We start from the raw sequence: 97,117 nt of genomic DNA, 5'->3' as shown, positions 1-97,117 counted from the left end.
GCGAACCCCCACCACAGCCCACATCCCTCTCCAAGTCCTTTTCCGGCCCCCCCCGCTTTTAAAAAAGTCCCCCCCCCCCCCCCCCGCTCAAGCGCTGCCGCAGAGTCTGGAAACTCACACAGCACTTTGCACATACTCTTAATATGCTCATCTTCAAGCAACTCGGAGTAATCTTTCTCCACAAGCAACCAGATTCCTACTCTAAGCCGAAGATCGTATCCAAAGATTCAGCCATTATACGCGCGCCCAACTCCGGATTGTGGCGCATGGGCCCGATCTCAACGGTTACATAGTCGTCATACCCAATCTCGTTCCACGCCTGTCGCACGGCGGGCCAATTCACATCGCCTTCCAACAAGGTAGTAAAGTGGCCGCCGGGCCGTTGAGCAACGAAGTCCTTGACATGGCACTTCTTGATGCGCTTACCCAGAATCCGAATCCATTGCTCCGGGTAGCCGTAGGCAAGGATATTGCCCACGTCAAAGTAGGCGCCGACGTGGGGATCATTGATTTCGTCAACGAACCGAGCAAATTCAAGCGGGCTCAGCAAGAACTTATTCCAGACGTTCTCTACGCCAATCGACACGCCCAGGCTTCTCGCTTTGGGAACAAGACCCGCTAGCGCGTCGCGCGCGCGGTTGTACGCATCGTCGTAGGCGGTGCTTTCATCGACCACACCCGGCACAATGAGCAGAGTGTTCGCGCCAATCTCATGCGCCACTTCCAACATGCGCTCGTTGATGCGCGCCGCGTTGGCGCGTACGTCCGGGTCGGCAGACGTCATGAGCACCTGCCAATTTAAGCTGGTATACAAGCTGGGAAGTTCTATACCGATTGACTCGGCATGTTTCCTGATGGTGCCCAACTCGTCGTTCGTGAGGTTGACATGCAAGTATCCTTCATTGCCAAATGTCAACTCCACACCATCGAAGCCCGCTGCTTTAGCCGTATCGAGAATCTGCGCAGGTTGCCAGTTTTGCGGCAACGCTCCCCGGTTCAAACCCTTCTTCATAGTGTTTCACAACTCCTTCGAAATCTGAGCAATGACGGCTGCCTCTTGTATTTGCCTATCGCTGACCCCAACGTACCCCAACATGAAACCCGTTTCACGGCCAGAAGTCAACGGAGTTGGCCGAAAGCAACGTTCAGTGTGGGGCGGGGGAATTGCGCGGCGACTCGCTGCATTGAGATTCATCGAATTGCAAAATCGCGCGTGCTTCCGCTCAGTCTTCACAGCATGGTATGTGCCTTGCACTCACTAGCGCGTACCGCTGTTCAGTTGCAATACAAGCAGTTGTGAAGGTGGGATTCGGGTTGTAGAATGATTCTTAAGGGCACCGCAAAGCAAACTGGGTTGACTCCTGTCAGGAATACGTGAAATCGCGATCCGTTCCGCACCTGCTCCCCCTAGAGTTGGCTGATGTTCCGTAAGTTTGGGCGCCTTATCGTGCCCCTTCGCATCCCGTTGCTTGTTTTTTGGATCGCTCTGGCGCTTCTCCTCGGCTTTACGGCGCCATCCATCAGTGACGTCGGATCTTCCGATCAGACGAGCTTTCTCCCCGATTCTGCCAGGTCCATCGCTGCCCGCACATTGGAAGCTGAGGAATTCGCTGCGAGCGGCAGTGCCAGTATCGGTCTGTTGGTTCTCACTCGAGAGGGCGGACTCACCGCGGCGGACCGTGGGTTCGCCGAATCCATCCACAATTGGCTGCTCTCCCCTCAGGGCCCTGCCATCGTGCAGGATGTGGTCTCGATTTACAGCCGTCCCGAGCAGGAAAGCACGCTTGTCAGCGCCGATGGTGCTGCCATGCTGCTCCAGGTCAACTTCACCGTAGAAGCCTTTCAGCCGGTGGTGGACGAGGCGACATACGCTATCCGTGAGCGGGTGCAGCAAGGCAGGCCCGACGGCCTGGCCGTGCATTTCACTGGAGAGGCCGGGCTGGGCACAGACCTGGTCGATAGCATCGTCGAGAGCACGGACCGCACCACCATCGTTACAATTTTTCTCGTAATCGGCTTGCTGTTCTTCATCTATCGTGCGCCGCTGGCAATCCTCATTCCCCTTATTACGATTTCGCTAGCATTTCTTGTCTCCCGGGGCATCCTGGGGTACCTGGCTCAGTTTGGCTGGCAAGTTTCATCTTTGCTCGATTCCTATATGGTGGTGCTCGTCTTCGGCGCCGGCACGGACTATTCGCTTTTCTTCATTTCACGATTCCGGGAAGAACTCGCCAAGCATTCGGCCTATGAAGCAGCGGTGCGCTCTGTGCAGCGCATCGGCACAGTGATAGCGGCGAGCGCCATAACGACAATGGTCGGACTATCGGCGCTAGGCATGGCACGATTTGGCCTGGTCCAGACGATGGGGCCCGGTTTGGCGCTTTCTGTAGGCATCACTCTGCTTGCCGGACTAACGCTAACACCGGCCCTGCTTTCCATCTTTGGCCGCTATCTCTTCTGGCCGCGCAAGACAAGCGTCGAGAATACGCAGCCGTCCACCTTCTGGGTACGTGTGAGCAATCTGGTTGCCAGACGGCCGTTAGTCTCTGTGATTCTCATCACCGTGCTACTGGCAATTCCTTACCTCGGGCTACTCCAGTATCGAGAGAGTATCGCTTTAGTCGCATCTCTGCCTAAGACCACTGATTCACGCCAGGGCTTCGATGCAATTGCCAATCACTTCCCGCGAGGAGAGTTTGCACCTGCAGTGGTGCTGCTCCAGCTGCCGTCGAGCGCAGACGTCACATCTACTCCCTTCTTACGCGCCGTTGCTACGTTGCAAGATGAACTTCTGGCGATTGATGGGGTCGATCAGACGCGCAGTTACATCGATCCTGTTGGTGATGGGTCTGCATCTGCAGCATTCACGGTAACGGGACAGCTCGACCAGATTGCGGCATCATTGCGGGAACCTCAAGCAGACGCAAGTGGTGATCCAGCACGCCGGCTCAATGAAGCATCGGCTCTAGTCGACGATCTACAACGGTATGTGGACGAGTTGGCAGTCGCCTTCCCCGACGTGGCGCAAGCCGCGCAGTTCTCCCAAACCCGAGAAGCGCTCGCTCGTCTGTCCACAACCACTACCGCGCTCCGCGCCCAGGCACACCCGGCCACGCAGCTACGGCAATTGGCAGCACAGTTGCGCCAACCTCCGCCATCGCAGAGACCGGACGACCCGTCCGCAGCGTTTGCTCCTGTGACCCGCTATTTAGCGGAACTGTCTCAGGCGTTTCCGGATGTGTCCGCGCAGCCCGCTTACGGGGAAGCAACCGAGCTTCTCGTAGGAATTCAACAGCTAGCGCAGGATGCGCCGGCGCCAGCCAATCTCTCTGCTCAACAGCGAGCGGCGCTGCAGTCTCAATTGCAAGATTCTGCCGGTGGCGTGGCTGCCCAACTCGATCTACTCGCCGGATTCTTCGCCGAAAAGCCGGAGGCGGTGTTTTTCCCAAGCGACGCAGCGCAGGATTTGGGGGAGAACCCCACTGTAGGAGTGACAACCGGCCTAGCGGAGGCTCTTTCAGCATTGCGCAATGTCTTCGCGGCGAATCCTTACCCTTACTTCATTCCAGCGTCGCTCCCCGATGTGGAGCAGGCTGCCAACGCTGTCATGCCGCTATTCATCTCAGAGGATTCAAAGACAGTCAGACTCTTCGTCATTCTCAATGAAGACCCGCAAAGCGCAGATGCCATCTCTACGCTGGACATAGTTCGGCAGACAGTTGAGCAGAACAATGACGGCCCACTGGCTTCGGCCCAGGTTTTCTTAAGCGGCGCCACTGCCGAGGTCGCTGACGTCCAGCGAGTGATCCATCAAGACCTGCAAGCGGTGGGGGTGGTGACCGTGGTAGGCATCTTTGCCGTACTCGCCATTCTCCTGCGCAGCCTCGTTGCCCCCCTCTATTTGGTGGGAACCGTAGTCTTTTCCTACGGCAGCAGTCTAGGACTTTCCACGCTCTTCTTCCAAGGGTTGCTCGGCCACGAGGGTGTGTACTACCTGTTGCCATTGACGGTAATGGTCATGCTCATCGCGCTCGGGGCGGACTATAACGTCTTCTTGGTTCACCGCATTCGGGAAGAAAGTGCGACATTGCCCCTGCGTGAGGGCGTACGCGTGGCCTCAGCGCGCACCGGGGCAATAATCACGGCCGCTGGAGTCATCCTCGCCGGTACCTTTGCCGCGCTCACGGCGTCCCCGCTGCAGATGCTCTTTCAGATGGGTGCGGCTGTTGCGCTGGGCATCCTCATCGATGCGTTGGTCGTACGCTCGCTGCTCGTGCCGGGAATTGTTACGCTTATAGGCAGCGCGAACTGGTGGCCGGCATCCATTCGCGCAAACTGGTGGCCGCTCCTTCCCGCCGGTTCAAAGATCCCGCTCGGAAGTGAGCAAGGCCTTGCGCGAGTTGTCGTTTACACCGCCGTAGCCGTGATCATCGCCGTGACGTTTGCCACCCGCGGCCTCTGGTATCCCGATTCGACAGTCGCAACTGCGCAAGCAGCCACCCACACAGACGATCTGCAATCCACGGTACCGACGGCGACACCCCAATTGCTCGTAGTGCCGCCGACACCAATGGCCGAAACCACCCCAACACCAGCACCCACACCTAGCCCCCAATTGACTACAACGCCAACGTCTACGCCACTTCCACCACCAGCGCTGAGAGAGTACGTTGTACAGCCTGGCGATACGCTCACCGCTATTGCCCTGGAGTTTGGCGTCACAGTGAGCACGCTTGCAGAACTCAACGGGATTGAGAATCCCAACGCGATTTCCGCCGGTCAGCGCCTGCTAATCCCGCCTACAGAACCGTAGCGCCATTCAGTGCCGCAAGTTGATTACAGTTCAGAGTTAGAGTCGCCTGCATTGGGCACCGTACGTTTGCGAAACACGTCTCTTGCCTCCAGGTGCCGTGTGTATCTCCGCACCTGCATTGAAACATGCCTCCAGAATTCTCTCAGCTCTAAACTCTTCCACGGGGCGCGACTCTTGGGCTTGCCTCGGAGATTCCCACGAGACCTACGCACGGTTCAGCTCACGGCGCGGGTTGACTCATTGTGTCCTGCATCTAAGCGGGCTTGTCTCGGTCCTGTCAGTCCCAAGACAATATGTCTGTGATATTCTACCTGCTGAGGCAACCTCTCTAAACGGAATTCAATGTCGAATTCAGGGGGGTTGGCCTATTAGAAGACAGTGCGGGCATGGGATTCTTCGTCGACAGATGGCGGCGGATCGGAACACGATTATACATAGCCTTGGGCTTCGCGGTAATCCTCACCCTCGTATCCGGCGCGGTAGGAGTCTTCTACTTTGAACAGAGCGGTGACCTAAACTTCCAGGTGCGGTCAGAATCCGTGCCGGCGTTAGAGGCGTCTTGGACTGTGGCTCAGGAGTCCGAGCGCTTGCGCAATGTGGGGCTGGGTCTGGCAGCAGGGCCCGATTCTGGGCTTCAGGGCTTGGCAAGGGGCACCGTGGCCGCCTCTCTGGCGCGAATTGACTCGGCATTGGATGTAGTAAACGGCGTACCGGACCTATCGCCGGATGCCCAAGCCGTAAGCGATGCGGCCTACGAATTGGCGGATGCAATTGATAATCTCGGCCGCAGCCGTGAGGCATTGATTAGTACAAATCAGGTTGCCGCCGACTATCGATTGATTCTGGCGACGGCCCGGTCGAATGTCGGCGAGTCGGAGGCAGCGTTGTCGGTATTGCGACAGGTGCTGGTAGCAGAGGGCGCAACCGAGTTGCAGCGGCTGTGGGATGAGTTTGCAAGGCTGCATGCGCTAGGCATTGACCCTTCGGTGGCGTCTCTGGGTGAAGGCGAAGGGGTATTCTACGTCCGCAGCCTTCAGTTGGCCTTGACCGCAAACATTAAAGACTTAACGGCTTCCTTCGACGCGTCAAGTGTGGCATTGGAAAATGCCGTCGCAAGTCTGCTGGCGGCATCCCGCGCCCACTCTGCAGAATCGCTCGGACAAGCGGTGAGTAGCTTCGATGAGGGACGGACATTATTGACGGGAATCAGCGTGATAAGCGTGATAGCGGCTACGCTTGCTGCCTGGTTATGGGTGGGCAACGGCATGGTGCGGCGACTCTCACGTATGTCGGAGCGCATGCGGCACATGGCCGACGGAGACTTGGAAACGCCCGTACCGGAAGTGGGGCGGGATGAGATCGGGGAGCTTGCCAACGCTTTGGAAGTCTTCCGAGAGCAAGCACTGGAAGTGCAGCGTCTCAATCTGGTTGAAAAGCTCTACGAAGAGTTGCGCCAGACCAATGCGGAATTGAAACGTACCCAAGCCCGATTGATTGCTCAGGAAAAACTGGCCGCACTCGGAGAATTAGTATCGGGTGTTGCCCATGAAATCAGGAACCCGCTAAACTTTGTCAATAATTTTTCCGAAGGGACACTGGAGCTATACAACGAACTTACCGAAATGTTGGACACGTATCGCGACAGAATGTCGGCAGACGATACGGCGTTGCTGGATGACATTGGCGAGGAAATGACCGCTAGTCTGAACCGTGTCCTATCTAACGGAGGGCGCGCCTTGGCAATCGTGGAGCGTATGCGGGGACTGGGAGTGGTAGGTGGAGAACCGGTCGTCACAGAGTTGAACGGCCTGGTGCGGGACGCGGTGCAGTCCGGCGTGAACAGCTTTATCGCTGAAGCTCAGGGCTTTTCCGTGCGGACTGAATTTGACCTGGATCCGGCGGTGGGTGAATTGTCGCTCGTAGAAACGGATTTTGGCGAAGCAATGCTTAACATCGTCAGAAACGCCTGCTATGCGATGCAACTAAGGCAAGAAGCCTCTGAGGATGACTATGAGCCGAACCTGGCCGTTTCTACCCAGGTGGTTGGCGACGCAGCCGAAATCCGGGTACGTGATAACGGCACGGGCATTGCTGAAGACGTGCTCGGTCAGATTTTCAATCCATTCTTTTCAACGCGGGAAGGTGTTTCGGGGGCCGGATTGGGCCTTCCTATCGCCGCAGACGTGGCCAGGCGACTGGGAGGCGATCTTGCGGTGGACTCGGTGCACGGAGAGTACACAGTGTTCACCATGACCTTGCCCCTAAGCGTGCCTGCTCCGGTTTAAGAGCGGGGCATTGGTCTAGCTAAACACGATTGCCAGTCGCGAACCAATCAATGCCGGTAATCGCGATCCCTGCAATCCTATTGGCGCCTGCGCAGAATCAAGTATCCGAAGACTGATACTGCAAAGATGCTTGCAAGACCCTGAATAACCATCAGCGTTATCCTCCTCCGTGGCGTTGACGCAATGCCACCCAAGGTATTGCGGATACGAGGAACAGTGTTGCTTATGACTGGTGCGGCCAGCCGCTGCAAGTCGCGTTGCACAGGCTGCACCACTGGCTCGGCTGTTGGGAGAGCGGCAGTTGCTGTCGCAGAAACGGCGGCGGGCTCCGGCGTAGGCGTGGCGGCAACATTGTTACCAACCGTTCCGGCAGTCTCAGCAGTGGGCTCAGCAATCAATGCAACCGTGGGAACTGCAATCAATGCTGGTGTGGGTGTCGGAGTCGGTGTAGGCGTCGGGGTTGGCGTTGGCGTCGGAGTGGGAGGGATAGGTGTTGGGATTGGTGTAGGCGTTGGTACTGGCGAAGGCGTTGGAGAGGGCGTAGGGACTGGTGTCGGACTGGGTGTAGGCCGCGGAGTCGGTGGTGGTTCCGGTGTTGCCGTTGGAGCGGGCCTCCGCGTAGGAACAGGACTAGGAGTAGGTGAAGCGCTTGGTGTCGGCATCGGAGTAGGTGTCGGTTCAGGAGTGGGAGTAGGCGGTGGTGGCGGGGGCGGCGGCTCCACGTTATCATCATCGAAGAGTCCGCACCATGATCTGGGATCGGAACCGCAACTAAATTGACACTCAGATCCCCCATCACTGACGGCACACCCCCTCAACGGTCCCAGCGGATTGGCAGGGACTATTGGCAGACCTCTACTTCGCAGCCGGTTGTAGCACTATTGCTGCTTCCTCCTTCTTCAGTGTAATAGTACTTACACTCTAAGGACACTGGGGCGCCTACACGGACTGCATAGCTCATTGCGGCTGTGGAAAACGCAATTACAATGATCAGGCCGCAAATGGCTAGCTTCCTGCTTTCCACTCCCCAGACGCCCATGTGATTCATTCGTGACAAAAGTGTATGCGGTGTCGCGCCAGCAAAGAGACTGAGGCGCCGGAGGACGTTCATCACTCTAATAGCTCACACTTTGACTTGAATGGGAGCCGACACTCTAGCTGTCAAAGACATGATACACTTCAATGCGGTTCGCTCGGTCCCCCATCCCTTTTTTGGAGTATATCTACCCGACTCACATGTTCCGCCGGCACGGAATTCGTACGCAATTATTGTATCGGCAATGCCGCCTCCCGGCCTATCGAAACTTTGACCCCACCTCTCACCTGCACCGTTGCCCAGCGTCATCTTGCATTATACTATCGGCACGGGAGGCTTTTCCCTTAGGCGGAGGCTGGTATGGCGTCTCGCGAACCCGAACAGTTAGCAAACCGCGGCTTTGAATTTAACGACGGCAGTGGGCTGCGGGTGGCGCACGTTCGCTTTGAGTCGGAGGCAAAGTTCGACTGGTCGCTGTTCGACGGCTACGACCGCATCCGTATTCTCACCTACTCAGCAGGTGTGAGCGCGATCATTCGGCTGCTGGAGAAGCATAGCTTCAGCGAATTCGAGTGCGTATTCGGCTGCGAGAGCACGCTGCGCACGCTCAAGGACATCATGGCGTTCCAGCAGGTCGCCATCGGTGACACGCGGGCCGCCATCAAGAACCTTTCCGATGAACGCCATGCGTTCATCCTGAGCCGCGTCAGGGAAGGCCAAGCCCGCTTTCGCGTGCTGCGCAAGCAGATCGCCCACGCCAAACTCTACCTGCTGGAGAAAACCGAGACCGGCAGCACCCGCACCCTTGTCGGATCCGCGAACCTATCGGAGACGGCCTTTGGTGGTCGGCAATCCGAGACTCTGGTCTGCTTCGACGATGATCGCGCCGCGTGGGCTCACTACCTCGGCATGTATGAAGCCATTCGGGACCGGGCATCCGACGAGCTGCCGCTGCCACCAGAGCGCATCGAAAGTACTGAAATCGCGCTGCAGGAAGTGCCCGTCCTCGATCCTGAAGACCTCTCCACTCTGGTAATTGACACGCCGGAGAGCGAGCAGGGCGCAGCCGAAGGGGCCCACATTGCCGTTCCCGCGCAAATAGAGCGCATTGAAAAGATGAAAGCAGCGATTCCACCGGTGGTGGCCAACCTCATCCCTTCGCCCCGCAGTGGCAAGCAGCAGATCACACCCGACATCCGGCGCAAGATCGTCAGAGAGTCCAGCCGCATCCGCGTCGTGCAGTCCGAGGAAGAGACCGACCACCGCGAGCTATCCATCGACAGGGACACAAAGAGCGTCTTGCTCCTCGGCGAACCATATTCGCTGGAAGCCGACCTCGCCGCCGCAAAGTCAGATGCGAGACTGCTGGTGGAATTCTTCAGCAACTACGAAGGCACGTTCGAAGGCGGCATGGGGGTGGAACGGCTGCAGCGGGACTATTTCATCCTCTGGTCGTGGCTCTACTTCGCGCCCTTCATGTGCGACATGCGCACACTGGCCGGCCACCAGGGGGACATCTTCCGGTTCCCGTCGTTCGCCATAGTCTACGGCAAGCCGTCGTGCGGCAAGTCCAGCCTGATCGAGACGCTCATGTCATCCATGTTCGGCAAGTCGTACAGCATCGATAAGCGGGACTTTACCCGGGCTCGACTAAGAGACATCCAGCACGCCTACAAGCGGTTTCCGGCCGTATTTGACGACATCGGCAGGCCCGCTATACGCAATCACGGCGAAGATGTCATCAAGGACGAGAATCCGCCGCAGGTCACGGAATATCCCTGTTTCGTGCTCTCGATGAACCAGGAGTTGAAGGCCTTTACCGACCAGATCGTCAAACGCAGCCTGATGATCTACACCACCACCGCGCTGCCCTCATACAAGGAAGAGTTGCGCCACGAGCTGCACCTGAAGATCCAGGAAGTGCGCCGCAGCCTCTCCACGCACCTCTACCGCAAGTATCTGCGGCGTACGCTCGCTCGCTTTGACGAGACCCCCCAACCCGAGGACTGGCTCGCGTTCTCATCTACCATCCTCGCGGAATTGATCGGCGACCTGCTGGACGACAGTCCGCCTGCATGGTGCAAGCCTGTCACGTGGGACGAATACGCGGACAAACGCCACGAGCGGGTCAAGTCACAGCTCGAGCACCTGCTGCGGCGCGCCACCCGCATGAACAAAGAGGGCGACCACCCCACCGGCTGGATTCTGGAAGCCGACAAAGTCATCGTCATCGAACAGAAAGACACCTTCGGACGGCGCGAATTCGACTGGGAGAACGTCCCCTCCACCCTCATCGACGACAACGCCAGCGTCGGCGGCCGGACTGTGCTGAATCGCAGAGAACTGGAGGAGTTCTTGGGAGCGAAACTCACCGGGCGGGGGAATGGACTCTTAGACAAGCTTTTCGGCAGGAGGTGATTGAGGATGTGCGGATGCTCTTGCTTCTCAGCAACGGGACAGGGATAGCACTGAATTTGCTCTGAGTAGAGTCAATTTCACCTTGCTCGAACCTGTGTTGGCCCGTAGCTGTAAGGGGTGCGTGTGTGACTGTCGCTGCACAGCATACGGGGTCAGAGAAGTCAAGACTCTGTCATGGTCATGACAGTGACCACACGGTCATGGGTGGTTATAAGCCATGCTTTGGCCAAGCGGACAGCGTATTTCTAAAGGAGAACCGTTCATTGATCTCCTATTCATCCTCGCCCTCGCCGTCCTTAACCTCTTTCTCCAAATCTGGTTGTTCTTCATAGCTAATTGAAATCTCCGTACCCTCCGTTTCAGGGCGGGAATCTGGGTACAAGCGCAGCAAGTCCCATTCATTTATCGCTGCTCGCACTTTGTACCGCATTCTACCTTGATATCCCGCTCCGCCTGCCTTTCCCTCTCTTCTTGGCGCATCCCAAACGTAGGCAACGCTATGGATTTGCCGCAGTTTCTCAATTGTTGCGTTCACGTCCTCGTCGGTCGGAGGTTCTAATGGAGTAGCTTCCCGTTCGAGGACTCTCATGCCCGTTTCAGCCCTGGCCGCGGTAACATCATCTCCCCTTGAGCGCAACCGATGGGCTGCGTTATGGCGATCCTGCTTGCCGGAATCTCCTAAAACGGCTGCCGCGAAGTCGCTTGTCACTGTGCCAACCACCACGAGCCCCGGGCACCCCTCATCTTCAACCTTTCCCAACCAACGGGCAATTTCTGCGTAGGACTTGGCTCGCTGCGGCAGAGTGTAGGAGCCGATTAATTCGACCTCATCCAACAATACGACCCAACCGTTATATCCTGCCCCCTTTATCAGTTCCGTTGCGAATCGCAACCGTTGCGGGGGTAACTCCTTTACTTTCGGCGCTCTGAAGGGATAGTTCGGCAGTTGACCGATTTGCCTAAGTCCATCCTTGACGGTGGCAACCTTGATTCTCTCTCCTGACCAAAACGCACGGATTTCGCTAACAAGATCAAAGTCACTTGCCCGTTCATGCACCATCAGGGTTGCCGGAAAGATACGGTGTAGCCCGTTCTGCTCAGAATCGGCCCAGAGAAAGAAGCGAGGGTATGCATCTGATTTTTCAAGTATAAGCCCGAGTTCTTCCATTAGCTGCCCAGTTCGGTTCGGCATCCGTGCAAAGTCTACTGCGGACTTAAAAACCTTCGCTAAGTCGTAGAGGGGTGTCTCTTTACTAATCGTCACTCTGCTGCAGACGAAACCCTGTGACAATGCTTGATGTTCCAAGTAAGAAAGGAGGTGTGATTTTCCGGTGCCGAAGTCTCCCGAAACCAGCATCCCTAACGCATGGGAAGGCGGGCCATCCGAATCGATCGACTTGGACAGCAACTCTTCGAACTGTCTCTCCGCCTGTGGCTGATTGCACCCCAAGAGCTTTACGGCTTCCTCGTTAGGCACACCGTTTCGCAGCCCTTCCAACGCCCGCTTGCAAGCAAAGGCGTCTTTCACATCTATGGCGCTAATCATGGCTCCAGCCTCTTTCTTAGGACAGCCGAACTAAAGAAGCGATCGGGTTGACCAACTCCTTGTCGCGAACGTCATCCATGACTCTTGTCATAAGGGCTTGATACATGCCAAATCCTCTAGAACGGTCATCGTAATCAAGGAATGCGCTGTCCGTCACGACTATGAGCAATGCGCCAATCAATTTGTCTGTTTCATCGATGTACTCCCGGAGAAGCTCATAGTGGTCCATTGCCATGGGTTTTGTATAGTATTTCAATCCATCCCTTGGATTTCGAGAAACCGTTACACGGGAACTATCGAGCACTATCACTGTCCCCCCGTGCCCCACGTACCAGAACCAGAAGAGCGCCGATTGAATAAAGTGGCGTGCCGTAGTCCGATTGATGGGAGTATGGATTGCAAATGGCTTAACACTGCTTACCTTTGTGTTATCTCCTGTTAACCAATCAATCACTGGCTGATCAGTGTTCGCAGCGAGGCAAAGGTGACTCATAGCAACTCTAAAATCTTTAGCCATCTGATACTCTTTGAACACGCTATCTTGTATCCTAGGCCTTAACTCATGAAGCACAAAGGTTGGGTCCAGCCCGTCGTTTACTTCCCCAATCGCAGCGAAGATATTATCAGCCTTGCTTGGATCAATCGCATCAACCCTATATCCACTTTCCTTAGCAAAACGCAAAACGAGGCGCCGAGCCGATAGTCGCCAGTCTACTTGCTTCGCCATCTCGAAGAAGATGTCTTGGGGCATGTAGACTCTCGTCTTCGCTGCGTCTATTTTGACAAAAATACAATCCAATTCCCGGCAGCGGCGCTCCACAGCTTCATACAACGCCGGTTTCAGTCCATCTTCCGTAACAGCAAACTTGATGGACGCGCCACCCTCCTTGATGAACGTCGACAAGTATTCTTCCTCAATGAAACACAGCCACTCACCAAGGCGTATGGTGTTCGCCACTAATCGCCTCCAATAAACTGGATTGCGTAGTATCGAATAACTTGGCCCTCAGGACCGACAAACTGAAAGGTACTCCGCCCGCTCTTCGTGCCTGTAGACGCCGGAAAGGATACGCGCGCACCCTTCTTCGTGCGGAATGGACCCTGAGTCTCTAAAACATAGATTCCCCTGGCAAAGTCTGTCTTATCCATATAGTGAAGGCTGACTCCAGGCAACAGCGTCAATGCCTCATAAATCTTGGCTAATGGCACGGCCGGGCCAGAGCGACTAGGCATCAATTGTTTAGGAGACTGCTCACCCGATACAAGTGCATACGTCTTGTGCAGAGACTCCAGAAAGGCATCCGCTCTAAATCGAGGCGGTTTCTTACTATTTTTCACCAGCATCTCCGCAAGGTGGGAAGGCCTCAACGTCGATATCTTTTTTCTATCAACTCTCACAGCTCGGTCTCCAGGCAAAACCCGTACCACAGACGGCGGTGAGATCAGCCGACCGTCCTGTTCGAAGGTATCCAGTCCCTTTTCTTCAGTAGCCTGGCGAAGCTCGTCAAAATAGCCGTTCTCTAAATACATCACCTCTTCTTCATCCGTGTACGGCCACGTTCGAACCGCATTGGCCACCTCTTGCCGCAACAAAGCCAACACAGAATCAAGGTTCTGGCACGAATTCTTGATTGCGGTAATGTTGCCATCTTTGGCCGCCTTCTGCAACGCCTTGACCTGCTTTGTCAAGTCATTTGCAGACTTTAGAGCTGAATCCGCCGCTTTTTCCGTATCACTAAAGGCCTGCTCAAAGCTATCCATGCGTGTTTCTTTCCTCACTCACTATTCTTAATTCGACGCATGTCTATCATAAGGTGAGACATGCTTTGCTGGTGGGCAAGAGAGGACTTGAACCTCCGACCTCCACGATGTCAACGTGGCGCTCTAACCGGCTGAGCTACTTGTCCTGCTGCTATGGCGGAGTATAGCAGGGGACTAACGCCTGGGCAATTGGGCTACCTGCGCAAGAACTCAGAATCCGGCAGCGCGGGGATGGGGTGTTGCGCCGCAGGCTCGCGCAGATCCACGTAAGTTGTGGTGGCCACATTGCCAAAGTGGTCAATGCGATAGCCCTCGGCAACCAAAGATGGTGTGAGCATGGGTTCCTTTCCGATCCTAACCGCGCGGTTCAGCCGGAGACCTGCCGATTACCGAACGGCGTTCACTTCGAGTTGGACACCTTCATGCTGCTGGATGCGGCTGATGACCTCGAAGAGATTGCGAGCATGGGGGTTGCCGGACGGCCCGAACATGCGCATCAGACTTTTGGGCGGCTTGCCGGTCAGGGAACCAAGCTCCTCGAACCCAACGGTGGCATTGATGTAGTCACGCAGGACGATCTTGCCCGTATCGACGTCCCCGGCAAGCAGGCACTCGACACCTTCCTTTAGCAACCCTTCGCGAAATTCCTGGTCGCGCTCGGCGCGGGTCTGCACGGTCTCCTTGAAGTCACGGGTGAGCGGCATCTTTCACGCCTCCTGCTGCTTGCGGCGCGTGTACTCTCGCCAGAGTTCGCGGGCATTTTCGATGTCCCTCTGCTGGCGCGCTTTCGTTCCACCTCCGAGAAGGATTACCAGAGGCTATCACATAAATCAGCGACAAGCCGACTCGTGCTTCGACAGGCTCAGCATGAACGGATTTTCGCCTTTTCCGTTCGCCCTGAGCCTGTCGAAGGGCAGGTTTACGCAGAGCGACATATTTGTGAGGCAAGTTCTAGGCCGAGGTAGAGCCTGAAGCCTGGGCCGACGTCTATGCGGCACTCCAGCACTCCTCTGCCAACGCCTCTGACGTTGGAGAGATTCCCAGCCTTCATGCGGGCGAGGGCCGTCCGCACCCGGGTAGCCGCCCCGGCGTCGAGACCGTCGAACCAGCGGCCGAATGGACTGCGTCCCCGCTTATCGACGTATTCTCTGATCTCGATCATGCAATATATGGTAACGTATTTGTTACCAATATGCAATACTTAGCGCAGGCGGCGAATGGAAGTTGGCTCCCAACGGAAGCATGTCAACCCCCCGGTATTGCGGCAACCAAGACGGGCTTGGACAGAGCGTCACCGCGGACTATTTCTCTTCTCTTGAAACAGCAAGCGCCGTTCCCATCGGCCATGAACTCCGATGCAAGAACGGCAACCACAGAGGGTGAGGAGGTATGAATACGGTACGCGTGGTGGGCCGTGTAGGACTGAACTGCGAACTTTTCGAAGGGAGGTTTCTATCTGAGATCCTCTAGCCCTACACTGCGACTAGAGATTGGCTACAAGCCACCGATGGATGTTGGCCATTAGCTGCATCCGTGACATGCACCAATCCACGAACCGGGCACCTTTGCTCCCTTCGGCTTGGGAACCCATCGCTGCCTGGGCAGCAATTTCGCCGAGGTCGAGATCGCCCTCACGCTCTTGACGATCGTCCACACCGTGGAACTCGCTTTAGACCCGCCCGGCTACGCACTCGAAATCAAACACACGCCCGCGGCGCAGCCCGCGTGGTCGTTCAAGTTTCGCGTGCTGCGCCAGCGCCAGCGGCCGCACGGTGCTGAACCGGAGGAAACTGGACGAGTTTCTGGACAGGAAGTTCACCAGGCGAGGAGTACGCCTTCGGGCGAGGATCTCCTGTAGAAGATGACGACAGCTAGTACCGCTGTCCATTTGGGACTGAGGCTGCGCCTTGAGCCCATCGAGAGCCCTGCACCGGGCCCGCAACCGGCTGAGCGACGGAATCTCCTGGATAGCGCCGATGCCTTCGCCACTTTCGCCGGGGACATGGACGAGTATCTCAAGGACTACGCCTACGGAATTCTCTTGCGCTTCAAGAGAAAGTGACCTGGGCAGATGGTTGAGGGGCAGATCAAGTGGGCCTATCTCGTTGGGTACCGAGCGTTCGGGCCTTCAAGGATGGCGCGCTGGGAATCGGTCAGGTCTGCATAGTCATTGGGGTCCAGGTAGCTGGCCGACCATGAGAGCGGGTGCGGGCTGTACTTGAAGAAGATGGTGCGGCGCTCGTCAGCGCCGTTCCAGGGAAGGGTGCCGTGGGTAAGGGACTCGGTGAAGATGATGGCGGTGCCGGCGGGTCCGGTTACCCGCTCCACGAAAGGGCCCGGCTCGTCCATCTCTTTCCACTCTTCGGGGAACTTGTAGTTGCTCTTGTGAGAGCCTGGCACGCAGCCGAAGCCGCCGTCCATGGGGCCAACATCCTTCAGATTGTAGGCAACCACGGATAGGCCGTTATGCATCATCCCGTTCTGGAAGCGGTAGTAGAACATGGGCTTGAAGGGGGCACCACCGCCGTGGAGGCTTGTCCCGATCGGGCCCTTGCCTGACCTGATGACATCGAGATAAACGTGGTCGAGCCTGAACTGATCGCCAAGCAGTTCGGCCAGGTAGGGTGTGATGGCCGGATTGTCTATTAGGTCGCGGTAGTCCTTGGACCAGTCGAGCAGGGGCTCAAACCTGTGGGTGCGCATATCTGTAGGCCACTCAGCGGCGATGTGCTCGTCGAGCACGCTGTTGAGCTGGGCGATCTTCTCAGGTGACAATGCTCCCGGCACAACAAGGTAGCCTTGAAGGTCGAACATGTAGCGCTCGTGGTCGTTCATGAGTTGTCTCCCTGTTACATGTTTTCTGGAATCAATGGCAAGAGCCTTTATGCCATGTTCCTTCCAGGCCCTGTTTCTAGCCTACGTCGACCGCCTCAATGGTCCACCAAGAGTCGGCAACTCAATACCTACCTTGCCACTCTGGAGGACCAATCGCAATAACCTGGTTTCGATCTCTGTAACCGAGGTCATGCCAAGACAGCAGACATGCACTTGAGTGGCGTCCAAGATTTGCTTTCGAGCGGGCGCCCCTCTAACTTCCCTTACACGGTTCCGTTCTTACCCTCCGTATTGTCACATCCCTGGGAAACTATCTCAAAATGGTCAGCCGCCACTGTCGGCGGAACCACAGGTCAAGTCTGGTCAAATGCAACCGTGGAATAGTTCGAGTCCCTTCAGGTCTTTGCTATGAACTGGTGGGCAAGAGAGGACTTGAACCTCCGACCTCCACGATGTCAACGTGGCGCTCTAACCGGCTGAGCTACTTGCCCTGCTTCTATAGCGGAGTATAGCATGCGCCTACCGCCCGGACAATCGGCAGCGGCGGGGCGGCAGGCTTGTTGTCTGCAACTGTCAATTGCCTAGCGCAACGTTACCAGCACCTCGTTGCGGCGGAACCAGGGAATGGTGAACGGAGGATCATACGTCGCAATTCTCCAATCGCCTTGGTGCTCCAGACCTTGTGCGTGCAGCCAGTATTCCAGTTTTGCCCGCTGGGTCTCGGCGCTCTGGTTCGACAGCCTCCCGTTGAAGCGAATGCTGGCGACCTCGCGCGCTGCAATCTCGCGAATTGTCACGCTACTATTGGTGGGGAGGGGAGCCGTCTCGGCCGTGTAGCCCGCGGGGAGCACAAACGCCATCGTCCAGGCTTCAATCTCTGCTCCGGCCAGCCTCTGTCCGTCCGCGCTTTCACCGGTGGCTCTCGGCTCCACCAAGACCGGCACCGTCATGGCGAGCTTTTCCGATTTTGCCCGACCGGAAGGTTCCACCAATACCGGCGTGGTCATGTCAATGTTCTCGCGGCTGCGATTATTGCCCGATATATACCTGAACAGCGGACTGAAGGAACTATTCGTCGCCCGGTCGAACGACCCGGTAGCAGAAATCTCAGCAACCACGTACGGCTCGTACCTGCGAATCTCGATGTTGCCGTCTTTCAATACGACTTCGTGCGCGGGCTCTTCGTACGCGCTGCCAAACAACGAGCCAAAGACGAAAGACCTGAGGAAGAAGACTCCCGACCCAAGTAAGAGAACGAATACGAGTGCCACTGCCAGTCTCCTGTATCTTGACATCATCCGCTCCTTCTCCAGTCACTTAGTCGCCTCGGTACGTTAATTGTATCTACGCAACCTAAGTAGAAGCTAAGTTACAGGCCGGCCGCGGACCTTCCGCGGAAACACTTGCGGGAAATTGAGCAACTCTACCGCCCGAGAGCGCGACTGAAACGGGTGACCTGGTTGACAGCTTGCTGACATCCAGAAATTCCATCGTAATCGGCTTGGCCGAATGTGCGAATTCACAAATCTGGCAATGGTACAAAGGGACCGCCACACAACGTTAGGAGTGTCCACGAATGTTGCGTGAGAGTTCAATCCAAGCTCTGGCCTGCCTACTCTTAGTGCAGCGTTCTAACCCTGAGAGCAACTTGCCCTTCCTCCACGGCGGGGTATAGCATGGTGCTAACGCTTGGGCTTCGTGCGCAGCGGGTGCGGGTACGCCGGCAGAAACTCGGCGGGAGTGCGGTGAATTGCTCCAAATTTCAGGCCAATGCAACGCAGGAGAGCAGTTCTCGCGGAGGAAAATCCTAAGGGTTGGAGTAGGGAACTGAATCGCTTTACTTGGGGCATTCAGCCCACCGCGACGAGTCAAGAGTTCCCACTCTCGCGAAGAGACAGCCAGGGTGAGAGCGAGTCCTAATCCGACTCATTTCCGCTTGCCTTGCCGACTCACCCAAGGTTGTTCAGACTGGTACAAGTCAGTTCCTTACCGCCTTGTGAGAGTGGCGGCAAACACGATCGAGAGGCAAAGGAGTTATCAAGGTGAGCGTAACTTTACAGCGACCCGAAGTGGGTATGGAATCTCCGGACTTCAGTCTGCCGGACGTGTACGGCAAACGCTGGTCGTGGAGCCAGTTTCGGGGCAAGAGAGTCCTGTTGTACATGTGGGCCTCGTGGTGAGGTTGCCGCGATCAGTTGCCAGGTTGGCAACAATTTGCGGAAAAGCACGCGGGCGACAACTTCCAGATGCTCTCTGTAGCTATGGACGGCGGCGGCGTGGAAAAGCCACGCGCGTTCGTGGAAGCGTCCGGTGTCACGTTTCCCACGTTTGTAGACGCCAGCGGCCTCTTGTTCCGCCTCTTCGGTTTCACGGCGGTGCCCAACGGTGTTTACGTGGATGAAACGGGCATCATTCGCTTTCAACTCTTCACGGGCTTTAGCGTTGACCGCAAGGACGTAGTGGCGCAGCTTGAGACGCTGCTGGCAACTCCTGCCGGCGACGTACCCGCCACGCCGACGGTCGCGCAGCAGTCGTTTGAAGTCGAAGTCATGTTGGAGCAGGCGGCATCCCAAGGCGACGATCCGCACATGCAGCTCGGCCTCGCGGAGGCCCTGCTGCAAGAGGGCGAGAACGAGCACGCGGCTGAGGCATTTCGACGGGCATTTGAGCTAGACGGTGATTCTGCCAATGCCGCCTTCGGTCTGGGCACCGCGCTGCAACAACTTGGGCAGACTTCCGAGGCGCTCGCCTCATGGCGGCAGGCCTTGCAGATCGAGCCGGATAACTTCATCATTCGCAAGCAGATCTGGCGCGTCGAATTTCCGGAGAAGTTCTACCCTGTCATCGACTATGACTGGCAGAAGGTCAAACTTGCCCAAGAAAAGGCTGCGGAAGGCCGAGTGTGATTTGTCCGAGGCAGGCCATCGCCCATAGGCTGCCACTCCCACGGAAGCGGGAGCCACGGTGTATGAGAAGATGGATTACGCGCCCCCGCAGGGGGCGAGCTTGCGCGGGAATAAGGGACTGCGAAGTGTCTCAGTTTCGGGAATTGCAATCTTGGCGAGGAATCGCTTCGGCAGGCTGCTCAGCAGGCAGTGAGGCTATGATGCATGGCATGGGGATTCTTGGATAGATTTGTGCGGCCTAAATGGCTGCTCGACCGCATCTTGCTTGTGGCGGAACGCGTCGCCGAGCGTGACGAGGAAGAGCTGCCCTCGCTCCTCATCGACACGCTGCGGGAGCATTTTGGCGCGCAGCATGCCTGCATACACTTCGCTGATCCCTGCATGCTACGCACCTCAGCACGGGAGGCCATGGTTGCGGCGTGTCCTGCTGCGTTAGCAATCGCTCCAGATGGAGCCACCGGCGACGCCGAGGCACGGTTTTGGCAATTCGCCCTCGCGCATGGGAAGGTTGTCACCGCTTCCACCACACCCGCAGCCATACAGGATCAACTCCGCCCGCTCCTTCAGGCCGTCGGTGCGCGCGATGGCATTGCGATTCCTCTCATTTACCGGGGCACAGTCTACGCCGTCGTCAATCTCTACTTTAAGCGCACCGTACCCTCCAAGCTGGCAACTGCGGAAAACGTCATGCGGAGCATCCGTTTGCTCGGGAATCTTGTGTATAGCGTCCTGCAGCAGGAGTACTACGCGAGCGCGTTGCAGGAGGGTGAAGACGTAGTGCTAGCCCTTGCTCAGGCAATAGCCACAAGGGATGGCTACGCCGCGGGCCACGTGCAACGAGTGGACACTCTCGCGAGCGAGTTGGGCAGAGCGGTGGGCCTGAGCCACGCTGAGCAGATCGCAGTGTGCAAAGGGGCAATGCTCCGTGACATTGGAAAGCTCTACGTCCCTGACTATCTCCTCCAAAAGCCCGGCCCGCTCGATGCCGCAGAACGCGCGTGCGTACGCGAGCATCCGATTACGGGTGCGAATATGCTCTTGGATGCCGGCAGCAGCATGGCGCCGTCCAGGGAGTCGCCAGCCTTGGTTGTATCCGCCATCCGCAGTCACCACGAACGGCTCGACGGCTCCGGCTACCCGGATGGCCTTACAGGGTCGGACGTGCCGGCGCCGGCCCGCATTGTCGCCATAGTCGACGTTTATGCCGCGTTGACTGCCGATCGTCCCTACCGGGCTGCATTGCCGCAGCCGCGGGCGGTGCAGGTACTCCAAGAGATGGCCGGACCGGGACTCGATGCCGAGTTGGTGTCGCTCTTCCTCTCCCGTGGCATTCACACCGCCGTTGCGTCCGGACTGTCAGGACAGCTTGAACCGGCGGCGCCACGCGCTGCCTCGTAGTCAGCCCGGTCGTGAGCTAAGATCGCCAGTGCCATCCACGCTACCTCGTTTGCACTCCAGTCTCACGAGCCATCTGCCGCTCGTCTTGCCTGACGGAATGCCCTGTGTGTTAAGAACGGCATGACAATTGCGATTGGCACGAGGCTCAGCATGGCGACACGGAAAGAAAGCGTCTCCGCCACAAATCCCATTGCATATGGTGGGAGAACTCCGCCTGCGGCAGCGCCAAGCAGGAGCAAAATGGCAACCGTACCCGGCCGGCGGGGAAAACGTTGCAGGGCCAGGGCAAACATGGTGGGAAAGATTGGGGCCACACACAAGCCGAGCAGAAAGATCACCACGTATACCACCGGAGCAGTGGGTGCGAGGCCGAGTAAAAGAAATAACGGCACGCTGACGATGAGTGGGATCTGTAGTGCTTGTTCGGTCGATAGATGCCGGGCCAGCCACATCATCGCGAGCCGCCCGAGAAAAATCGCACCCCAGAACAAAGAAACAACCGCGGTGCTCCGCCCATACGGCTCTTGAAAGACGTCCGTGAGATAAATCACACCCCACCCGATCATCGAGAGCTCTACCCATATATATAGAACCAGCACGGCAGTGACGGCCGCGATTACGCCGTTGCGCGCCAAAGGGAGTACGTTGGCGCGGCTGAGTCGCTCAAGGTTCGCCGCCTGCGGGAGACGCACACGCATCGCAAACGGCAAGCTTGCGAAGCCAAGCACGCCAATGGCAAGCATTGGCAGCCGCCAATTGAAGTCGAGCGACAAACCTATCAAGAGCGGGCTGAGCACGGCGCTAAGTCCAAAGAACATGTGCAAGCGATTGAGATCGGCAACGCGATTGCCGGAACTTGCGTCGGATGCCGTGACGTTGGTAATTATGTCAATGCAACCAAGCCCCGCTCCGGTAAAGATCATGAATGCGGCCATAGTGGCCCAGTGTGGCGCGAGACCCCATCCCAGGTACCCAATACCCAGCATCAGACTCGCGCCGATCAAGGCCGGCCGCCGACCGTAGCCATCGACCACGTATCCCGCAACCATAACCGCCAAGGCAAAACCCAACGTTGCCAGCGGGAATACTATCCCAACGCTTGCGAGACTTAGTGAGAACTCGGCCCGCATTGCCGGCAATGAGGGTCCAATAAGATTCCAGCCAAGCCCCATTAGGATGACGAGCGCGTAGTTCAATAAAGTCAGGTGACGAAAGCTGGGGGTTTCCTCATGGGCGATCCCTGCCTGCAGAGTTGACGAGGCTGGCTTTATCATTGCCTGGTGTTTGACGCCTTCTTCTCAGATTGCAGCATGGTACACACGACACGCTTGCCGCAAGTTCCGTGTGTCAGCAATATGTGTCGGCTCTGGTCCGCGCTCAGTGTGAGCGCTCATGTCGTTACAACGATAATCTCACACCCGAAACGCCGCTGCTACCTTCCCAATTGCATCCAACACATCATCCAGGTCCTCTTCTTGCAGAGTAGGAAATACCTCCAGCCTAAGTGAGCGCTGGCCGATGTCTTTGGCATTCGGACACTCTACTTGGCCATAGTCAGTGGATTCAAACGGATGATGCGAACTGCCGTAGCCAACCCGGTCCTGGTAGACCGGTTCCCTATAGAGCTCGGCACTGGTGCCGCGCGCGGCGCGTACACCTTCAGCTTGAACCGCGCGCACGAATTCGTCGCGGCTGCAGTTGAGCTGCGTCAGGTTCAGCGTGACGTAGTAGCAATAGAAGGCATGCGCGGATTCCGGTGTTTCCGGCGCGGGACTCAAAACCTCGTCTAATTCCTCGAGACCGTCGGTGAGGTAGTGTGCATTCGCGCGGCGACGCTGGAGGTGCCAGTCCAGCCGCGCGAGGGCTTTCAACCCTATGGCGCTTTGCATCTCGGTCATGCGGTAGTTGAAACCAACGCGATGATGGGTATATTGGTTCAAAGCGCCGCGTGCCAAGGCGGAACGGCGTTCGGCCTCGTGAAACCCGTGGTCGCGAAAGCTGCGGGCAACCTCGGCGGCCGCCGCATCGTCCGTACCCACCATGCCGCCCTCGCCGCCGGTGGTGAATATCTTGTCCTGGCAAAAGCTCCACGCATTCACGGTGCCAAAGCTGCCCACCCTCTTGTCGCGATACGTTGCGCCGTGAGCTTGAGCGCAATCTTCGACTATAGCCAAGCCTCGCTGCCGAGCGAGCCCAAGAAGAGCGTCCATGTCAGCCGGCAGCCCGGCAAGATGGACCGGTATGACTGCCGCAGTGCGAGACGTTATGTGCTCCGCCACGGAGTCTACCGAGATCGTGTGGGTGTCGGGGTCAATATCGGCAAAAACCGGAACCGCGAACTGATTGGTAACTGCCGAGGCCGTGGCAATGAAACTTCGCGCAGGCACGATCACCTCATCACCCGGCTCAATTCCCGCTGCCGCCATGGCCACGTGCAACGCACTCGTGCCACTATTCACGGCAATCGCATCGTTGACCCCCATGTAGGCGGCAAACTCCGTTTGAAACTGCCGCCCCATCTCTCCGGTCCAATAGTTCACGTGGCCGGAATCCAGGACTGCCTGCACAGCTTGCTTCTCGTCATCCCAAAACACCGGCCACCGAGGAAAAGGTCGCTGCTTGATGTCCCGCACAGGCGTTCCGCCGTTTACCGCGAGTTCTCGCACAACTGTCTGCTGCGCCACTACTGTTTCTCCCTCTGTAGAATGACCTACTACCCTCTAGTTCCCGTTATCGACTGCATCTTCGGTGCTCCTGCAATCTCACGTCATCCCAGTATTGACGGGCGGATCCAATGGGTGTGAGACACTCAGCTTATTGTATGTCGACTAAAGACTGTGCGTTGCCAGCACACGGATCGGCTACGCGCACAACGTACGCCAATGTCGCAAGATTTCGGCCACACTCCAAGCCTGCGCATAGCAGCCGCGAGGCGCGTGGGGCGCATCGCCATCGAATACTTCGCTCACGGTGCCGAGCGCACCGGTTGCCACCTGATCTACAAACTCTCTGAGCTGTACGCTTGCGGCAGCTTGATCGTCATTGTAGCGCACAATTGCGTCGAGGTACGGCCCAATCAGCCAGCCCCAGACCGTGCCGTTATGGTAGCTTCCTTCTCTCTCCCAGAGAGACCCGCCATAGTGCCCCCGATACTGTTCGTCTCCGGGCGCAAGCGAGCGCAGGCCAACGGGTGTGACCAGGTTTTCCGCAACGACGGACAGGATACTCTGCCCCTGGTCGGATGGCACGAGAGAGTTGGGCAAACTAAGCGCAAGAACCTGGTTGGGCCTCAACGCGGCATCATCTCCATCAGGACCATCGACTACGTCGAAGAGATAGCCTCCCTCCTCATGCCAGAAGCGACGCATGAAGTGTTGCTCTATCGTTGCCCGCCATTGCGGGATGTCGCCGAGAGGTTCCTCGGCCGCATTGCACCAGCGCTCGAGCAGGCAGAGCGCATTGTACCAGAGGGCCTGGATTTCCACGGGTTTGCCGATGCGAGGAGTGGGCAGCCAATCACCAGCCTTAACGTCCATCCATGTCAATTGGACCCCCGGTTCCCCCGCCCAAACGAGACCATCCGCCGGATCAACGTGAATGTTGTAGCGGGTGCCATGGTAATAGTGGTGGACGATGTCTCTGAGCACGGGCAGGAGTTCACTAAGCAGGGCTCCGTCCAGCGTTGTCTCCAAGTACGCGTGCAGCGCTTGAAAATACCACAGTGTGGCGTCCACTGTGTTGTATTCGGGCTCTTCACCAACATCTGGGAAGCGATTGGGAATCATGCCTTCACTCACAAAAGCGGCGAAAGTACGGAGTAAGCCTTTCGCAGCATCTGAGCGATTCGTCGCGAGTGCAAGTCCCGGTAGACTTATCATGGCATCTCGACCCCAGTCACCAAACCACGGATAGCCGGCGATGACGGTGAGCGAACGTTCTCCCGCGGCAAGGGATCGTTCCACTAAGAACTGGTCGGCGGCAATGACCAACTGCGCCCCTGCCGGGTCGGCAAGCGGATCAATTGCAGCCTGTTGCAGGAGTGCTTCCGTGCGTTTCTGCTCTCTGTTCAAGGTGCCTGACGAGTCTCGATCGATGTCTTCGGGTAGCTCGACGCTTGCGATGAGGCACATGCTTGCACCGGGCGCAAGTTTCACCGTGCAATCGACGGGATGGTAGAGGTCTTCCATGTAGTCAAGAGCGCGCGCTCGTTCGACACGGTAGACGTAATTCCAATACCACTCTTCTGCCAATTCAAACGTGGCATCCTGGCTGCACAAGAGCTGAAGCGGCGGCTCGTCCTGACAAGTCGCGGTCTGCGACGCAGTCGCGTCCTGCGGGGGACGCGAAATCGTGACGTGGGTGGCATCGTGGAGAGTGACGCCGGGGCGCAGTTGGTCAGAGCCGCGCATCAGTGAATGAAAGTCGCGTTGAGCCGTGAAGAGTCGCATCGTCACCGCGAGAGGTGCAGAGCCGGCTACATGGGCATACCTAATGTAGGTGGTGTTTTGGCCGTGCTCCATCCAGATGTGTTTCTCAAGTAAAGATTCTCCTACGCGATAGCGGAATACGGGCACCTGCCCTTCAAGGCGCACAGATTCCAGCATGGTGTAGCCCTGCGGGTGGATTACATCTGGATGAAACTCATTGGCGCCGATTTCGTAAGTCTGGTCACCAACGGTCACTGTCTCGTCGACCTTCGCTAAGAGCACCGAGCGCCCGAGGGGCGGATTCAAAGCTGCCACGAGCAGACCATGGTATCTGCGGGTATTGATGCCCGTTACCGTACCGCTGACGTAGCCGCCGATGCCGTTCGTAACCAACCATTCCCGTTGGATCGCTGAGTCCAGATCGTGGAGCACGGTGGCTTCGAGCGAATTAAACCCCATAGACAGGTCACATTTCTCGGAAGAACGCGTGGGTCCAAAGCTAAGGGACGCTGTGCAGGCAGTATAACAGGAGCTGCGCATCCAACGTGCTGAGGCCTGGGTACAACGAGAGCGCGGCGTGGACTACTCGTTTACATCGAACGTGGGTTAGACTTAGGCAGCTATCCAGTTCGCGACTGGACTGAACGTAAACTACGACAGTTCAATAGCAGAATTGAACATGGAGTATCATCCGGATGCGCTGGGTGCCGAGAGCCGGGATCGAACCGGCGACACCAGGATTTTCAGTCCTGTGCTCTACCGACTGAGCTATCTCGGCAGCAGATTGGTGGGCGATGCAGGACTCGAACCTGCGGCCTCTACTTTGTAAGAGTAGCGCTCTAACCAGCTGAGCTAATCACCCACGCAAACCGATTGTATCATCGCCAAAGACGAGATTCAATGAAGCTGATTGGCAAGCAAGTGAAAGTTAGAGAAGGTAGCATAGCGCCATTGCGCGCTAGCAATATCCAGATTCCGTCCGCAGAGAAATGCGTCAGTCGTCCCCTCTGCATGCAGCGGTCTACTAGCTATCATTGTGCGGTTGGTGGGAAATGCTGTCAGTGCGTATCGTTGAAGCACGGCACCACACAAGGTGGAGCTACCGAAGCGAATCAGTCGATGCGGCAAGCGGGTAACGGGTTGCGAATTCCAGCTTCTTTAAGATTGCGCCAATAGACAGGAAAGTCATTCAGAAATCGTCCGTTTTGCCCACGGTGGAATTGTGGAGCATTGTTCTCTTGACGCACCCAGTACCCTCCGCTATCATAAACGAAACCTACCGTAGTCACGCAGCTTGGAGCGCGCTTATTGGGGGTGTGAGGAACTCCAAAGTGGAGTCCCTCTTTTCATATTTAAGGGACAAAATTATGTCGCGCACTCGTTGCGTACCTTGCGACATTCCCTCCGATGAATTCGACTCTCCTTGAGAAACAATCTATGAGCCTATCGATTAGTCCATATCCAGATTCGCCCGTTCAGTCAACGCAACCTGCTGGCCTCTATCGTCCTGAGTTTGAGTTCGACTCCTGCGGCGTCGGTTTCGTCGCCAGCATCTCAGGCATACCCGATAACAAAGTACTGCAAACGGCGATAGATTCCGTAGTTGGGCTGAGCCATCGCGGTGCGGTATCTGCCGATGGGCGTACCGGCGATGGCGCAGGCATTCTCACGCAGATCCCACGTCGGCTGGTGCAACGGGAACTGGCAGCAAAAGAGATCTTCCATGTCTCCTCTTCCGATGTTGGCATCGGTATGGTCTATCTCCCGCAAGCCGGCGCTACGACGAACGCACAGGCCGTTGAGATCGTCAACAGTGTCCTTGAGGAACTTGGAATTCCACTGCTGACATGGCGCCGCGTGCCGGTGGACGTGTCTGCCCTGGGTGTAATTGCGGCGCAAAGCGCTCCGGACATCTGGCAAGTCTTGGTACAACGCCCGGATGGCATGGACGACATTGCATTCGAACGTGCGCTCTATGTTGCGAGAAGGTCCATTCAAGGCGCTGCCAGCCGTGCGGGCATTGACGAACTCTACCTGCCTTCATTCTCTCACCGAACTGTCGTCTACAAGGCGCTGATAATTGCGGCCCAACTCCCCGAATTCTACCAAGACCTTAAGGACCCAGACTACGAGACGGCCCTGGCCGTATTTCATCAACGCTACAGCAGCAATACATTCCCCACGTGGCAATTGGCCCAGCCATTCCGGCTGCTTGCGCACAATGGCGAGATTAACACATTGTGGGGCAATCGCAATTGGACACGCGCCCGTGAGCAGAGCATGATCGCGGACGCGTGGGACGAGCGCGTTGGGGCGGGGATTCCCTTCATCGAACCCGACGGCAGTGATTCCGCCTCTTTGGACAATCTTGCGGAGCTCATCTACCTCTCCGGCCGAGACATCTTGCACACGCTTGCCATGATGATGCCGGAGGCATGGGAAAACAACGAGGACATGGATCCGGACCTTCGGGCCTTCCACGCGTACCATGCCGGCGTTACAGAACCTTGGGAAGGGCCTGCGTCGCTCGCCTTCACCGACGGCCGCATTGCCGCCGCCTGCTTAGACCGCATTGGCCTACGCCCGGCCCGATACAAAGTTACGCGGTCCGGCATGGTAATCCTGGCATCGGAAGCAAGCGCTTCTGTCGTACCCGATTCCGAGGTCATCGAAAAGGGTCGGCTAGGTCCCGGCGAAATGTTGGCCGTGGATACGGATAACAAGTGTCTCTTGACCGATAAAGACATAAAGGAGCGGCTGGCCAAGAGGGCCCCCTACCGCACCTGGCTCAGTGAACAACGAAAGCGCGCGCAAGATCCTGTGCCGAAACTTGACGACAGTCTTGACTTCGATCAAGACAACCTGGGCACGTTGCACCGCGTTTTCGGCTACAGCAACGAAGAATTGCGCGTCGTGCTCGATCCCATGGGTAAAGAGGGCAAAGACGCTGTCTGGTCCATGGGTAATGACATCCCGCTGGCGGTGCTTTCCTCACAGCCGCGTTCATTCTTCAACTATTTCAAACAGAGATTTGCACAGGTAACGAATCCACCGATAGACTCGCTTCGTGAATCTCTCGTTATGTCGCTGCGGAGCTACATTGGCGGCCGTGGCAACTTGCTCATTGAGAGTCCCGAACACGCCCACCTATTGGAGTACGACAGTCCTCTGCTCGATCACGGCCAGTTTAGGGATCTCGTGCACCAATATGATTCTTCATTTTCTTCCATCATGCTCTCTACGCTCTATCCGGTTGCCCAAGGGCAGGCCGGTATGGAAGAAGCTCTCAGCAGGCTATGCCGGCACGCGGAGAAGAGCATTGATAATGGGCGTACCGTCCTGATTCTCAGTGACCTTGGCGTGGGGGTCGATCATGCGCCAATTCCGATTCTCCTCGCAGCATCCGCCGTGCATCAACACCTTGCCCGCGTCCGCAAGCGCATGCAAGCCAGCATCGTGGTTGAAAGCGGCGAAGTGTGGGATATCCATCATTTTGCCTGTCTGCTGGGGCATGGCGTTGGTTTCGTGTACCCCTATCTGGCGTTGGAGACAATCCGCCATATTGCTGAGACCGACCGTAGGCAGACCGTGGATCCCCTTACGGCATGGCAGAATTACCGCACGGCAGTCGATGACGGGCTGCTGAAAATCATGTCCAAGATGGGCATCTGCACGCTGAGCGGGTATCGTGGCGCGCAGATTTTCGAAATCGTCGGCCTGAATAGCCGAGTGTCGAGCTACTACTTTACCGGCACGCCTTCCCGCATCGAGGGACTAGGCCTCGGGGAAATTGCGGCGGAAGTTGCCAACCGCCATGTTGAAGCGTTTGCTGAGAGAAAGAACGGCAGACTGCCTGACTATGGCCTCTATCGGTTCAGACGGAACGGCGAATATCACGCGTATAGTCCCGCCATAGTGCAAGCGATCCAAAAGGCTGCGCTTACGGGAGACATGGAAGACTACCGACGCTATGCCGAGATGGTGCACACGCGGCCGCCAACGAGCCTGCGCGACTTACTCGAGTTCGCGCCGCGCGGTCCCATTCCCCTAGAAGAGGTCGAGCCAGTAGAGACAATTCGGCGCAGGTTTACTACCCAAGCAATGTCGCTCGGCGCACTCTCACCGGAGGCCCACAAGGCCATTGCGATTGCCATGAACCGCATAGGGGGCAGAAGCAACACCGGCGAAGGCGGCGAAGACCCGCAGTGGTACAAGCCACTGCCGAATGGCGAGTCTGCAAACTGCGCGGTAAAGCAGGTGGCCAGCGCGCGCTTTGGGGTAACCACAGAGTACCTCGTGCGAGCTCGTGAGCTTGAAATCAAGATGGCCCAAGGCTCGAAGCCGGGTGAAGGCGGCCAACTGCCAGGCTTCAAGGTCACGCCTTTCATCGCGAGAATTCGCCATGCCATTCCCGGCATTCCGCTCATCTCGCCACCACCCCATCACGACATTTATTCGATCGAGGACATTGCCCAGTTAATTTACGATTTGAAGCAGGTGAATCCACGGGCGCATGTTGGCGTAAAGCTTGTCTCAGAGGCTGGTGTCGGCACCGTGGCAGTTGGCGTAGCCAAGGCCTACGCGGACTACGTGCTCATTTCGGGACAGGACGGCGGCACGGGAGCCTCGCCATTGAGTTCCATCAAGAATGGCGGCTTGCCCTGGGAACTGGGTCTGGCCGAAACCCAGCAGACCCTCGTGCGCAATAACCTCCGCTCGCGCATCCGCGTGCGCGTGGACGGCGGCTTCAAGACCGGTCGCGATGTAGTGGTCGGAGCGATGCTTGGCGGCGAAGAATTCGGGTTTGCCACTGGCAGTTTGGTGGCGATCGGCTGCGACATGGCGCGCCAGTGCCACCTGAATACCTGCCCCACCGGCGTTGCCACACAGCGGGAGGACTTGCGTGAGAAGTTCACCGGCACACCGGAGATGCTCGTCAATTACATGACGCTGATCGCCGGGGAAGTGCGCGAGATTCTGGCTAGCCTGGGCTTTCGCACGCTGGATGAGGTCATCGGGCGAACCGACATGCTCCGCCAACGAGAACTCTCCGAGGATTCCAAAGCAAATACAATAGACCTTCTTCCTCTCTTGGCCGATGTCGACCCTGACAGGGCCCTCCCTCGCTCTTCCCAACAGGAGTGGAATAACCCCTCTGGCTCCACGCTCGATGACGTGATCTTGCAGGATGCCGCCAGCGGCATTGCTGGTGAGCGAAGGGTAAATCTTGAGTATAAAGTGCAAAACGACATGCGTAGCATCGGTGCTCGGGTCGCGGGGGCCATTGCTGACAAGCACAGCGATGCCGGCCTCAGCGCAGGATCAGTCGCGTTGAATTTCGACGGCAGCGCCGGTCAGTCCTTTGGCGCCTTCTGCGTGCCCGGCATGACGTTGACCCTGCACGGCGAGGCCCAAGACTATGTTGGCAAGTGCATGACCGGCGGCGAAATTGTCATTGCTCCTTCACCACAGGCCAACATGCCCCCTGACAAGAACGTCCTCATAGGCAATACCTGTCTCTATGGGGCCACTGGCGGTTCTCTCTTTGTAGCCGGTCAAGCCGGGGAGCGATTTGCCGTGCGCAATAGCGGTGCGGAAGCGGTAGTAGAGGGCGCAGGGGATCACTGCTGCGAGTATATGACCCGAGGTGTTGTGGCTGTGCTTGGAGAGGTAGGCTACAACTTTGGGGCGGGCATGGCAGCCGGCATCGCCTTCGTGCTGGATGAGCATAACAGTTTCTCTCGTCGGTATAATCCGGAAATGGTGGACATCGAACCTCTGACAGACGGAGAAGATATCAGTACGCTGCGCCACCTGCTGGAGCGACATGTTGCCGTAACCGGCAGTCCTCGCGGCAAGGCAATCCTGGACGACTTTGGCCGCTACCTGCCCAAGTTTTGGAAAGTGTTCCCGAAACCGCTCCGAGCATTGATGGAACAAGACGTAGATATAGAATCACAGGTCGAGGCCGGGGCAGCAGGCTGACGTCAACAAGCCAAGTGCGCCTTCCTCCCGGGAAGAATGGGCAGTCCAGCATTCGCCTTAGGATTGAGCCGGAGTGCTCTCCGGCTTTTCCTGCGCATTCTTCTGCGGCAAGGGCCCGTGCAGCCCCGGTTGGCATTGTCCTGTTGCGGCATGCCCATCCAGCCCGCACCCCGAAGTTCAGACCAACACACACGCCCTTTCTTGGGCAAGTCAAACGGTTCTGTGCTACAATACGAGCGGCATGTGTACGCTAGCAAGCAGACGCAAAGAGGCCACGTAGCTGAGTCCCAAAATCAACGCAATGGAAACGTGAGGCTGTCCCCCAATGGAAGGAATCGAGTACCGTGAGATGCAGCCAGACGATGTTTTCAGCGCGTTAGCACTCCGGAATGAGGTTTTCCCAGACGCACCGGTAGCACAGGAAAACTGGGAACAAGATGAAATGCTGGCATCCATCGCCGTTCTCGAAGGAGAGGTGGTAGGTGCTATTCCCCTGGTACTGCGCGAGACAGTTATCGCGCCCGGCGTGACGATCACGGCAGCATTTGAGAATTCAGTGGGCACGCGTGAAGAGCTCCGCAGCCAAGGCATTGGCAGGGGCATGATCGAGAGTGCCCGCGAATTCCTGGCCGGCCGCGCCGATGCCCTTTTTGTCTATCGTGGCGATGAGCGCAGCGACGGATACCGCTTCTATGCCACCACCAACCACTACGACCTACTCTATTCGCGCCACTATGGCTATGGCTCGCCGGAGACCAGTTACCTGCCTCCCGGTGTTACCTTAGCCGGCAAAGAATCCATCTACCTCAACATGGAACGCCTGGAAGCGATTTTCGATAGCACCTACGGACGTTTTGGCGGCTACCCGCAGCGCCGAGGGGACTATTGGCAACGTGCGCTGGCTTCCTCGATTTACACGGAGTTTCCCACCGACATCTCTTTTGTTCATATCATTCAAAGCGATGAACTCTTGGGGTATGCAATTTGTGGCGCCCGCACAACTCGGCACGACGGCATGGCAAATGTGCTGGAGATGGCAACGCTCGGGGGAGATCTGAGCATCGCTCAACGTATTCTCACAGGTGTTGCGTCTGTTGCCGGCGAACGCAAGCTGGGCGTGGACATGCAGGCATCTGACGAAGACCCTTTCCTACCTCTTTACCAGTCAAACGGCTTCATACCGGAATCTCGCGGTACGATCATCATGGGGCAAGTCATCGACGTGCCCAGCTTCTTTGAAAAGCACTGGAGCGAGCGCTTCGACATTTACAACACGGCGCTCGTTGTTTCCACGCCGAAGGATGACTACACGCTCATCGAACCAGAGACACGTCAGTGTACACTGACGTTGGAGATGAAGGAAGAGTCGCTTCACCGTTGGCTGCTCGGCCGGCTGGACCTGCGCGCGCGCCTTTCCGAGGGAAGCGTGACCGCGTATGGCGCAAGTGACCCAGTAATCGAACGGGTCTGCGACGCAATCACCTTCTCGCCGTGGGCGTACCACTTTATTGACTGGATTTAGCGCCAAGACCCAAGCACGTCATTGATGGATGTATCGCGCTCTGTCCGTCAGCCCACACACCCAGGATTCGGCTGTCTAGACGAGATGGCATGGAGGGCAGCGACTGTGCCGCTCGACGGGCCTGGTGATTGGAGCGTCTCAGTTGTACCCAGAAACCGGCGGAAACGTGCCGGTATCCGATGGGGTACGCTTGCCGCCACTTCCCGGTATCCGCCCTGCGCTGCATCCTGTATAGGACGTGAATTAGTGTGATCGACGAACCTTCTATGAGGAACCTGAGGTCCGACCCATGAGTTCAAAAGTGGACTGGAAAGAGCATCCTGCCGTCGTCGTCTGGAGCGATGACTGGGGCATGAATGCTTGGGCGCCAACCGAGGAAGCATACAACGCTACGCGGCACGAGGAACTCATGCAGACGCGCTGGTCGTCGGGAAGTTTGGAAACTCCGGCAGACCTTGAGCGCACGTTTCAATTGCTGGAGGCACATCGCAGCGGCGACGGCCAGCCAATTGTCTTTGAGCCCTACTACATCGTGGGCAGCCCGGACTACGACGCCATCCGCGCGGCTGAATTTCGCCATTATGTGGATATTGGTCTCGACCAGGGAGTTTCACAAGGCTGGGAGAGGGGCGATATCGTCACTAAAGCGCGAGAGGGCATCGAGCGCGGCGTGTGGGCGCCTCAATATCACGGTAGAACGCACCACTTTAGCCATCACCGCTGGCTCAAGCGATTGCGAAAGGACGAAGCCCGGGCGCACCGGATGTTCGCACACCTTATGTACGTTTGCGAGACCGTGCAAGAGCGCGTGCCGGAGCATGAAGACATGGCGGAGCCGGAGCGCAAAGAGTGGGTACGCGGCGCCATGAGCTATTTCATTCGCGCCTTCGGCTATCCACCTGCCAGCGTGCGCAATTCGGACGAGGCTGAGATTGCCTGGGCTACGCAAGGCATTGGGATTAGGGTCGGAGTTTCAGATCGCGAAGGAGAGGATCAAACCGGCAAGACCTCCCCGCTTGCCGACCTCTGGTACGCGGGAAGGGCCCTTAACTTTGAGCCGTTCCAGACGGCGGATCAGGAAGACATTCTTGCCCGCGTCCAAGCAGAAACTATCGCTGCTTGGGAGGCCAATCTACCGGCATTCATTAGCAGCCATCGCCGCAACTTTACCGCATTTACGGACGACGTGGACAATAACTTCGCGGTATGGGACTCGTACCTCTCATGGCTGGAAACACAGCATCCCGCAAACGTCTTTCTCACCATGCCTGAAGTACGCCAACTCTGGGAGACCGGCGCGTCGTCACGTCGCTACGGCAACACTATCATCTTCCGCAACTGGACGGACAAGGAACAGACGATGACGTGCCGCGCAGATGCCCATGAAGTCGTGGAGGACGTGCACTGCGCCGACGATGAGTCTGCTATTTCAGTTTCCAGCGGTGGTGGAAAGCACATCCTGGTTGCCCCCCATGGAAACTATTGTGTCACCGTAGCTTCTCGTTAATCCCCTGCTCCGCGCGGGGGCGAGCGTTCACGGCGATTTCGAGCCTATTCCGATCTTTGGGAGGTACACGCATAGTGAGAAGTATTACCCGCTCCGAGCAACTTTGGCAGCGCGCCAGAAAGCATCTTGCCGGCGGCGTGAGCAGCAATATCCGCTTGCAGGAGCGGCCCGCGCCCCTCTACTTCAGCCATGGCGAGGGATCCCACCTGTTCGACGTCGACGGCAATGAGTACATAGACTACGTTGCCGCATACGGGCCTCTCATTCTGGGTCATAGCCACCCGGAGCTGGTAGAAGCCGTCCAGCGCCAAGTTGCCTTGGGCCAGACTTACGGCGGACAGCACGAGATCGAGGTTGAGGTCGCTGAGAAGATTTGCGCACTGATGCCGGCCATGGATGTCGTGCGCTTTTGCGGCAGCGGTTCCGAAGCCAACCATGCGCTCTTTCGACTCGCCCGCGCTTACACCGGCCGCACGAAGATAGTGCGCTTTGAAGGCCACTACCACGGATGGCTCGACGACCAGCTCATCAGCGATCATCCTCATTCGGCGGAAGAAGCCGGAGAGTTGCCGTTTCCCCATGCCGTGCTCGGCAGCAATGGGCAGCTTCCCCACGCAGCCGGCGAGACCCTGGTGCTCCCTTGGAATGACCTGGCGGCCTTTACCGACCTCATGGACCGTGAAGGGCAGAACGTGGCCTGCGTCATCACTGAGCCAATCATGTGCAATGGCGGCTTCATTCTTCCCAAGCCGGGATTCTTGGAAGGTATACGAGACATTTGCACACGCAATGAAGCCCTGCTCATTTTCGACGAGGTCATCACGGGATTCCGCGCAGACCTCCACGGCGCGCAGGGGCTGCTGGGCATAACGCCGGACCTCGTAACGCTAGGCAAAGCCGTCGCGAATGGCTTTCCTCTGAGCGTCTTTGGAGGGCGCCGCGACATCATGCAGCTTGTGGGCAGCGGGGTCATGCACGGTGGCACCTATAATGGCAACCCCATCACACTGGCCGCTGCCAATGCCACTCTCGACGTGCTCTCTCGAGACAATGGCGCAGTCTACGACGACATTCGCAAGATTGGCCGTAGCCTCATGGATGGCATCCGGCAAGCAGCGCAGCAGGCCGGTCAATCGGTGTTGGTGCAAGGGATCGGCCCGGTCTTCTTTGCCTGGTTCACAGAACGGCAGGAACTGACTAGCTTCCGCGACAACTGGGACTGCGATGAAGATAGATACGCGACATTCCAAGGAAACTTGATAGGTCACGGCGTACGTACGATACCCTCCGGTCGCTGGTACGTGTCTGCCGCCCACACTGCAGAAGACGTGCGCCAAACGGTCGACGCGGTGGCGCAGGCGCTGCAAAAAGCATAGCGCCTAGAGCATGGGTCTAATCAAAAGCATAGGAATGGCAGTCATGCTCCCATGGTTACAACACGAATGAAATGTAACGCCGAGGGAGAAGCCTCGCTTGGCCTCTCTCCAAACGACTCAATCAGAGATGGATTCCGGATTTCGCCGGAATGACGGAGGACGGGCCGCTGCGGGTGAGAAGGATACCCGGTGGGCACAGGTCTGAGTCTCTGCCCGCTGCAAGCTCGGCAAACACACGCATAGCAACAATTCTGAAGAGCTGGCCGTGCTACCCAAGTGTGGCTCGGCTAGTGTTATGTAAAGAACCGCCTGGATAGGAGTGATTAGCAATGCCAGAGCTACTTATTGGTAAGAACGCCATCGTAACCGGCGCTGCCAGCGGTATCGGGCAAGCCATCGCCCTTGCCTTTCTGCGTGAGGGAGCGAATGTGCTCGGCGCCGACCTCAATGAGGAGGGACTTGAGGAGACCGCTCAGCGTGCAACTGAGCACTCCTCGCTGTTCGTTGCACACAAGTGCGACGTAACGCAGCGGGCTGATGTGGAACGGACGGTAGCGCGGGCGGTGGAAGACTTCGGCCACCTTGACATCATGGCCGCTATCGCCGGCATTGCCACGGAGCACGACTTCACAGACATCACGGACGAAGATTGGCACCGGGTTACCGATGTCAATTTGCACGGTGTCTTTCTCTGCGATCAGGTCGCCGCCCGTCAGATGGTCAAACAAGGCCATGGCGGCCGTATCGTCAACATGTCATCCGTGAACGGCCTAATGGGGGAAGAGGAGTTAGCCGCGTACAACACTTCCAAAGGCGGCGTGACGCTCCTCACCAAGAGCGCGGCCATTGACCTGGCCAAGCACGAGATTACGGTTAACTGCCTTGCGCCGGGCTATATTCGCACACCGCTTACGGAAGAGAGCATCGAGGACAGCGCGTGGATCAACGAGTACTTGAAGCGTGTCCCCTACCGCCGGGTGGGAGAACCGGAAGAGGTGGCCGACTGTGCGGTGTTCCTCGCGAGCGATCTCAGCCGCTATGTAACCGGCCACGCGCTGGTGGTTGATGGCGGGCAGATCGCGGTGATCTAGACCCCAAGACCTTCAAGACCATCAGTGTCATCGATCATCAAGTAATGCCTTCAGTGTGATTTCCAGTTGAAAGACACACTGAAGGCATTGTTTGTTGTCTAGACTAAGCTACCCCATCGCAACGGGCCCAAGACCTCACACACTCGCCCACTAGAGGCCCACGTGCGCCCTGCACTGCTGCCAATCAAGCTTGCGGCCCGGGGTGGAAGTCACGCTGCGGCCGGATTTCGCGGGCGCGAAACTCCTCCAAGAATGCGGCAGTCCGATTGACCGCAGCCTTGTAGAGGACTTCGCCTTTTTCGGCGCTGGCGCCGGTAGGATCGCCCTGAATGCCCGTTGAAGTATTGCGGCTGAAGAACTCCTGGTAGTGTATGCGCGTATTGGCCGGCCATGCACCCCAGATGTGCTCGCTCTGCTGCACCTCCTCCACGGTGCGGACGGCCTTGCCCATGTCCACCAGGTGAGGATAGAGGTAGAGCATGAGAGAGGTCTCATCCTCGTCCGCGTGGTGGCTCACACCATGGGACTCACGGTCCCATGTCAGGTCTTCAGCGCGAATGAGCGCCCAATAGTTGGCCAAAACACTGATCGCCGCGCTCTCATTGTTGATGCGGCGCATGGCAAGGTCCATTACGGGTACATTGCTGCCGTGGCCGTTGAGGAGCACGATGTGCCGAAAGCCATGGTGCGCCAGGCTGAAGCCAATTTGCGCCACGTAATCGATGATCGTATACATATTGATGGCAATCGTGCCCGGAAAATCCATGTGGTGTTCATTGAAAGAGTAGACAACCGGCGGCATCACAATGACATTCGGCGCCATTTGCACAGCCACGTCATTGGCAATGCGTTGCGGAATGATATAGTCCACCATCAGCGGCATGTGCGGCCCATGTTGCTCCATGGTCCCTACGGGCAGGACGACGACGGGGTCGTGCAGCGAGGCTTCGCCTACTTCAGGAGACTTGAGCTCTTCATAGCGAAAATTTCCCATACCACCAACCTTCCTCTCAAATTGCATTCAACTATTCAGTAGCAGCGTTCGCTGTTCGAATCAACATGCCTCTTCTACTTGTAGAACAGCATGGTCAGTCCACACGCGGAATCGAAACCCATGAGCGGCTCTGGGAAGATTCAACCACCGCGTGGAGCACCTCTTGCGTCTTCAGTCCCTCGGTAAAAGTTGGTGAAATCTCGCGGTCATCACGGACGGATTGGACAAAAGTCTCCATTTGCTTCATGCCGCCTGCCAAGAGCTGCCCTCCATGTCCTTTGTCCACCGTAGGCGGCGCACCGGGGATCGGCTCACCTTCCTGCCCCGGCAGGTAGAGCACTCCTTGGCCGTTCTCATAGAGGATGCCGCCTTTGCGACCGTTAATCATGAAGTGCCGGCGGCCCACCGGGAAGTTGGAATGCACTGATCCGAGCCTGCTGAGGCCGAGAGTCCCGTGTGCGCCATTGGCGAGCTGCATCAGCACAATCGTGTCGTCGTCAAGGTCGTGCGGATGAGGCGTGCCGTCATCGCCATAGACCTGCGGCGTGAAAGTCTTCATGTTTGCGCAGACTTCGGTAATGTCGCCCACGAGGAAGTGCGCAAGGTCAATGTGGTGAGATCCCAGGTCTCCCAAGATGCCGGTGCCGGTACGCCTCGCGTCGGTGCGCCAGGTGAAGCGGGGTTTGGGTGACCGCACGAGCGCCGTATTGAGGCTCTGCCCGTGCACGTGCACTACCTCCCCAATCACATCATCTTCGATGAGTTTGCGGATATTGTTGGCCGCTATGTTCCAGCGATTTGAAAACCCCACCACCGTGCGAAGATTGGCCTGCTTTGCCGCCTCGTACATCTCCCGCGCCTCTTCAATCGTGACCGCCAGCGGCTTTTCGCAGAAAATGTGCTTTCCGGCGCGTACGGAACGCATGACGAGATCATGGTGAAATGCGTCCGGCGCATCCACCAGGACTCCGTTGATTTCATCATGGGCAAGAAGCCGTGCGGGGTCCGTATAAACGTTCTCTATGCCAAACTTGCCCGCAAACTCCCGCGCACCGTCTTCGCGAGGGCCGCATACGGCGACGAGTTCCACGCCGTCAATGTGCGCCAGACCCTCCGCATGCACGTCTGCAATCATGCCGTAGCCAAAGACTCCGAATTTCAGCATACGATTGCGCCTTTCAAAGAATTTACACTTTACGTACGATCTTGCCTAAGGAAGGGAGAGCTTCAAGACCCATTGTGCTTGAATAGCGTCTCTGACCCTTCCTAGCACATAATCTTGCCAACGAGACCGCTCGCTTCCCATTGCACTCGCCGCACATGGAATGGCCTCCAGCAAGACTTCTCTCTTCCCAGGTTGTCCGGTCCGGTTGCGCCCTGCTGAAGCTATTGCTGCTCTCGTCCTAGTGAAACAGACCTCGTGAAGACGCGCAACTCATCGGCATGGCAGGCAGCACAACGCGATTACTGCGAGCTCTCGGCTGGCATCCCGGTGAATTACCGCCGCGAAATTACGGAAGAAGTGTTTCCCACTTGCCATCTAGCCCCCCTGTTGCGCACTTTTCCTCAGGCCGTACGACGTGGGAGGGCAACAAGCAAGAGAACCAGCATCCAATCTAGTCCTCAAGCGGCGCGAGCGAAACGTGCGCCTGCCGCAAGGCGCCAGTCATACGATCCATTGCTGCAGCCACTGTAATGTCAGGCGTGAAAATGGAAGAACCGGCGACCAGCACGTCAGCGCCTACCGAGACCGCAGCCACTGCCGATTCTGCATCTATGCCGCCGTCCACCTGAAGCCGGACGTCCAGGTCGCTCCGATCTATGGCGCTGCGGAGCACACGAACTTTCTCAAGCATTTCCGGCATGAAAGCTTGCCCTCCCCAGCCCGGCTCCACGGTCATTACCAAAGCAAGATCAAGGTCGGCGAGATACGGCAGGATTGCTTCCACCGGCGTGCCGGGCTTAATTGCCAGTCCGACCCGTTTCCCGGCATTGCGGAACGCTTGGATGGTACCGGCTACATCCGCGCATGCTTCAACGTGCATCGTGAACAGATCGCCCTCGCTGCCAAGGAACAACTCCAGATGGCGCAAAGGCTCCGTGACCATGAGGTGGACGTCAAAGAGGCGTGACGACGCTTGCCGTACGCTTTGGATAACCGCCGGTCCAAAGCTGAGATTCGGCACAAAGTGGGCATCCATGACATCAAAATGGATGTAGTGTGCGCCGGCGGAGTGGGCCGCTGTCACGTTCTCCGCGAAACGGCCGAAGTCGGCCGCAAGCACAGAAGGCGCTATGCTAACGCGGTGGCGCGACATAGGAGGTTTTGCACGTGTCATTGTGCTTGCGTAAGCAAAGTCCTAAAGAATGAATCTCGACAATTCGAAGGAAGCGTAACGCGTGTTGTACTCGGAAGTCCTGCCACCCACTTAGTTCAGCAGAGATAGCGGATCTCTGAACCGGTTGAGATACAGCGCCTCAAAGTGCAGATGCGGACCTGAGGAGTATCCTGTGTTACCCATCTTCCCTATGACCTCCCCGGCCTTTACAAAGTCGCCAACGGTTACGGCAAAGGTGCTCAAGTGATTGTACGTGGTAACCCAACCGTTGCCATGATTGATCACGACCCGATTGCCATACCCAAGCGGGCTCCATCCGGCTCCTACTACCTGCCCGGCGTCCGCAGCAACAATTGCTGTTCCTGTGCGATTCCCAATGTCCAGAGCTAGATGGCGAGAATGAAAGTACTGCGTAATTGTGCCCTGTGTCGGCCACCGGAATTCACCGAATGCCGCCACCGGTTGCTCACGTTGGGAGAGTTGCGTTTCCCCGCCGGACTTTCGCAATTCCTCCGGCAGAATTCCGTGTGGGATGATCAATTCCATGCCCGGTACAAGGGTTGTTGAGAGGCCGATTCTGTTGTATTCCGCAATTGCAACTGGATTGCTCTCGTACGTTTCGGCCAATTCGTGCAGTACATCACCCCTGGAAACGGTGTAAATCACGCCATCAATGGGCGGAATTCTCAACTTGTCTCCAAGTGAAAGATGGTGGTCGATGGCAATGTCATTGGCCCAAAGCAATGTATCCAGGCTAATGCGAAACCGACCGGCAATATCAACGAGTGTGTCGTTGCCACGCACCTCGTAGGCGAAAATCTCGTCTCGCGGGCGCAAGACTACCGTAGTTTCCAGCAACATGGGACGCTGTATTACGTCCGGAAACACCGCTTCGACCGAACTGGCACGGAAAGTGGGGACTGAACTGTAGTAGTCAAGCTCCTCTTCGAGCACGCGTCCCGTTACCTGCTCGGCGGCGAATGGTGCGGCCCAAAGCGCAACTATCCCAAGAGCCAGCAAGACGATGTGGCCGGCGGCGCGATGTGCAATGGTGCTCATCCATAGCGGCAAGGCATTGCTACGCAGGGCAAGCGCCACAAGGCGCGGAATCTGAAAGATAGAATAGCCGCAGAAGACTACCAGGCCGATGAGCTGCAGAATCAACGAGCGGCGCGGAGCCTTGGCAGATGCTGTTGCCCTGTGAGCTTCACTCTCACCCGCATGTGAAACGACATCCTCATCACGCACTGCCTCAACCGCCATTGCTCGCTTTTCCTAGGATGTCTCTGGGAGGTGACAACTGCCTGTTGGGCGTTGCGAACATGATGGGGAAACCTCGAAGAATTCAACAATATCCACAACTGAGGCGGCCAATTTGCAAGTTATCAGGTACCCATAGGGATGTCAACAATCGGCAGGGATCACCGCTTTCCCGCGCCACACGAAAGATTCTCGTTTAGTTTTGGAGCAGTTAAGCCCGTTGGCAACTGAGGCAATACCTGGTTCTGCCACGCACTGAATGGCCGCACGCTCCGTCTTGACTTTTGAGTGCACAACGATACGTCAGCAATCTTGCCCAACACTAGTTGGCGGGGCATAATGCATAGGCGATATGGGAAACAATCAGGCACACCCATCACGATGAGGAGCGATACGCATGGTCGAGCATTTGGTGCTGTTTAAGGTAAAAGCAGGCGTCAGCGAGGAGGCAATTGAAGCGATGCAAGACGCTCTCAGAGGCCTTCAAAGCGCTATTCCGGGCATTCTGGAGATCACTGTAGGGGCGAACTTCAGCGAGCGCAGCCAGGGGTTCACGCACGGTTTGCTCGTGCGATTCCAAGATCGAGCCGCGCTTGACACCTATATTCCTCATCCCGCCCATGAAGACGCCAGGACGAACTACATTCTTCCCATCGTCGAGGACGTGCTCGTCGTGGACTACGAGTGCTAGGAAGAGCCTCAGGCATTGTAGCGCTCGGTTTTCAACCGCATTGAGAGACTCTACGAGAATCACCCGCGGGTGGCAGCAGCGTGAGACTTCGCGTCAGAGCAAACGCTAACTCTCAGAAGCGACAGGAGTCGGCCACGCGCCCAACACTCTAACGAGCACACATCCCTTCTCGAGTTCTGCCAGTGCCATTCGTACAGGCTCCTGCGCAGGGTGACCGATGAGGATCGCAAAGAAGTAGTAGTCCCATGTTCGGCGTCGGGATGGCCGGGAGAGGATAAACGTCAGATTTACATCGTGTTTTGCGAACACTCCAAGAGCGTTGAATAGGGATCCGGGCTGGTCAATGACACTGAATAGCAAGGCGGTGCGGTCATTTTCCGTGGGCGAGGGTAGCTGTTTACCTAAGATGGCAAATCGCGTAACGTTTTCGGCACGGTCCTGAATGCTGCGCGCAACAATCGAGACGTCCTCTGCCTGCGCCGCGAGTTCACTGCCTATGGCAGCGGCTCCCGGCTCGTTCTTGACCCTTGAGACTGCTGCGGCAGTGCTCACTACCTCAACAATGTCCGTGTGAGGCAACACTTCAGCCAGCCAACCGCGGCATTGCGCCAGTGCCTGGGGATGCGAGTACACCACGCGAATTGAATCCCGGGGGCTATTCGAAATGAGATTGTGGCCGATAGGCAACACCACCTCGCCGCAAATCTGAATAGGGCTATCCAGGTACTGTACAAAAGAATCGAGCGTAGGCGTAACACCGCCTTCTGTGGAGTTCTCGAGAGGGACAACACCGTAATCGGTCTCTCCCGTTTCCACAAGCTGAAAGACATGATTCACCGTAGCCGCCGCCTGCAGAATGGCGGAACTGCCAAACGACTGAAGGGACGCCTGATGCGTGAAGGTGTTCTCCGGTCCCAAGTATGCTACGCTCGTAGGCCTCTCCAATGCGCGGCATGCGGAGAGGACTTCCCGATAGATGGCGGTAAGCGAAGCGCTCTCTAAGAGGCCGTCTCGCGCGCGGGATGCGACGTTTTCCAGCACTTGCCGCTCGCGTTCCGGTACATAGATGGGGACGTCATCGCCTTTCTCAACGCCAACACGTATGGCAAGTGCCGCACGGCGTTGGAGCCGGTCTACGATCTCACGGTCAAGGGCGTCAATCTGCTGACGCAGGTCCGCCATGACGCCGTCCTGCTTACGCATTGAGGCTACCAATCGGTTGTAAAATAAGCCGTGGCTCCGTTGATTGCGGCCGCTGCACGTAACGAAGTATGCGAGAGTACCGCCAAGCTGAATCGATCCGGCTCTTTTCGGGCAGTATTGTAGCAGGTTCCATAGCTCTGTGCATGCAAAGGGCTAGGTGTAAACCCAACGCAGGCCGCCTGGCACGTTCCACTCTCGGCTACCTTGACGACCCGCGCCGTTCTTCCTAGAATTAAAGCGATGGGGATAGTTGCGTTGGGCGTCAAAATACCTTTGCAATCGCTAGCGTTCGCGTGCGCGCGACTAGGCCAGTGAGGTGAAATCGCTCACGGTTGACCGATAGAGACCTGCCAATGGCATGTTTGAAGGAGAGAGATTACCGCAATGACGTACGTGATTGCCGAACCCTGCATCGACATTAAAGACAACTCGTGTGTAGATGTCTGTCCCGTGGACTGTATCCACTCCGACGACGATTCGGCGCAGTTCTTTATTGATCCGGATGAATGTATCGAGTGTGGTGCATGTGAGCCGGTCTGCCCGGTGACGGCAATCTTCTTCGAAGACGATCTGCCGGACGAATGGCGAAACTACATTCAGACCAATGCAGACTTCTTTGCCAACCAATAGGTAGCACTGTCTTCTGGTTGATCGGCAGCGCATTCTCGCATTCTCAGTTCAGCTTTCCTTGGCCTGCGAATACGCCGCGGCAAACGCTGGCGTTCCATCGTCGTTTTTGATATTCATGCGCGAGCCGCGCACGAATCGCGGATCGTGGCCCAGGTCGAATCCCTGCTGCAAGTCGTGCTCATAGCCGGCATATGTGCTGATGGCCCCCTCCCCAAAGTCATCCGGCCACTGGATTTGAAAGACCTGGCGCGGCCTGTTGGGCTTCTGATCAACCCGGTATCGGGTTACTGCGTCTTCATCTAGGCTGATGCCGAGGCCGGGGCCTTCAGGCACTCGCATATACCCGCGCTCTACGGCAAACGACTCCGTCAGGAGATCATGCTCCCAAATGTGGAGACACGTTATCGCCGGCCACTGTGCATGCGGGAGCACCGCGCCGAGGTGGGCCGCCCACGCTGTCGTCATCCCCAAACCAACGAGCTGCAACCAGAATGGCTTGTTGGCAACGGCAGCTAACGTACCTGACTCCTTCACCCCTGCCAGACTCCCGCCAACGACAAAGCCATCGCAAACATCGTCCTGCAGTGCAGTCATGATGGGTGGCGTACCGTAGTGCATGGCCAGCGGTCGTGGTACATGCCTGCGAATTTGCCGGTTGCCGGTCACGTCGCCCTGTGGAATCGGCGTCTCGAATATCGAAACATTCACATAGGCAAGCAGCTCTTGCAAGAGCGGAATGGCCGTGCCCGCATCCACGAGCATGCTGTTGAAGTCTATGTCCAGATGCATAGCTTTCGGAATGACGGCCTCGAGCGCGGCAAGTTGTGCATGGATGTCTCGCCACGGGCGACCCTTGAGCTTCATCGATGCATAGCCTTGATCCAGCGCTTTCTCCGCTTCGGCCGCCCATTCTTGTGGCGACATGTCAAGGCACCACCAGGAAATGGGGACGCGTGACCGCACTTGCTCCCCGAGGAGCCGGTGGACCGGAACGCCGGCAGACTTTCCTACCAGGTCCCAGAGCGCCATCTCGGGGCCGGCGCCAAGCGTCGAATCCCATAGGTGCCGATGCGGGTCTGAGCCAATAAGTCGCTCCTTCAGATCGTCCGGCGGTCTGCCCCAGGTGTACTCCACTACCGTCTCGCCAATGCCGCTCAGGCCGGAGTCCGTGTGAATGCGACAAAGCTCGACAAGCCGCCAATCACCACTCAACCGCGTCATGTGTAGATCGTGGTGCTCGTTGAATGGCACTAAGAGCAGAATCTGTTCGACATCTGTAATTGTCATGGCAGCGCGCCCTCTCCCTTTTCGTGTGCATACACTCGTGATCACGTAGCTTAAGTGAGACTCAAGATGCGGTCACAGCCGCAGACCTCCAACTCCTCGCTTGCCAGGATTAGCGCCCGCACCCGCATAAGGATCAGCTCGCCGGAGCACCGGAATCTTCCCGGTGGGCATCGCGCTTGGGGAAGTCGAAGTCAAGCAACCTACCACAGTTTCTCTCCACCTCTTGCCACGACGAAACGTCAAGTTCCAGGCGGACAACTCCGCAGGTAGGGACATCGCCAATGTAATCCTGGCTCAAGAGGCCGCTGAGCTCGGTAAAACCCGGATTGTGGCCAACTAGCGCCACGTGGTCACGAGAATCATCCAACCTTCGAATGAGGTTGAGCAACCTGTCCGACATTGCGTGATAGATTTCTTCCTCGAGTGCAATGTGGGACTTCGGGAAACCTATCTCTTTGGCCAAGCGCCTGGCAGTGCCGCGGGCGCGCTTGGCAGGACTGGTGAGGAATGCGTCGGGCAAGAAGCCGATTGCCGCCAGCCGCTGGCCCATCATAGCGGCGTCCCGTTTACCTCGGCCGTTGAGAGGTCGCGCAGAGTCCTCCACGCCATACTGTTTCCAGCTAGACTTCGCATGCCGGATTAGTGTGAGCAGCTTCATGCGGCGCTCCCTAGAGCAGCAGGTCGAAAATTCGCTTGCTGTTGTCATCCAGTTCACGAAAGTCGGGGATATGGAAGCGATTCCCGTCAATATCAATGATAAGTATCTCATGCTCTGCAGGCAAGAGCACGGAATCCAGCTCCCAACGCATGACAAACTCGCGTATGCCGTGATCCGTTTCTACCGTCCAGAACGACGTGCGCCACTCATTGCGGTAGGCGCGCACGGAGCGGATGCGGTAGACCCGATAATAGTCCTCCAACGCCGCCATGAGAATGCGCCGCGACTCCTCGTCAAGCTCATCCGGATTCTCAATGAGGCAGAATTCCTTATCTTTCGTATCGAGTATTGAGACGAAACGCTTGAGCGAAAGTGGAAACGCCCAAACTGCCTTGCCTCGCAGGAGGCAGCGCTCCCCGGCAATCTCGACCCTTAACTCGCCTCCCGGCCCGCGCAAAAGACGAATGTGTGCCACGTCGGTCGCGCCAGCGCCTATGTCGGCGATGTGTACAAGCTCTTCGCCTTTGACTGTCGTGTCTTGCATGGAAAGCCTCTATTGCCACTTGCCGGAACAGGCGGCTTCAATCCTAGTTTGATGATGGTTGCCAGTGAGCGCTGCGTTCATGCGCTAGCCAACGGGTTAACGGCACTATGGTCCCAAAACTCTACGTCCACAATTGACTTTGCCCGCGCAATTCAGGCCCTAGCGTTCAACCGCCCGCAAACGGGAAACCGTACGCTGCATCTCAACCAATTTGGAATATATGCCGCGCTTTGCCAGGAGTTCATCGTGCGTGCCGATCTCAGCGACAGCACCATCATCCATAACGACGAGCCGGTCCGCATTGCGCAGTGTGGAAAGCCGGTGCGCTATGGCAAAAGTCGTGCGGCCCTTGATCAAACGACTGATGGCCTGCTGAATTGCGAACTCCGTTTCGGTGTCTACCGATGCGGTCGCTTCATCGAGAATGAGAATGCGCGGATCTTTGAGAACCGCGCGCGCAATCGAAACGCGCTGCTTCTCGCCAACCGACAGGCGATTGCCCCGCTCGCCCACGAGCGTATCGTATCCCTCGGGCTTGGCCACTATGAAGTCATGGGCATTGGCCGCTCGGGCGGCGGCGATCACCTCCGGCAATTCGGCCGCTGGCTTAGAGTAGCGAATATTCTCAAGAATAGTGCCGCTAAAGAGGAACGGCTCCTGAAGCACCACGCCGATCTGGTCCCGCAGGCAGGTCAACTCGATGTCGCGAATGTCTATGCCGTCGATGAGCACCGCGCCGTGATCTGCCTCGTAGAAGCGGCATACCAGGTGCGCCGTCGTGCTCTTGCCCGCTCCCGATTTTCCCACCAACCCGACCATCTCGCCGGGCTGAACGTGTAGATTTACTTTCTTGAGCACCGGTTTCGTCTTGTCGTAGCCAAAAGTCACCTGGCGAAACTCCACTTCTCCCCGTAGCGGGCAGGGAGTGAGCTTGCCCGGCTGCGCGAAGGGTTCAGTCGGCGTGTCCATGACGTCGAAAATGCGGTCGGCCCCCACCAGTGCCCGCGACATCCAGTTGTAGATCCGGTTGAACCACTGCAAGGGTCCGTAGAGCATCCAAAGGTATTGGATGAAAGCGATTAGCGTTCCAAGCGAAAGATCACCGCCGATCACCGCGCTGCCACCGGCGAACCAAGCGATGAAAACCCCCGCGCCGGTGACGAAATTCAGTATCGCGAAGGAGCTATCCCAAAATCGCGCCTCATGGACTGTTGCCCTGGCAACCGCTTCGTTGCGGCGCTCGAAGCGGCCAATCTCGGCCTCTTCCTGCGCAAAGGCCTTGGCAACGCGGATGCCGAGGAGCGATTCGTTTAGCTGGCCATGCAAGAGCGCCCAGTTCTGCGAAACCCGCGACCACAGCACGCGCATGCGCTTCACCAGCGCTGTACCTCCCAGCACGACGAACGGCACCGGCAGTAAGACGAAGAGGGTTACCTGCCAACTCATCAAGAGCAGAATGACGAGCACACCCAAGAGCATGACACTATTGACAACCATATAGGGCGCGCCATCAATGAGAAAGTAGTTCAGACTCTCGGTATCCCGCGTGACAAGTGAAAGCAGGTTTCCCTGCCCTTTGCGATTATGGAATGTCAGCGACATACGTTCCAGGACCTGATAGAGTTGCGCGCGCATATTGGCAATTACACGTGTGCTCAGCCACGCGCCAACCCAACTACCGACGACTTCAAGACCGCTGGTTGCCAGGTTTGCCGCAACAAGCGCTGCTACGAGCCAGGCAAGCAGGGCGAAGTTCTCTCGAGGCACAAGTACGCTGTCAATCAAGTACTGCGTGATAAGCGGAGGCGTGAGCTGGACAAGCGCGCGGCCCAGGGTAGCAAGAACCAGAATTGCTGCCAAGCCCTTATAGGGCTTTAAATAGCTGGCAATGCGCAGCATCACCGCCATTTTGCGCACGCAGCGAGGACAGTTGCGTTCCCTGTCCGGCAAGAGTGCCTGGCACTTCTGACAGCGTGCGCGAGGAATGTCCGTCGAAACGGCGAAAGGCTCGTCTTTGGCAAGCTGTTGTATGCCGCGGGCAATCTCGGTGAACTTTGCGCCCAGGGAGCTCGAGTATTCGATGACGGGCGTGAAATACCCGTTCCGGCTAACTTCAAGGCGACCGCCGCCCACAAGTGGCTCTGCGCGGGCGTCCGATATCTCGGCAAGGTCCACGCTCACTGCGCCGTCAATTCCCGGTGACAAGTGAGGCAACACAACGACACGCTGATTGGTTAGCATCATCCAGCGCACGCCGAAACGACCATCATGCCGGATGTCCGACATAGCGACAAGGAGCGTCTCCTCGCCGGGCAAGATCAATTCACTCCACTGGGCCTCGATTTCAGGAGGCAGCGTGTCAAAAACAACCAAACTCAAACTCGCTTGAGGTATGTACTCAGGTACAATCGATCACCGTACGCAGGCAACGATTTCTAACTCTTGGGGATGTTTGCCAAATGCGGTCAATGTCAAATTGAGGATTGGCAAAACATCTCGGTTTCCGTACCCGCGTTAACGAATGCAAATGGGCATTTCACCCAATATGCCAGACAGTGTCACTTTTCTAACTCAGGAAGACTGGTACTTGCGCACGTTGGCATTATGCTCATCGAGCGTGCGACTAAAGACATGGGAACCGTCACCGACCGCCACAAAATAGTAGAAGTCAGTTGTTGCGGGAGCCGACACTGCTTGCAGCGAGGCCAGGCCGGGATTGCAAATGGGGCCGGGCGGTAGACCTGCGTTCGCATAGGTGTTAAACGGTGACGCTACTCTCAGATCGTCATAGGTCAGCGCTCGCTTCCACCACCGTCCTTCTGACTCTTGATAGCCAAGGGCATACTGAACGGTGGGATCTGCTTGCAAGGGCATGCCTATGCGCAGACGATTATAGAAGACGCTCGCAATCACAGGGCGTTCGGCTGCAACTTGCGCTTCGCGTTCGACGATAGCAGCCAGGGTAACTGCTTGGTACGTGCTCAGCCCGTTTGCCTGGAAGCCATTGTCCACCCCGCCGCCAATCTTGCGAGAAAACTGATCCAAGAGACTCTCGATGAATTGAGTTGTCGTAGTCTCGTTCTCAATGCGATACGTATCGGGAAAGAGAAAGCCTTCCAGTGTGGATGTAGCCGGTAGATCTGCCAAGAAATCACGCTCGTAATTCGCGCTTGCAGTTAGTGCGAGAAACTCACTTGCGTTGAGCAGACGCTGCGTTTGCAGGTACGCCGCGATTTCCTCCCGTCGCCAGCCTTCGATGAGAGTCAGTGCCCTGTCCTGTACTTCCGCTTTCTGCAGCGCCTGGATAGCTTCGTCAGCGCTCATGTTCCGGCGCAACACGTGTTGACCGGCCTGAAAGGACCCGTCCAGGCCGCTTTGGCGTGCACGCAGGCGGAACGCCAAAGCACTACGGATTACTCCCGCATCCCTTAACTGATTTGCTATCTGTTCCGTGGTACTGCCGAGAGGAATTTCTAGGACAACCTCGGTGTTGTCTTCGCTCTCCGGGCCGGCAACGGCGTCGGCAATCCGATCCCCAATCCCGCAGCCTGCAGCCAGCGAGACAGGAGCCGCCACAATAATCGTGCGAAGTAAAATGCGCCGCGTTACGTAGTTTCCCATACAACCATCATACAAGTCACTGGCAAATCCCGGGCAAGGAAGAGTCACCCGCTTCCTGCTGCGCCGCAAAGTAGGATTCAAGGATTACTGCGGCTGCAGCGGCATCGAGCGGAGATTTGCGGCGTGCTGCGGTGGGACTAGCTTCCAGCCGCTCCTCTGCAATAACTGTCGAAAATCGCTCATCCCAAAAGACTATCGACATGCCAAGCGCCTGCCCGAAGCGCTCACCTTCTTTCTTTACGCGTTCTCCCTGGTAGTGCAGGGCCCCATCCAGACTAATCGGCAGGCCTACCACCAGCGTGTCTGCCTGTTGCTCGTTGAACAGTCGTCGCACCGCAGCACTATCCTGATGCCACGAGCGCCGCTGAATTGTCGTCAGTGGCGTTGCGATACCAACGCGGGAGTCTCCGCAGGCCACACCGATACGTCGTTCACCAATGTCGAGACAAAGTATCCGCATAGTTAATGACTAAACGTCTCAGGCAGCCAGTCGAATCGGCTCCCTCACTTCTATGTCGATACGAAACCACAGCCGCGGCATGCGATCGTACCAGTCCGGCCCCATTTCGAGCACAAAGTCACCGACTCCCGTCAAATTGCCCAAGTAGCTTTCAGCTTCCTCAAGCGTCTTGTTCGCGAGATCTCGCCGGATCCTACCATGGTCCCATGCAGACAATATATCTCCCTGAGCCTCCAAAGTAAGCTGGATGACACCATCAGTAATGCTATTCACATGTGGATTGCCCAAGACAACGGTATCGGAAACCAGCACATGTGCTTCAAATTGATTCTCCACGATTCGTGCCAGAATGATTGGTGCTACTTCTTCCAGGTATATGTTAGAAAAAGCGGTGCCGCGCAGCTTTACTCTCATACGCAACGTCACTTGGTCGCTCTCTTCACCTACTGTTCTATCATAGTTCGCTTCGTCAACGATGACGTCATCATCCCAGGGCACGAAACTGCTTTCGACGGGGTTAACGACCCCACCCAGTTGCTGCCAAACCCGCTGCATGAGGAGGTGGCGAAGTTGCTCGAAAAGCTGCAGCCGGTCCTGTTCTGTCACAAAGGTGACAACACGCTCCCCGCCACCCTGAATTGGAAAATCGTTATTGACAATTAAGCGCTGGTTGAGTGACTGGTCCTCTATGTGCGTGATCACGCTGGGCCCCACGTTGCCGATAGGACCTGGCTCCTCAGCGACGACCGCCACCCGTCGCCCCACTAACTCACTGCTCGCGCCGGAAGTAGGCGGGACATTGACCTCCGCAGCGGTCACATACCGCCGGTTCTCATTGGTAAGAACTATTGTCCCCTTTGGAACAACAACTCGCTGCGAAATCCGATTGCGGAAGACGACAGATCCCTCTGCCCGTCCGGTCGGCTCGTTTCTCTTCCCCGTAGCGGGTACTGTCATCTCATCCGTCTCTTCGATGACCACCAATTGCGCAGGCACCTGACCGGTTGCAGCGTTAAGGCGGCTTACCTGCGGATCTGCCAACAACTGCAGCACCGTGCTATAGCGTTGCTGCACAGGTGTCAGTTTAATCGCGGCGCTAGGAAGCACCAAATAAAACGCTCCCCACACAATGAACAACAGCACCGAAACTACTGTGGCCAATGCAAGAATGCTTGAGAACGATCGTTCTATGGAGAGAGACCCTCTGCCTCCCCGCTTGTTTGACTGACCCGTCGCAACCCTGGCAGCCTGATTGGCTCGAATAGTATTTTCGGCAACGTCGGACACCTCAGCGCGAGTTTTAGCGATCTTGCGTGAAGCACTACCGGCGATTGCAGGTTCCAGGGCACGACCCGGTTGCTCAGGCGCGTGCAGCGCGCCCAAAGAGTTGACCACCTTGATGCCCAGGTCACTTGCGGAATCGCGAACGCCACGATCGCCACACACCAGCGTAAGGTCAAGCTCCAGGTCAGTTGCTTGGCGCTGTAGGAACTCCAGATTCTCCCTGTCATGCAGTGCCGGGCAATTGTTTCCAACCAGCACGACTGAAGTGCCGCGCTTGCGCTGGAGCTTAACGAGAACTGCCGCGATATCGTCGCCGTGGCTGGCATAGACGACCCGGCTACTTGGAATAGAGCTTGCCATAGCCTACAGCGGGCGTTACATGGAAGAGAGAAGCCACCACTCAGGGGAATCCTACTAGGCTCACACTAATACTATACCCGAACCAGTTGCAACGGTGTTACACAAGTGCGGCACCCGCAGCAGGTGAGGGTGCAGACCAAGCATGGCTTCCCCGATAAGCGATGTCCAAACTTGACAGTGTGACAGTGCTTAACTATAATCGCTACCGGATTAGGACACTCTGAATTTGGGGCACCGCCCCGTACCGAGGAGGCTCTTTGATGGAATCATCGAACACCCCTAGTGGACTAAGCAGACGACGGCTGCTGGCCGGCTTGGGACTTGGCACCGCTGGTGCCTTCGTGATTGCGGCCTGCGGCGGCACGGCTGCACCTGTAATGGAAGAACAAGCCGAGGAAGCGGAAGCTCCCAAGGCCGAAGAAGAAGCGAAGATGGCCGAGGAAGCCCCTCCCGTGCAGTTCCTGCACTGGTGGATTTCCCGCATTGACCCAGGCGGACTGGTACCGTGGGCCTTGGAAGAGTTCACGAATCGCACCGGCATTCCGGTGGAGGACGTGGGCAGGGACCCGATCGAGCCCCTGCGCCAGCATTTCCGCACGACCATCGCGGCCGGTACGCCAGTGGACGTGGCCTTCAACTCCATCATTTGGGCCCGCGATCACTGGGACCTGGGCTTGCTGATGGACTACGGGCCATATCTGACTCAGTATCCTCACATTCAGGACGACCAGTACTTCGAAGCTTCGCATCAGTTCCGCAAGGCTGAGGGTGCGACCTTCGGTATTCCCGTCATGGGGCCGGAGTCGCAGTCAATCGTCGTCAACGGCCAGTTGCTGATTGACATCGGCATGGACGAGAATGGCGGCGACATCAACAATTGGGATGACTTGTTGACGGCCGCACGCGCTATGACGAAGCGCGAAGGTAACCAGGTCGCAGTTTCCGGCTTCCTGTTGCCGAATAACGTGGCGCTCGCCCGCTGGGCGGCGTGGGTACTCACTACAGGTACCGGCGCGTATGATGCTGAGCAATTCACGGCACAATACAACACAGAACAGGCGCGCGACACGCTCCAGTTCCTGCACGACCTTTGGAACCGTGAAGATGTCAGCGCAAAGACGCCCGATGGCGATAGCGTGCCGGACCACTACAAGCTGCTGCAGGCAAACCAGGCCGGCATGCACTATGACATTAGCTCGACCCCCACGCTGCGCTACTTTGATGTTCCTCGCGACTTCAAGTATTGGCAGATTGGGTATCCCGGACCTTCTGATGGCGGTCAGTTTGCCACAGCGTCCTGGATGAATCCGGTCGTCACGCCACTAGGCGCGGGCAATCCGGACGGAGCGGTTGAGTTCATCAATTGGTTCTGCGGACTCGAAGTGGCCTTGCATAAGATCGAAGTCAATAAGGCCGTCTCCCCGCGTCTCGATCTCTTTGCCCATGAAGCGTGGACCGCTGGCGTTGCGGACCTTCCCGTGCTCCAGACACGCGAAGATCTCGCTAAGCTGCCGGGCGTTTACCCGTTCCGCCGCTTCCTGAAGCAAAACAGCGAAGTGCGGCCTATTCTCGAGGCTGCGTATCGCGGCGAGTTGGAAGTTGCTTCAGCACTTGCTCAAGCGGACGAGTTGGCCAACCAGATCCTTAACGAGCCAGCGGAGTAAGCACTGCTTATACTGCTAATGCATAGTTGAAGATTGAAAGGGGGCGCACAATTGTGCGCCCCCTTTGTTGTTCGGTGTGATCGCATTTGTTGCTGTTAACTGATCGGCACAACCCATGCAAGGTTCTGTTCAATTGGTCCATCCTTATACTCTTTGCCTCCTATGCAACTTCGAGTTTACTTACGGAGGCTTGCCACAGCTTTCGGGGTTGCTATTTTCTAGAACAGAGGCTCCATGCAGCTTCCCCACTTGACAGTACACAATCAAATTCGTAGCATCTACTTAGTGTAACTAGAAGCCGTATACGTACGGCACCTGAATGGGAGGGTTGCCATGGAGTCTTTGGATGAACGCAAAGGACTTAGCAGGCGAAACCTGCTCGCCGGCATAGGTCTTGGCACCGCAGGTGCTCTGCTCGCCGCGGCCTGTGGCGGCACGGCTGCCCCGGCAATGGAAGAACAAGCCGAGGAAGCCGAGGCTCCCAAGGCCGAGGAGGAGATGAAGCAGGCGGAGGAAGCCACACCGGTCCAGTTCCTGCACTGGTGGATTCCGCGCATAGACCAGAATGGTTTTACGCCCTGGGCCTTGGAAGAGTTCACGAATCGCACCGGCATTCCGGTGGAGGACGTGGGCAGGGACCCAATCGAGCCTGTGCGCCAGCACTTCCGCACTACCATCGCGGCTGGTACGCCGGTGGACGTGTCTTTCAATTCCATCATCTGGGCCCGTGACCATTGGGACCTGGGAATCTTGATGGATTACTCGCCGTACCTGACGCAGTACCCGGAACTGCAGGACGATAAGTTCTTCGAAGCTTCACACCAGTTCCGCCAGGCTGAAGGCGCAACGTTCGGTATTCCCGTGATGGGGCCGGAGTCGACCTCGATCGTCGTCAACGGCCAGTTGCTCCTAGACGCCGGTCTTGACGAGAATGGTGGGGACATCAATAACTGGGCCGACTTGGTTTCTGCCGCCCGTGCCATGACCAAGAAGGAAGGCAACGATGTCTCTGTCTCCGGCTTCTTGCTGCCTGCCGGTGTCGGTGGCTTGTCGCGCTGGGCGGGATGGGTGCTCACGACAGGCACCGGCGCTTACGATGCGGAGCAATTCAAGGCACAGTACAACACCGAGCAGGCGCGGGATACGCTGCAGTTCCTCTTTGACCTCTGGAATAAGGAGGAAATCAGCGCCAAGGATCCCGAAGGTGCCCCCGTGCCCGACCACTACAAGCTGTTGCAGGCAAATCAGGCCGGCATGCACCACGACATTAGCTCGACACCTACCTTGCGCTACTTCAGCGTGCCGCGCGACTTCAAGTATTGGCAGATCGGTTTTCCGTCCTCCGGTGGCCCGGACGGCCAGTTTGCCACCTCGTCATGGATGAACCCGGTGGTAACGCCACTCGGCGCGGGCAACCCGGACGGCGCGGTTGAATTCATCAACTGGTTCTGCGGGCTTGAGGTAGCAATTGTCAGGCTTGAGCTCATCAAGACAGTCGCGCCGCGGCACGACTTCTTTGCTGATCCAGCCTGGACCAAGGGTTACTCCGACCAGCCGGTGTTGAAGACGATTGAAGATCTTGCCAATCTGCCGGGTGTCTACCCCTACCGCCGCTTCTTAAAGCAGAATTCCGAAATTCGACCGATGCTTGACGATGCGGTCATGGGCAAGATCGAAATCGCTACCGCGCTGGCACAAGCCGACGAGCGCGCCAACCAGATCCTCAATGAGGATGCGGAGTAAGTACCACTTACGCTGCTACACCATTGGGTGAAAGCTTGCCAATAGGTGAAGGAAGAAGGAGGCGCACGAACGTGTGCCTCCTTTGCATTAGGGGTGTAGATTCCTCTTCGCTACGCTCATCGGAATGACAATCAATCACTTTGTAACCCAGCATATTCAAGTCAGGACTCATTAGGCCAGGACCCTTAGAGATGTACCCAGTTCCCTTCTTGTACCACCACGCTGCCATTACGCATCACCGCCCGCACGTCCGTTAAGGCCTCGATGCGGTCCGCCACGTCACCGTTGAGCAACACCAGGTCTGCTACCTTCCCGGTCTCAATCGTGCCAATCTCATCCTGCAGCCATATGCCTTCAGCCGCCCGTCCGGTAACGCGGAAGATGACCTCTACGGGATCGAGCTTGAGCGTGTGGCGCGCCTGCACAAGCCGCTGCGGCCAATTCGCGATGTTGCGGCCCATGTGATCGCTGGAGAAGTACGACTTGCACCCGCGCCGCTCCATGTCGCGAATGAGGTCGAAGCGAAATTCTACCTCTCCGGGGCCTTCCCAGCCGGACACGATGCCGTCTCTTCCAGCAATGGGAACCAGGGTGGCAAACACGTTCAAGTCTACGAAGATACCCTTTTCTCCCGCTTCCTGGGCGACCTCGGGCACGTATTCAACCGTTCCCTCCTCAGATCCCAGCCAATTGCAGTGTGCGAGGGCGTCCACACCCGCACGGACTGAATTGATGATGCCCTCTGTGGGATTGACGTGAGCGACGACTCGTTTGCGCAAGCGATGGGCATCCTCAACCGCCACACGCATTTCCTCCTCCGAGTATTGGGCGCGATAGCGGTTGGAAGGGGGATCGGACGCCCCACCGGTGGCCATGATCTTAATGAAGTCAACGCCGCGGAAGACAAGCTTGCGGATCGCTATTTTGATTTGGTCGGCGTTGTCCGCCAACTCCTCTATGCCCAGATAGTGGCCATGGCCTGCCGTTGTAGTAATGCTGGGACCGGCGGCGAGAATTCGCGGACCCACCGTCAACCCCTGGTTGATTGAATCGCGTACGTACAGCAGTGTATCCCCGATGCTGCCGCAGTCGGCAATTGTGGTAAGGCCGGCCGCCATGGCCTCGCGCGCCGCCTGCAGCGTGTAGAGCACAATAGCCTCGCGCGGCGCGTCGATGCCCGGATATGACGTGTCATCTTTGTTCTCAATCGTGAGATGCGCATGGCCGTCGATCATGCCGGGAATGAGAGAAGCGCCAGCGCCATCGATCTCGTCCCAGCCTGAGCGGTCCGGAAAGGCAGAATCAAGTTCTTGCAGCGTGCCGACAAAGGCAAGACGCCCATCTTCAATTACCACACAGGAATTGCCGCGAGCCTCGCTGCCAGTGCCGTCGATTAACACGTCAGGACAGATGAGTGTCGGCATAGTGTTCTCTCCTTGAAATTGCTGACTTCAATGACCAAGAACTACATCTATTCGTAAGAGTCGCGCCACATGCGTCATGAGCAAAGGGAGCAACTTGCCTGGGCAATCCGCCCCATTTGCGCGACGCACTCTCGGTACAGCCCGCTCGGCCTCGCACAACCGATGCGACTCTAGTGTATGGTATCTCCAGGAATCGCACACCGAATCCACAGCTTGTCCTGTACTGCATTGAGGCGTAGAGACTTACAGGTGAGCATGAATTAGAGGCTGTTAGCAGGTTGAAGTCGACAAGACTCGAGCTTGGTTCAATCTAATCTGCTAACTTTGGCAAACCGAAATGCGCGATTGTGCCTTGTATAGAAAGGTTCGTGAGCAATGTCCGGTGAGAACTTGACCGATCCTGCAACCGTTGGCTTGGATGCGACACAGCTTGAGCGCGCCTACGCGCTCATTGCGGGCTGGACGGAAAGTGGGTACATGCCCGCGGCAGTTCTGCACGTGGCCCGGCACGGCAAGACAGTCGGGCATCGCTCGTTTGGCCGGATTACGGTGGAACCGGGCGGCCCGTCTGCGCAGCCAGACAGCATCTTCATCATTGCTTCCATCTCCAAACCGGTAACCTACACGGCCCTGCTGCGGCTGGTAGATGAAGGCTCGGTCAGTCTCAGCGATCCGGTTTCTCGCTACATTCCGGAATTTGGCGGACGGTCCTCGGCAAGTGCGCCGGACCGCAATGCGGTACAGATACGACACATTTGCACGCATACGTCCGGGCTACCGGACATGGTGCCAAACAACGTGCTGCTGCGGCGCCAGCATGCGCCCTTCTCCACCTTCATTGACCACATTTGCCGGGTGCCCCTGCTCTTCGCGCCGGGCACGGACATTTCCTACCAGAGCGCGGGCACAGCATTGGCCGCGGAGATCGTGCAGCGTGTGCGCGGGAAGCCGCTCCGAGAGGTGTTGGCCGCCGAAGTATTCCAACCACTCGGCATGGAAGACACATCACTCGGCTGGAACCCAGCGCAAGAACCGCGCATCGTGGAAGCCACGCAGCCGTCGCATCTCGGCGGCTCTGACTATGATCACAATAGCCTTTACTGGCGCGAGTTCGGCGCGCCGTGGGGCGGACTCTTTTCAACGGTCAGCGACATTGGCCGCTTCTTGGATATGTATCGCAACGGGGGTTCACTGAACGGCGTCCGCATCCTTAGCCCCGCCATGGCTGCCGCCATGCTAAGCGAGCAGACCGATGCCATGCCCGGCATTTCCGCCGCCACAAAGCTGCAAGAAGGCTGGGGGCTGGGCTTCCGGCTTTACCGCCGCGCGAATCCCATGTACTTTGGCGACCTACTTTCGCCAGGCTCGTTCGGTCACACCGGCTCCACCGGCACCTTTGCGTGGTGCGATCCAAGCAAAGAACTCACAGCAGTCTTCTTCTGCAACCAGCTCCACGAGAGAGTCCAGCACGCGTTCCAAGTGCTTAGCAACACCATTGCGGCGGCGGTGCGCGACTAGAAGCTATTCCTGCCATTCGAGGCGCTTTACAACGGCAAAGACACGTACTATATTATTTAAGTATATACGCAAATGACTAAATGACGGAGGTGAGTATGGCTCAGCTCAACGCCCTCGATGCGTGTCTGGACGAAACACTTCATCCCGACCAGGCTGCGAAGGTCCTTGCAACGGCCTTGCGCGACGACCAGTACGAGGAGCTAGCCACCTACTTCCGCGCGCTCGGCGAGCCAAGCAGAGTAAGGCTGCTGCATTGCCTGCTGAGTGCCGAACTTTGCGTATGCGATCTTGCCGCACTAACGAACCTCTCTGTAGCTGCGACCTCGCAGCACTTGCGTACTCTGCGCAATCTGCATCTCGTAACAAGGCGCCGGGAGGGGAAAGTCATGTGGTACAGCCTGGCTGACGACCATATTCGCAGTCTGCTAAGCGTTACCCGCGAACATCTCACCCACGCGCCATCAGACTCAACACCGGACTCCCTGGCGTCAAGAGGGGAGCGTCATGACTCATGACCATGACCACGACCATACTTCCGCTGGGCTGCTGGCAGAGACCGGCACTCGCCTCACCCTTGCTTCCGGCGCTTTACTCGTCGCCGGCATCACATCCAGTCTCATTGCTGCTCCCGCAATGGCTCAGACGGCTCTTTATCTTGCCGCCATAGTGGTTGGCGGCGTGCCAATCGTGCGCGGAGCGTGGGAAGCGCTCACCGCGCACCGGCGACTTTCAATAGATGCTCTCGTGGTCGTTGCCGTCATTGGCGCGGCTCTCCTGGGGCAATGGTGGGAAGCGGCAGCCGTGGTGTTTCTCTTCTCATTCAGCGAAATGCTGGAGGAATTCACGCTTGATCGGGCCCACAATGCCATCAACGCCCTGATGGAACTATCTCCGGAGCAGGCTCGCATAAGAGTTGACGGACGCGAATCAACGGTGCCCGTCGAGAGTGTCGCAGTGGGCACGATCGTTGCGGTACGACCCGGGGAACGGGTTCCCGTCGACGGTGAGGTAGTCGCCGGTAGGACTACCATCGATCAATCGGCGATTACGGGAGAGAGCGCTCCGATAAGTAAGTCAACCGGCGACACCGTTTTTGCGGGTACCATCAACCAACAAGGGTACGTGGAAATTTCCGCAACGCGTCCGGCGAAAGACAATGCCATTGCGCGTATCGTGCGTCTCGTGGAAGCGGCACAGCAGGAGAAAGCGCCCACGGCACAGTTCATCGACCGCTTTGCCGCCTATTATACGCCGGGCATTGTTGTGTTAGCCTTCCTGGTTGCCGTTGTGCCTTGGCTGGCGTTCGATCAACCGTTGCAGGAGTGGGTGTATCGCGGTCTTGTTCTGCTCTTGGTCGGCTGCCCGTGCGCGCTCGTCATCTCCACGCCCATCTCAATTGTGGCCGCCATTGCCCGCTCTGCCCGCTCCGGAGTCTTGGTGAAGAGCGGCGCCGTTCTGGAAGCGCTCGGTCAGGCCAAGGTTGTGGCCTTCGACAAGACGGGTACGCTCACTCGCGGGCAGCCTGAAGTCACGGACGTCATTCCGGCGGCGGGTCATAGCGAAGACGAAGTTATCCAGATTGCCGACCGGTTGGAGCACCGCTCCGAGCATCAACTCGCCGCGGCTATTCTGCGCCGGGCGGGACACGACGCTACTGCAGAGGAAAGCGGTCACGTCCATACAGAGGAGGTACTCGACTTTGAAGCCGTGGCCGGCCGGGGCGTACGCGCGCGGGTCGACGGCACCGTATGCGTCTGCGGCAGCCCCGACTATCTCAGGTCACTCGGCTATGACATTACTCCCTTTGAAGTTTCGATTTCGGAACTTCAAGACGAGGGAAAGACCGCGCTGCTCGTAGCGGAAGACACGAAAGTAGCAGGCCTCATTGCTACCATGGATACGCTCCGTCCCGAAGCCGAGCCCACCTTGCGCGCAATTGACGCTATGGGTATTTCGCAATTGGTCATGCTTACAGGCGATAGTGAACCGACGGCAACGGCAATCGCCAAGCAACTGCCCGTGCGAGACGTTTCCGCTGAATTGCTCCCCTGGCAAAAGGTAGTCGTAATCCGAGACCTCGTAGAGTCCCACGGCAATGTGCTCATGGTAGGCGACGGCGTAAATGACGCGCCCGCGCTTGCCAGCGCCACCGCCGGCATTACATTGGGGGGAGCCGGCACTGACGTGGCCTTGGAGACTGCGGACGTGGTGCTAATGGCAGATGATCTAAGTAAGATCCCCTCCGCCCTGCAGCTAAGCCGGAAGACCATGACGGTGATAAAGCAGAATATCACGTTCTCCCTGGGCATCAAGCTACTCGTCTTGGTACTCACGCTCTTCGGTCTGACGTACCTTTGGATGGCGATCCTGGCAGACGTGGGCGCAACGATCGTAGTGGCAGGAAATGGCCTGCGGCTACTGCGTTCATCTGAGACGAGCTAGGGTCGTTTGCCTGCACAAGATGCACCACGTAGAGCGCATAATGCGTCGACGGCATTGATCGCGTTCGGCACAAGCGATTCAGAATTGCTATGATGGCTGCGAGGCGTCGAGTGGTAGTTCCGATGAGAAGTGCTGCTAACAAGCCACGTCAACAAAGACAAGAAGACGAAACTGGTGTTTACATGAGCTCTACAGCAGAAGGACACGTGGGACAATCCGACCAAGAGCTAAAGCGCGCCAGCAGAGGACGCATCGAAAGCGTGCTCAGCCTGCTCGACACTGGCGAGCAGCAGCTCTACGTGCTGCACGTACGGCTGCTCCCTCAAGCCCGCACCTTGCGGCGGCGCTTCCGTGAAGTCGACGCCCTGCGCCTCATGGGGTTCACGCCGCGGCCGGAGTGTCCCTACTTCCCGTACCAGTGCTTCTACGCCGGCTGTTACTACCGTGAACTCGGCGAAGCTCCAGACGACGCCACGCGTCAGCGCTTTGAGGAAATCTTCGATAGGTCTTTGGACTCCCTGGCAGAAGCCATCGAGCACATCCTGGCCGGCGCATGGCTCGCTGAGGAGATCGGATTACCGCTAAAGTAGCCTGCTCCATTTGAGCGCGCAATCTCACCTCTTGCGATTTCGCAATTGGTGCGTTGCGCACGTGGTGCTAATAGTCGAACTGGGGTTCCCAATCGCCAGGACCCTCTCGCAGGAGATCGAATAGGTGCCAGACCCCGCAATAGAGGTCTCCGGGGCCGAAGAAATCCCGAGCAACGCGCGTGATGGTTCCGCCGGCGCTTTTATGGAAGACGGAAACCCCGGGCATGGCGTGCGAGCCGAAGTGCTCCTCCTCCGATCCGTATCCCATGTCTTCAATGAACGTCGTGCCGCCGGCCGAATACATCCGAAACCGCCAACCCCGTCGTGTGGCGAGACACTGTTGGGTCTCAGGCGGATCGGGTGACACGACGACAAACGCCGCGCGGCTTTCCAGATGATGGAGCACCCCATTAAACTCATCGGCCCACATCGTGCAGTAGGGACACCCCGATCCCATATTGTGAATAAGGATTAGATCAGACCTATCGCCAAACATGGCCGACAGCTTCACCCCACCGTCCGGACCTGTGAGTTCGTAGTCCTCGACGGGCTCCGTGGGCAATTGGCGACGAAGCTCGACGAGCTTCTGTTTGGCCCTCTCCAGGTCTTCGTACGCTGCGGCAAGCTGGGTCTCTATGTTCGCTTCCGCTTTCACAGGGCTCCCTCCTTGCAAAGACGATACCGAGTGCTTGCTTCGGCACAGATTTCTGCCTCATCGGGAAGTGTGGGTAACGACGTAGCTTCACCTGTGGCAGTTGGGCGCTGCGAGCGCGATGCCCTTCCGGCACTTGCAAGTTGCACACACCAGCGGGTAGCCGGTCATTCATGTAGGCTTGCCGCTATTGAGCGCGGCGAGTTCCGCAAATTGTCGTCAGGCATCATAAGCATTCACTAGATCGCGGGAACTGCTCACTTCTTCGCTTTTGCGATCTGCACCGAGTAGAGTGCTGCAACCTCCTGCACTGATGTCGCGTCCTCCGGGCCGCGGTCTTCGCGCACGAACCCCACAACTCGTGGGAAGCGCAGCGCATAGCCTAAGTCGTCGCCATTCTGCTTGCCGCACGTGTGGGTGGGGCTGCGCGTAATCTCATCAGCCTGAATCTCCACCACATAACCGGGATTGCTCCAAACGTCAGGCTCAATCTCGGCTTCCACCCGTGCCGGCTTCTCTTCCGACGTCTCTTTGTCCAGCAATTCGCGCATCTGCACCCATTCCTCCTCTGAGAAACCGGTGCCGAGACGTGAAATCGTCACAAACAGATCGCGATCCTTGTCGTACACACCCAGGAGCAAAGCCCCGATGCCGAGTTTCGAGCGCGCGCCTTTACCATACCAATACCCTAGAACGACGCAGTCCACCGTATCGGATAACTCGCCTTGGTACGACCGTTTCATCTTGATCCAATCGAAGCTGCGGCGGCCGGCTTGGTAGACTGAATCCAGCTTCTTGGCCATGACTCCCTCGAGGCCGTGTTCGACTTTATCGGCAAAGAACGCCTCGATTGCGGCGACGCTATCCGTTTCGATATTCTCCGTAACCTGCAAGACCTGACCTTCCTGCAGGAAGCCCAGCATCTTCTCACGCCGTTCGGTATACGGTTGTCGGGTCAAGTCGGCGCCGTCGAGGTAGAGAAGATCGAAGAGCACAACACGAAGTGGAAGTTTTTCCGCCATCTCATCCACATTGTGCTTGCGCCGCCGTTGCGTTGTCATTTGGAAAGGAAGAAAGGCGCCGGTCTCCACGTCATACGCCAAGGCTTCAGAATCGGCAATGAACGTGTGGCCGGCTGCCTGCTCGCGTACGGCCGCAACCACATCCGGAAACATGCCGCTGAAGTTTTCCAAGTGGCGCGAGTACATGGTGACGTTTTCGCCGTCGAAGTGCACCTGACACCGGATGCCATCGAATTTCGGTTCCACAGCGCAACGGCCGAGGCGGACGACTAGGTCTTCCATAGACTTCACCCGTTCGGACGCCGCTGGAATAACGGGAGTGCCGACCACGATGTTGATATCCTGCAGTCCGTCTACGCCGGCACGCCAGTAATCTTTGGCAACCGTAGCCAAGTCGGAGCAGATGCTATAGGCGCGCTCAATGGACGCGCGATGGTCTTTGGATCCTGTGCGGGCATACGAGAGGGCGTCCATGACCGTAGGATCCCCGACACCCAGCCGCAGGCGTCCGAGGGGGATGCGCAAGAGATAGCGCACCTCTTGTTTCCCCACCTGCCGCAACAAATCAGCCAGGAGCGACACTCTCTTTGCGACGGAACCTTCGCCTTCCGTCAGAGCAATGTCGGTCAGGCGTTCGAATACTTGCACAACGGTGAGCGAGCCCTGCTCCCGTTCGATCCGCTCTTCCGCCACCAAGCCATAGTCGCCAATCTCGCTGAACCGCTGATGAACGTCTTCAAGGGTCGCTCCGGTACCTTCTGCCACAGCCTCAGCAGTTAGCTGCTCGCCAACGCCGAATTCGATGGGAGCATAGAGCGGCGCAACGCGTCCCTGCAACAGATAGATCACTCTATCCATCTCGTCCGGGCGGGTTTTCGTAAAGAGGTCTGCCAGGAGCTCCATCATGCGGATGCGGCTGCGCGTCGCATCGAGTTCCGCAAAATACGCAGTCAACTGATGAAAGAAGAGGGCAGCCTTTTCTTCAACCGATTCGGTAACTTCTGCGGTCGAGGACATAAGTGTTCGTCTCCCTGACGAGGGCTCTTAGGCGGCGAATAGACGAGAGCGGTTGTAAATCGTGCTCGGGGACTGTCATGCTGCGGGCACAACAGAGGCGTTGCCGTGCCGAGGCTTCATGGCACACGCTGTCGTGACTAGCTGCATCTCACGTGAGTTCTCACCGCCTCACTCACGCATGCTTGGCAACTGCGCGGGCGCTGGCCGACTACTGAGGCACCCACAACAATCTATCCAATTCCCGCAGGAGACACTCTGGAATATTGGCAATGAGCGGCGCACCCTGGGTGCAATAAACCCGCGAAGCGAGATGCTCTGCGGTTTCACGCATTGTACCACAGACCATTCGATAGCCAGCCGCGATACCGCTTTGCGGATTGGACTGTAGGCGTTGTGCGCTCGAAATGCCGCATTTCCCTCCTACGTTGTGGCATCGGGCTGGGTTGTATTCTTGGCGGAGCAAGCGAACTGCGGTACTGTAAGAGACACAGCAATAGGCAAGGAATCGCATAGGACGAAGTATGGCCGGATCTGTGCGGCTGGGGCATCTCTTCGGAATTCCCGTGGCAATCCACTTTACCTGGCTGATTGCGGCCGGTCTGGTAACGGCAACCCTTTCTCTCGCTATATTCCCATTCGATCGTCCGGGAATGTCAGCGCCCGTCTATTGGCTCATAGGATCCACAGCCAGCGCCCTGTTCTTTAGTTCGGTCGTAGCCCACGAGCTATGCCATGCGCTGGTGGCGCGGCATCTTGGCATTCCGGTGCGAGGCATTACGCTCTTTGTCTTCGGCGGCGTTTCCACAATTGCGCGCGAAGCGCGGAAGCCCATGCACGAATTGCTCATAGCCAGCGCCGGTCCCGCTTGCAGCCTCGCGCTATTCTTCACACTCTTTGTCTTGCAGCGTCTCATGCAGCCCCACTGGGCACTCGGCAGCAGGGTGGTCTTCTACCTGAGCCTGGCAAATCTCTTCTTCACCCTCTTCAATCTTATACCCGCATTGCCGCTGGATGGCGGGAGAGCCTTGCGCGCCGCCATTTGGTACGTTACCGGGAGTTTCAAGCTTGCCACGAAGATCGCGGCGCTCATGGGACACTTGCTTGGCTTCGCCCTCATTGGGTTCGCTCTGTATACTGTCGCGGTTCACGCCGAATGGGTGCAAGGCGGACTGCTCATCCTGCTTGGCTGGTTCGTACACAGCGCGGCGGAAATGGCCCAGCAGAACGCTCTCGATCGAGACCTGACTGCCGGAGTGACCTTGGCTGACGTGCCCAAAAGCAAGGTTGCCTTTGTCGCACCCGAAACGCCGCTGCAGAATTTGATTTACGACCATCTTCTCGCCGAGGACTCTGCACCGAGCGTCCTTGCCGTCATGCGCCGGCGATCGCTCCTCGGCATCATCACGGCGAAAGAGATTCGGCGGGTACCAAGCATTCATTGGTCCCACACGCAAGCACAAGACGTATTGGTTGAAAGTTCGCCGCAGGCATTCTTGGCCCCGGCAACACCGCTCGAAGAGGCCCTGGAGTATATGGAGGTAGAGCGATTAGGCTACGTGGTGGTGGCGAACGGTGAAGAGGAGCATCTAGAAGCCGTCAGCTACAATGACATGGTCCAATTCTTACACCGCAAGCGGGAAGAACTCCGTAAGGGTATGGCGGTTGAGCATCCGTGACTTCTGCACCAATAGCAGCGTCGCGCTCCCTGGCTGTCCGCATGCAAGTGGTTTATGCGCCCGTGCACAGCCATCCCCGGTAGCTCAAGCCCTTCGACTGGTTTAGGGCGCGTTTGTAACCTGCGTCCTAAAGGGTAGCGTAGGTTTGCAGCCTGCGTCCTCATGGGTAGCGTGGGTCAACAACCTGCGCCGCGGGAATCATGGAAGCCGGAGATAGGCGAATATTTTGCGTCGGGCGCGAAGTCACTCCCGCGGCTGTGCAAGCTCCGCGCGCAGCCGTTCTCGCTCGGCCGCCAGCGCCGCACTCACTTCGACCGGAAACGGCGGGTCTACTTTCTCAAGAGCGTGCAATCGCGGCGGCAGCGCTTGCCGTTGCTGCTGCGCTCTCTTCCGCGCCGCAGCCAGGTTGCTACAGCCTGCTCGCAGGCGTTTACCCCCTCGCATCACGGGAACGAGCAGCGGCGTGCCTTCGCTCACATTCTCGTCAGCCAATGCAATGACGTCTCGCACCATTGTACCGCCCTCTTGGAATCGATAGACCTGCTTGCGGCCGGGGAGCGAAGACTTGCCGGCGGAGAGCTTCATGCGGCCGCGGCCTCCATATGAAACGAGCTTGTAGGCACAGTCGATCGTGGGCGCATCGCTGGAGACGCTCATGCGGGTGCCCACGCCAAAGCCGTCGATCGGGGCATCCTGGCTCACTAGGCCCGAAATCGCATACTCATCGAGGTTGTTGCTGGCAAAGATCTCCACGCGGTGAAGACCAGCCTCATCCAGGATTTGCCGAGAGGCATGCGACAACGTGGCCAGATCGCCGGAATCCAGGCGGATCGCGCGCACCTGAAACTCACTTCCCATTTCATGAGCAAGTCTGACGACTTTCCTCACACCCGCCAACGTGTCGTAGGTGTCTACCAGCAGAATTGTATCTGGGTAGAGGGATACAAATGATCTGAAGGCTTCAAACTCGTCATCGTGCGCTTGAATGTAACTGTGCGCCATGGTGCCTCTGACCGGAATGCCATAGATCTTGCCGGCAAGCACGTTGGAAGTTGCCGCCACACCCGCCACGTGGAAGGCGCGTGCGCCCTTAATCGCCGAGTCCATGCCGTGCGCCCGGCGCGTCCCAAAATCAACGACGGTAGCTCCTCGCGCCGCTTGCACGATGCGCGCCGCTTTCGATGCCATGAGAGTTTGAAAATGAACCTGATTGATGAGAAGCGTCTCCACTAGCTGCGCCTCTGGGAGCGGCGCAACAACCTCCACTAGCGGCGCCAGAGGAAAGGCCACAGTTCCTTCGGGCAAGGCGTACACGTCACCGGTGAATTGAAAGTCCGCCAAGTACTCGAGAAACTCTGGAGAGAATTCTCCCAAGTCTCTTAGGTAGTCAAGCTCCTCAGCAGAAAAGGAAAGATCCTCTAGCATCTGGAGAACATCGGCGACGCCGCACGCGATGACGTAGTTCCACCGGTCAGGCAGACGACGCATGAAGAAATCAAAAACCGCCGTCTGTTTCATGTCCTCGATAAAATATGCCTGAACCATGGTGAGGGCATAGAGGTCGGTGAACAAGGCAGCGGCGGCGCATTCATCCCAGTGGCGCAGCCGACTTCGTCGCTGGCGCGGCATAGCAGCGCTCCCTAGTAAATGGTGCTTGCGGCTGGGATTCTGGTGACGTGATGGGAGTCATTCCACAGGATCAAAGTAGGCAATGTCTCTTGCCAGTCAACTATCGAAAGGCTGGCATGCGCGACGGAGACTTGCCAGTAGTGGTCGAGAGAGAGGCCGAAGAGATGGCAGAAATACATCCTTAGACCGCCTCCGTGCATCACGACCACGACCGTCTGTCCTTCATGCCGATGGACAATGCGGCGTAGAGCCGCTTGGGTCCGCTGGTAGAGAGCGGGGCCATTCTCGGCCCCATCCGGAGCCCAGTCCGGATCGTGCTGATGTTGCTGCCAGTCTGCGGTATTCGCCATGAGATCGGCCAGCGGTTGGCCTTCCCAGACCCCATAGCTACGCTCGCGCAAATCGCAATCTCTCACGCACGTGAGGTCGTGTGGGGAAGCGATCGCCTGCGCAGTCTCATAGCCGCGCGCAAGATCGCTGCAATAGATGCCGTCCAGAGTCTCATTCCGCAGACGTTCTCCCAGTGCTTTCGCCTGGATTGCGCCCTCCGCCGAAAGCGGGGGGTCTTGTTGGCCTTGGATGCGTCCCTGGCTATTCCACGTCGACTGACAATGGCGGACGAGGAGGAGTCTTACCATCGCAATTGCAGACCAAACTTTCTATCAATTTACAGTTTTCGACGTCGATCGAGCGGCGGGTCGACGAACTCGGCAAGGCCAAAAGCTTCTCGCGCCTCCGCGGCCACAAACAACGAACCCGTCGCACAGAGGACATCTTCGGAGCACATGCTATCCAACCCCATCGAGATAGCCTGTTCTACGCTTTCCGCCTGCGTAATCGGTACCTTGCCTGCGGCTGCCGCCGCGATAACACGAGGCTCCTGGGCGCGGGGATGCCGCGATCGGCACACGATGAGCCTCTCAATTGCCGGCACTAGGACGTCCAGCAGTTGCTTGACACTCTTGTCTTGGGTCGTCCCTAAGACACAGTGAATCCTACGCCCAGGATAGTGCTCCGCCAGGGTCTGGCGCAAATGCTTCATGGCATCGGGAGTGTGCGCGCCGTCGGCAATGACAAGAGGCCTAGCGGACAAGTGTTCAAATCGTCCCAGCCACTGCACGCTCTCAATTCCCGCGCGCACTGACGCGGACGAAAGTGGCAGTCCCTGGGCTGCAAGCTCATCTACTACGGCAAGAGCAACACTGAGATTGGTCCGCTGGTGTCGACCGCGCAGCGGAAAGCGCACTACACACTCCTCTTCCAGCACCCTAATCTTGCACGTCTGTACAGGAAATTCCCAACCGGGTTTCGCTTCGTTAGCAGTGGGGAAGGCAGACTGACCAGAATCTTCCGAATAGTCCGTTCGTGGTGAGCCTGTCGAACCATGAATGGACGACCCCTCGACAGGCTCAGAGCCTGCCCCGTACTCGTTATGAGGGTGAATGTTGGAACAAGCACGAGCCGAATAGTCAGGAGTACCTCGAGGGGTGATGGGCTCACATCGGCTCTCTTCTGCCGCTATGATCCTGGCACGCCGCTCGAGGCAGGTTTGCCGGAACACCTCTGTCACATTGGCTGGATTCGGCGCGTGCACCAGCACGCCGTTGTCCTTAACAATTCCCGCTTTCTCGCGGGCGATGGCATCAAGCGTGTCGCCAAGAATTGCGGTGTGTTCCAAGCTGATCGATGTGATCACGGAGACGTGCGGCGTAATGACATTGGTTGCGTCTAGTCTCCCGCCCAGACCGACTTCGACCACGGCCATGTCTACCGCCGCTTCGGCAAAGCAAAGGAATCCCAGGGCGGTTGCCAATTCGTACGTCGTCGGATCGCCAAGATCGGGCCGGTCCGACTTTAGCGCATCCACTGCTGGGACGATGCGTTCAACCAGCCGCGTGAACTCCTGGGAAGATACAGGCTTGTTGTTGATGCGCACACGCTCGCGAAACGTGTGCAAATGCGGCTGCGTATAGAGGCCTGTGCGAAGGCCGGCAGCGCGCAACACGGACTCAATGATCGCTGCCGTAGACCCTTTCCCCTTGCTGCCGGCGATGTGAATGCTGGGAAAGCGTTCCTGCGGATTGTTCAGGAGGCGCAGCAGCGCGCCGATGCGGTCGAGGGTAAAGCGAGGTGGAGCATTAACGCCATACCCAATGCCGCGCTCCCAGTCGACAAAGGAGTAGAGGTATTGGAGCGACTCCCCGTAATCCATTGGACTCTAGCGCTGACCCGTAGCAATGGCCATGAACTCGTTGCGTGTGCGCGGGTCTGAAAGAAAGAGGCCGCGCATTGCACTGGTAATCATGCGCGATCCAGGCTTTTGGATGCCACGCATTGCAATGCACATGTGTTCTGCCTCGACGACAACTGCCACGCCCCGGGGCTTGATCACCTTGGCAATCGTCGCCGCAGCGTCATCGGTGAGTCGTTCCTGAAGTTGCGGCCGCTTTGCCAGCGCTTCAATTACGCGCGCGAGCTTGCTCGCTCCCACGATTTGGCCGCTGGGCAGGTACCCCACGTGGGCCATTCCCCAAAAGGGAAGCAGGTGGTGCTCGCACATTGAGAAGAATTGAATGTCCTTCAGCACCACCATCCCTTCGTAGTCTTCGTGGAAACTTGCGTCTATGGCGGCAGCCGGATCTCGAGAGAGTCCCGAGAACAAGAACGCGTAGGCCTGTGCTATACGTCGGGGGGTCTCACGCAGTCCCTCACGTTCCGGATCCTCACCTATTGCCAGCAAGATTTCCTGTACCGCGCGCTCAATGCGGCGAGAATCGACTGACGTCTCCACGCTGCTTTCATCCGCCTTATGCTGGGCCGGTGTAAATTCTTGGCGCATGCGTTTCCAATCTATCGCTTACGCAAAAGCTCACTGAGTGTCCTCAAATTGCAGAACACGGGTGAGTCCCTCGTGCACAACCTTGCCGACGAGGTAGCCAATCTCCGTTGTGGGCCCGGCCCGTTGTATCCGCTCGCCTTTGCTCAAACAGGCAATAATGACACTATCAGCCGGGGTACCCGTCGCGATATTTCCCGCTTCCGTCGTAATGCGATTGTCCACTAGCGCCCGCACTTTCGCTTCGGTAGCCGTGATTGTCGCGCTTACCATAGCGCCCATGGAAAGGCTTGCGTCAGTGAGAATAATTATGTCAATTCCGCCCCCGGCATCCTGATTGCTTGGCGATGCATTGCCGGCAGAACACGGCGACGAGAGATCCGCAAAGAGCAACACCGTAATGCTCCACTTTGGCGCCGCCTCTGAAATCTGCACATAGTTATCCACGCACCCCGACGTAACAACTCCTACATACGGCTCGTGAATTTCCGCCTGAATTGCCCAATTGTGCAACTGCTGACTGGACTCCGGCAATTCCGGCGCCTCGAGCGCTGACATAGCCACAATATTTCGCGTGAGCGCAAGGTCGTCCCCAATGCTTGCGCAACCCAGCACTCGCAGGGGTGTCCTGCTGGCAACACGTACTACATTGGCAGACCGCGAGAGGGTAACACCTTCGAGCAGCATTTCGCTTTCGAAGTTACGAGTCATAGCCACTCAATCATCAATTGCATCAGCTCATGTGTGCAGCAGAAACCACAGAATGACATAGGCGGGCGGGGGTCACAACGCCATCTCCAGTATTCAATGGGCCACCTACCTTGTCAACTTACCCATCACCGGTAACACCGGGACGAATGAGGTCCTCTATTCAAGACGTGGCTGCTGCCTAGCGTAAACCAGCATTGCTAACCGAGAAACTACGCAAGCAAGACATTCACTAACTGGCGTGTCCCGGCTGACCGTACGTTAAGCTAACTCCTACGTCCGGTCTGACAGGTGAATACCGGTGTTTCGCTCCTCTAATTGCGCGTTGAACGCGAGGCGTCCCAAGACAGGGTGCGGTTTTGTCACTACAAGCCGCGATAGCAAAAATTCAGCCAACGACGTATCATTGGGACAGAACACACCTTACGCTAGATTGTGGAAACTCTAGGAGCTATGCAACGCACTTCATTCACCGAAGCCGACCTGCGCCAAGCAATCGACCAACTGCCCCGTGTGCATTTGGGGGTGCTCCCCACGCCCTTGGAAGAAGCCGCGCGCCTCTCTGACAGCCTTGGCGGGCCGCCAATCTTCTTCAAGCGCGACGACCTCACCGGGCTCGCTCTTGGCGGCAACAAGACCCGCCATCTTGAGTTCATCTTGGGTGAGGCGCTGCAGCAGGGAGCAGACACCATCATCACAGGTGCTTCGATTCAATCGAATTTCTGCCGCCAGACTGCCGCGGCCTGCGCCAAGCTTGGCCTGCGTTGCATCCTCTACCTGAATGGCGAAGAGCCAAACGCGCCTCAGGGCAACCTCCTGCTCGATCACCTGACAGGAGCGGACGTACGCCTTGTGCAGGTGAGGCAACTTCCCGACCTCATTGCGCTCTGCGAGCAGGCGGCTCTTGAAGAGCGCCAGGCGGGCCGAAAACCAATCGTCGTAGACCTCTGGCGCGGTATTGCCAGTTTGGGATCAGTCTCGTATGTCGATTGCGCGCTTGAGCTGAAGGATCAATTGGAAGAGCTTGGCTTACTGCGAGTCTCAATCTATCTTTCCTCTGCCACTGCCACACAAGGAGGTCTGGTGCTGGCGGCGCAAGCCCTTGGCCTCGATTGGCGGATCGTGGGCATTAGCCCCATTCGCACGGATCTCATACCAGCAGAGGTCGTAGCAAACCTGGCAAACGAAGCCGCCCAGCGCCTCAAGCTCGAACTGCATGTTTCTGCAGCCGACATCGAGAATCAAGAAGAGCACATTGGCCCGGGCTATGCCTTGCCCACAGAGGAGTCTCGAGAGGCTCTTGAGCTGGTAGCCGGTACGGAGGGCATCATCTTGGATCCCGTATATACTGCCAAGGCCATGGCCGGTCTCATCGACCATATCCGGGCCGGGGCGCTCGATCCGTCGCGGCCGGTCATCTTTCTGCACACCGGCGGCACGCCCGCGCTCTTTGCCTTTAACCACTGGTTTGCAGACCCGCAATAAGTCCCCTTGCATGTGAAAGGCAGCGCCTGTGTCAACACCACTCGGAGAGACTGTCACCGGCAAGAAGATTGCCGGCCTGCCCTTAGCGCCGGTAGAAAAGCGAATCAAGGCGGCGCTGTGGGATATGCTATTCTTCACCTTCGGTCTAGCTGCCGCAGCTATGCTGGCAGTGACAGCCGTGATCACGGGCGTTCTCATTCTCGGTGTGTCCGTTGGTGAAGTTACCGAGGATACCGTCTATCCCGACGCGGCAATCATCGTCCCCTTCGGTCTGGCGATCCTCATTATCGTGTTAGCGCCGTTTATCTACTTCATTCAAGTGCCTGCCGAGTATAGCGGCACTGCCGGCATGCGCCTGGTGGGCGTCCGCGCCGTCACCATCACCGGTGAATCGATGAATTGGCGGCAGGCAGCCACACGCGCGCTCGCCATGATCGCGTCAATCGCGGCGCTCTGCGCAGGGTGCTTTTGGATGTTTAAGGAGCCCAACCGCCGCACGTGGCACGACCTCGCTGCCGGGACCTTTGTGATCGAGGAAGTGTACATCCCAAAACGGCTAAACCTTGACCCCTGGGACCCGATTAAAGAAGAAGACGATTCATTCTAATTCCTGCGGTGACTTCGAATTCCGCCCAACTGTCGGGGAATCCTGATTGGCAATTCGCATGTTGCGATGTTCACAGAGGAGAATGGCATGTACGACGTAGTCTTTGAAGGTTGCACGGTCGTTGACGGCAGCGGCGGACGCGGCTTCGTGGCGGATGTGGCCGTCCAGGACGGCAAAATAGCGGCAATCGGTGCGCTGGCGCACGTAGAAGCCCAACGGAAAGTCTGTGGAGCAGGGAAGGTTCTAGCCCCGGGTTTCATTGACATCCACACCCATTCGGATCTGCCCTTGCTCGTCAATCCCCGCGCGGAGAGCAAGGTGAGACAGGGCGTGACGACTGAGGTCATTGGCAATTGTGGGTTGGGCCCGGCGCCGCTCACCCCTGATACCAGAGATGAGATTCGTGAAACCAGCACGTTTCTCGCCAAGGGCAGCGCTGAGCTTGGCTGGGACTGGCTGCGCTTTGGCGAATACCTGGACACCATTGAGAAGAACAGTGTCGCCCTGAACGTCGTGCCCCTCGTCGGTCACACGCCTCTGCGCATGGCGGCAATGGGTATGGATCGCCGTCCTGCCGAGCCTGGAGAGATCGCGCAACAGCAGCAGCTTCTGCGCGAATCGCTGGACGACGGCGCCTTCGGCATGTCCAGCGGCCTCATCTACCCACCCAGCTCGTATTCAGACACGGAAGAGCTCGTGAGCCTCGCCAACGTCGCGCATGAATATGGCGCATTGTATTTCAGCCACATTCGCGGCGAAGGCGATACGTTGCTGCGCGCCGTAGCGGAAGCCATCGAGATTGGCGAACGCGCCGATGTGTCTGTAGAAATCGCCCACCACAAAGCTACCGGCAGGAACAACTGGGGCAAAGTGCGCGATGCAACCCTGCAGAGCGAGCGCGCCCAAGACCGCAACGTAAACGTCAACTACGACGTCTATCCCTACACAGCCGGTAGCGGCGGGTTGGACCAGGTAGTGCCCAATTGGGCGAAAGAAGGCGGCACCGGAGCAATGCTGGCCCGCCTCAACGATCCGAACACCTATGCCCAGTTACGCGCAGAGGCCGACGCGGATGGTCGCGAATGGGATAGCTTCTACCTGGTTTGGATTGATACTGAGGCCTTCAAGCAATACGAGGGGCAGGACTTCGCCGCCATTGGACAGAGCCTCAAGCTACATCCGCTGGACGCCGCGTTCCATCTCATCATGGAGAGCCGGAACAAAGCCTCTATGTTGGCATTCTCGATGAGCGAAGACGACGTGGAATATATGCTCGCCCATCCCCTCGGCATGGTTGGCTCGGATGGCTCGAGCCTCGCCCCGTATGGCCCCCTCAGTCAGGGCGTGCCGCACCCCCGCAATTACGGCACCTTTCCGCGGGTTCTCCAAGTCTATGTGCGCGAGCGCAACGTGCTTACGCTGGAACAAGCTGTCCGCAAGATGTCGGGCGCGCCGGCGGAGAAGTTGGGACTCGCGGACAGGGGATTTGTTCACAGCGGCCTGGATGCGGACCTCGTGCTCTTCGATCCTGATTCCGTGACTGAGAATGCTACATTTGGCGACCCGCACCAGTACCCGAGCGGCATAGACCTGGTGATGGTAAACGGCGTTGTGGTGGTGGACAACGGTGAGCACACCGGCACATTGCCCGGCAAGGTGCTCCGCAAGAATTAGACCCGCCGCTCAATTCCCTTATATCCCAAACTCCAGTCGCTCTATCAATGGCACCGGCAAGTTGGCGATGCGCATTTTCTGCTGGGTTACTGCCACGTCATAGGGCACGCGCTGCATCTGCAATTCGCGTCTGATGGAATCATAGACCATGAATGCGGCGTGGGGATTGTAGTCACGGGGTTGACCGACGCTTCCCGGATTTACGATCATCCGCGTCCAGCCGTCTAGGGGCAGCGGTTCGTCATGCTTCAACTCTATTCTGATGACATCAGGCGACGAAGATTGGCCGGCCGCAATGAAGGCGCACGGCACATGGGTATGGCCCACCAAGCAGTAGGTTGCAGTAAAGTGTGGGAAACTCCTCTGGGCCTCTTCCGCGCGAAAGAGATACTCTACGGTAGGTGCGCGGGGACTGCCGTGGACGAGGAGGAAGTCTCCCTCCATCGCAGACTCGGGCAAGTCCAACAGGAATTGCCGCGCACCCGCGCTTAGCTGAGTTGCCGTCCATCGCGCCGCTATCGCAGCTTGAGGGTTGAAGCCCGCAGCGGACTGTTTGCAACTGGCCACCCAATCGTGATTTCCGGCCACGACCGCGTGGTCAAAGCTGCGGACAATTTCGACGCACTCATTTGGGTTCGGGCCATAGCCGACCAGGTCGCCCAAACACCAAATCCGATCGAACGGCATCGCCGCCGCAATCACGGCGTTGAGCGACTCCAGGTTTGCGTGAACGTCCGCAATGATGAGACAGCGCGAAGCAATTTTCTCCTGCTCTAAAATGTGTCGACCGCAAACCGGTCAAAGTCGGCATCGCGTTAAATGGCGTTGCGACACGCCCTGCGAAGTGCTGTAGCCATTTCAGTCGATCCCACGTACTCGGGAATCCATCCATTCTTCCTAGAGTGCACGGCCATGTCCGTGCAAGGGGCAGTCTTTAGTCCCTCAAGTCCCGTGCTCCCGCCAAGCCGATTTAGTATGACGATAGAGTCCGGATTAGACGACACTCTGCAGTCGCCTCTAGGAAAAGGGTATGAACTCGATTTCGCGGTCGATGATGTCCATCTCCAGCGCCAAGCCCAATATGTGATTCGTCACTTTGTCAATTATAGAGTTCGCATGGCGCGTATCGGTGCTCACGCAGGTTATGCCGATTACACACGATCCCCAAACGTCCTGATCCGCGACTTCGGCAACGGCCACGTTAAAGCGCGCCCGAGTGCGGTCGACAATGGACCGTACGACACGGCGTTTCTCCTTGAGGGAGTCGCTCGCGTAGAGCTGAAAGGTGAGTTGACAGGCGCCAATAATCATGCGGAAGAGCAGAGTCCCCACGGCACTCGCGTGCGGGAAGTAAATTGGAATATCGATTATAGATGACGAAGGTCGGGGTGCCCGGATTTGAACCGGGGGCCTCATGGACCCAAACCATGCGCGCTACCAGGCTGCGCCACACCCCGAAGGAACTCCCAGACACTTGATGAAGAGGACTAGAGAGGACCGCGCCTCGTGGGCCGCTCTAAGCGAATTGGCCTGTGAACATCGCTAGTAGGAAGCCCAGGATCGCCACCACTAGCGCGGACGCAATCGCTACGTACGCGCCCACGAACAGCCGCAAACGCAACTCTAGTTCTCGTAGTTCAACTTTGGTCGCCACGTCAGCAACGTCGGCCTTGGTCGCCAACGCACCGTAGCCCTCGCTGCCAACGTCTATCAGCGCCTGCGCTTGGCGCTCCGTGAAACCCGCCGCCGTAGGCGCCTGAAACGCCCGGTGGGTATCGAACACTGCCATAGTCCGTTCCCTTCACGCCTCATTGTACGCAGGCGAAAAGCTGTCGGTCAACCACGGGCTGAACGCTCATGGCGGAGTCTAGCACTACCTGCGCAACATGCTCGGCTCACACTGAGACTCACCGCAAAAGCGATGTACTGCTATTGCAATGCTGAGACACTTGGCTATGCGCGCCAAGAGATTGAATCCCACGGGCACGAACGACAAAGAAGAAGAGGCACGGACGTGTTGTCCGCGCCTCTCCGCCCCAATTCTAAGGTATTAGCCCTAGCCGCTCATTGCCGAGTCTAGTTCGGCTTGCTGGGTCTCTGCGAGCGTCTTCATTGCTTCTTCAGCAGTAATATTCTCTTCAATGATCTGTACGGACGCATCGAGGAACGCGCGCCGGTAGTCGCTGGCCGTCGCGATTGGCGGCCAGTAGGTCTCACCATACTGAGCCAGTGACAGGAAGACATCGAGATACGGCGTCATGCGGTTGTCCGCGCCGATCTTGGCGATGAGGCCTTCCTTGAACTCGCCTAATTGGGCGATCACGCACGGACCATTCAAGGTCTCATAGCCCATCTTGCCGGAGTTGTCGATGAACATCCACTTGTCAAATGCCCATGCTTCATCCGGATGTGCGGCATTGACCGGAATGGCATACATCCAGCCCTGCACCGAATTGAAGCGAATGCCTTCCTCAGCGCCCTCGATCGTGGGCGGCAGGCCGATGCCGTACGGCAGGCCCTCGGCGTTCGTATCGATGCGATTCTGCGCCCAGAACCCGGAGGAGAAGTAGGCAAGTGTGCTGAGGTACCAGCCAAACGCGGCGTTGCCGTAGCCGCCTGCTTCACCGTAGAACTCATCGACGGCCGTTTTGCCACCCTGCTTCTTGGTCAGGCTGACAAGCCAGTTGAGGGACTCAATGATGGCCGGATCGTCCGGGGTCACTTTGCCGGTATCGTAATCGTAGAACTCCCCACCAAAGAGGAAGCCAAGCCGCTCACGACTGAAGCTACGATAATTCCAGCCCATATGGGTAATCTTGCTGCCATCGTGCTGGTGGAGCTTGAGCGAGATTTCCTCAGTGTTCTCGAAGTCGGTAAGCGGGACTTCCGGATCTTCACCAAACTGGACGTACATGTCCTTATTCCAGAAGTAGACGATCCAGTCCGCGCCGCCCGGCACTGCATAAAGCTGGCCGTTGAGGGAGCTATCGTCCCACATGGCCTTGGTGAACTCTTCACGAGTGTGACCCGCCGCCTTCATATATTCATCCAGCGGACGAATGAGCTCGTTAAACATAAATGGCCCCTGGAAAACCCAATTCGTATAGTGGGTGTCCGGCGGGGTGCCTGCAGCAATAGACGCGATCAGTTTTTGCTCGATATCGCTTACAAACTGCCAGTCCAGCGCGATGCCCGTATCGGCCTCAAAAGCCGGCCCGTAGGCGCCCATAATGGTGGAATACGGCTCGCCCCACGCTGCGTTCCAAGCCACAACCGTGACCTGTTCCTTCTCCATCTCTTCAGCAGCCTTGGGCTCTTCTTTCGGAGCTTCTTCCATCTTCTCCTCGGCTGCCGGCGTTGCAGCGGCGCCGCATGCCGCGAGCACTATCGCGGCAGTACCGCCCCCGGCCATAGCGAGAAAGCTACGACGTGTTACGTCAACATCTAGTCTTGGCATTTGGCTCTCTCCTTATCGAGATGCAATGCTCCTGAAACCACTCACTACCTGAAGCGGGCCCATACAAGAAGCTCGCTTAGCTGGCGACAGATTATCACTTGTAATGCTATCTGTCAACTTGAATTGCCGGTACCAAGATGCTCCACCTTGATTGCAGATTCCGCCCTGGTAGCGGGGCCCTTTCTAAGCCACGCCGGTGGTCCCTTCGTCACCGGCCCGGAATTGAGTTGTGACTGCCAACGAAGTGGCGCCGATGCGCAAACTATTGCATGCCACACCCTTGCCACATGAGGCTCCTCACCGCGCGCGCGGCTGCTATGATATAACAATGCCACGGATATCGAGCCTGGAGGAAAGACTGTGCCGCGTGCGCTAACTATCGGCAATGGCAGCATGCTCATCAATTTCGATGAGCACTACCGTATTCGCGATCTCTACTATCCGAACGTTGGCGCCGACAATCACTTGTCAGCTCGGCCCTCACGCATTGGCGTATGGGTAGACGATCAGTTCTCCTGGCTCGGCGACGCCGGCTGGGAAGTCTCCCCTGGCTATGCTGAGTACTCCCTGGTGACCCAAGCACGGGCAGTCCACCCACTTCTCAATATCGACATTCGCTTCACGGATTGTCTGGACTTTGTGCGCAACCTGTTTCTCCGGAAGCTCCACGTCAGAAACACCTCTGACGTTGCCCGAGACATTCGGATCTACTTTCACTATGAGTGGGGTCTCGGGGGAGGTGATGTGGGAGACACGGTATTCTACCATCCTCCCACCCAGGCCTTGATCGCATACAAGGGCGAACGGTTCTTTCTGATGAACGTCATGACCGGAGACAAAGCCGGGCTCAGCGATTGGGCGACAGGCGTCTACTCTGCCGAAGGCGCTCAAGGTTCGTGGCAAGACGCTGAAGACGGCTGGCTCTCGCAGAACGCGGTATCTCGCGGCGACGTCGACTGCGTGGGCATGCTGTCCCTAGGCGAAATGTCCCCCGGTGAGGCCCGCAACGGCTACCATTGGGTGGCCGCCAACTCAAGTCTGGGCGCAGTGCTGGCAGACAATAGACTGGTTCGCTTTCGAACGCCGGATAGCTTCATCGACCGCACCCAGGAGTACTGGTCGTTTTGGGTGCGCAAGCACCGCACGCCGCAGCCGGATATCCCGCAGGACATTTGGGACCTTTACCATCGGAGCCTGCTGACCCTGCGCACACAGGTGGACAATACCGGCGCTATCATTGCGGGAAACGATCCTGATATCGCCCGTGAAACCGGAGATACGTATAGTTACCTCTTCCCACGAGTCGGTGCGCTTGCCGCAGTAGCATTGGATCGTGCAGGGTACACGGATCTCACGCGCCAATTCTATACCTTCTGCCGCCAACTTCCCTCGCCAGATGGGTTTCTCTTCTCGAAGTACACCCCGTTTGGCGCGGTTGGCAGCCTCAACCACCCCTGGGTGGATCCCGATGGCAAAGAGACCCTTCCTGTGGCGGCTGACAATACGGCGATCCTGCTCTGGGCGCTCGGCGAGCACTTTGGTCTCGACCGCGACTTCGATTTCGTGCGATCAGTCTACACCGACCTCGTACAACCGGCGCTTGACTTCCTTCTGAGCCATCGCAATCCAGATAACGGACTGCCGCTGCCTTCGTTCGATCTGTGGGAAGAGACCTACGGCATGCACGCGTACACACTGGCAGCCACCTGGGCCGGCCTGCGCGCGGCCTGTACGTTCACCGCCGCCTTCGGACAACCGGAACTCACATGCGCCGCGCAGGAAGCTGCGACCCAGATTCGACGCCATTTTGACTCCTTGTTCTACGATAAGGAGACCGGACGCTACGTCACTCGCCTCCGCATCTTTGGAACGCGGGAGCCGATACCGGATTCTACAATTGATGCGAGCGTCGCCGGTCTCTTCCTATTCGGTATGATTTCGCCCGACGATGAGCGCATGCAGCGTACCATGGCAACCGTGCGCCAGCAGCTTTGGTGCCACACGGAGGTTGGCGGCCTTGCGCGATCTGAGAACGATCGTTTCCTACAAGTCAGCACGGACATTGGCAACGTGCCGGGCAATCCCTGGGCAGTTACCACGATGTGGCTCTGCCGCTGGCATATCGCCCGCGCCCAGTGCCTGGATGACTTGAAGCCCGCGGAAGAACTCCTCAGGTGGGCGCATCGCCATGCTCTGTCAACGGGTATGCTTGCCGAACAATTCCACCCGTATACGCATGCTCCAATTTCTGTAAACCCATACACATGGAGTCACGCCGAGTTCTTGCTGGCAGTGCAAGCGTACATCCAGCGAGGCAAAGAGTTTGCAGACCGCGCGTAGGCGGCTGCGCGAGAAGGTCCTACCGCGATGTGGGGAAGAGAGTTACTCGCTAGCGACCGGCGCGAGGCGAATGTTGAAGTGAGCGACCTCAGTTGTGATGGGCGTGGCCCCGCTCACGATAAGGACAGCGCTTTGCAGATCTTGGCCGAAGCTATCAAGGAAGAATGAGATGTCTCTTTCCTCTTGACCTTGCAGCATAACGCGCTCGACTGTCGGGAAGCCGTCCACGTAGCGTACGAGTTGCACAATGTAGTACTGCGGCAGGACCCCGTCGGTACGAAAGAAACCTCTCGCCTCCCAATCGCCATCCGTCTCGGCATCGTCGCCAAACTCGATACCGCTAATCGAGAAATCGTCTACCAGAATGCCCACACTGTTGATCGCATCATCCGTCACATACTCGAAGCGCAAGAGAATCTGCTTACCAGCGTAGTCAGCAAGGCTGACTTCCTCTTCGATCCAGCGCGCGATGTCCCCACCACCGCTCTTTCCCGTGAATCCGTGGCCGAGATTGTTGCCATTTGGGTTCTCAGTCGTTGTGCTCGTGCCGGGCAGAGTCGTCCACGTCACGCCGCCATCGCTCGAAGCTGCGACGTAGGCATAGTCAAAGTCTGATTCGATGTCGTACCACGTGCTAAAGCGAAGAATCGCAGAATCGGCATCCCGTAGATCTACCTCTCGCGTGAGAGATGTGGCTGCCATGTCAGAACGATTGCCCCACCAAACGTGCGTACCGCTGGGAGCGGAAGTTGGGAAGAGCCGAACCTGCGACGCGCCTAAGAAGTCCAGCGTATAGTTGCCCTGCGGCATGCGAAGATCGATATACTGGACGCCAAACTGCTTTACCGATAAGTTCTCTTCGAAGGTCTGCCGGCGTACTATCTCTTGGGGACGCATGCGGGGCAGGCGCACGTCGTAGTAGTAGGCGCCATTGTCAGGTCGTTCGTCATCTATGTAGTTCGCCGCAGTCCAGTCCGCGAACACGTCGTAGAAGTCCACGGCGTATCCTTCTGTTGCCAGATAGGCGTCGATTGTAGCCTGGCCGCGCGCGGGCAGAGCAATGAGGGTTTTTAGCTCCCGATAGCCGCCATAGTGTTGCGCAAAGTAATCCATGAAGAGGTATGCCGCTGCGTAGTGGGGCAAGGCTCCTCGTGGATCATCGCTCCAATGCGTAAGCTGCACGTCTGAGTCTCTTGCATACCAGGACGCAATATCACCCAGGCTATAGCCGCACAATTCCGACGCAACCATGGCAGCACCTTCGTTGAGCCAGGTCTCCTGGGTTGGATTCTTGTTCCAATGCACCATGTGTTGGAATTCATGACAAAGTGTGGACAGGTAGAATTCGGTTCCAGGACCGTACTCGACTCTATCCACATTTATGTAAAACATCTCTCGTTCGTTGCTGAACGGATTCACTTCGCTCGGAAACTCGTCGGCTGAAGAATAGTAGCCGCCCACGCCGGGTATGCGGGCATTGAGAATAGTAATTCTCGGATCATTGTCTACGCCCGGGCTCCATTCCTCTCCGTAATACCTGCGTATCCTCGGATAGATGGTGTCCTCAAACTCGCGAATCGTCTTGTCGATTCCGGACTGTGGCAGGTCCAACCCTACTTCTACATACATGTAGAGGTGCTCTGATTTCCCGCGCAGTTCGGCCTCGATCTGGTAATAAGTACTGTTTTCATCGTCCGCAACCCAAAACCTCTGCACGGTACCCAAAGCATAGTTGGGCCGCTCGGCATTCACCACTCGGTCGACATTGTCGGATATGCCTTTATAGCGCTTGCCAAGGTCGAATAGGTCTCGTTGGGGCTTTTCCGTCGCAAGGAGACGTTGGAGTGTCTGCTCGGCCTGTGGGGATGAATCCTGCGGCCCGAAGGAATCTGCAGGACGCTCCTCGCCGGCTGGGAGTTTGGTCTCAGGCAGCAGCTCCCCAAGGTCCGGTGCGACCTGGGAACATGACGTTATGACGAAGATTGTGACAGCGAGAAGGGAGAACAACAAGCCTACCGGAAGGCGGCTCATCCAAGCCTGCAGCAGTCCGTGAGACCTAAGTTTTCTCATCGGAATCAGGCTTTGAATCCGGGCGCGTCCCGGCAAGTTGGGCGTATCGCTGCGTCGTGCTGATGCTGGTATGACCAAGCATCGAGCGGACATGCTGCAGAGGCACGCTGCCCTCAATTGCATGGGCAGCAAACGTATGGCGCAGGGTCTGCGGGGTGACCTCTGGTAAGCGAGCAGCGCGAGCATACCCCTTCAATATGAGCCAAAAGCCCTGACGCGTGAGCCGTTGACCGCGATGATTGAGAAAAAGCGCCTCGCCAGAACGCGATGTCTGCAACTGCGGCCGGCTCTCTGCGAGGTAATGCCCTATCGCAGCCAAGCACGCCTCGTCTATAGGAACAACTGACTGCTTATTGCGTGCGCGCAGCACGAGACGTTGACTTTCATCAACTACGTCGCCTATATCTATTCCAAGCGCCTCAGTGATGCGTATGCCGGTACTGTACAGCAACCGCAGAATGCTCTGATCGCGGAGGGCTTCCGGCGTGGACTTTTCTTCAGCAGCGGCGAAGAGCGCCCGTACTTGAGCGTGTGTGAGAACTGTTGGCACCATGCGCTCCACGTGGGTGCTGCCAAGATCCTTCGTCGGATCTTCCGTTACGATGCCCTGCTCGCCAAGGTAGCGGTAAAAGGAACGCACCGCGGCAACCTTCCGGGCACGCGTGGATGCGCTGTAGCCTCGGTCCAAGAGGTCCCGTGCAAATGCCCCAATGCTGTTGGGGTCTACTTCCCAATTGCTCACGCCCTGTGCGCGAAGAAATTTAGTCAATTGATTCAAGTCGTTCTTATAAGCCGCCTGAGTATTGGCTGACAATTCTCGCTGTTGAGTTATGTAGATTAGAAAATTAGAGACCGATTCTTCCATCACTTTCCTCAAATCAGACCGAGTTGAAACATGGCAAACCCCCAACTGCGCTACTAAGAGCGCGGCACAGCCGCAGCTATCCTGCGCCGGTTCGCCAACCAATATCTGGACGTACTGCGCTCGCCGAATACAGAGCGCTGCCAGAGTACCGAAGCACCACCTCTTCGGAGAGTACGCTAAGCCGCATTATACATGCGACCAAAGCTATGGGCTACCCCACATCCTCAGGCCAGCCGTGCTCGCCCACCAACGGAACGAAGCGTACAGCGCCAAGATCACGCCGCTTAACATCGTCTCCCTGATTCTCCAACAGCAGAAGCGTCTGCTTTTCGCGATCACCGACCGGAATTACACACCTCCCGCCTTGGGTGAGTTGATTGAGTAACGGTTCTGGGGCGCTTGGAGCTGCCGCGGACACGATTATGGCATCATACGGCGCACTATCCGGCCATCCCATCGTGCCGTCCGCGACGAAAATGTCACAGTTGTCGCAACCCAGGTCACAGAGGCGCCGCTCTGCAACGAGCGCAAGCTCCGCAAATCGTTCGACAGAGACCACGCTGCGAGCCAAACAGCAAAGGATCGCAGTTTGGTATCCGGAACCGGTGCCGATTTCGAGCACATGCTCCTTACCCGTCAGCGAAAGCGCTTCAGTCATAAGGGCAACCACGTAGGGTTGCGATATTGTCTGCCCTTCGCCAATGGGCAGTGGGGTATCCTGATAGGCATCATGGCGCAGGCAGTCGTCTACGAAGTCCTCGCGTGGAATTTGCCCAATCGCATTGAGGATACGGGTATCCCGAATCCCTTTCCTGCGCAGTGAGGAGGCCAAACGGACCCGCTGCAGTGTGGAAGAGTCTGCCGCACTTTCCCGCCCATCCACGATTAACCCTTCTTGTACGTCACCTCTTCTCCCGTCCCTATGGGCACCAGCACACTCACGCAGTTCGGATGGTTCCGCACCTTGCTAAAGTACTCTTCCAGATATTCACCATGAGAGACTGCGTTATCGGCCACAATGACGCCTCCCGGGGAGAGTCGGGGGTAGATCAGATCAAAGTAGGCCGCATAGTCTTCTTTGGCCGCATCGAGAAAGACAAGATCATACGGCCCTGCGAGAGATGCCAAAGTCTGCTTGCCGTCACCCTGTATCACGGTGATTACATCCGCCAAGCCTGCCTTGGCAAAGTTTGCCTCAGCCACGGCTATTTTCTCGGATTCGAGTTCTAGCGTAGTGATGCGGGCGCCAACTTCACGCGCGGCCAGCCCAATCCAGATAGTGGAATACCCGTGAAACATGCCGATTTCCAGGATGCGCTTGGGTTTTGCCACTTGAACCAGCACGTGGAGAAACCTGCCCGTATCAGGGGGTACGCTGATACGCACTTGGCCCCACTCTTCCGGCCGATCTGCTAGTGCCTGCAGTATGTCGGCGTCTGCCATCGTCTCCACGGCGTCCTCCTCGTGCATGTCACGTTATGTCTCATTCGGCCATTTACTTGTCTGCAGGTGTCTGATTCTCAAGCGTTACTTGCGCCGCGGCAATGCGGGCCACCGGGACACGGTAAGGTGAACACGACACGTAGTCTAGACCGACGCCATGGCAGAAATAGATGGAACTGGGATCGCCGCCATGCTCCCCGCAGATGCCTACTTCAAGGCCTGGACGCGACTTTCTCCCTTCTGCCACCGCAATCGAAACCAGCCGGCCCACGCCATCCCGGTCGAGTACTTGGAAAGGATTCTCCGGCAGGATTGCGTTCTCCACATAGTTCAGCAGAAACTTCCCTTCCGCATCATCGCGGGAATAACCATAGGTAGTTTGGGTCAGGTCATTGGTACCGAAACTAAAGAACTCCGCATGTTCCGCAATCTCGGAGGCCGTCAATGCAGCACGCGGCACCTCGATCATGGTGCCGAATTTGTATGCCACACTGTCGCCCTGCTCCTGTTCGACCTTTTGCACAATGCGCTCAAGGTCCCGCTGCAGCACGCCGAGTTCATTCGCGTGGCTGACAAGCGGAATCATGATCTCCGGGTGGGGATCGCCGCCCTCTTGCTTGATCGCAAGCGCCGCTTCCAGGATCGCGCGTACCTGCATTTCGTAGATTTCGGGATACTCAAGACCCAGCCGGCACCCGCGCAAGCCAAGCATGGGGTTAGCCTCACGCAGCGACGCGACGTTTTCCAAGAGCGCCTGCCGCTCCTTAAGCCGTTGGGGATCCTGAGCCGTCGCGCGCAATGTGGCCACTTCCTCCAGCAATTCCGCGTAGTCGGGCAAGAATTCATGGAGGGGCGGGTCGAGCAGGCGAATGACAACCGGCAGACCATCCATGGCACGCAAGATGCCCTCGAAGTCACCGCGCTGAATGGGCAACAGCTTGTCCAAAGCGGCTTGGCGCTCACTTGAACTGCTTGCCAAGATCATCCGCTGCACGACGGGTAACCGCTCTTCCTCAAAGAACATGTGCTCCGTGCGGCACAACCCGATGCCTTGCGCGCCGTAGGTGCGTGCCAGCGCGGCGTCGCGGGGGTAATCTGCATTGGCCCACACTTCCAGACGTCGAATCGCATCCGCCCAACGCAGCAACTCGCTCATTTCCGGCGTGATTTCGGGTTGAATCAAGGAAACTTCTCCCAGAATGACTTCGCCGGTGCTGCCGTTGAGCGAAATGGAGTCCCGTTTCTTGATGGTCACATCACCCGCAGTAAAGCACTCGTTTTCCATGTCGATCCGAATTTCATCGCAGCCAGCAACGCAGGGCTTGCCCAAGCCACGGGCAACTACGGCCGCATGGCTAGTAGCGCCGCCGCGCGCCGTCAAGATTCCTTGTGAAGCAATCATGCCGTGCACGTCATCGGGACTCGTCTCAGGACGCACCAAGATCACGCTGTGCCCTTGCCGGGCTACGGATTCCGCCTCATCGGGGTCAAAAAACGCCATTCCAACCGCGGCCCCCGGCGAGGCATTGAGACCCTTGGCAATCACGCTTACTTCGGCATTGGGATCGATCCGCGGGTGGAGCAGGTGGTCGATCTGTTCCGGTTCCACCCGGGCGATTGCCTCTTCCTTTGTAATAAGCCCCTCATTGAACATATCTACCGCAATTCTTACGGCCGCACTCGCGGTACGCTTGCCTGTGCGAGTCTGGAGCATGTAGAGCGTGCCGCGCTCGACGGTGAACTCCATGTCCTGCATTTCGCGATAGTGATTCTCGAGTCGCCGGGCGATCTCCGAGAACTCGTCGTATATGTCCGGCCAAACTTCTTGCAGCTTGGCAATCGGCAGCGGCGTTCGCACACCGGCGACCACATCCTCGCCCTGGGCATCCTCCAGAAACTCGCCAAAGAGCGCCGGATCGCCGGTAGAAGGATTGCGCGTAAAGGCCACACCGGTGCCCGAATCACTCCCCATGTTGCCAAAGACCATAGCCTGAACGTTCACGGCCGTGCCGAGGGAGTGGGGTATCCGATGAAAATTCCGATAGTCTATAGCGCGCCGGTTATTCCATGAAGCGAAGACAGCCTCGATCGCGCCATGCAACTGGCCCAGTGGATCGCTGGGAAAAGCCTTTGCGGTCTCGCTCTCTACAATGTCCTTGAATCGCCGCACTGCATCTTGCAGGTGAGCGACCGTAAGGTCTACGTCTTGCTCAATGCCAGCTTCGTGCTTTATGGCCTCTAATGCGTGCTCAAAGCGATCTTTATCAACTTCAAGGACGACGTTGCCGTACATTTGCACAAAGCGTCGGTAGGAGTCCCACGCAAAGCGCTCGTTCTGAGTCTGCGCAATCACGCCTTGCAACGTGTCGTCATTCAGACCCAAATTGAGAATCGTATCCATCATGCCGGGCATGCTGAATTTCGCCCCGGAGCGGACGGAGACCAGCAAGGGGTTCTCTACGTCACCAAGCCGCTTGCCGGTCTTTTCTTCCAAGTCCTGGAGCGCTTCCAACGCCTGGTCCCACATGCCAATTGGGAATTGCTCACCCGACTCGTAGAACGCGTTGCAGGCTTCCGTAGTAACGACAAATCCTGGAGGCACCGGGAGGCCGGCGCGCATCATCTCGGCGCAATTTGCGCCCTTGCCGCCCAGCAGGTCACGCATAGACGCGTCACCGTCTTCAAATCGGTACACCCATTTATGCTGTGTGTCCACGTCCTTCGCTGCGACTGCCTCTTTTGCCATACTCGCGCATACCTCCAAATTGTGGTAACCGGATGGTGTACCCAAAATACTTAGTGCAAATCTACGGTGAAACCCACGGGCATTATAGCATGCCTACGACCACGCCCCGCGTGCAATGAACTAAGGCGGAAGGCCACGGCACCCCGACCAAACCCGCGCGGCTTCGTCCTTTACTTCCTGACTCTACAACGTGAAATTGTACGGAAGTATCACTGTTTGGGTACCCTAACGAACGCCCCTTGCTTTGCCTTCAGATGAGCTGCAAGAGGACACCAGCTTGCTTGCCGACAGAGATTGGTTGCACAAAAGAATCCGTCACGCTGGCAACTCCCATGTGTCGCCCCATCCTCACTCAAGGTTGATGCTGTCACGCAATTCTGGGGCATGGTACGATTGAAGCGTCAGGGAACAATTCGGCTAGATCGATTCTGGGCTTTGGGGCCGGACGTTTAGCAGGGACCCTTGCAGAATTTCTACTAAGAACGGAACTGACCGTGAGTGAATTTGTCCTGAGAGTCAAAAGCAAGCAATTAATCTGGCCGCTGCTCCTCGCAGCATCAATCATCATTAGCGACCAGATAACCAAGGCCTTCATCGTTGAATGGTTGAAACCGCAAGGCACCGTGTCGATCATCGGCGATCTGCTACGGCTAACATATGTCACGAATTCCGGCGTTGCCTTCGGCATGCTCACGGGAATGCCCTATGTCCTGACTGTCCCCATCGTAATTCTCATTGGGGTCATTGCCTTCTATTTGGTCAAGACTTTGGGCCAATCTTTCCTGCTCACGTTGGCGCTTTCCCTGGAGCTTGGCGGCGCTCTTGGGAACTTGATCGACCGTATTCGCTTAGGCTATGTGGTCGATTTTGTAAAACTGCCCTACTGGCCCGCCTTTAACGTTGCCGACAGTTGCGTAGTCATCGGCGCCATTGGACTTGCGTTTGTCCTCCTGTGGCAAGACCGGCAGCCACGTAGCGAAGAGCCGGATTCATCGCTCTCTTGATTCGTCAGAAGGTGTTCACCAAGCGATGCCGACGTTACTCTTGACGCCGACGTGTGGTGATGAGGGCAAGCGCCTCGACGTCTACATTGCCGCTGCTGAACCCGAACTCAGCCGCTCGCAAGTGAAGCGGCTGATTGAAGCAAACCGCGTGGGCATCGCCGGGCAAGCAGTCGGCCCTTCTACAAAGGTGCATGCCGGCAGCGTAATCCAGGTTGAGTTGCCTGAAGCCTGCGAGCCGGTTCTCAGCGCCGAACCGCTCACGGTGCCAATTTTGCACTGTGACGCGGACATAGTCGTAGTCAACAAACCGGCGGGACTGGTCGTACATCCTGGCGCCGGGCAATCTAAACACACGCTCGTCAATCAACTCATCGGCCGCTTCCCGGAACTCTTAAGTGTCGGCAACAATCTTCGTCCAGGCATCGTGCATCGACTGGACAAAGATACTTCCGGCGTAATGGTAGTTGCCCGCAGTCCTGACGCCTATGCAGGTCTCGTGGCGCAGTTCACCGCAAGATCAATCGACAAAACGTATGTCGCATTAGTGGAGGGCACTCCCGCTGTCGAGCGGGGTGTCATCAATGCGCCGGTAGGACGTCATCCAACCCGGCGGACAGCCATGGGCGTTATACGGGATGGCAAGACTGCCACCACCCACTTCACCGTGGTTGAGTCATTGGGTCCGCGTTCGCTCCTCGAAATAGTCCCTGCTACCGGGCGCACCCACCAAATTCGCGTGCACCTGTCAGCCGCAGGGATCCCTGTTGCGGGAGACCCTAAGTATGGGCATAGGTCTACGTTGCCCGGTTTGCGCCGTACTTTCTTGCACGCGCGAACGCTGGGATTTGCGCATCCGGCAACAGGTGCGCGGGTGCAATTTGAGGCGCCGCTGGCGAGCGAATTAACTGACGTTCTGCGGCAACTCGGCAGCGCCTGGATCGAGCAGGAATTGGTTGACCCTACGTAGCAAAGACCCTACGATAAGAAGTCGCTAAGCAGAAAATCACAGTCTCGCTCAAGACTATCCAATTATGTACGCACACATTACAGGCTGGGGCAAGGCGCTGCCGAAACGGCGTCTCACCAACGCAGACATTGAAAAAATGGTGGAAACGGCGGACGAGTGGATCGTTAGCCGCACGGGCATTAGCGAGCGGCGCATAGTTTCTGCCGGTGAAACTACCGACTCGCTGGGCGCCGAGGCCGCCCACGAAGCGCTTGCACGGGCGAACGTCACTGCCGCCGACGTAGATATAGTAATCGCCGCGAGCTGCACGCCTGAGTCTCTCTTTCCCAGTATCGCCAACCGCGTTCAGGAGCGACTAGGGCTTAATCGTGCCGCCGCGCTTGATCTCAATCAGGCGTGTGCGGGGTTCATCCATGGGCTCGCCGTTGCGCAGGGGTTTGTTGCCTCAGGCCAGTACCGCACTATCCTCGTTATCGGCTCGGAAGTCCTCACTCGCCACGTGGACTGGACAGATCGCACAACCTGCGTGCTCTTTGGCGATGCCGCCGGCGCTGTCGTAGTGCAGGCGTCAAATGAACCCGGAGGGCCCCTGGCTTTCGATTTAGGCTCTAACGGCGCGGGGGGTGATCTTCTTACGCTGCCGACTGACGGAAAGCTATCCATGAATGGACGAGAAGTGTACCGCTTCGCCGTAACCGCGATGACTACGTCACTGGCTACCGCCGTTGAGAAAGCCGATTTGACGCTAGACCAGATCGATCTCCTGATTCCCCACCAAGCCAATATCCGTATCATTCAATCCGCCGCCCAAACGCTCGGACTACCAATGAGAAGGGTGTTCACCAACGTAGCAAAGTACGGCAATACGTCAGCCGCATCGATTCCGGTAGCGCTCTGCGAAGCCATTGAAGAGGGGCGCATCAAACTCGGTGACACCATCGCCATGGTCGCATTCGGCGCGGGCCTCGCGTGGGGCGCGACCGTCCTGCGCTGGACCAGCCCGGTCAAGGGGACCTAGGAGATTTCCAAATCGAATTCGAAGGCCGCAATTCTGCCACCGGCACTTTGCTCAATTGAGAGTCCCTACCACCGAGCAGAGCAGCCAAAAGGCTACCCGGGTTGTATCTCCCAAAAGTCCTCTCCCAACGCGTCATAGGGCAAGCGGCGCTCGTCCGGGTCTTTGGCATCGAACTGCTGATTCACGAAATAGAAGAGAAAGACGTCGTCAGTTCCGAGGTTGGCTGCTCCGTGCGCCACGCCGCGGGGAATGTAGAGGAGTTGACTGCGACCCCTCCCGAGGACGAACCGCATCGTGTTGCCGGAAGTTGCAGAACCCTCGCGCACATCCCACAATCCAACCAACAACGCCTGGGATGGGGGCACAAACCATAGGTCTTCTTGATTGAAGTGCAAGTGCCATGCCTTGATTGCCCCTGCAGCCATTGAGGAACAGTTGACTTGCCGTACCTCGAAGTCTGCAAGGCCCGCTATCGCTCCGCAATCCAAACGTCCAAGTTCAGAGAACGTGCCGCCGTCTTCAGCAAACGTTGGCAACGGCAGGAATAGGACGCCGTCGATCTGAGACTTGGCGCCATACTCCTGACGAGAGACTTGCGCACGGACTCTCTCCTGAATGTCGCGCGAACTTAGCGGCGCTTTTCCTGCCATTCTTGTTTCTCTTGTAATTCGTAGTGAGTTCTATGCTTGCACGAATTTATCGGGGCGTCGCAGAAGTTGATTCCGACCTACGTACACCGGTGCGATCACCCAATTCGCTATGTCATTCCGTTTGTAGCCAAATCCGTGTGGTTGTCCGCAGGTATCGTGAATGATACGATGCCGTCCAGGCGTTTCGCAACCCTTCAATTTTGCGCCTCCCAAGCGATGAATTAGCAGCCTCGTTCCTTAGCCCACCTACCTTACACCTCAGAGGCGCCAAGTACGGAAACTGGATTGCTCAGTGTCAACCATCTCCCCGGACTACTCGGAAAACCGCCCAAACTTCCTCATAATTACAACCGATCAGCACAACCCCACCTGCCTTGGATATGCCGGCCATCCTGTTGTACGGACGCCGCACATAGACGCTCTGGCAGCAAGCGGTATGATCTTTTCCCGCGCCTACGTTTCGAATCCGCTTTGCACGCCATCGCGAGTGACGCTCTTTACCGGGCTTACGACTCGGGGACATCGCGTGCGCATGAACGGCATTCCGCTCAGCTACAACGTGCCCACCATGCCGGAAGCGCTGCGAAAGGCCGGCTATCAGACACACTACGCCGGCAAGCCCCATCTGCGCACAAGCCACACACCGGCAGGCATGCCACTGGATCAGGTAGACCCGCATGAGTTCCCAGAAGCGCGGGATATGTGGCGCTCCGGACGCATATCGAAGCTTCCCACTCCCTATTACGGCTTTGAAGAGGTTCGATTCGTAAACGGTCATGGGCATGGATCCTGGGGCGAGTACGTGAACTGGCTCGACCGTGAGCACCCGGGCCAGGCCCACCTCTTCCACGAAAGGACGACGCTCGTACCGCCAAGTCCGGCTGCAGACTACTATTCCATGTCCTATAAGTGGGCATTGCCCGCCGAACTGCATCCGATGACGTGGACATGTGAACGCACGATTGAGTACCTCAATCGCTACGGGCAGGCAAAGCAAGCGCAAACGCTGTCACATGACCGATCGCCCAAGCCATTCTTGCTCTGGTGTTCGATTGCCGATCCCCATGTGCCGCTGGCGCCGCCGGAGCCCTACTGCTATCGCTACAGTCCAGAAATGGTACCGCCACCTAAACGGCGCGTCGGCGAGTTTGAAGACCTGCCGCCGCACATCGCCCGCATCTACGCACGGCCCACGAAAGGCAGCGACATTGACCCGCATCGCAATGAATGTGCGGCCCATTACTACGGTCTCATCGAGATGATCGACGACAACGTGGGTGCAGTCCTAAGCGCACTGAGAGAGAACGGACTGGACCAGGACACGGTTGTCGTATTTGCCGCGGACCACGGAGAGGCGCTGGGTGACCATGGCATGTGGGGCAAAGGACCCTACCATTACGACAGCGTTATTCGGGTACCGCTTATCTTAAGTTGGCCGGGGCACATTGCAGCGGGTGCAACTCACGATGGTGTGGTCAGTCTGCTCGACTTTGCCCCGACCCTGCTCGACATTGCAGGCGTCCCAATCCCAGAAGGCCCTGCGCCGCCACAGCTTGTGGGAACACCGCAGTTGCCGCCGTGGCCCGGACGGAGCTTGCTGCCAGTCGCGAAAGGCGCAGATAGCGGCTCGGCTAGCGGTGCTCTCGTCGAGGACGACCAAGATGATCTCGGCTTTCGTTTACGGACGCTCGTCACCGATCGCTACCGGCTAACGGCATATTCAGGACAGACTTACGGCGAGCTCTTCGATTTGCAGGAAGACCCGGACGAAGTCCACAACCTTTGGGACGACCCAAGGCATGCCGGGGTGCGAGACGAGCTGCGAATCGCGCTTCTGGACAGGCTCATCTCAACCGACCACGCGCTTCTCCGCCGCATGGGAGTCTCATGACCGGTTTTGAATCAGGAGAGACCCCCATGGCTTGAGACTCGTCTCTCCAGTCCGAGGCGAGATTGCGTTGCCACTGGCGGCGCGCGGGAGCTCGAGTACTTTGGCAGATCGTGCATCTTGGATTTCCAGCTCTGAATCTGTCCAGCCACTTTCCAAATCACCAGGCCCGCACGTCGCTGGGGGAGCGGCACGTGTTAGAATGCCAGCGGACCGCAAACTCTTGAGTGGAATGCCCTGCCGGTCAGCGGGGACCGGCGCATTCCAGTCGTTGGCAGAACTGCCACTCTGTTCAGTCGCTCTGTTGACAGAGGTGGGTGCAAGTGATACACTCTATTTTTGCGTGTAATGTGGCTTAAGAACCCATGAATTGGTAGGTTCAAACCGTGCCGACAACCAATCAGCTCGTACGCAAGGGGCGAAAGACCAAAACGTTCAAAGGCAAGTCTCCGGACTTGCATTGGAACTTCAACGCTCTTAAGAATCGGTCTGTTCGCACTGATGGATCGCCACAAAAGCGCGGTGTTTGCATTTCGGTGCGTACACTGACGCCAAGGAAGCCGAATTCCGCGCTGCGTAAGGTGGCGCGCGTGCGGTTGACCAACGGCAGGGAAGTAACGGCATACATCCCAGGCGAGGGCCACAATCTGCAGGAGCATTCGGTGGTTCTTATTCGGGGCGGGCGTGTAAAGGACGTACCAGGTGTTCGCTACCACATTGTACGTGGCACTTTGGACGCTGAAGGCGTTTACACACACGCAGGTGCGCCCCAGGACCGCAATAAGAGTCGCTCCAAGTACGGGACAAGACGCTCAAGACCGGTTACGGGGGCCGGTGCCTCCTAGGCAAACTCCCGCTGAGTATGTAACGCAACGATTAAGTTTCTTGCAGCTGTTGTTGGCATCGACATCGAAGCTGACAACGCTGCTGTGCGTAAGGGGCAATTGAGAATGCCACGGCGAGAAAGAGTGACAAAGCGGAAGATTCCGCCGGACCCAAAGTTTCGCAGTGTTACGTTGCAGCAGTTTATAAATAAGCTGATGCAGTGCGGCAAGAAGAGTACGACGGAGAGGTTTGTGTATCACGCCTTCGATATCATCGAATCGCGTACCGGCCGTTCCGGTCTGGATATATTCGATCTAGCGGTGCGTAATGTTACGCCCCTGGTCGAAGTACGACCGCGCCGCGTCGGCGGAGCCACGTACCAGGTTCCGATGGAGATACCTAGCGGTCGGCGGCTCTCTTTGGCACTGCGGTGGATCGTGCGGTATTCTCGCGAGCGTCGGGGACCAAGCATGGCAATCAAGCTTGCGGAGGAACTCATCGACGCTGCCGACGGCCAGGGCGCGTCTATTCGACGCCGCGATGAAACGCATCGCATGGCAGAGGCCAACAAGGCATTCTCGCATTACCGCTGGTAAGCGTGAGATTTCCGGTGAATAAAACGATAGTTGTAGAAGAATACAACCTTAGCGAGGCACCAAGAACTTAGCGCATGGAACGTCAATTCCCAATAGAGAAATACCGTAATATCGGCATCATTGCCCACATTGACGCCGGAAAGACCACCACCACCGAGCGGGTGCTCTTCTACTCAGGGCGTATTCATCGCATGGGCGAGGTGCATGAAGGTACCACGGCCATGGACTTCATGGTGCAGGAGCGGGAACGCGGCATTACGATTACAGCCGCGGCCACGACTTCCATGTGGCGCGACCATCGCGTTAACATCATCGATACGCCTGGGCACGTCGACTTTACCGCCGAGGTAGAGCGCTCATTGCGGGTTCTTGACGGCGGTGTTGTGGTGTTTGACGCGGTATCGGGGGTTGAAGCGCAATCGGAAACTGTGTGGCGTCAGGCAGATCGCTATGGAGTGCCGCGCATCTGTTTTATAAATAAGATGGATCGCATCGGCGCCGACTTTTGGAATTGCATAGAGATGATTCGCGATCGGCTGAAAGCACAGCCGGTACCTATCCAGATTCCGATTGGCGCGGAGGATTCTTTCGTCGGGATGATCGACCTGTTTTCCATGAAAGCTGTCACGTTTTCAGACGAACTCGGGGCAAAGCCCACCATCATGGAAATTCCGGATGAACTCCTCACTGAAGCCGAGCAGCGCAGGCACGAAATGATCGAGGCGATCGCTGAGCAGGATGAGGAACTCTTACTGAAGTATCTCAACGACGAGGAGATGTCAGTCGAAGAGCTGAAGTCTGCTTTGCGCCGGGCAACGTGCCGTGTCGCGCTTGTGCCCGTTCTGTGCGGCGCCGCGCTCCGCAACAAAGGCGTGCAGCCATTGCTCGACGCCGTGGTAGATTACTTGCCGTCTCCAACTGAGGTGCCGCCAATTCAAGGCTTGGCGCCGCATTCCGGTTTGGAAGAATCGCGGCCCTCCAGCGATGACGCTCCTTTTGCGGCTTTGGCGTTCAAGGTAGTTACCGATCCATTTAGCGGGAGGCTGGTTTACCTGCGCGTTTACTCAGGCACGGCAGACGCCGGAGCGCAGATGCTCAATGCGAGCCAGGACCGTCGTGAGCGGCTTGGGCGTCTCCTCTTTATGCATGCGGACAAACGAGAAGATGTATCAGCCATCTTTGCCGGTGATATTGTGGCCGCCGTTGGACTTAAGAATACTTTTACAGGCGACACCCTCTGCCAAATAGACCATCCAATTACCTTTGAATCCATCCGCTTCCCGGATCCTGTGCTGCATATGGCAATTGAACCCAAGAGCCGCCTCGATGAAGATAAGCTTTCCACGGCGCTGCGCCGCCTTTCCGAAGAGGACCCGACGTTTCGTGCCGGACAAGATCCGCAAACCGGGGAAACTATCATTGGTGGCATGGGCGAATTGCACTTGGAAGTCATCGCAGATCGGCTGCTGCGGGAGTTCAATGTCGAGGCTTCGCTCGGCGCCCCTCAAGTGGCGTACAAAGAGACAGTTCAAAACTCTGTCGAGCAAGAAGGGCGTTTCATTAGACAGACCGGCGGCAGAGGCCAGTACGGCCACGTCTGGCTACGGATTGAGCCGCTAGAGAGCGGCGCCGGCATTCAAATTGAAAACAAGATCGTTGGCGGCACCATCCCAAAGGAATACGTCCCGGCGGTACAATCCGGCATTAGGGATAGCTTGCTAGCGGGTCCACTCGGGTATCCGGTAGTTGACGTGCGAGTCACGATATTCGATGGGTCGTTTCATCCTGTAGACTCGTCTGAGCTTGCGTTCCATAACGCCGCCGTCATGGGGATGCGCGAGGGGCTGGTAAAGGCCCGCCCCGTAACGCTCGAGCCGATTATGCAGGTGGAAGTAATGATCCCTGAGGAATTCCTCGGCGAAATTTCAGGCGCGCTCAATGCGCGGCGCGGAAGCATTGACGAAATTCAGACGCGGCTTGGAACCAAAGTCATTCAGGCCAAGGTACCGCTCGCAACGATGTTCGGTTACGTAAACAACTTGCGTTCCAGCACCCAGGGACGCGGTACGTATTCCATGCAATTCTCGCATTACCAGGAACTGGTGCAAAGTGCCCGCGAATTGGTCGCGAGAGCCGGCAGAAACTAACTCATTGTCGGAATGAAGAGAAGGAGAGAGCAAGAGGATGGCGAAGGAGCGATTTGAACGAACGAAGCCGCACGTGAATATTGGCACGATCGGCCATATCGATCATGGCAAGACCACGCTCACTGCTGCGATCACCAAGGTGCTTTCGCTGCAGGGCGGCGCCGACTTTTCCCCTTT

The 97,117-nt window shown here is 57.4% G+C and carries 75 protein-coding genes, 5 tRNA genes and 1 pseudogene; 33 read left to right on the top strand and 48 right to left on the bottom strand.

Annotated features, from left to right (window positions below; translation table 11 throughout):
* Nucleotides 1–196 precede the first annotated feature (196 nt).
* Nucleotides 197–1,012, bottom strand: coding sequence for a sugar phosphate isomerase/epimerase (locus tag OXE05_07935; protein MCY4437244.1), 816 nt, complete (start codon nucleotides 1,010–1,012; stop codon nucleotides 197–199).
* Nucleotides 1,013–1,420: 408 nt separating this feature from the next.
* Between OXE05_07935 and OXE05_07930 the strand changes: the two genes are divergently transcribed.
* The 3 genes from OXE05_07930 to OXE05_07920 all read left to right on the top strand — a co-directional run bounded on the left by OXE05_07930 (nucleotide 1,421) and on the right by OXE05_07920 (nucleotide 10,552).
* On the top strand, nucleotides 1,421–4,813 hold the full coding sequence (locus OXE05_07930) for an MMPL family transporter (protein MCY4437243.1): 3,393 nt from the start codon (nucleotides 1,421–1,423) through the stop codon (nucleotides 4,811–4,813).
* Between the two features lie 386 nt (nucleotides 4,814–5,199).
* Nucleotides 5,200–7,098, top strand: coding sequence for an ATP-binding protein (locus OXE05_07925; protein MCY4437242.1), 1,899 nt, complete (start codon nucleotides 5,200–5,202; stop codon nucleotides 7,096–7,098).
* 1,396 nt (nucleotides 7,099–8,494) lie between these two features.
* The gene (locus OXE05_07920) at nucleotides 8,495–10,552 is read left to right on the top strand and encodes a phospholipase D family protein (GenBank protein MCY4437241.1); all 2,058 of its coding nucleotides are present in this window, start codon (nucleotides 8,495–8,497) and stop codon (nucleotides 10,550–10,552) included.
* A gap of 271 nt (nucleotides 10,553–10,823) precedes the next feature.
* Here the strand turns inward: OXE05_07920 and OXE05_07915 are convergent, their stop codons facing one another.
* From OXE05_07915 to OXE05_07880, 8 genes and pseudogenes are all read right to left on the bottom strand, one after another.
* Nucleotides 10,824–12,029: a DUF2791 family P-loop domain-containing protein gene (locus OXE05_07915; GenBank protein ID MCY4437240.1), complete on the bottom strand. Its 1,206-nt coding sequence runs from the start codon at nucleotides 12,027–12,029 to the stop codon at nucleotides 10,824–10,826.
* An 85-nt stretch (nucleotides 12,030–12,114) separates the two neighbouring features.
* Nucleotides 12,115–13,056, bottom strand: a complete 942-nt coding sequence (locus tag OXE05_07910; protein ID MCY4437239.1) for a DUF2791 family P-loop domain-containing protein — start codon at nucleotides 13,054–13,056, stop codon at nucleotides 12,115–12,117.
* Complete coding sequence (locus OXE05_07905) at nucleotides 13,056–13,859, bottom strand: hypothetical protein (protein ID MCY4437238.1); 804 nt, start codon at nucleotides 13,857–13,859, stop codon at nucleotides 13,056–13,058. The genes OXE05_07910 and OXE05_07905 overlap by 1 nt, the downstream gene beginning before the upstream one ends.
* A 69-nt stretch (nucleotides 13,860–13,928) precedes the next feature.
* A tRNA-Val gene (locus OXE05_07900) sits at nucleotides 13,929–14,005 on the bottom strand.
* 48 nt (nucleotides 14,006–14,053) lie between these two features.
* Nucleotides 14,054–14,197 carry a hypothetical protein gene (locus OXE05_07895; protein ID MCY4437237.1) on the bottom strand — a complete coding sequence of 48 codons (144 nt, stop codon included), beginning with the start codon at nucleotides 14,195–14,197 and terminating at the stop codon, nucleotides 14,054–14,056.
* A 48-nt stretch (nucleotides 14,198–14,245) separates the two neighbouring features.
* Nucleotides 14,246–14,563 (bottom strand): transcriptional regulator, encoded by a 318-nt coding sequence (locus OXE05_07890; GenBank protein MCY4437236.1) that lies wholly within the window; start codon nucleotides 14,561–14,563, stop codon nucleotides 14,246–14,248.
* A gap of 3 nt (nucleotides 14,564–14,566) precedes the next feature.
* Nucleotides 14,567–14,674: pseudogene (locus OXE05_07885) on the bottom strand (type II toxin-antitoxin system RelE/ParE family toxin).
* A gap of 104 nt (nucleotides 14,675–14,778) precedes the next feature.
* A complete protein-coding gene (locus OXE05_07880) occupies nucleotides 14,779–15,021 on the bottom strand; it encodes a hypothetical protein (protein MCY4437235.1) in 243 nt (80 codons plus the stop codon).
* A 384-nt stretch (nucleotides 15,022–15,405) separates the two neighbouring features.
* Here OXE05_07880 and OXE05_07875 point away from each other — a divergent pair, with 384 nt between their 5' ends.
* Complete coding sequence (locus OXE05_07875) at nucleotides 15,406–15,717, top strand: cytochrome P450 (GenBank protein ID MCY4437234.1); 312 nt, start codon at nucleotides 15,406–15,408, stop codon at nucleotides 15,715–15,717.
* Nucleotides 15,718–15,720: 3 nt separating this feature from the next.
* A complete protein-coding gene (locus tag OXE05_07870) occupies nucleotides 15,721–15,921 on the top strand; it encodes a hypothetical protein (protein ID MCY4437233.1) in 201 nt (66 codons plus the stop codon).
* 35 nt (nucleotides 15,922–15,956) lie between these two features.
* Here the strand turns inward: OXE05_07870 and OXE05_07865 are convergent, their stop codons facing one another.
* The 3 genes from OXE05_07865 to OXE05_07855 all read right to left on the bottom strand — a co-directional run bounded on the left by OXE05_07865 (nucleotide 15,957) and on the right by OXE05_07855 (nucleotide 17,965).
* Nucleotides 15,957–16,694, bottom strand: coding sequence for a phytanoyl-CoA dioxygenase family protein (locus OXE05_07865; GenBank protein ID MCY4437232.1), 738 nt, complete (start codon nucleotides 16,692–16,694; stop codon nucleotides 15,957–15,959).
* A gap of 414 nt (nucleotides 16,695–17,108) precedes the next feature.
* Nucleotides 17,109–17,185 (bottom strand) — tRNA-Val (locus OXE05_07860).
* Between the two features lie 90 nt (nucleotides 17,186–17,275).
* Nucleotides 17,276–17,965 carry a heme-binding protein gene (locus OXE05_07855; GenBank protein MCY4437231.1) on the bottom strand — a complete coding sequence of 230 codons (690 nt, stop codon included), beginning with the start codon at nucleotides 17,963–17,965 and terminating at the stop codon, nucleotides 17,276–17,278.
* An 804-nt stretch (nucleotides 17,966–18,769) separates the two neighbouring features.
* On the opposite strand from OXE05_07855, the gene OXE05_07850 reads away from it, so the two are divergent.
* Both OXE05_07850 and OXE05_07845 read left to right on the top strand, forming a co-directional pair.
* Nucleotides 18,770–19,600 carry a redoxin domain-containing protein gene (locus tag OXE05_07850; GenBank protein MCY4437230.1) on the top strand — a complete coding sequence of 277 codons (831 nt, stop codon included), beginning with the start codon at nucleotides 18,770–18,772 and terminating at the stop codon, nucleotides 19,598–19,600.
* Between the two features lie 204 nt (nucleotides 19,601–19,804).
* A complete protein-coding gene (locus tag OXE05_07845) occupies nucleotides 19,805–20,998 on the top strand; it encodes an HD domain-containing protein (protein ID MCY4437229.1) in 1,194 nt (397 codons plus the stop codon).
* A 62-nt stretch (nucleotides 20,999–21,060) separates the two neighbouring features.
* On the opposite strand, the gene OXE05_07840 is transcribed toward OXE05_07845, so the two are convergent.
* From OXE05_07840 to OXE05_07820, 5 genes are all read right to left on the bottom strand, one after another.
* Complete coding sequence (locus tag OXE05_07840; GenBank protein ID MCY4437228.1) at nucleotides 21,061–22,272, bottom strand: MFS transporter; 1,212 nt, start codon at nucleotides 22,270–22,272, stop codon at nucleotides 21,061–21,063.
* 138 nt (nucleotides 22,273–22,410) lie between these two features.
* On the bottom strand, nucleotides 22,411–23,682 hold the full coding sequence (locus tag OXE05_07835; GenBank protein MCY4437227.1) for a DegT/DnrJ/EryC1/StrS family aminotransferase: 1,272 nt from the start codon (nucleotides 23,680–23,682) through the stop codon (nucleotides 22,411–22,413).
* Nucleotides 23,683–23,859: 177 nt separating this feature from the next.
* On the bottom strand, nucleotides 23,860–25,884 hold the full coding sequence (locus OXE05_07830; protein ID MCY4437226.1) for a glycogen debranching enzyme N-terminal domain-containing protein: 2,025 nt from the start codon (nucleotides 25,882–25,884) through the stop codon (nucleotides 23,860–23,862).
* A gap of 246 nt (nucleotides 25,885–26,130) precedes the next feature.
* Nucleotides 26,131–26,203 (bottom strand) — tRNA-Phe (locus OXE05_07825).
* Nucleotides 26,204–26,210: 7 nt separating this feature from the next.
* Nucleotides 26,211–26,287: transfer RNA gene (locus OXE05_07820), tRNA-Val, on the bottom strand.
* A gap of 575 nt (nucleotides 26,288–26,862) precedes the next feature.
* On the opposite strand from OXE05_07820, the gene gltB reads away from it, so the two are divergent.
* The 5 genes from gltB to OXE05_07795 all read left to right on the top strand — a co-directional run bounded on the left by gltB (nucleotide 26,863) and on the right by OXE05_07795 (nucleotide 36,906).
* Complete coding sequence (gene gltB / locus OXE05_07815) at nucleotides 26,863–31,410, top strand: glutamate synthase large subunit (protein MCY4437225.1); 4,548 nt, start codon at nucleotides 26,863–26,865, stop codon at nucleotides 31,408–31,410.
* A 349-nt stretch (nucleotides 31,411–31,759) separates the two neighbouring features.
* A complete protein-coding gene (locus OXE05_07810) occupies nucleotides 31,760–32,932 on the top strand; it encodes a hypothetical protein (protein ID MCY4437224.1) in 1,173 nt (390 codons plus the stop codon).
* 289 nt (nucleotides 32,933–33,221) lie between these two features.
* Nucleotides 33,222–34,439 (top strand): hypothetical protein, encoded by a 1,218-nt coding sequence (locus OXE05_07805; GenBank protein ID MCY4437223.1) that lies wholly within the window; start codon nucleotides 33,222–33,224, stop codon nucleotides 34,437–34,439.
* Nucleotides 34,440–34,513: 74 nt separating this feature from the next.
* Nucleotides 34,514–35,815: an aspartate aminotransferase family protein gene (locus OXE05_07800; GenBank protein MCY4437222.1), complete on the top strand. Its 1,302-nt coding sequence runs from the start codon at nucleotides 34,514–34,516 to the stop codon at nucleotides 35,813–35,815.
* A 329-nt stretch (nucleotides 35,816–36,144) separates the two neighbouring features.
* Nucleotides 36,145–36,906, top strand: a complete 762-nt coding sequence (locus OXE05_07795; GenBank protein ID MCY4437221.1) for an SDR family NAD(P)-dependent oxidoreductase — start codon at nucleotides 36,145–36,147, stop codon at nucleotides 36,904–36,906.
* Between the two features lie 184 nt (nucleotides 36,907–37,090).
* Here OXE05_07795 and OXE05_07790 read toward each other — a convergent pair whose 3' ends face one another.
* The 4 genes from OXE05_07790 to OXE05_07775 form a co-directional block, all read right to left on the bottom strand.
* Nucleotides 37,091–37,900 carry a creatininase family protein gene (locus OXE05_07790; GenBank protein ID MCY4437220.1) on the bottom strand — a complete coding sequence of 270 codons (810 nt, stop codon included), beginning with the start codon at nucleotides 37,898–37,900 and terminating at the stop codon, nucleotides 37,091–37,093.
* Between the two features lie 94 nt (nucleotides 37,901–37,994).
* On the bottom strand, nucleotides 37,995–39,065 hold the full coding sequence (locus tag OXE05_07785) for a Gfo/Idh/MocA family oxidoreductase (GenBank protein ID MCY4437219.1): 1,071 nt from the start codon (nucleotides 39,063–39,065) through the stop codon (nucleotides 37,995–37,997).
* A gap of 451 nt (nucleotides 39,066–39,516) precedes the next feature.
* A complete protein-coding gene (gene rpe, locus OXE05_07780; protein ID MCY4437218.1) occupies nucleotides 39,517–40,218 on the bottom strand; it encodes a ribulose-phosphate 3-epimerase in 702 nt (233 codons plus the stop codon).
* A 111-nt stretch (nucleotides 40,219–40,329) separates the two neighbouring features.
* Nucleotides 40,330–41,502: a M23 family metallopeptidase gene (locus OXE05_07775; protein ID MCY4437217.1), complete on the bottom strand. Its 1,173-nt coding sequence runs from the start codon at nucleotides 41,500–41,502 to the stop codon at nucleotides 40,330–40,332.
* 394 nt (nucleotides 41,503–41,896) lie between these two features.
* Between OXE05_07775 and OXE05_07770 the strand changes: the two genes are divergently transcribed.
* Nucleotides 41,897–42,190 carry a Dabb family protein gene (locus OXE05_07770; GenBank protein ID MCY4437216.1) on the top strand — a complete coding sequence of 98 codons (294 nt, stop codon included), beginning with the start codon at nucleotides 41,897–41,899 and terminating at the stop codon, nucleotides 42,188–42,190.
* 105 nt (nucleotides 42,191–42,295) lie between these two features.
* Here the strand turns inward: OXE05_07770 and pheA are convergent, their stop codons facing one another.
* Nucleotides 42,296–43,372, bottom strand: a complete 1,077-nt coding sequence (gene pheA / locus OXE05_07765; protein MCY4437215.1) for a prephenate dehydratase — start codon at nucleotides 43,370–43,372, stop codon at nucleotides 42,296–42,298.
* Between the two features lie 405 nt (nucleotides 43,373–43,777).
* Here pheA and OXE05_07760 point away from each other — a divergent pair, with 405 nt between their 5' ends.
* Nucleotides 43,778–44,023, top strand: coding sequence for a ferredoxin family protein (locus OXE05_07760; GenBank protein ID MCY4437214.1), 246 nt, complete (start codon nucleotides 43,778–43,780; stop codon nucleotides 44,021–44,023).
* A 48-nt stretch (nucleotides 44,024–44,071) separates the two neighbouring features.
* On the opposite strand, the gene OXE05_07755 is transcribed toward OXE05_07760, so the two are convergent.
* The 7 genes from OXE05_07755 to OXE05_07725 form a co-directional block, all read right to left on the bottom strand.
* Nucleotides 44,072–45,310 carry an enolase gene (locus OXE05_07755; protein ID MCY4437213.1) on the bottom strand — a complete coding sequence of 413 codons (1,239 nt, stop codon included), beginning with the start codon at nucleotides 45,308–45,310 and terminating at the stop codon, nucleotides 44,072–44,074.
* A 133-nt stretch (nucleotides 45,311–45,443) separates the two neighbouring features.
* The gene (locus tag OXE05_07750) at nucleotides 45,444–45,968 is read right to left on the bottom strand and encodes a histidine phosphatase family protein (GenBank protein MCY4437212.1); all 525 of its coding nucleotides are present in this window, start codon (nucleotides 45,966–45,968) and stop codon (nucleotides 45,444–45,446) included.
* A gap of 10 nt (nucleotides 45,969–45,978) precedes the next feature.
* Complete coding sequence (locus tag OXE05_07745) at nucleotides 45,979–46,512, bottom strand: DUF1854 domain-containing protein (protein MCY4437211.1); 534 nt, start codon at nucleotides 46,510–46,512, stop codon at nucleotides 45,979–45,981.
* A 159-nt stretch (nucleotides 46,513–46,671) separates the two neighbouring features.
* Nucleotides 46,672–48,885 (bottom strand): ABC transporter ATP-binding protein, encoded by a 2,214-nt coding sequence (locus OXE05_07740; GenBank protein MCY4437210.1) that lies wholly within the window; start codon nucleotides 48,883–48,885, stop codon nucleotides 46,672–46,674.
* Between the two features lie 198 nt (nucleotides 48,886–49,083).
* Nucleotides 49,084–50,133: an endolytic transglycosylase MltG gene (gene mltG / locus OXE05_07735; protein ID MCY4437209.1), complete on the bottom strand. Its 1,050-nt coding sequence runs from the start codon at nucleotides 50,131–50,133 to the stop codon at nucleotides 49,084–49,086.
* A 16-nt stretch (nucleotides 50,134–50,149) separates the two neighbouring features.
* Nucleotides 50,150–50,593, bottom strand: coding sequence for a Holliday junction resolvase RuvX (ruvX, locus tag OXE05_07730; protein ID MCY4437208.1), 444 nt, complete (start codon nucleotides 50,591–50,593; stop codon nucleotides 50,150–50,152).
* Nucleotides 50,594–50,611: 18 nt separating this feature from the next.
* Complete coding sequence (locus OXE05_07725) at nucleotides 50,612–52,237, bottom strand: baseplate J/gp47 family protein (protein ID MCY4437207.1); 1,626 nt, start codon at nucleotides 52,235–52,237, stop codon at nucleotides 50,612–50,614.
* 260 nt (nucleotides 52,238–52,497) lie between these two features.
* On the opposite strand from OXE05_07725, the gene OXE05_07720 reads away from it, so the two are divergent.
* Both OXE05_07720 and OXE05_07715 read left to right on the top strand, forming a co-directional pair.
* Nucleotides 52,498–53,901, top strand: a complete 1,404-nt coding sequence (locus tag OXE05_07720; GenBank protein MCY4437206.1) for an extracellular solute-binding protein — start codon at nucleotides 52,498–52,500, stop codon at nucleotides 53,899–53,901.
* A 333-nt stretch (nucleotides 53,902–54,234) separates the two neighbouring features.
* Nucleotides 54,235–55,644, top strand: a complete 1,410-nt coding sequence (locus tag OXE05_07715) for an extracellular solute-binding protein (GenBank protein MCY4437205.1) — start codon at nucleotides 54,235–54,237, stop codon at nucleotides 55,642–55,644.
* A 185-nt stretch (nucleotides 55,645–55,829) separates the two neighbouring features.
* Here the strand turns inward: OXE05_07715 and OXE05_07710 are convergent, their stop codons facing one another.
* Nucleotides 55,830–57,068: an amidohydrolase family protein gene (locus tag OXE05_07710; GenBank protein ID MCY4437204.1), complete on the bottom strand. Its 1,239-nt coding sequence runs from the start codon at nucleotides 57,066–57,068 to the stop codon at nucleotides 55,830–55,832.
* Nucleotides 57,069–57,443: 375 nt separating this feature from the next.
* Between OXE05_07710 and OXE05_07705 the strand changes: the two genes are divergently transcribed.
* The 4 genes from OXE05_07705 (at nucleotide 57,444) to OXE05_07690 (ending at nucleotide 61,618) form a co-directional block, all read left to right on the top strand.
* Entirely contained in the window at nucleotides 57,444–58,586 is a 1,143-nt protein-coding gene (locus OXE05_07705; protein MCY4437203.1) for a serine hydrolase, read from the top strand.
* Between the two features lie 95 nt (nucleotides 58,587–58,681).
* Complete coding sequence (locus tag OXE05_07700; protein ID MCY4437202.1) at nucleotides 58,682–59,101, top strand: metalloregulator ArsR/SmtB family transcription factor; 420 nt, start codon at nucleotides 58,682–58,684, stop codon at nucleotides 59,099–59,101.
* Nucleotides 59,091–61,028 carry a heavy metal translocating P-type ATPase gene (locus OXE05_07695; GenBank protein MCY4437201.1) on the top strand — a complete coding sequence of 646 codons (1,938 nt, stop codon included), beginning with the start codon at nucleotides 59,091–59,093 and terminating at the stop codon, nucleotides 61,026–61,028. Before OXE05_07700 ends, OXE05_07695 begins: the two co-directional genes overlap by 11 nt.
* Before the next feature lie 182 nt (nucleotides 61,029–61,210).
* Nucleotides 61,211–61,618: a hypothetical protein gene (locus OXE05_07690; protein ID MCY4437200.1), complete on the top strand. Its 408-nt coding sequence runs from the start codon at nucleotides 61,211–61,213 to the stop codon at nucleotides 61,616–61,618.
* Between the two features lie 67 nt (nucleotides 61,619–61,685).
* Here OXE05_07690 and OXE05_07685 read toward each other — a convergent pair whose 3' ends face one another.
* Complete coding sequence (locus tag OXE05_07685) at nucleotides 61,686–62,273, bottom strand: DUF899 family protein (GenBank protein ID MCY4437199.1); 588 nt, start codon at nucleotides 62,271–62,273, stop codon at nucleotides 61,686–61,688.
* A gap of 254 nt (nucleotides 62,274–62,527) precedes the next feature.
* A complete protein-coding gene (locus OXE05_07680) occupies nucleotides 62,528–64,309 on the bottom strand; it encodes an ATP-dependent DNA ligase (GenBank protein MCY4437198.1) in 1,782 nt (593 codons plus the stop codon).
* A gap of 521 nt (nucleotides 64,310–64,830) precedes the next feature.
* Between OXE05_07680 and OXE05_07675 the strand changes: the two genes are divergently transcribed.
* Entirely contained in the window at nucleotides 64,831–65,985 is a 1,155-nt protein-coding gene (locus OXE05_07675) for a site-2 protease family protein (GenBank protein MCY4437197.1), read from the top strand.
* A gap of 243 nt (nucleotides 65,986–66,228) precedes the next feature.
* Here OXE05_07675 and OXE05_07670 read toward each other — a convergent pair whose 3' ends face one another.
* Genes OXE05_07670 through OXE05_07650 form a run of 5 tightly spaced genes read right to left on the bottom strand, consistent with a single transcriptional unit; the run spans nucleotide 66,229 to nucleotide 71,161 of the window.
* Nucleotides 66,229–67,614: a nicotinate phosphoribosyltransferase gene (locus tag OXE05_07670; GenBank protein ID MCY4437196.1), complete on the bottom strand. Its 1,386-nt coding sequence runs from the start codon at nucleotides 67,612–67,614 to the stop codon at nucleotides 66,229–66,231.
* Between the two features lie 11 nt (nucleotides 67,615–67,625).
* Nucleotides 67,626–68,252: a histidine phosphatase family protein gene (locus OXE05_07665; GenBank protein MCY4437195.1), complete on the bottom strand. Its 627-nt coding sequence runs from the start codon at nucleotides 68,250–68,252 to the stop codon at nucleotides 67,626–67,628.
* 29 nt (nucleotides 68,253–68,281) lie between these two features.
* A complete protein-coding gene (locus OXE05_07660) occupies nucleotides 68,282–69,826 on the bottom strand; it encodes a bifunctional folylpolyglutamate synthase/dihydrofolate synthase (protein MCY4437194.1) in 1,545 nt (514 codons plus the stop codon).
* A 6-nt stretch (nucleotides 69,827–69,832) separates the two neighbouring features.
* The gene (folE, locus tag OXE05_07655; GenBank protein MCY4437193.1) at nucleotides 69,833–70,453 is read right to left on the bottom strand and encodes a GTP cyclohydrolase I FolE; all 621 of its coding nucleotides are present in this window, start codon (nucleotides 70,451–70,453) and stop codon (nucleotides 69,833–69,835) included.
* A gap of 30 nt (nucleotides 70,454–70,483) precedes the next feature.
* A complete protein-coding gene (locus OXE05_07650; protein MCY4437192.1) occupies nucleotides 70,484–71,161 on the bottom strand; it encodes an adenosylcobinamide amidohydrolase in 678 nt (225 codons plus the stop codon).
* A gap of 450 nt (nucleotides 71,162–71,611) precedes the next feature.
* Between OXE05_07650 and OXE05_07645 the strand changes: the two genes are divergently transcribed.
* The 3 genes from OXE05_07645 (at nucleotide 71,612) to OXE05_07635 (ending at nucleotide 74,924) form a co-directional block, all read left to right on the top strand.
* Nucleotides 71,612–72,643, top strand: a complete 1,032-nt coding sequence (locus tag OXE05_07645) for a D-cysteine desulfhydrase family protein (protein MCY4437191.1) — start codon at nucleotides 71,612–71,614, stop codon at nucleotides 72,641–72,643.
* 28 nt (nucleotides 72,644–72,671) lie between these two features.
* Nucleotides 72,672–73,250: an RDD family protein gene (locus OXE05_07640; GenBank protein ID MCY4437190.1), complete on the top strand. Its 579-nt coding sequence runs from the start codon at nucleotides 72,672–72,674 to the stop codon at nucleotides 73,248–73,250.
* Nucleotides 73,251–73,337: 87 nt separating this feature from the next.
* Nucleotides 73,338–74,924 carry a D-aminoacylase gene (locus tag OXE05_07635; GenBank protein MCY4437189.1) on the top strand — a complete coding sequence of 529 codons (1,587 nt, stop codon included), beginning with the start codon at nucleotides 73,338–73,340 and terminating at the stop codon, nucleotides 74,922–74,924.
* An 18-nt stretch (nucleotides 74,925–74,942) separates the two neighbouring features.
* Here OXE05_07635 and OXE05_07630 read toward each other — a convergent pair whose 3' ends face one another.
* The 5 genes from OXE05_07630 to OXE05_07610 form a co-directional block, all read right to left on the bottom strand.
* The gene (locus OXE05_07630) at nucleotides 74,943–75,665 is read right to left on the bottom strand and encodes a metallophosphoesterase family protein (protein ID MCY4437188.1); all 723 of its coding nucleotides are present in this window, start codon (nucleotides 75,663–75,665) and stop codon (nucleotides 74,943–74,945) included.
* Nucleotides 75,666–75,941: 276 nt separating this feature from the next.
* Entirely contained in the window at nucleotides 75,942–76,340 is a 399-nt protein-coding gene (locus OXE05_07625; GenBank protein ID MCY4437187.1) for a DUF503 domain-containing protein, read from the bottom strand.
* Nucleotides 76,308–76,381 (bottom strand) — tRNA-Pro (locus OXE05_07620). Before OXE05_07620 ends, OXE05_07625 begins: the two co-directional genes overlap by 33 nt.
* Before the next feature lie 59 nt (nucleotides 76,382–76,440).
* The gene (locus tag OXE05_07615) at nucleotides 76,441–76,713 is read right to left on the bottom strand and encodes a hypothetical protein (GenBank protein ID MCY4437186.1); all 273 of its coding nucleotides are present in this window, start codon (nucleotides 76,711–76,713) and stop codon (nucleotides 76,441–76,443) included.
* Nucleotides 76,714–76,980: 267 nt separating this feature from the next.
* The gene (locus OXE05_07610) at nucleotides 76,981–78,381 is read right to left on the bottom strand and encodes an extracellular solute-binding protein (protein MCY4437185.1); all 1,401 of its coding nucleotides are present in this window, start codon (nucleotides 78,379–78,381) and stop codon (nucleotides 76,981–76,983) included.
* A gap of 360 nt (nucleotides 78,382–78,741) precedes the next feature.
* Between OXE05_07610 and OXE05_07605 the strand changes: the two genes are divergently transcribed.
* A complete protein-coding gene (locus OXE05_07605) occupies nucleotides 78,742–80,721 on the top strand; it encodes a glycoside hydrolase family 15 protein (protein MCY4437184.1) in 1,980 nt (659 codons plus the stop codon).
* A 42-nt stretch (nucleotides 80,722–80,763) separates the two neighbouring features.
* Here the strand turns inward: OXE05_07605 and OXE05_07600 are convergent, their stop codons facing one another.
* The 5 genes from OXE05_07600 to ppdK all read right to left on the bottom strand — a co-directional run bounded on the left by OXE05_07600 (nucleotide 80,764) and on the right by ppdK (nucleotide 87,845).
* The gene (locus OXE05_07600; GenBank protein ID MCY4437183.1) at nucleotides 80,764–82,752 is read right to left on the bottom strand and encodes an immune inhibitor A; all 1,989 of its coding nucleotides are present in this window, start codon (nucleotides 82,750–82,752) and stop codon (nucleotides 80,764–80,766) included.
* 25 nt (nucleotides 82,753–82,777) lie between these two features.
* Nucleotides 82,778–83,656, bottom strand: a complete 879-nt coding sequence (locus OXE05_07595; protein ID MCY4437182.1) for a tyrosine-type recombinase/integrase — start codon at nucleotides 83,654–83,656, stop codon at nucleotides 82,778–82,780.
* A 211-nt stretch (nucleotides 83,657–83,867) separates the two neighbouring features.
* Nucleotides 83,868–84,539 carry a protein-L-isoaspartate(D-aspartate) O-methyltransferase gene (locus OXE05_07590; protein MCY4437181.1) on the bottom strand — a complete coding sequence of 224 codons (672 nt, stop codon included), beginning with the start codon at nucleotides 84,537–84,539 and terminating at the stop codon, nucleotides 83,868–83,870.
* A gap of 2 nt (nucleotides 84,540–84,541) precedes the next feature.
* Nucleotides 84,542–85,099, bottom strand: coding sequence for an O-methyltransferase (locus tag OXE05_07585; GenBank protein MCY4437180.1), 558 nt, complete (start codon nucleotides 85,097–85,099; stop codon nucleotides 84,542–84,544).
* A gap of 52 nt (nucleotides 85,100–85,151) precedes the next feature.
* Complete coding sequence (ppdK, locus tag OXE05_07580; protein ID MCY4437179.1) at nucleotides 85,152–87,845, bottom strand: pyruvate, phosphate dikinase; 2,694 nt, start codon at nucleotides 87,843–87,845, stop codon at nucleotides 85,152–85,154.
* Between the two features lie 494 nt (nucleotides 87,846–88,339).
* On the opposite strand from ppdK, the gene lspA reads away from it, so the two are divergent.
* The 3 genes from lspA (at nucleotide 88,340) to OXE05_07565 (ending at nucleotide 90,834) form a co-directional block, all read left to right on the top strand.
* On the top strand, nucleotides 88,340–88,849 hold the full coding sequence (gene lspA / locus OXE05_07575; GenBank protein MCY4437178.1) for a signal peptidase II: 510 nt from the start codon (nucleotides 88,340–88,342) through the stop codon (nucleotides 88,847–88,849).
* A gap of 25 nt (nucleotides 88,850–88,874) precedes the next feature.
* Entirely contained in the window at nucleotides 88,875–89,816 is a 942-nt protein-coding gene (locus OXE05_07570; GenBank protein MCY4437177.1) for an RluA family pseudouridine synthase, read from the top strand.
* Nucleotides 89,817–89,880: 64 nt separating this feature from the next.
* Complete coding sequence (locus OXE05_07565) at nucleotides 89,881–90,834, top strand: ketoacyl-ACP synthase III (GenBank protein MCY4437176.1); 954 nt, start codon at nucleotides 89,881–89,883, stop codon at nucleotides 90,832–90,834.
* A gap of 92 nt (nucleotides 90,835–90,926) precedes the next feature.
* On the opposite strand, the gene OXE05_07560 is transcribed toward OXE05_07565, so the two are convergent.
* A complete protein-coding gene (locus OXE05_07560; GenBank protein ID MCY4437175.1) occupies nucleotides 90,927–91,484 on the bottom strand; it encodes a dTDP-4-dehydrorhamnose 3,5-epimerase family protein in 558 nt (185 codons plus the stop codon).
* A 292-nt stretch (nucleotides 91,485–91,776) separates the two neighbouring features.
* Between OXE05_07560 and OXE05_07555 the strand changes: the two genes are divergently transcribed.
* The 5 genes from OXE05_07555 to OXE05_07535 form a co-directional block, all read left to right on the top strand.
* Nucleotides 91,777–93,375, top strand: a complete 1,599-nt coding sequence (locus OXE05_07555) for a sulfatase-like hydrolase/transferase (GenBank protein MCY4437174.1) — start codon at nucleotides 91,777–91,779, stop codon at nucleotides 93,373–93,375.
* Nucleotides 93,376–93,758: 383 nt separating this feature from the next.
* Nucleotides 93,759–94,217, top strand: a complete 459-nt coding sequence (rpsL, locus tag OXE05_07550; protein MCY4437173.1) for a 30S ribosomal protein S12 — start codon at nucleotides 93,759–93,761, stop codon at nucleotides 94,215–94,217.
* A gap of 105 nt (nucleotides 94,218–94,322) precedes the next feature.
* Nucleotides 94,323–94,793 carry a 30S ribosomal protein S7 gene (gene rpsG, locus OXE05_07545; protein MCY4437172.1) on the top strand — a complete coding sequence of 157 codons (471 nt, stop codon included), beginning with the start codon at nucleotides 94,323–94,325 and terminating at the stop codon, nucleotides 94,791–94,793.
* 74 nt (nucleotides 94,794–94,867) lie between these two features.
* Nucleotides 94,868–96,940, top strand: a complete 2,073-nt coding sequence (gene fusA / locus OXE05_07540) for an elongation factor G (protein ID MCY4437171.1) — start codon at nucleotides 94,868–94,870, stop codon at nucleotides 96,938–96,940.
* Between the two features lie 37 nt (nucleotides 96,941–96,977).
* A partial coding sequence (locus OXE05_07535; GenBank protein ID MCY4437170.1) for a GTP-binding protein occupies nucleotides 96,978–97,117 on the top strand: 140 nt, incomplete at its 3' end.

This window comes from Chloroflexota bacterium (assembly GCA_026710945.1).
Classification (GTDB): Bacteria; Chloroflexota; UBA11872; order VXOZ01; family VXOZ01; genus VXOZ01.
Note: the sequence above shows the minus strand (reverse complement) of the source record. Positions and strands in the feature narration are given on the sequence as shown.

Bases quoted from the DNA above. Each gene is read 5' to 3' on its own strand.
- rpsG (MCY4437172.1), top strand. From the start codon at position 94,323: ATGCCACGGCGAGAAAGAGTGACAAAGCGGAAGATTCCGCCGGACCCA.
- OXE05_07795 (MCY4437221.1), top strand. From the start codon at position 36,145: ATGCCAGAGCTACTTATTGGTAAGAACGCCATCGTAACCGGCGCTGCC.
- OXE05_07895 (MCY4437237.1), bottom strand. From the start codon at position 14,197: ATGCTCACACCATCTTTGGTTGCCGAGGGCTATCGCATTGACCACTTT.
- OXE05_07745 (MCY4437211.1), bottom strand. From the start codon at position 46,512: ATGCAAGACACGACAGTCAAAGGCGAAGAGCTTGTACACATCGCCGAC.
- OXE05_07760 (MCY4437214.1), top strand. From the start codon at position 43,778: ATGACGTACGTGATTGCCGAACCCTGCATCGACATTAAAGACAACTCG.
- OXE05_07690 (MCY4437200.1), top strand. From the start codon at position 61,211: ATGAGCTCTACAGCAGAAGGACACGTGGGACAATCCGACCAAGAGCTA.
- OXE05_07570 (MCY4437177.1), top strand. From the start codon at position 88,875: ATGCCGACGTTACTCTTGACGCCGACGTGTGGTGATGAGGGCAAGCGC.
- OXE05_07830 (MCY4437226.1), bottom strand. From the start codon at position 25,884: ATGGGGTTTAATTCGCTCGAAGCCACCGTGCTCCACGATCTGGACTCA.
- OXE05_07920 (MCY4437241.1), top strand. From the start codon at position 8,495: ATGGCGTCTCGCGAACCCGAACAGTTAGCAAACCGCGGCTTTGAATTT.
- OXE05_07560 (MCY4437175.1), bottom strand. From the start codon at position 91,484: ATGGCAGGAAAAGCGCCGCTAAGTTCGCGCGACATTCAGGAGAGAGTC.
- OXE05_07565 (MCY4437176.1), top strand. From the start codon at position 89,881: ATGTACGCACACATTACAGGCTGGGGCAAGGCGCTGCCGAAACGGCGT.
- OXE05_07665 (MCY4437195.1), bottom strand. From the start codon at position 68,252: ATGGTAAGACTCCTCCTCGTCCGCCATTGTCAGTCGACGTGGAATAGC.
- OXE05_07755 (MCY4437213.1), bottom strand. From the start codon at position 45,310: ATGACAATTACAGATGTCGAACAGATTCTGCTCTTAGTGCCATTCAAC.
- OXE05_07720 (MCY4437206.1), top strand. From the start codon at position 52,498: ATGGAATCATCGAACACCCCTAGTGGACTAAGCAGACGACGGCTGCTG.
- OXE05_07775 (MCY4437217.1), bottom strand. From the start codon at position 41,502: ATGGCGGTTGAGGCAGTGCGTGATGAGGATGTCGTTTCACATGCGGGT.
- OXE05_07715 (MCY4437205.1), top strand. From the start codon at position 54,235: ATGGAGTCTTTGGATGAACGCAAAGGACTTAGCAGGCGAAACCTGCTC.
- OXE05_07725 (MCY4437207.1), bottom strand. From the start codon at position 52,237: ATGGCAAGCTCTATTCCAAGTAGCCGGGTCGTCTATGCCAGCCACGGC.
- OXE05_07625 (MCY4437187.1), bottom strand. From the start codon at position 76,340: ATGAGGCCCCCGGTTCAAATCCGGGCACCCCGACCTTCGTCATCTATA.
- OXE05_07785 (MCY4437219.1), bottom strand. From the start codon at position 39,065: ATGCTGAAATTCGGAGTCTTTGGCTACGGCATGATTGCAGACGTGCAT.
- OXE05_07595 (MCY4437182.1), bottom strand. From the start codon at position 83,656: ATGGAAGAATCGGTCTCTAATTTTCTAATCTACATAACTCAACAGCGA.
- folE (MCY4437193.1), bottom strand. From the start codon at position 70,453: ATGCGCCAAGAATTTACACCGGCCCAGCATAAGGCGGATGAAAGCAGC.
- OXE05_07700 (MCY4437202.1), top strand. From the start codon at position 58,682: ATGGCTCAGCTCAACGCCCTCGATGCGTGTCTGGACGAAACACTTCAT.
- rpe (MCY4437218.1), bottom strand. From the start codon at position 40,218: ATGTCGCGCCACCGCGTTAGCATAGCGCCTTCTGTGCTTGCGGCCGAC.
- OXE05_07880 (MCY4437235.1), bottom strand. From the start codon at position 15,021: ATGATCGAGATCAGAGAATACGTCGATAAGCGGGGACGCAGTCCATTC.
- OXE05_07840 (MCY4437228.1), bottom strand. From the start codon at position 22,272: ATGATAAAGCCAGCCTCGTCAACTCTGCAGGCAGGGATCGCCCATGAG.
- pheA (MCY4437215.1), bottom strand. From the start codon at position 43,372: ATGGCGGACCTGCGTCAGCAGATTGACGCCCTTGACCGTGAGATCGTA.
- OXE05_07610 (MCY4437185.1), bottom strand. From the start codon at position 78,381: ATGCCAAGACTAGATGTTGACGTAACACGTCGTAGCTTTCTCGCTATG.
- OXE05_07810 (MCY4437224.1), top strand. From the start codon at position 31,760: ATGCAGCCAGACGATGTTTTCAGCGCGTTAGCACTCCGGAATGAGGTT.
- OXE05_07930 (MCY4437243.1), top strand. From the start codon at position 1,421: ATGTTCCGTAAGTTTGGGCGCCTTATCGTGCCCCTTCGCATCCCGTTG.
- mltG (MCY4437209.1), bottom strand. From the start codon at position 50,133: ATGGGAAACTACGTAACGCGGCGCATTTTACTTCGCACGATTATTGTG.
- OXE05_07770 (MCY4437216.1), top strand. From the start codon at position 41,897: ATGGTCGAGCATTTGGTGCTGTTTAAGGTAAAAGCAGGCGTCAGCGAG.
- OXE05_07870 (MCY4437233.1), top strand. From the start codon at position 15,721: ATGACGACAGCTAGTACCGCTGTCCATTTGGGACTGAGGCTGCGCCTT.
- OXE05_07925 (MCY4437242.1), top strand. From the start codon at position 5,200: ATGGGATTCTTCGTCGACAGATGGCGGCGGATCGGAACACGATTATAC.
- OXE05_07865 (MCY4437232.1), bottom strand. From the start codon at position 16,694: ATGAACGACCACGAGCGCTACATGTTCGACCTTCAAGGCTACCTTGTT.
- fusA (MCY4437171.1), top strand. From the start codon at position 94,868: ATGGAACGTCAATTCCCAATAGAGAAATACCGTAATATCGGCATCATT.
- OXE05_07600 (MCY4437183.1), bottom strand. From the start codon at position 82,752: ATGAGCCGCCTTCCGGTAGGCTTGTTGTTCTCCCTTCTCGCTGTCACA.
- OXE05_07890 (MCY4437236.1), bottom strand. From the start codon at position 14,563: ATGCCGCTCACCCGTGACTTCAAGGAGACCGTGCAGACCCGCGCCGAG.
- OXE05_07905 (MCY4437238.1), bottom strand. From the start codon at position 13,859: ATGGATAGCTTTGAGCAGGCCTTTAGTGATACGGAAAAAGCGGCGGAT.
- OXE05_07680 (MCY4437198.1), bottom strand. From the start codon at position 64,309: ATGTCCTCGACCGCAGAAGTTACCGAATCGGTTGAAGAAAAGGCTGCC.
- gltB (MCY4437225.1), top strand. From the start codon at position 26,863: ATGAGCCTATCGATTAGTCCATATCCAGATTCGCCCGTTCAGTCAACG.
- OXE05_07790 (MCY4437220.1), bottom strand. From the start codon at position 37,900: ATGGGAAATTTTCGCTATGAAGAGCTCAAGTCTCCTGAAGTAGGCGAA.
- OXE05_07805 (MCY4437223.1), top strand. From the start codon at position 33,222: ATGAGTTCAAAAGTGGACTGGAAAGAGCATCCTGCCGTCGTCGTCTGG.
- OXE05_07710 (MCY4437204.1), bottom strand. From the start codon at position 57,068: ATGCCGACACTCATCTGTCCTGACGTGTTAATCGACGGCACTGGCAGC.
- ruvX (MCY4437208.1), bottom strand. From the start codon at position 50,593: ATGCGGATACTTTGTCTCGACATTGGTGAACGACGTATCGGTGTGGCC.
- ppdK (MCY4437179.1), bottom strand. From the start codon at position 87,845: ATGGCAAAAGAGGCAGTCGCAGCGAAGGACGTGGACACACAGCATAAA.
- OXE05_07935 (MCY4437244.1), bottom strand. From the start codon at position 1,012: ATGAAGAAGGGTTTGAACCGGGGAGCGTTGCCGCAAAACTGGCAACCT.
- OXE05_07615 (MCY4437186.1), bottom strand. From the start codon at position 76,713: ATGGCAGTGTTCGATACCCACCGGGCGTTTCAGGCGCCTACGGCGGCG.
- OXE05_07845 (MCY4437229.1), top strand. From the start codon at position 19,805: ATGGCATGGGGATTCTTGGATAGATTTGTGCGGCCTAAATGGCTGCTC.
- OXE05_07670 (MCY4437196.1), bottom strand. From the start codon at position 67,614: ATGCCGCGCCAGCGACGAAGTCGGCTGCGCCACTGGGATGAATGCGCC.
- OXE05_07650 (MCY4437192.1), bottom strand. From the start codon at position 71,161: ATGACTCGTAACTTCGAAAGCGAAATGCTGCTCGAAGGTGTTACCCTC.
- OXE05_07705 (MCY4437203.1), top strand. From the start codon at position 57,444: ATGTCCGGTGAGAACTTGACCGATCCTGCAACCGTTGGCTTGGATGCG.
- OXE05_07675 (MCY4437197.1), top strand. From the start codon at position 64,831: ATGGCCGGATCTGTGCGGCTGGGGCATCTCTTCGGAATTCCCGTGGCA.
- OXE05_07645 (MCY4437191.1), top strand. From the start codon at position 71,612: ATGCAACGCACTTCATTCACCGAAGCCGACCTGCGCCAAGCAATCGAC.
- OXE05_07695 (MCY4437201.1), top strand. From the start codon at position 59,091: ATGACTCATGACCATGACCACGACCATACTTCCGCTGGGCTGCTGGCA.
- OXE05_07585 (MCY4437180.1), bottom strand. From the start codon at position 85,099: ATGGCAGACGCCGACATACTGCAGGCACTAGCAGATCGGCCGGAAGAG.
- OXE05_07635 (MCY4437189.1), top strand. From the start codon at position 73,338: ATGTACGACGTAGTCTTTGAAGGTTGCACGGTCGTTGACGGCAGCGGC.
- OXE05_07750 (MCY4437212.1), bottom strand. From the start codon at position 45,968: ATGAAGCTGCTCACACTAATCCGGCATGCGAAGTCTAGCTGGAAACAG.
- OXE05_07660 (MCY4437194.1), bottom strand. From the start codon at position 69,826: ATGGATTACGGGGAGTCGCTCCAATACCTCTACTCCTTTGTCGACTGG.